This window comes from Nonomuraea sp. NPDC051298, assembly GCF_055586305.1.
Map to the genome: position 1 here is coordinate 225,874 of NZ_JBVJIM010000005.1, position 111,232 is coordinate 337,105.

A 111,232-nucleotide genomic window follows, 5' to 3' on the forward strand; every position below is an offset into this window, starting at 1 on the left:
CTACAAGTACATGGTCATCGCCTCGCCGGCGGCCTCGTACTTCACCGGGGGGATCAAGCCCGTCTCCGTCTGGCTGTCCACCGAGTACACGCGGGCCGCCCCGGGCGGCACCGGCTTCGCCAAGTGCGGCGGCAACTACGCCGCGGCGTTCGTCGCGCAGCGGCAGGCCGTGGCGAACGGCTGCGACCAGGTGGTCTGGCTGGACGCCCACGAGCACCGCTACGTCGAGGAGATGGGCGGGATGAACCTGTTCTTCGTCTTCGGCGACAAGCTCGTCACGCCCGCGCTCACCGGCACCCTGCTGCCCGGCATCACCCGCGAGTCGATCCTCGAGCTGGCCGGTGACCTGGGCCTGCGGACCGAGGAGCGCCTGGTCAGCGTGGACGAGTGGCAGGCCGGGTGCGCGTCGGGCGAGCTGACGGAGGTGTTCGCGTGCGGCACCGCGGCCGTGGTGACGCCTGTGGGCTCGGTCAAGGGCGCCGACCGCTCGTGGACGATCGGCGACGGCACGCCCGGCCCGGTGACGATGCGGGTGCGCGAGGAACTGGTCGGCATCCAGTACGGCGCCCGCCCCGACACCCACAACTGGATCCACAAGATCGCCTAGCGGCCCGCCGGAGGCTCGCCCGCCGGCCTTCCACGCCCCGGAGGCTGCCCGGGTCCTTCGACTGCCCGCGTTCGACGCACGCGCGTTCGGGCCTCAGTACATGTTGAGCGCGTCGACGCGGTCCATGAGGTCGGAGTACTCGCTGTCCGCGTCGTCGATGATCTCCTGAGGTGTGCGCGCTTCGCGCCACCCGAAGTGATCCTCGGCGATGCGGGCGATCGCGGGTTGCGGGTCGGCGTCCCAGTAGGAGGAGCCGAAGGTGATGGCCTCGTAGGGGCCGATGCCGCCCGCGAGCAGGTGGAGCAGGTCACACAGGTCCGGCGCGACCGGCCCCATGGCGCCCTCGCTCTCGAGGAAGACGACGGGCTGCTCCTCGATCGAACGTCCCTGGTGGACCAGCCAGAAGGCCGCCAGACCGCCGCTGCCGTCGTGGCCGAACACCCGGAACTCTCGTTCGGCCGCGGGGTTGCCGGTCCACGCGTGCGGCCCGCCGAACGTGAAGCGGTCGTGCATCTCGAAGTCGATCTTGCCGAACCCGTGCGCGCCCTGGTGGTCGTGCAGTGCCCGCAGGGCCGTGGGGAAGGGTTCGTCGGCACTGGGTTCCGGCCAGGACGGGTACTCCCGCGCCAGCGCGGCGGCCAGGACCGCATCCGCCGACTTCAGCAGTTCAGGATCGTCCTCGTCCCGCTCGTTGAGCGTCAGGAGAAACCAGATGAAGCGGCCGTCGTCGTGGTAGCGCGCCTCGAGGGTGCTGCGCTCGTCGCGGCGCAGGATGTGGACGATGTTCCCGTACTCCTGGACGCTGCTGTGCAGTGCCCGCGTGCGCGCCTCGGGCTCGGGCAGCGCCGTGCTGAGGCCGTCCCCCATCGGCAAGTGGTAGCTCTCCCTGATCCACACCTTGGTGAGGTAGCCGAGCAGCGGACCGCGTCCCCGCACCCGGACCGAGGGATAGCAGCCGGGCACTCGCACGGTCGCCTGGTAGGTGAGCTTGAACCCGTGCGCGTCCGAGCCGGTCGGGGAGATGTCCTCCCGGTCGGTGAACACAGGAAGGGGCTTCAGAGGATAGGACCGGTGCAGCTCGATCAGGCCAGGGTCGTCGGTACGGCGGCCGAGCAAGCCGTCGAGCAGTTCGAAGGAGGGCGATTCGATCATGCCGGAACGCTATCGCCCGATCCGGACACTTCGCCGCCGGACGGCCCTGCCGACACCCTGGGGTCGTCGGTCTCGGCGGGCCAGGTCGTCTTGGCCGTCCTGCCGTAGATCGCCATCGGCGCTCACCACAGGTCACCGACCTGCACGGCGAACCCCCACGGCGGTGGCAGGAAAAGTGACTCGTTCCCTGCGGCGATGATTTCCCGCCCGTATTTCCCGGCCTCCGGGGCGGCGAAGAGTTTCGCGGCGCGGGGAGCGGGGTCGAGCACCAGATAAAGCGGCACCCCGGCCGCCGCGAAACCCTGCGGCTTGACGTAGTAGTCGTCGTAGGAACTGTCGGTGGAAACGACGTCCACGATGAGCGTCGTCGAGTCGCCGCACACCGCGTGGTCCATGCGCATACGCGGGGAGCCCGGCACCACGGCGAGGTCGGGCACGTAGCGGTCGGTGTGTTCGCCCAGGTGGACGGTGATGTTCGGCCAGATCTCCCAGCCTCGCTCGAGCACTGTGCCGATGAGCCTGCGCATGATCCCGAAGACGACCGTATTGTGCTGCCAGGTGCCGGACTCGTTCACCACGATCCGGCCCCGCAGCATTTCCACCCGATATTCGGGCAGCAAATCCCGCACGGTACGGAAACGCTCTTCGAGCGGCGCGGCCATGCCTGTCGGTCCTTTCCTGTCGGGGAAGGACCGAGCGTATGCCCGCCTGGGTGTGTGAACACAGGGCGTGCGGGTGAAACGCCGTCAGTTCTTCCTGATCAGGGTCATCCCGTCGGCGACCGGCAACATGAGCACGCTCACCCGGGGATCCGCCATCACCAGGTCGTTGAACCGGCGGATCTCCACCGTCGTCTGCTCGTCGTGGGCCGGGTCGGCCACCCAGCCCCTGCGCAGCGTGTTGTCCGCCACCAGCAGCCCGCCCGGCCGCAGGCGCTCCATCAGCAGCTCGTAGTAGACGGGGTAGTTGCCCTTGTCGGCGTCCACGAAGGCCAGGTCGATCGGCTGGTCGAAGGCGGGCAGGGTCTCGGCCGCCGGGCCGATGGTGAGCGTCACCCGGTCGGCCACCCCCGCCTCGCGCCAGTAGCGGCGGGCGATCGACGTCCACTCCTCGCTCACGTCGAAGCAGTGCAGCCGCCCGCCGGACAGCCCGCGGGCGATGCACACCGACGAGTATCCGGTGAACGTGCCCACCTCCACGACGACCCGCGGAGCCATCAGTTGTGTGATCATGGTGAGGAATCTGCCCTGGTCGGAGGAGATCTGCATGGCCGCGCTCTCGCCCGCGACCTCGGCGGTCTCCTTCTCCAGCGCCCTCAGCAGGGCGTCGGGCGGGGTGGTGTGGTCGAACACGTAGCGCGCCACGGCGGCGTCGAGGAGGTATGCCTTCATGCGGGCATTGTTTCCGTTTCCTGTAAGGTCTGCGCGGTCGACGAGGTGAGAGTGGGCTGATGATGAAGCGGTTGATGGCGGTCGCCGCGGCGTGTGTGGCGATCGCCGTACTCGGGGTGCTGGCGTTCTCGGAGCCGGGCGCGTCGTCCGACGGGGTGCAACTGACCCGGCAGGCCGACGGCTCGATGATCCTGGCCGACCTGGGCGGTGACACGCCCGTGCTCGACGTGTTCGAGGACTTCGACTGCCCCGTCTGCAAGGACATGCACTCCAAGGTGGACACCACGATCCAGCGGCTGGCCAGGGAGGGCAAGGTCAAGGTCGTCTTCCACGCCGTAACGATCTTCGAGGACGAGCCCATGCGCTCCAACTCCATCCGCGCCGCGGCGGCGGCCCGCTGTGTCCCCGAGGCGAACTGGCTGGCCTTCAGGGACGAGCTGTACGCCATGCAGCCCGCCCCGCACGGCGTGGCCTCCGGGTTCACCGTCGCGGAGCTGGCCGCGACGGCCAGGAAGGTGGGGGCCTCGGTGGACGCGTGTGTCACGTCACAGTCGCACGCGAAGGCGCACGTGGCCGAGACGGCCAAGATCCCGCTGGAGGGCACGCCGACCGTGCTGCTCGACGGGCAGATGCTGGGCCCCGAGGCGTTCGACCCGGCGGCCCTGGAACGGGCCATCACGGGCGGCGTCGGCGTGCGGGTGTGACGCGAGTATTCCCGTGGTGTCCCAGGGGCTGAGACCGGTGTGCCGGATGGTGGATCCATGTGGCAGACTGGGTTTCACCATGTTCTACGGTCTGCTCATTATCGGCAGGCGCGCCGGCTGAAATCAGGACACCGCCGGCGCGCAGACCTCTCACGTCCGTGAGGGGTCTTTTTGTTTTCCCGAAGCAGACGCGCTCCCACAGACGCTTCCACAGAGCTTCAGAGACGACGTTTCCCAACACTGTCCGGAAAGAAGAGACTGATGGCCGACGACCGCTTCCACGTATATGACACGACGCTGCGTGACGGCGCTCAGCAGGAGGGGCTCAACCTCACCGTCGCTGACAAGCTCGCCGTCGCGCGGCACCTGGACGGCCTCGGCGTCGGCTTCATCGAGGGGGGCTGGCCGGGCGCCAACCCCAAGGACACCGAGTTCTTCAGGCTCGCTCGAACAGAGCTCGACCTGAAGCACGCGCAACTCGCCGCGTTCGGCGCGACCCGCCGGGCCGGTGCGAAGGCAGCCGACGACCCTTTGGTGGCCGCTTTGCGCGAATCCGGCGCGCCGGTCGTGACCCTTGTCGCCAAGAGCCACGACCGGCACGTGGAGCTGGCCCTCCGTACGACTCTCCAGGAGAACCTCGCGATGATCCGCGACACGGTCTCTCACCTTCGTGCGGAGGGACAGCGGGTCTTCCTCGACGCCGAGCACTTCTTCGACGGCTACAAGTCCAACCCAGCCTACGCGCTGGAGGTACTGACGACCGCCGCGGAAGCGGGCGCCGACGTCATCGCCCTGTGCGACACGAACGGCGGCATGCTCCCCGACGAGCTGGCCGAGATCGTCCTCGACGCCGTACGCACCAGCGCCAGGGTCGGCATCCACTGCCACGACGACACGGGTTGCGCCGTGGCCAACACCCTGGCCGCGGTCAAGGCGGGAGCCACGCACGTACAGGGCTGCGCCAACGGCTACGGCGAGCGCTCCGGCAACGCCAACCTCTTCACGGTCGTGGCGAACCTCCAGCTCAAGCGGGGCTTCGACCTCGTGCCCCGCGACGCCCTGGCCGACATGACCCGCATCGCGCACGCGATCACCGAGGTCACCAACGTCACCCCCAACTCACACGCCCCCTACGTCGGCACCTCGGCCTTCACCCACAAGGCCGGCCTGCACGCCAGCGCCATCAAGGTCGACCCCAACCTCTACCAGCACATCGACCCCGCCCAGGTGGGCAACGACATGCGCATGCTCGTCTCCGACATGGCCGGCCGCGCCTCGGTCGAGCTCAAGGGCCGCGAGCTGGGCTACGAGCTGACCCCCGAGCACACCAAGACGCTGGTCGCGCGGGTCAAGGACCTGGAGTCCAGGGGCTTCACGTTCGAGGCCGCCGACGCCTCGTTCGAGCTGCTCCTGCGCGACACCGTCGCGGGGGAGCGCAGGCGGCACTTCGAGGTCGAGTCCTGGCGCGTCATCGTGGAGCGGACGAAGGGCGGGGAGCTGGTCAGCGAGGCCACGGTCAAGCTGCACGCCAAGGGCGAGCGCATCGTGGCCACCGGCGAGGGCAACGGCCCCGTCAACGCGCTCGACAAGGCCGTACGCCAGGCGCTCGAGCAGCTCTACCCCGAACTCGCCAAGCTGGAGCTGGTCGACTACAAGGTCCGCATACTCGAAGGCGCCCACGGCACCGACGCCATCACCCGCGTCCTCATCACCTCCACCGACGACACGAACGAGTGGGCGACGGTCGGGGTGGCCGAGAACATCATCGACGCGTCCTGGCAGGCCCTGGAGCAGGCGGTCACGTACGGCCTGCTGCGCGCGGGCCGCGAGTGCCCGTAACCGCCCGACGCGGCGGTCAGAGCAGACCGGCGGAGAAGGACACGCCGTCCACCGTGACCTTCCCGCCGGAGCACGACACCTTGGGCGAGTCGGTCCCCGGCACGATCACCGTCAGCAGCGACGTCGCCGCCGGGGACACCACCACGTTCGTGGCCTGCTTCGACAGGTAGGTGGGCGACACCCAGCCCAGCTCGCCGCCCCGTTCCACCTTCTGCCCGCCGACCTGCTCGCACGACGAGAACTGCAGCAGCGTGACCTTGAACTTGCCGTCGCCCAGCACCACCTTGCCGCCGCTCTTGGAGACCAGCTTGAGCGTCGGGGCGAAGCGCCAGATGTTGCGGACCTTCTTCCCGCCCGAGGCCGAGTCCAGCACGGCCATCAGGTCGTCGCCGTGGTTCACCAGCACCGACCTGGTACGGCTCACCCCGTACGCCTTGTCCGTCAGCTTGAACGCCTGGCGGTCGTCGCCGTAGTCGGTCTTGACGAGCTTGCTGGCCGTACGCGGCTGGAAGCGGGAGCCCACCACGGTCGGCACGTTGTGCGCCTCCGGCGAGAGCGTCCAGTACCGGTAGGAGCTCTTCTCGTAGGAGTGGAACCCGGCGTCCACCAGGATGTCGCGCCCCTGCGCGTAGTACGTGACGCCCAGGTGGTCCTCGTGCCCGTGGAACTTCATCCCGGGCCCGAACCTGATCGAATAGTACGCCGACTCCGGCTTGCCCCAGGCGGTGCGCCCGAAGACGTACCCGGCCCGGTAGGTCTCGACCTCCCGCTTCGGCGTGCCCGTCTCCATCTTCGGCTCGGTCTCGGCGCTGCCGTCGCCGATGGGCACCATGTAGCCGTTGGGCATGGTCGAGTGGGCGACGAAAGCCTTCATGGCCTCGGCCCGCTTGGAGATCTCGCCGGGCACCTTCCGGTCACACGCCTTCATGTTGGTCATCGCGACCTGGAGGCGTCCGTAGACGTAGACGGCGTAGCGGGGCGCCTGCTCCATGAGCGCGCCCTGGGAGTCGACGTCCAGCTTCACCGTGCCGGTCAGACGGCTGGAGGCCAGGTCCGACCAGTCTTTGCGGCCGTAGCGGCAGCCGATGCCCATGAGCGCGATGTCCTGGTCGATGCCGTGGTTGTGGCCCTTCTTGTACAGCTTCGGGTTCGACAGGAGCTTGGCGTGCGTGTTCAGGCTCTCCTTGAGCCAGCTCGCGTTCACGTGCCGGCTCAGGCAGAGCAGCGGCTGGGTGCGCAGGGAGACCGGGTGGTCCGTCCAGACGTAGGAGGGGGTGCCGCGGGCGCCGTACTTGTTCTGGGCCACCCAGTCCTTGGTGATCTCGGTGGCGCGGTCGAGGTAGCTCTGCTCGCCGGTGTTCTCGTACTCGACGACGAGCGTGCCCATCCAGCGCAGCGACTGGTAGACGAACTCCCACGACCTGTTCTTGTACGGGCTCGCGTCCCAGTCGATCTTCTTGCCCAGCTTGTACGCCGGCAGCCCGACGAGCGAGATCTCGCCCTTCATGACGTCCGCGGCGGTCGGCGTGCCGGGCAGCCAGTCGCCCTGGCACTCCGCGGTGCGGGTCACCTTGTCGGCCGCCTGCGCCGGGCTCACGAGAGCGTTGAGCGTGAGCATGAAGGCAAGAGGAATCGCGAGGCGGCGCACGCCAGTTCCTTCCGGGACAAAAGTTGAGGGCGGGACATGCTTTCGGAGGAACGATCATGCGGTCAAGCCACGTGTTCGATTCGTTAACCGGCCGGTGCGCCCGCCGTGCCCGGGTGGCGTGGCCGTACCCGCCGCGACATGCTGGGACCGTGAGATTCGACGATCTGGTGATTCCCGACACACCCGCGTGCCGCGGCGCGCTCGAGGTGGCCGCCCGCTACCACACGCCCTCGATGCTCAACCACTCGATCCGCGCCTACCTGTGGGCCGCGGTCCACGCGCAGGGCAACGGCATCGCCTTCGACGCCGAGCTGCTCTACGTGTCGGCCATGCTGCACGACCTCGGGCTGGTGGCCGAGTTCGACAGCCACTCGGTGCCGTTCGAGGAGGCGGGCGGGCACGTGGCCTGGGCCTTCTGCGCCGGGGCCGGCTGGTCGCCCGAGCGGCGGCTGCGCGCGAGCGAGGTCATCGTCAGGCACATGTGGGACACGGTGCCCCTCGACGAGGACCCCGAGGGACACCTGCTCGAGATCTCGACCGGCATGGACATCTCGGGCCGCCGCGCCGACGAGATCCCCGCCGGCGTGCGCGAGGAGGTGCTGGAGCGCCATCCGCGGCTGGAGATCGCCAAGGAGTTCAGCGTGTGCATCGCCGACCAGGGGGCGCGCAAGCCGTCCAGTGTCGCCGCGCGGGCCGTACGCGGGGGGATCGTCGACCGCATCGTGCACAACCCGCTCGACGGCTGACGGGCCGCGGATGGGCAGCCGGAGCGGCTACGCCTTGGGGCCGGTGCTCTCGGCGACCTCGAACGTCCACAGCTCGGAGCCCGCCGCCGCGGGCCCCTGCCCGTGCCCGTGGCCCTGCCCGTGCCCATGACCCGGCTGCTGCCCCTGGGCGGCGGCCTGGGCGGCGGCTTGGGCATGGCCGCGACGGAACGCCTCGCCCTGCTGCCACTTCTGGAAGTCGTCCTCGCTGCGCCAGCGCGTGTACACGAGGTACCGATCCGTGCCCTCCACCGGCCGCAGCAGCTCGAACCACTCGAACCCGTCGGCCGACTCCACCATCCCGGCCCGGTTGGCGAAGCGCCGTTCGAGCTCCTCACGCATCTCGGTGGACACGGTGAGCACGTTGATCTTCACGACGGACACGTCGGGTACCCCTCTCATCGGCGCACGACCTTGCGCTCAGGAAACCTGCGCTGCAGGAACGGCGAGGGCACCAGGCTAACGCGGGCGGTCGCCGGTACCCGATCCCCGGTCCTGGCGCGTCGCGCGCGTTCCGCCACCGGCCGCGGAAGATCGGCGAAACCGGCTCGACGGACGGTTCCCGACCTGGCCGGGGCGGGGGCGGAAAGGTGGGCGGACCTTTCCGGCGGCGGCGATAGCCTTGTCGGGTGCGTATAGCGAGGTTCTCCACAGGCGAAGGCGTCTCGTTCGGCGTGGTCGAGGGTGGTCCGGGCGAGGAGGTCGTCTCCGCGATCGCCGGCCACCCGTTCGCCCAGGTCCAGTTCACCGGCGAGCGGTTCCCGCTGTCCCAGGTGAAGCTGCTGGCCCCGATGCTGCCGAGCAAGGTCGTCGCCATCGGCAGAAACTACGCCGAGCACGCGGCCGAGCTGGGCAACGAGGTGCCGGAAGAGCCGCTCATCTTCATGAAGCCGTCCACCACGGTGATCGGCCACGGCGAGAACATCGCCTATCCCACGTCGCTGTCCGACCGCGTCGACTTCGAGGGCGAGCTGGCCGTGGTGATCGGCAGGCTCTGCCGCGAGGTGCCGGTCGAGCGGGTCAAGGACGTCATCTTCGGCTACACCTGCGCCAACGACGTCACCGCCCGCGACCTGCAGAAGAAGGACGTGCAGTTCACCCGGGCCAAGGGGTTCGACACGTTCTGCCCGCTGGGGCCGTGGATCCAGACCGATCTCGACGCGAGCGACCTGGCCCTGACGACCACGGTCAACGGCGAGATCCGGCAGAGCGGGCGCACCAACCAGCTCATCAACGACATCCCGGCGCTGGTGGCCTACGTCAGCGCGGTCATGACGCTGATCCCCGGCGACGTCATCCTGACCGGCACGCCGGCGGGCGTCGGCCCGCTGGAGATCGGCGACGAGGTCAGCGTCGGCATCGAAGGCATCGGCACACTCACGAACAAGGTGGTCTCCCGTGACTGACGTACGCGTCAGGTTCGCCCCGTCCCCAACCGGCATGTTCCACGTCGGCGGCGCCCGTACGGCGCTGTTCAACTGGGCGCTGGCCGAACAGTCCGGCGGCCGCTTCGTGCTGCGCATCGAGGACACCGACGCGTCCAGGAACCGCCCGGAGTGGACCGAGGGCATCATCTCCGCGCTCGACTGGATCGGCATCAACGGCACCAACCAGGTCTTCGAGGGCCCCTACTTCCAGTCGGCCTACGAGCCGCAGCACCGCGAGGCCGTGGCCAAGCTGCTGGCCGACGGCCGCGCCTACTACTGCGACTGCACGCGTGAGGCGCTGGTCGCGCGCACCGGCTCCGAGCACCGCGGCTATGACGGCCACTGCCGCGACCGGGGGCTGACGGAGGGCGCGGTGCGCTTCCGCACCCCCGACGAGGGCGTGATCGTGGTGCCCGACCTCATCAGGGGCAACGTGGAGTTCCCCAACGAGGCCCAGGAAGACTTCGTCATCGCGCGTACCGACGGCTCGCCCCTCTACGTGCTGGCCAACGCGGTCGACGACATCACCCAGAACATCACCCACGTCGTACGCGGTGAGGAGCACCTCGGCAACGCGGCCAAGCAGATGCTGCTCTGGCCCGCCCTGGGCGCCACGCCGCCGGTGTGGGCCCATCTGCCGGTGATCGTCAACGAGCAGCGCAAAAAGCTGTCCAAGCGGCGCGACAAGGTGGCGCTGGAGGACTACCGGGCCGAGGGCTACCTCGCCGAAGCCATGGTCAACTACCTCATGCTGCTCGGCTGGGGTCCTGGCGAAGACCGCGAGATCATGCCGTGGTCGGAGATGATGCCGCTGTTCCGGCTGGAAGACGTCAACTCCTCCAGCGCCTTCTTCGACGAGAAGAAGCTGCGGGCCTTCAACGGCGAGTACATCCGCGCGCTGCCGCTGGAGACGTTCGAGGAGCGCTGCGCCCCCTACCTCGACCCGTCCTGGGACCGCGAGCTGTTCAGCAAGGTCGCGGCGCTGGCCCAGACCCGCATCGCGGTGCTGTCGGAGATCCGGCAGAACGTCGACTTCCTCTTCATGGAGGAGCCGGTCTTCGACCAGGCGTCCTGGGACAAGGCGATGAAGAACGCCCCCGAGGAGATCCTCGGCGGCTACCTCGATCGCCTCGAGACCGTGAGCTGGGACCCCGAGTCGCTCAAGGAGGCGCTGGAGCAGGTCGGCGCGGCCCACGGGCTCAAGCTGGGCAAGGCCCAGGCCCCGGTGCGGGTAGCGGTCACCGGCCGCACGGTCGGCCTGCCGCTGTTCGAGTCGATCGAGGTGCTCGGCCGTGAGCGGGCGCGGGAGCGCCTGCGCGCCGCCCTGACCCGCCTGCGCGGCTGATCATCCGGCGCCACGCCTCAACGAGGAACGGTTCCTGCCGCAATTGCACCTAGCGTCGGCGGCATGACCTATTTGGTGACCGGAGCCACGGGCTCCGTAGGCAGGCACGTCGTGGCCCACCTCCTGGAGGCGGGCCACCGCGTACGCGCGCTCACCCGCGACCCGGGCCGGGCCCGGCTGCCCGAGGAGGTCGAGGTCGTCCAGGGCGATCTCGGCCGGGTCGAGACCCTGTGGCCCGCCCTCGAAGGTGTGACGGGCGTGCACCTCATCGACGTGGCCGACTCCGGCTACACCCCGCTCGCGAACGGCCCCGAGATCGTCGAGGCCGTCAGGAAGGCCGGCGCGCGCAAGGTGACCCTGCTCAGTAGCTGGTCGGCGGGCACGCTGGAGCCCGCCGTGCTCTCCAGCGACCTGGAGTGGACGTACGTGCAGCCGACCGAGTTCATGGCCAACGCCCTGGCCTGGGCGGAGCCGGTGCGTACGCGGGGCGTCGTCGAGGAGGCGTTCCCGGCCACCAGGACCCCCATGGTGCACGAGGCCGACATCGGCGCCGTCATCGCCACCGCCCTCACCGAGGACGGCCACCACGGCCGCTCCTACGGCCTCACCGGCCCCGAACTCCTCGACGTGCCCGCCAAGCTGCGGATCCTGGCGGAGGCGGCCGGCCGCGAGATCACCCTCGTCGAGCTGACCGTGGACGAGCTGCGCGAGCGTTACCGGGCCGTGGGCATGCCCGAGGAGATGATCGAGTTCCGGATCGAGATCTTCGGCAACGTGCCCGACGACGCGTACCAGGTCACCGACACGATCGAGGAGGTGACCCGGCGGCCGCCGCGCACGTTCGCGCAGTGGGCCGCCGAGCACGCCGGATCGTTCAGATGAGGCCGCGGCGGGTGAGCAGCGGCTGGATGCCGGGCTCGCGCCCCCTGAAGTTGCGAAACGCCGTCAGCGGGTCGAGGCTGCCGCCCCGGGAGAGCAGCTCGCGGCGGAAGTGGTCGCCGTTCTCCCGGGTGAGCCCGCCGTTCTCCTTGAACCACTCCACGCTCTCCGCGTCGAGCACCTCGCTCCAGATGTAGGAGTAGTAGCCGGCGCTGTAGCCGCCGGAGAAGATGTGGGCGAAGAAGTTGGTCCGGTAGCGCGGCCGGACCAGCGGGAAGGCGATCTGGGCGGCCTCCAGGGCGGCCGACTCGAACGCCTCCGGGTCGGCCACCGCCTCCCCGGCGGCCAGCTTGTGCCAGGCCCAGTCGAGCAGCGTGGCGGCCAGATATTCGACGGTCTTGAAGCCCTGGTTGAACGTCTCGGCCGCCTTCAGCTTCGCCACCAGCTCGCCCGGCATCGGCTCGCCCGTCTCGTGGTGCCTGGCGTAGTTGGCCAGCACCTCGGGCCAGGTCACCCACATCTCGTTGACCTGCGAGGGGTACTCGACGAAGTCGCGCGGCACGCTGGTGCCCGACACGCGCGGGTAGCGCACCTGCGAGAACAGGCCGTGCAGCGCGTGGCCGAACTCGTGGAAGGCCGTCTCCACCTCGTCGAACGTCAGCAGCGTCGGCCCGGAGGCGGGCTTGGCGACGTTGAGGTTGTTGATCACCACCGGCCGCAGCCCGAACAGGAACGACTGGTCGACCAGGTTGTTCATCCACGCGCCGCCGCGCTTGCCCGGCCGGGCGTACGGGTCGAGCACGAACAGCCCCAGCGGGCCGCCGTCCTCGTCGGACACCTCGAACACGGTCACGTCGGGGTGGTAGCCGCCCAGGTCGGGGCGTTCGGCGAAGGTGAGGCCGTACAGCTTCGCGGCGGCGAAGAACACGCCGTCGCGGAAGACCCGGTTCAGCTCGAAGTACGGCCGCATCGCGCCGCCGTCGTACTCGTAGCGGGCCTGGCGCACCTTCTCGGAGTAGTAGGCCCAGTCCCACGGCTCGATCGGGAACCCGGCCTGCTCCGCCAGCGCCTCGGCCTCCTTCCTGGCGTTGCGCACGGCGGGGCCGACGAGCTGGCCGAGCATCTCCTCGACCGCCTCGACGGTCTTGGCGGTCTGGTCGGCCACCGTGTACGCGGCGTGGCTGGGGAAGCCGAGCAACGCCGCCCGCTCGGCCCGCAGAGCCGCCATCCTGGCCGCGATCTCGAAGTTGCCGGGGGCCCGGCCGACGCTCAGCTCGTACAGGCGGCGGCGCACGTCGCGGTCGGTGAGCTGGGCCAGGCCGGGCTGGACGGTGAAGTTGTGCAGCGGCAGGACGTACGTGCCGTCGTCCTTGCGCAGCGACTCGATCTTGGCCTCGTCGAACCCGTCCAGCTCCTTGGGATCGGTCACCACCAGGGCCGACTCCGTGGAGGCCCGCAGCAGGCTCTGCGCGAACTCCGTCGACAGCCTCGACAACTCCTCGTTGAGCGCGCGCAGCCCCTGCTGGTCGGTCTCCGACAGGTCGGCCCCGGCCCTGATGAAGTCGTCGCGGTACTTCTCCAGCAGCCACGACTCCTCGGGATCCGCCGTGCTCACCTGCTTGATGCGGGCCCACAGCGCCCGGTCGAGGCGAATGGCGTCGCTGTGCCGGGTGAGCTGGGGGGAGATCTGCTTCTCGATCTCCATGAGGCCGTCGGTCGTGTTGGACGCGGCGACGCTGAAGAAGACCGTCGCCGTGCGGTCGAGGATCCGGCCCGACCGTTCGAGCGCGGCGATCGTGTTCTCGAACGTCGGCGGCTCGGTGCTGCTCGCGATCGTGTCGACCTCGGCGAGCTGCTCGGCCATGCCGCGCTCGAACGCCGGCAGGTAGTGCTCTTCGCGGACGTCCGCGAAGGGCGGCAGCTCGTACGGCAGATCGCTTGGGGCGAAGAACGGATTCTCGGCCAACGCTTCGGCTCCTCCACGTGGTGTTTTGTCCCCTTCAGCTTGGCACGGCGGGGCTCGTGCCGGGGGCTGCGGGAGGCGGGCCCGTGAATCGTTTTGGCCTTACCCCCCGAGCTGGGCTATTCTTTCGGACGTCGCCAAGCGCGCTCCACGAGGGGCCCGCAGCGGTGGGGTATGGTGTAATTGGCAGCACGACTGATTCTGGTTCAGTTAGTCTAGGTTCGAGTCCTGGTACCCCAGCATTGAGCGGATGTCTCGCAGAGGGATGTCCGCTTTTTCATTTCGCCAGCCGGTACAGAATTTCCGAGATCTCCTGGTAAGCCTTGATCGTTGGCGCGTGTGACGTCTCCACCGTGAAGACCTTGAACTTGTTGGCGGGCGTGGCCGCGTCCGCCTCCCTGATCATCCGGTCCTGCAGCGCGATCGGGATCGTGCGGTCCTTCGAGTGCCTGATGTAGACCCTGGGCACCCGTCCCCACGCGTCCTTGCGCCCGCGGGCGTCGGCCGCCGACACCTGGAGGCTCTCATCCGGCAGCAGCGTGTTCAGCATGGCGAGAAACTCACCCTCGCTCGCCTCCGCCATGAAGGCCGCCTTGGCCGCGGCCAGGAACTTCGGGTCGGCGGTGCGCCAGTTGATCCGCACCGCGCCGATCTTGGCGGGGTCGCCGACGATGCCGTTCAGCAGGCTCGGCGTCAGGCTCGTCTGCCCCTCGGGGCTGGTCATGTAGTCGTTGGGCGAGCGCAGTTTCGTGCAGCAGAAGGCGGCGTCGTAGACCAGCCGGTCGATCAGGTCCGGCACCGCGTCGGCCACCTTCGTGATCGTCGCGCCGCCGAGGCTGCCGCCCACCAGGATGACCGGTCCGTAGCGGGAGACGCGGCGCACGACGTCCACCGTGGCCTCTACATAGTCGTCCAGCGTCACGGCGGCCACCGGCGACGGCAGCGCGGCCAGCTTCGCGAGGTCCTGCGGGGCCTGGTAGGCGGGGTGAAACTGCTCCTCGGGGCCGTGTCCCGGCAGGGTCACGCCCACGGTGCGGTGGCCGCGCAGGGCGAGCAAGGGGTCGGTCACGGCCACGCCGTTGGAGCCGGAGACGTAGACGAACGTGGTGACGTCCTTCTTCCTGGAGGGCCCGGCGAAGGCCGCGGTGGCGCCGGCGACGGCGGCGGCGGTGGCGCCCGCGGCGCCGAGCTGGAGGGCTGTTCTGCGCGTCGGAGTGTTCATGTCTCCGATGTTCGCCGAGGTCAGGGGTGGCGCACATCGCCCGGCCGGGCCGAGAAGCGGTGGATGGCGGGCATCCACCGATCGGTTGATACCCGCACGGGCCAAGGCCGTGACCGGCCGTGCACGGTCATCCGCCGGTCGGGTGACGCCATTGGCGGCGGGCCGGGGTGGGGCCCATGAGCCGGTTCCAGGTGCGTGAGCGCTGGGTCTACGCGGGGCTCGCGTACGCGCTGCTCGCGGCCGCCTCGGTCGCGGCGGCGGTGTCGGGCATGCCCGCGGGGCCGTTCCCGTCGTGGCCCCTGCTGGCGGTGGTCGCGGCCGGATGGCTCGCGCCCGTCGCCTGGCTGCACCGCCACCGCGACACCCACCGCGTGCTCGTCGTGGCCCACTACCTCGTCCTCATCGCCCTGACCTGGGCGCTGGCGCTCAAGGGCGCGGTCTTCGTGGTGTTCGTCGCGATCGGCTACCCGCTGGCCATCGCCCTGCTCCCCGGCCGCCTGGTCATGGCAGGAGTCACGCTCACCGCGCTCGTCAACGTGCTCTCCCAGGCGGGGCCGGGCGCGCGGGTGAGCCTGCTCACCGTGATCGCCGGGGTGGCCGTGCCGCTCGTCCTGGCCGGCTGGTACGTCTCGGGCGAGCACGACAGACGCCGCCGCCTGGTCGAGCGCCTGCGCGCCGCCATGGACGAGAACGCCGAGCTGAACGCCAGGCTCCTCGACCAGGCCAGGCGGGCGGGCGTGCTCGACGAGCGGCACCGCGTGGCCGGGGAGATCCACGACACGCTCGCGCAAGACCTCGTCGCGCTGATCGGCCAGCTCGACGCCGCCGGGCGGGCCACCGGCGGCCAGGCCCGCGGCCACCACCTCGACCGGGCCGCCGAGCTGGCCCGGCGCGGCCTGGCCGAGGCCCGCAGATCCGTACGCGCGCTGCGGCCCGAGCCGCTCGAAGACGCCCGGCTGCCCGAGGCCCTCGGCCACATGGCCAGGTCGTGGGCCGATGTGTCCGGGGTCGACCTGCGGCTGGAGGTCACCGGCACGCCCGTCGCGCTGTCCGCGGAGGTGGAGACGGCCCTGTTCCGCGTCGCCCAGGAGGCTCTCGCCAACGTGGCCAAGCACGCCCGCGCCGCCAGGACGGGCCTCACCCTGACGTACACGGACGAACTCGTGCTCCTCGACATCCGTGACGACGGGCGCGGTTTCGAGCCGCAGGAGCGCGCTGACGGCTTCGGGCTCGACGGCATGCGGCAGCGGGCCCGGAGCGTGGGCGGCACCCTCGAGGTCGAGTCGGAGCCCGGCCGGGGCACGGCGGTCGCCGCCGCCGTGCCGGTGATCCCGGCCGGAGGCGGCGAATGAGACGATCGCGTTCACCGGGGAGGAAACGATGTCACTGCGGGTGCTGATCGCCGACGACCATCCGATCGTGCGTGACGGCCTGCGCACCGCCCTCAGCGGCAAGCCCAGTACCGAGCCCGGCGGCCAGCCTGGCATCGAGCTTGGCGTCGGGTCCGGTGCCGAGCCCGGCGTCGGGTCCGGCGTTGGGTCCGGTGGCGAGCCTGGCGTCGAGCCTGGTGGCGAGCCGCGGATCGAGGTCGTCGGTGAGGCGGGCGACGGGGAGGAGGCCGTACGCCTGGCCGCCGAGCTGTCTCCTGACGTCGTCCTGATGGACCTGCGCATGCCCGGCCTCGACGGCGTGAGCGCCATCCGCCGGCTGCGCGGCACCGGGCCGCGCGTGCTGGTGCTCACCACGTTCGACACCGACGTCCTTCCCGCGCTGGAGGCGGGCGCCAGCGGCTACCTGCTCAAGGACGCCTCGCCCGAGGAACTGGTACGCGCCGTGCGCGCCACCCACCGGGGCGAGACCGTGCTGGCTCCAGCCGTGGCCGGCCGCCTGGCCGAGCACCTGCGCAGGCCGTCCAGGGGGCGGCTGAGCAAGCGGGAGCTGGAGGTGCTGCGCCTGGTGGCCGAGGGCGCCACCAACAGGGAGGCGGCCGCCCGGCTGTTCATCAGCGAGGCCAGCGTCAAGACGCACCTGCTGCACATCTACGCCAAGCTCGACGTACGCGACCGCGCCGCCGCCGTCGGCGAGGCGTACCGCCGCGGCCTCCTCACCGACTGAGGTTCACCGGCAGCGAGTGGAGGACGGCAGGCGGGGATGGCGGGTGCAGGACGGCGCGTCGAGGACAGCGGGTGGGGGACAGCGGGTCGAAGACGGTGAGTGGAGGACGGTGGGTGGGGCGGCGGGTCGAGGGCGCTGGGTCGAGGGCGGTGGGTCGAAGACGGCAGGTGGAGGGCGGCGGGTCGAGGGTCGCGGGCCGGGATGGTGTGTGCTGACGGGGAGAGCGCATTCCGTGTCGGTCGGGTTGGTCGCTCCAGGCCCGCTTCATCGCCGCTGTACGGCCGCTCCACGGCTGCCCCGCGGCCGCTCCACGGCTGCTCCATGGTTGCCCCGCGGCCGCTCCACGGTCGCCCTGTAGCCGTTCCATGGTCGCGCTCCATGGCCGGTCTCGTGGGTCGGTTCCGGTGGTCGATCTCGTGGGCTGGAGGTCATGGCGCCGGACTCGCAAGGCCGGTCTGGTGGGCGGATAAGCGGTTTGGAGTGGTCTTGTGGGTGCGGTAGAGTTACCTGCGTTGCCGGGGGAGACCCGGCAAGCCAGCTTGTGGACAGGGTCCCGTCGTCTAGTGGCCCAGGACGCCGCCCTCTCAAGGCGGTAGCGCCGGTTCGAATCCGGTCGGGACTACCACTGTCACAAGCCCACGAAGGTCCCGTCGTCTAGTGGCCCAGGACGCCGCCCTCTCAAGGCGGTAGCGCCGGTTCGAATCCGGTCGGGACTACGTCTTCAGCTCCTGCTCCGGTGCGTCTCCGCCCGGAGCATTTCGCTTTTCCTCGACCCATGATCCCCCTGGCTCGCGAGGTCGTCGAGGCCGTGCTCTCCGAACTCGGTGCCCTGCGGGTTACGGGCGAAGTCGGCGGCGTCCACTTCGTGATCAACGGAGATGACCCGACGGACGTTACACAACGCGCCGTGCGACTGGCTATTTCGGAAGGAATCGCGGCAGATGTGGGTAGCCGCGGGCTAACTCGGCGTTCGACGGTCAGATAGCCATTTGGGCACGGCCCATTCTGCCGGGGTTGGCGGAGGCCAGGGGCTCGTGGGAGTTCATTGAGGTTGAGCCGTCGGCGCCCGTACGGCAGGGTCGAGTCCGCCAAGACCTGAAGCGAGTTCCTCTGGGCCCGCCGACCGATAGGCTCCCCCGGTCACGCACGGAGCTGGGGAGGCTGATGTGGCCGGTGAAATACAGGAGATCGAGGTCAAGTACCGTGTGAGCGACCTGGAGGCGCTGGAGGCCGCGCTCACGCGGCACGGAGTCCACCTGTCGGCCCCGGTCCTGCAGGACGATCAGGCGTACGCCGAACCCGGCTGGCAGTACGGGCAGAGCAAGATTGGGCACGCGTTCGCGAGGCTGCGTACCCAGGACGGCCGGCACCTGTTCACGGTGAAGAAGCCCCAGGCCAACGAGATGGCGTGCCTGGAGCACGAGACGTGGGTCGCGGATCGAGAGCAGATGCACCACGCGATCGTGGCGATGGGGTTCAGCCCGACCGTTCGGATCGTGAAGACCCGCCGCACCGCGATGCACGGCGACATGATGGTCTGTGTGGACGAGGTGGAGCATGCCGGCGTCTTCGTGGAGATCGAGCGGACCGTGCACGGCACGGAGTCGGGCACGGCCGTGCAGGCCGAGCTGGACGCGTTCGCCCGCGACCTGGGGGTAGCGCTGGAGCGCACCACCGAGACGTACGACTCGCTGGTACGCTCCGCGCTCATCCCCGCCTAGAACAGCCCCAGAGCGGTGGGCCCCGCCGGGATGGCGAGGGCCTCCTGGAGAGTCGCATCGAGGGGGAGGTCACACCGAGCGGGCCTTGAACAGGGCTCGGCGGGCCGCCTTGGCCACCTGCTTGTCGGGGTGCACCTGCGAGATCAGGTCGAGCAGCTCCTCCACGTGGGCGTGCGGGATCTTCCAGATCACCTCGAGCAGCTCGTTGACCAGCTCCGGCCCGATGTCGCGCAGGCTGCTCACGAACTCCGAACGCCCCAGCCCCGCCGAGATCGTCCACATGTCGAGGATGAGCCAGTGGGTGTCGTCCTGCGTCGGCTCGGGCGCGCCCGGCACCTCGAGCTGGCTCAGGTGCGTGGCGGCGTAAGGTCGCAGCGAGGACTGCTTGAGCGCCGCCTGCCAGGCCGGGACGGCGGCCTCGCCCAGCGTGCCGACCACGCTGGCCGCCTGCACCCTGATCAGCGCGTCGCTCTCGTCCTCCGCCGCCGCGTCCAGCAGCTCCTCGGCCGCCTTGCCCGGCTCCCGCAGCCGCATCCAGGCCGCGAACTCGGCGTCGGCCTCGTCCTCCGGCAGCTCGGCGCTCAGCGCCAGCAGCTCGTGGGCGCTCATCGACTCGATCGCCGGACGGGCGTCGACCTCGATGTCGGCGTCGTCGACCAGGTGGATGACGCCCTCGGTGCCCAGCGGCGTCAGCCGCAGGACGCCGTCGTCGACCTCGACCATGCCGTAGCCGGACAGCCACTCGATCGCCGGGGCCAGCGGGTCGCCCGCCGCCTCCCACGCGTCGGCGCCCAGCTCGTCGAGGTCGGCGGCGGCCTCGGCCAGCTCCTGGGTCAGCTCGCCGAGATCGCGGGAGCCGCCGGCCAGCAGCAGCCGGACCAGCGTGCCCCGGGTCAGGCCGGCCAGGGCCATGGTGAGGTCGTCGTCGTCCAGCTCGGGGTCGCCGTAGTCGACCGAGTGCAGCCCGAGCATCCACGCGTCGAGCACGTCTTCGTCCTCGTCGAACGGCCACTCCGCGGTGTCGTCCTGCACCGCCACCGTGCCGCCCTCGCCCGGTTCCAGGAACTCGAGGTCGACGGCCAGGTTCCAGATGTTCCAGAGCTGGGGCACGGCCTCGACGGTGGGGCCCTCGGTCTCGGGCCTGGGCAGCCCGACGGCCGCCAGCGCCTCCTCCACCTCGGCGTCGGTGAGCAGGGTGTCCTCGCCCACCCGGCGGCCGGAGCCCACCCACACGGCCAGCTCGCGGGCCTTGGCGATCAGCGGCACCTGACGGGCCGCCGCGGCCAGCTCGGAGTCGGGCCGCAGCCTGATCGTGTCGAGCTCGGCCAGCTCGTCGGCGAACGGCTCGAAATCGCCCAGGTCGCTGGTCTCGTCGTCCCCCTCCTCGTCACCCTCGGTGTCGTCGAGCAGCTCCTCCATGAGATCGACGAACTCGTCCTCGACGTCGTCGAGCTCGGCCTGCAGATCGGCGAGGGTGTCGGACCCCTTGGCCAGGCGGCCGGTCTGCGAGAGGAACGTCAGGTACGCGTCCACGGCCGGGAGCATCCCGTCGGCGGCGGCGTCGGGATCCTCCACGACCTTCGGCATGCGGTCGAGCAGCAGGTTACGCAGGTCAGCACGCTTCCACGTGCCCAAGTCCTGCGAGAAGGCGAGACGGTGCCACAGAGCGGCGGGCCCCACGAGCTCGGGGTCGCTTCCGGGGGCGTTCGCACGCGCCCACATGATGAACTCTTCGAGCAGGGGTCGCAGCTCAGTGGCGGCTACCTCGATGCGATCTGTCACGCACTCAGGCTAGTGCGCCCACGAGGCAGTCGGCTCCCCAAATACCTGCTTTGGCGGATCATGACGTGCGTCGCATGGCCTCGGTGATACGTTCGGCTGCGGCCATGACGGGAACCGCGTGGAGCCGCCCCGGCGCCCTCGTCAGCCGCTCGATGGGCCCCGAGACCGACACGGCCGCGATCACCTTGCCGCCGCTGCCCTTTATCGCCGCCGACACACTGGCCACACCCTGCTCACGTTCGCCCACGCTGTGGGCCCAGCCGCGCCTGCGCACCGACGCCAGCGTGGCGGCGGTGAACTTGGCCCCGCGCAACCCGCGGTGCAGCCGGTCGGGCTCCTCCCAGGCCAGCAGGATCTGCGCCGCCGAACCCGCCGTCATGGGCAGCGCCGACCCCACGGGAACCGTGTCACGCAGGCCGCTGGCCCGTTCGGCCGCGGCCACGCACACGCGTTCGTCACCCTGGCGGCGATAGAGCTGCGCGCTCTCGCCGGTCAGATCCCTGAGCTGCATCAGCACGGGGGCGGCCACCGCGAGCAGCCGGTCCTCGCCGGCCGCGGTGGACAACTCGGCGAGCCGGGGGCCGAGCACGAACCGGCCCTGTGTGTCACGACTCACAATGCGGTGGTGCTCCAGTGCGACGGCCAGCCGGTGGGCCGTGGGCCGGGCCAGGCCGGTGGCCTGGACGAGCTGGGCAAGTGAAGCGGGTCCCGCTTCCAGGGCATTGAGTACAAGAACTGCCTTGTCGAGTACTCCGACTCCGCTAGAGTTGTCCATACACCGATACTGCCGTCTCGACATATGAGAAAGCAAGTCGGAGGACTCTCGAGGAGGAGATCATGGGCCGCACACTGGCCGAGAAGGTCTGGGAGCAGCACGTAGTCCGTCGCGCGGAGGGCGAGCCTGACCTGCTCTACATCGACCTGCACCTCATTCACGAGGTGACCAGCCCGCAGGCGTTCGACGGGCTCCGTCTCGCCGGCCGGAAGGTGCGAAGGCCTGATCTCACCATCGCCACCGAGGACCACAACGTGCCGACCGTCCTCGGCCCGATCTCCGACCCGGTGTCCAAGACCCAGGTCGAGACGCTGCGCAAGAACGCCGCCGAGTTCGGCGTCCGGCTCCATCCGATGGGCGACGCCGGGCAGGGCGTGGTGCACATCATCGGCCCGCAGTTCGGCCTGACCCAGCCCGGCATGACGATCGTGTGCGGCGACTCCCACACCTCCACGCACGGCGCGTTCGGCGGCATCGCGTTCGGCATCGGCACCTCCGAGGTCGAGCACGTGCTGGCCACGCAGACGCTGCCCGCCTACCGGCCCAAGACGATGGCCATCGAGGTCTCGGGCGAGCTGCCCGTCGGCGTCACGGCCAAAGACCTGATCCTGGCCATCATCGCCAAGATCGGCACCGGTGGCGGCCAGGGCTACATCGTCGAGTATCGTGGCGAGGCCGTGCGCAAGCTCTCCATGGAGGGCCGCATGACCGTCTGCAACATGTCGATCGAGGCCGGCGCGCGGGCCGGCGTGATCGCCCCGGACGAGACCACGTTCGCCTACCTCAAGGGCCGCCCGCACGCCCCGGAGGGCGAGCAGTGGGACCGGGCCGTCGAATACTGGAAGTCGCTGCGCACCGACGACGACGCCGTGTTCGACAAGGTCGTGGAGATCGACGCCGCCACGCTGACCCCCTACGTCACGTGGGGCACGAACCCGGGCCAGGGCCTGCCGCTGGGCGCGTCCGTCCCCGCGCCCGGCAGCTTCGCCGACCCGGTCGAGCGCTCGGCCGCCGAGCGGGCCCTCGCCTACATGGGCCTGACCGCCGGCACGCCGCTGCGGGAGATCGAGGTCGACACCGTCTTCGTCGGCTCCTGCACGAACGGCCGCATCGAGGACCTGCGCTCGGCCGCCGAGATCCTGCGCGGCCGCCAGGTCAAGACCCGCACGCTCATCGTGCCCGGCTCGATGATGGTCAAGAAGCAGGCCGAGCAGGAGGGCCTGGACGAGGTGTTCAAGGCCGCCGGTGCGGAGTGGCGCGAGGCGGGCTGCTCGATGTGCCTGGGCATGAACCCCGACACGCTCCAGCCCGGCGAGCGCAGCGCCTCCACCTCCAACCGCAACTTCGAGGGCCGCCAGGGCAAGGGTGGCCGTACGCACCTGGTGTCGCCGCAGGTCGCCGCCGCGACCGCCGTCACCGGCCGCCTCACCGCCCCCGCCGACCTCTAAGGAGAGACACCGAGATGGAAGCCTTCACCACCCACACCGGTACGGCGGTGCCGCTGCGCCGCAGCAACGTCGACACCGACCAGATCATCCCGGCCGTCTGGCTCAAGCAGGTCAGCCGCACCGGCTTCGAGAAGGGCCTGTTCGCGGCCTGGCGCGAGGACCCGGCGTTCGTCCTCAACGACCCCTCCTACGAGGGCGGCTCGATCCTGGTCTCCGGCCCCGACTTCGGCACCGGCTCCTCCCGCGAGCACGCCGTCTGGGCGCTGCAGCAGTACGGGTTCCGCGTCGTGATCGCCGCCCGCTTCGGCGACATCTTCCGCAACAACTCCACCAAGATGGGCCTGCTGCCGGTCATCCTGCCCGGCGACCGGGTCGAGGCCCTGCAGGCGGCCGTCGAGGCGGACCCGAAGCTGGACGTCACCGTCGACCTGGCCGAGCGCCAGGTGCGCTGGGCCGGCGAGGTCGTCCCGTTCGAGATCGACGACTACACCCGCTGGCGGCTCATGGAGGGGCTCGACGACATCGGGCTGACCCTGCGTCACGCCGACGAGGTGGCGGCGTACGAGAATGGTCGGCAGCCATGGCTGCCGACGACCGTCTAGAAGACGACGAACTGGCGCGGCGGTTGCGCGAGGCGCACCGCCGCGTCCGCGTGCTCCCCGCCGCCGAGAAGGAACGGGTGGCCCGCCGATATCTGGCCATCTGCGACCTCGCCAAGCGCGATCCGGAAAGGGCGGCGGCCCGTCTCGAAGCGTTTCTGACCGCTCTTGACGTCGACTTCGACACGCCACGCAATGAAGAAAATACGCTGGGTGATTGAGTTCCCTCGCGATCCCGCCTACTTTCGAGCGCGTAAGGGGTTTCTACGTCGAACTCGTGAGCTGGAACCCCGAGCCGTAACTGGGGGAGCAGGACTTTCATGAACAAGCGAGAACTCGTCGAGGCCATCGCGGATCGGGTGGGCGACAGGAAGACGGCCACCGAGGCCGTCAACGCGGTCGTCGACGCCATTCAGAAGGCTGTGGCCGGCGGCGACAAGGTCTCGATCACGGGCTTCGGCGCGTTCGAGATGGTGAACAAGCCCGCCCGCACGGCGCGTAACCCGTCGACCGGCGCCGAAATCAACGTCGCCGAGAGCTGGGCGCCGAAGTTCCGTGCCGGTTCTGATTTCAAAGAGCTGGTGAACGAGGGCGGCAAGAAAATCGGCAAGAGGAAGTAAATCCAGCGGACCAGCGCCCGGGCCATCGGCCCGGGCGTCCGTATTCCCACCCCCGCGCCCAGGAAAGGGGCTCGGGCCCGCACGATCCGTGCCCGTCCGCGTCCCCGGAGAGAGGCGCGAGGGCCGGGAACCCCGCCCCGGCCTCGAAAGAGGGCTAGGAACCTTCCGTGGTCTGGAAAGAGGCCGGGACCGGGAAAGTCGACAGCGTGACGTAGGTGATTCTCCCGCCGGAGACCCCGAGATTGACCCGCTGGCCCGTGCGGAGCAGCCGCAGCGGGCCCGCGTCGAAGGCGGGCGCGCCGAACTCCAGCACGGCCCCGTCGTCGAGGAACACCGTGCCGGACCGTGTGGCCTCGTCGAAACTGCGTACCGTCGCCTGCACGCGACCAGCTTAGGCGGTTGCCCGACGCCGGACGAGCGCGCACGATCAGCTCATGCGCCCGCTGGAAGACTTCTGGCGGTTCGTCTGGGCGAACGGGGTCACCCATCTCGGCACCCAGGTCACGGTCGTCGCCCTGCCGCTGACCGCCGTGCTCACCCTGGAGGCCAGGGCCTTCGAACTCGGCCTGCTGTCGGCCGTCCAGATGGCCGCCTTCCTGCTGATCGGGCTGCCCGCCGGGGCCTGGGTGGACCGGTGGCCGCGCCGCCCGGTCCTCGTCTGGTCCGACCTGGCCAGGGGCCTGGCGCTGCTCACCGTCCCGGCCGCCGCCTGGGCGGGCCTGCTCACGCTGCCGCACCTGTACGCCGTCGCGCTGGTGCTGGGCGCGGGCACCGTCTTCTTCGACGTGGCGCAGATGAGCTTCGTGCCCGCGATCGTGCCCAAGGACCGGCTCGAACGGGCCAACGGGCGGCTCGAGGTCACCCGGCAGGTGTCCGTGCTGGCGGGGCCGGGGCTGGGCGGCTGGCTGGTGAGCGCGTTGACCGCGCCGTTCGCGCTGCTGGCGGACGCCGTCGGCTATCTGGCCTCGGCCCGCCTGCTGTCCGGGATCCGGGCCGCGGAACGGCCGGAGCCGCCGTCGGCCCGGGGGCGGCTGCGGGCGGAGATGCGCGAGGGGGTCGCGTTCGTGCTGCGGGAGCCGGTGCTGCGCCGGGTGGCCGCCGGGGGCGCGCTCACCCGGGTGGCCCTCGGGATCTGCGCCGTCGGCTACCCGCTCTACCTCGTGGTGGACCTGCGCCTGGACGCCGTGACGTACGGACTGCTGCTGTCGGCCCCGGCCGTCGGCGCTCTGTGCGGCGCGCCGCTCGTGGCCGGGCTGACGGCCCGCCTCGGGATCGGCGCCACCCTGTACGCCTCCGCCGCGCTCACCCTGGCCCTGGGGCTGCCCGCGCTGGCCACGGGCCCCGGCTGGCGGCTGCTGATCTTCCCGGTCGCCTCGGCCCTGGCGGGTGCCGCCGCCGTGGTCTTCAACGTGGCCCAGCTCAGCTACCGCCAGCGCATCACCCCGGAACGTCTGCTGGGCCGGGTGAACGCCAGCATGCGCTTCCTCATGTGGGGGGCGATGCCGCTGGGCGGGCTGGCGGGCGGCGCGCTGGGGGAGTGGCTGGGCGGGTACGGGGTGTTCGCCGCCGGGGTGGCCCTGCTCGGCCTGTCCTACCTCGCGATCGTCACGACCCCCGGCATCAGGCGGCTCGGTGACCTGGGCCGATGAACGCGGGTGCCCTGCCGAGGGCTCAGGCCGGTGGCGGCGGGGTGATCTCGGAGGTCGGCCAGAGGTCGGCGACGACCGCCGCCGTGTGCGGTCCGAGGCCCAGGGCGAGGGCCGCGCGCAGGTCGTCGGGCGTGTCCACGTCGCGCCTGACCGAGTCGGTCCCCGGCACGCACAGCTCCTTGGCCCCTCCGGCGAGGTGCTTGGCCCGCGACTCCCCGCCGAACCTGGGCGTGAACGGCGTGCCCGGCCGTACGCCGTAGAAGGTCGTGCCGACGTCGAGCGCGTCGGGCACGAACGACTGGTCGAACTCGGCCGCCGCCTCCAGCGCCAGCGCCAGCTCGGCCGGTCGCAGGGCGGGCAGGTCGGCCTGGAGCGCGCCCACCGCGTCGCCGGGCGCGACACGTACGGCGTGCGCGGCCCCCGTACGCAGGGCCGTGTTCAACCCCCGGTCGGGGTCGTGCACCACGTCGGCCCCCAGTGCGGCGAGCGGCCCGGCGGCGGCGGGGTCGGCCGTCACCACGATTACCCGCGCGACCGGCGGGCAGGAGAGCGCGGCGGCCACGGTGTCACACGCCACGGCCACGGCCAGCCGGGTACGGTGCGGCCCCGTCGCGGCCGCGAGCCGAGTCTTCGCCGCGACCAGCGTCTTCACCGGAATGACCAAGGACCAGCGGATGCTCATAGGGTAAGCATCGCGCCTCGACATCCCGCGCGGCCAACCGGGAGACTTGGGGCTCGATCCCGTAGGTGTTGGAGGAGACCATGAGCCGCCCCACGCGACCATCGCGCTTCTGGGAGACCTTTGCCGTCGCCGTGGTGAAGCCGCTGTCGCGGCTCCTGGTCAAGCGTGACTGGCGCAACGGCGACCGCCTCCCGAAGACCGGCGGCGTGATCATCGCGGCCAATCACCTGTCGTGGACCGATCCCGTGCTGCTGTCGCACTTCCTGTACAACAACGGCCGCTGGCCGGTGATCCTGGCGAAGTCGGGGCTGTTCAGGGTGCCGTTCCTGGGGCGGGCCGTCAGCGGCCTGCTGGCGATCCCGGTCGATCGCGGCAGCAGCGAGGCGGCCAGGTCGCTGCGCCTGTCGGCGGAGCGGCTGGCCGACGGCTGCGCGATCCTGTTCTACCCGGAGGGCACCTGCACCCGCGACCCCGACCTGTGGCCCATGGTGGGCAAGACGGGCGTGGCCCGGCTGGCGCTGGAGAGCGGGGCGCCGGTCATCCCTGTGGCGCATTGGGGAGCACAGGAGCTGCTGCCGTACGGTGAGAAGAAGCCCCGGCTGTTCCCGCGCAAGACGTTCCACGTGACCGTGGGGCCGCCGGTCGACCTGTCCAGATACGCGGGCAGGTCGCCGCAGGCCGACGTGCTGCGCGAGGCGACGGCCGACATCATGGCGGCGGTCACCGAGCAACTCGCCGAGCTGCGGGGCGAGAAGGCCCCGGAGACTCCCTACGACCCCGCCGGACGGTGAAGGCATGACGAAGGCAGCCGTTTTCGGCACGGGCTCGTGGGGCACCACGTTCGCGATGATCCTGGCGGAGGCCGGTAACGAGGTCACGCTGTGGGGCCGCAGGGCCGAGCTGGTCGAGTCCATCGACCGTGACCACGTCAACCCCGACTACCTGCCGGGCGTGCCGCTGCCCGCCTCGCTGCGGGCCACGACCGACCCCGAGCGGGCGCTGGCCGGGGCCGACTTCGTGGTGCTCGCCGTGCCGTCGCAGCGCCTGCGCCCCAACCTGGCCGTCTGGCGGCCGTACATCCCGTCGGAGGCCGTGCTGGTGAGCCTGATGAAGGGCATCGAGCTGGGCACGACCAAGCGGATGAGCGAGGTGATCCGCGAGGTGGCCGAGGTGCCTGAAGAGCGGGTCGCCGTCGTGTCCGGGCCCAACCTGGCCAAGGAGATCGCCCAGCGGCAGCCCGCCGCCACGGTCGTGGCCTGCGCCGACGAGTCGGTGGCCGAGCGGCTGCAGGCGATCTGCCACCTGCCGCCGTGGTTCCGCCCGTACACCAACCCCGACGTGGTCGGGGTCGAGCTGGGCGGCGCGGTGAAGAACGTGATCGCCCTGGCCGTCGGCGTCTCCGCGGGGATGGGCATGGGCGACAACGTCAGCGCCATGCTGATCACCCGGGGGCTGGCGGAGATCTCCCGTCTGGGGGCGGCTCTGGGGGCCGACGCGCACACGTTCGCCGGTCTGGCCGGGATGGGCGATCTCGTGGCGACGTGCGTGTCCCCGCTGTCGCGCAACCGTACGTTCGGGGAGAACCTGGGCCGCGGCATGACGCTGGCCGAGGCCGTCGCGGCCACCAAGCAGACCGCCGAGGGCGTGAAGTCCTGCGAGTCCGTGCTCGAACTCGCCAGGAAGCACGACGTCGAGATGCCGATCACCGAGGTCGTCGTCGGCGTCGTCCACGACGGCATGTCACCGGCGGAGGCGGGCATGCTGCTCATGTCCCGCTCGCCCAAGCCCGAGCGCTACGGGTTGTGAGAATGACCTGAACACGGCGTGCTCGGCTCGCTGTGACAGGGACACCCCGGTAGATTCGGACACCATGAGCAAGCCACGCGTCGCCGTCCTTTTCGGAGGCCGCAATTCAGAGCACGCCGTATCCCTCATGGGGGCCGGCAGCGTGCTCGATGCCATCGACAGGAGCAAGTACGAGGTGATCCCCATCGGGATCGCCCAGGACGGCAGGTGGGTGCTGGCCGCTTCCGACCAGCGGTACGCGATCGAGGACGGCGAGCTGCCGGTCGTCGACACCACGGGTGCGGCCCTGGCCCTGCCCTCCGGCGGCAGCGCGCTGGTGGCCTACGACTCCGGCAGCATCCCCGTCGAGCTGGGCACGGTCGACGTGGTGTTCCCGGTGATGCACGGCCCGTTCGCCGAAGACGGCACCATCCAGGGCCTGCTGGAGATGGCCGGCGTGCGTTACGTCGGCTCCGGCGTGCTGGCCAGCGCCGTCGGCATGGACAAGCCCCACATGAAGACGGTCATGGCCGCCGCGGGGCTGCCGACCGGCCGCTACGTCGTCGTACGCGAGCGCGAATGGCGGCTCGACCACGAACGCGTGCTCAAGGAGGCCGAGGAACTCGGCTACCCCGTCTTCGTCAAGCCTGCCAGGGCGGGCTCCTCGCAGGGCATCTCCAAGGCCCACGACCGGGCCGAGCTGGTGGAGGCGGTGGAGCTGGCCAGGCGGCACGACCCGAAGGTGATCATCGAGGCCGAGATCGTGGGCCGCGAGATCGAGTGCGCGGTGCTGGAGTCGCTGGGCGACGAGCCCGCCGCCGCGTCGCTGCCCGGCGAGGTGAAGGTGGAGGGCGGCCAGGAGTTCTTCGACTTCGAGGCCAAGTACTACCCCGACCAGATGTCGCTCACCGTGCCCGCCGACATTCCGCAGGAGACGGCCGAGGAGTTGCGCGCGATGGCCGTGCGCGCGTTCGAGGCACTCGACTGCGAGGGGCTCGCGCGGGTCGACTTCTTCTACACGCCCGACGGCAAGGTGGTGCTCAACGAGATCAACACCATGCCGGGGTTCACCTCGCTGTCGGTCGCGCCGCAGCTTTGGGCGGCCTCGGGGCTGTCGTACCCGGCGCTGGTCGAGCGGCTGATCCAGCTCGCGCTGTCGCGGTCGCCGGGGCTGCGGTGAGCGGTCAGCGGGGCGCGGCCGAGATCTGGGCGATCGGCTTCGACAGATCGGCCAGCACCTCGGCGGCCACGTGCTCGCCGCCGACCGTGACCTCCACGTAGGCGGTGTCGGTCACGGCCGTGAACAACGTGGTCCTGTCGGGGTCGGCGAACCAGCCCACCCCGCCGATCTCCTGGAGCTGGTCGGTGGGCGCCATCCTGACCGGCCGGGGCACGCCGCAGCGCAGCGCGATGGTGCCCGGCCCCCAGACGGCCACGTACGGCGACTCGGGCGCGGTCGTGCCCCGCTCGTCGCCGTCGAGCGTCGATGGCAGCAGCGTGGCCAGCCGGTCACAGGCCGCGACCGCCTCGCCCTGCGGCACGGGAGGCTCGACCTGTACGGTGCCGCCGCAACCGGCGAGTGCTAGGAGAACGAGCAGGACGGCGGCGGCACGCATACGAGGACTACCTTCAGATGTGGACAATCGGACACGTAAGGGTACGCGTGATTCCCTCCACCGCCTGAATCTGCGCCACGACGAGCTTGCCCAGCTCATCGACGTTGTTGGCCTCCGCGCGAACGATCACGTCGTACGGCCCCGTCACGTCTTCCGCCTGAGTGACCCCGGGAATCCCGGAGATCTCGCGAGCCACCGCGGCGGCCTTGCCGACCTCGGTCTGGATAAGGATGTAGGCCTGCACCATCACGTCCTCCCGGGCGATTCGATCACGCCGAAGGGCCACCGTACCCTGTGTGCGTCAGGAGGTGCGTCATCACAGTCGGAGATCTCGGCGAATTCGGTGTGGTAACTCGTATTACCGGACGTCTGCCCCAGGGCGCGGCGGTAATGCTCGGCCCGGGTGACGACGCCGCCGTGCTCAGCGCGCCCGACGGGCGCGTGGTGGTCTCGACGGATGTGCTGATCGAGGGCAGGCACTTCCGCCGCGACTGGTCCAGCGGCTATGACGTGGGCCGCAAGGCCGCCGCCCAGAACCTGTCCGACGTGGCCGCCATGGGCGCGACACCGACGTCCATCGTGGTCGGGCTCGGCATCCCCGCCGACCTGCCCCTGACGTGGCTCGACGAGCTGACCGACGGCTTCGTGGACGAGTGCGCGACCGTGGGGGCGAGCGTGGCGGGCGGCGACGTCACCCGCTGCGACCTGGTCGTCATCGGCGTGACCGCGCTGGGTGACCTGGGCGGGCGGGCTCCCGTGACCAGGTCGGGAGCCCGGCCGGGGCACGTGGTGGCGGTGGCGGGCCGGCTCGGTCACGCCGCCGCCGGATGGGCCCTGCTGGAGGCGGGCGTGCCGGTGGACGCGCCTGCCCTGCGGGAGGCGGTGGCCGGGCACCGCAGGCCGTGTCCTCCGTACGCGATGGGGCCCCTGGCGGCGGAGCTGGGCGCGAGCGCGATGCTGGACGTCAGCGACGGCTTCCTGCAGGACGTGGGCCACATCGCCGAGGCCGCGGGCGTACGCGTCGAGCTCGATCCCCAGGCGTTCACGGTGGCGGAGCCGGTGGCGGCGGCGGCCAAGGAGCTGGGGGCCGATCCGCTGGAGTGGGTGCTGTCGGGTGGTGAGGATCACGCCTTGGCGGCGACGTTCCCCCCGGACGTACGGCTGCCGGCGTCGTGGCAGGTCGTGGGCCGGGTGGTCGAGGGGGAGGGCGTCGTGGTGTATGGGCGAGAAATCCGGCGTCGCGGGTGGGATCACTTTCGGTGATGAGATGTCCCGATTTACGTGAAATTTTCCCGTTTTGGGGTATCACTAGCGGGATTGCTGTGACAGCGGCGTAGTAAAGGTGTTATGAAGATTGGCGGCCACTGTAACCGGCAGAAAGGGCAGCCATGGGCCGCCACGGCACAGGTGGATCCGACGACGGGGACGAACGGGGGAACAGCAGCGCATTCTGGGGTCCTGACGAGCAGGCCGAGCCGCCGGGCTGGCCCTCGTTGCCGGACCGGCCCGAGGTGACGGGCCAGTGGGCCCCCATGCCGCAGCGTGCCGACGGGCAGCCTCCGCGCGCCCAGCAGTCGGAGCCGTTCGAGACCACCGGGGCTTTCGCGCTGCCTGCCGACCCTGCCGGCGGCTTTCCTCCGGCCGGCGACCCCGCCAGAGGGTTCCCGCCCGCCGACGGCCACGCGGGCGCCTTCCCGCCCTCTCCTGAGCCCATGGACGCCGGGCCGTTCGAGACGACGGGCGCCTTCGCGCGTCCGCCCGAGTGGGACCAGCCTCCCGCGGGCCCGTACGGCGACCCCGGGCAGACGGCCGTGTTCGGCGGCCAGGCCGGGATGCCGGGCGGGATGCCTGGCCCCGGGCAGCCGGGCTCCTTCTTCGACCGGCCGGGCGGCCACGACCAGCCGCATGACCGTCCCGGGCAGTTCGACGGGCCGTTCGACGGGCCGCCCGGCGGGACCGCCTTCTTCGACTCGTTCGACGACGACCCCGCCGGGCGTACCGCGAGCTTCGACTCTCCTCCTGGCCCCGGCGGCGTCTACGGCGGACCGCCCGAGCCGGGCGACGTCAAGGTGGCCGGCGAGCCGACCGCCGCGATGACCCCCGCCTGGGCCAACACCGAGACGAGTTTCCTCGGGTCCGACTGGTCCGACGGCTCGGGCATCGGCGAACCGGACGAGCCCCGTGGCCGACGCGGCCGGCGCAGGTCGGGGCGCGGCGGCGACGACCTGCTCGGCGCCGCCGCCGGACCAGGCAAGGCCCGGGTGGCGCTGCTCTCCGTCGCCGCCGTGGCCGTCGTGCTCGGCGGCACCGTGGCGGGCGTCAAGTTCATGAGCACCGCGGGCGAGTCTGGCAAGTGCGAGGGCGCGACCTGCGCGGCCGTACAGGCCACCAGCAGCCAACCGGCCCCGGCGGCCGGCGACCCCGTCGTGGAGGAGACCGAGCCCCCGATCGAGGAGGAGCCGACGGAGGAGGCCGCGGAGGCCGAGCCCGCCGAGACCCCGACGCCCACGGTCTCCTACAACGCCCGGGCCCCGCGCCGTACGACCTCGCCGACGCCGACGCCCAGCAGGACCAAGGAGCGGAAGTCCGCCGAGCCCACCGAGGAGCCGACGGAGGAGCCGGTCGACGAGGCCGCGACGGAGACGCCGACGCCGGAGCCCTCGACGCTGGACGACACCGACACCGGCGGGCAGCCTTCCGCGACCTCCGTGCCCACCGAGAGCGCGGGGACGTTCGGCTCCGGCGGCGGCTCGGTCAACGTCAGGCAGTCCATCCAGCAGCGGCTGACGACGTACAAGGCCGTCATGACACTGTCCAACACCTCGGCGCGGACCCTCCAGGCCCCCACGGTCTCCGTCCCGGTGGACGGCAAGGTCGTGGACGTGGACGGCGCCGGCTGGACACAGGACGGCGACCTGCTGATCCTCGACCTGTCGGCGTCGCTGGCGGCCGGGGACTCCGTCAATGTCTCGTTCACGGCCACGGGCCGCGGCTCCAAGGCCCAGAACTGCGGGCTGGTCGCCGGAGAGTGCGCCGTTAGCTGAGTGGTTGGATGGGGGACATGACGGAATCGACCCCTCCACGCGTGCTGACGGTCGCCGGCTCTGACTCGGGCGGCGGCGCGGGCATCCAGGCCGACCTGAAGACCATGCTGGCCATGGGCGTCCACGGCATGAGCGTCGTCGCCGCCGTGACGGCCCAGAACTCGCTGGGCGTCCAGGGCTACTGGGAGCTGCCGCCCGAGGCCGTACGCGCCCAGCTCGACTCGGTGCTCGGCGACATCGGGGCGCAGGCGGTGAAGACCGGCATGCTCGCCTCGCCCGTACTGGTGGAGACGGTGGCCGAGGTGCTGGGCTCGTACCCGGCGCCGCTGGTCGTGGACCCGGTCGGGGTGTCCAAGCACGGGGACCCGCTGCTCGCGCCCGAGGCGGTCGAGACCGTACGGACCCGTCTGCTGCCCGTGGCCACCGTGGTGACCCCCAACCTGTGGGAGGTGGAGCAGCTCACCTCCGTGAAGGTCGAGGGAGAGGACGACCTGCGGCGGGCCGCGGACGCCGTACTGGCACTGGGGCCGAGGTGGGCGCTGATCAAGGGCGGCCATCTGCCCGGTGCGCCGGTCGATCTGCTCACCGACGGCGTCAGCGAGCACCGCTTCGCCGCGGAGCGCCTCGACAACCGGCACACCCACGGCACCGGCTGCACGCTGGCCTCGGCCATCGCCTCCCGCCTCGCGCTGGGCGACGACGTGCCGGAGGCGGTGGCCGGGGCCAAGGAGTACGTGACGGGCGCGATCGCACGGGGCTTCCCGCTGGGCGAGGGCATCGGCCCGGTCGACCACGCCTGGCGCTGGCGCTGACCCCGCTCGGGCACGACGAAGGCCCGCTGCTCCTCGACAGGAGGCGGGCCTTCGTGCGAAAGACGCGGACTAGCGGGTGACCTTGCCCGCCTTGATGCACGAGGTGCACACGTTCAGCTTCTTCGGCGTGCCGCCGACGACCGCGCGGACCGTCTGGATGTTGGGGTTCCAACGACGGCGGGTGCGGCGGTGGGAGTGGGACACGTTGTTGCCGAAGGTCGGCCCCTTGCGGCAGACATCGCAGACGGAAGCCACGGTATCGCTCCTTAAAACAGTCGATGTAGCCCTGTCCGCTGATGCTTACCGGGCGGAGGGCATGCCGGGACAACCGGCCAGCCACACGAGGATATCCGATCCACGCCGATAGGCGCGAACCAGAGCATCTGGACCGGGTCTCGGGCGGCGATATTCTCCTCGCACAACGGTAGCGCATCCGGACCGGCCGGAAGGTCGGCCTGGAGCGCGCGGCCGGGGCCGTCGGGTCGGGGACGAAAGTCGGAGGGCGCAGATGAAGATCCTCGACCCGCCCGCGGTACGCCGCTGGGCCCGCCTGGCCGCCGACGCGCTGGGCGAGGCCAAGACCGAGATCGACGCGATCAACGTGTTCCCGGTCGCCGACGGCGACACCGGCACCAACCTGCACCTGACCCTGCTGTCCGCGGCCGAGGCGGTCGAGTCGCTGCCCGACGACGTGGACGCGTCCGTGGTGTGGCAGACGCTCTCGTACGGGGCGTTGGTGGGCGCGCGCGGCAACTCGGGGGTGATCGTCAGCCAGGCCCTGCGCGGCCTGGCCGAGGTGCTGAAGGACGGCCCCGACCTGCGGGCCGGGCTGCTGAGGGCGGCGGTGCTGGCCAGGGAGGCGGTGGCCAGGCCGGTCGAGGGCACGGTGCTGAGCGTGCTGGAGTCGGCGGCGCGGGCGGTCCAGGGGGTCGACGGTGACCTGCCCGAGGTGGCGCGGCAGGCGGCGGGGGAGGCGCGGGCCGCGTTGCGCCGTACGCCCGCCCAGCTCGAGGTGCTGGCCCGCAGCGGCGTCGTGGACGCGGGCGGCGCGGGAGCGGCGATCGTGCTGGAGACCCTGGCCACCGTGATCAGCGGCGCCTCCGCGGGCCGGTACGAGGTGCCGGCGCCCACCGCGCGGGTGTCGCCGATGACCGAGGTCGGGGCGGGCTACGAGGTGATGTACCTGCTGGACGCCGACGACCGCGCCGTGGCCGGGCTGCGGGAGGAGCTCGACGCCATGGGCGACTCGCTGGTCGTGATCGGCGGCGACGGCCTGTGGAACGTCCACGTGCACGTGGACGAGGCGGGGCCCGCCGTCGAGGCCGGGGTGAGGGCGGGCCGCCCGCACCGGATCCGGATCACGTACCTGGCCGGGCGCACCCACCGCGGCGGCGCGGGACGGGGCGTCGTGGCGGTCGCGGCGGGCGACGGCATCGCGGCGCTGTTCGAGGAGTGCGGCGCGGTCGTGGTACGCCGCGCGCCCGGCACCCGGCCCACGCTCCCCGCCCTGCTGGCCGCGATCAGGCAGGCCGGCAGCGAGGTCGCGGTGCTGCCGAACGACGAGGGCGTGCGCCTGGTCGCCGCCGCGGCGGCGGAGATCGCCCGCGAGGACGGCGTCACGGTCAGCGTGCTGCCCACCGAGGCGACCGTGCAGGGGCTGTCCGCGCTGGCCGTGCACGATCCGCTGCGCCGCTTCGACGACGACGTGGTGGCGATGACCGACGCGGCCGGGCACACGCGCTACGGGCACGTGACGGTGGCCGACAGGCAGGCGTTCACGAGCGCCGGGGTGTGCCGCCCCGGCGACGTGCTGGGCATGATCGACGGGGACGTGGCGGCGATCGGCGGCTCGGTCGAGGAGGTGGCCGTCCTGGTGGTGGAGCGCATGGTGGCAGGCGGCGGCGAACTGGTCACGCTGGTCACGGGCGCCCACGCGCCGGACGGGCTGCCGGGCCGGGTGGCGGAGCACCTCGCGCGTACGCGTCCTGACGTGGACCTGGTCGTGTACGACGGCGAGCAGGGCGGCTACCCGCTCCTCATCGGCGTCGAGTGACCCGCGATCCCGGCCCTGTCGGAGGATTCCTGTCGGCCCCAAGCGGTAGAACTTAATGCCGTGAGCCGTTTCGACGAGCCTCTGACGAAGGCGCTCGACCCGAAGACCGCCAAGCTGCTGCACAGCGTGCTCGGCCTGGAGACGGTCGGCGACCTGCTGCGCCACTATCCACGGCGCTACGCCGAGCGCGGCGAGCTGACCTCGCTCGACGCGCTGGAGGTCGACGAGCACGTCACCGTGGTCGGCGAGGTGACCAGGCTCATGCGCAAACCCATGCGCAACCGGGGCGGCACCTGGCTGGAGGTCGAGGTCGTCGACGGCAACGGCAACAAGCTCTACCTGTCGTTCTTCGGCAAGGGCTCCCACATGGCCGAGTCGCGGCTCAAGCCGGGGCGGCGGGGGATGTTCGCCGGGAAGGTGGGGCTGTTCGGGTCGCGCACGAGTCCGCGCTGGCAGCTCGCCCACCCCGAGTTCGAGCTGTTCGAGGAGAGCGAGGCCAGCGCCGAGGAGTTCGCGGCGGCGCCGGTGCCGATCTACCCGGCGGGCAAAGACCTCACCCCGTGGGCGATCAGGCGGGCGGTCGGCGTCGTGCTCGACACGCTCGGCCCGCTCGACGACTCGCTGCCCGCCGCGCTGCGGGCCCGCCACGGGCTGCAGGATCTCGGCGAGGCGCTGGTGGCCATTCACCGGCCGAAGGACTTCGCCGAGATGGGGCGGGCGCGCAAGCGGCTGAAGTTCGACGAGGCGTTCGTGCTGCAGGCCGTGCTGCTCCAGCGGCGCCAGGCGGCCACCGCCTGGCCCGCCAAGGCGCGGCCCAGGCGCTCGGAGGGGATGCTGGCCGACTTCGACGCGCGGCTGCCGTTCTCGCTGACCGAGGGGCAGGCCGAGGTGGGCGAGGAGATCGCCGCCGACCTGGCGCGCGAGCACCCCATGCACCGGCTGCTCCAGGGCGAGGTCGGCGCGGGCAAGACGGTGGTGGCGCTGCGGGCCATGCTCCAGGTGGTCGACGCCGGGGGGCAGGCGGCGCTGCTGGCGCCCACCGAGGTGCTGGCCCAGCAACACCACCGTTCGATCAGCGGCATGCTGGGCGATCTGGCGCAGGGGGGCATGTTCGGGGGCACGGCGGTCACGTTGCTGACCGGCTCGATGGGCGCCGCCGCCCGCCGCGTGGCGCTGCTCGACGCGGCCTCGGGCACGGCGGGCATCGTGGTGGGCACCCACGCGCTGTTGCAGGAGCACGTCCAGTTCGCCGATCTGGGGCTGGTGGTGGTCGACGAGCAGCACCGGTTCGGGGTGGAGCAGCGCGACGCGCTGCGCGAGAAGGGGGGTGGCGGGCGCCCGCACGTCCTGGTCATGACCGCGACCCCGATTCCCCGTACGGTGGCCATGACGGTCTTCGGCGACCTCGAGGTCTCGACGCTCTCGCAGCTTCCCTCGGGGCGTGCCCCGATCACCACCCACGTGGTGCCGGCCGCCGAGAAGCCCCACTTCCTGGAGCGCACCTGGCAGCGGGTGCGGGAGGAGGTGGCGCTGGGGCGGCAGGCGTACATCGTGTGTCCCCGCATCGGCGACCTGGAGGGCGACGAGGGCGATCTGGCGGCGAGCGGCGACGACGAGCGCCGGCCGCCGCTCGCGGTCCTCGACGTGGCCGAGCTGCTGACCCAGGGGCCCTTCCACGACCTGCGCGTGGGCACGCTGCACGGCAAGCTGCCCCCGGAGGAGAAAGACGCGATCATGCGCTCCTTCACGCGGGGCGAGCTGGACGTGCTGGTCGCCACGACCGTCATCGAGGTGGGCGTCGACGTGCCCAACTCCTCCGTCATGATCATCATGGACGCCGACCGCTTCGGTGTCTCCCAGCTCCACCAGCTCAGGGGCCGGGTGGGCCGGGGCGGCCTGCCAGGTCTGTGCCTGCTGGTCTCCGACTTCCCCGAGGGCACCCCGGCGCGGGCCCGCCTCGACGCGGTGGCCGCCACGCTCGACGGGTTCGAGCTGTCGCGGGTCGACCTGGAGCAGAGGCGGGAGGGCGACGTCCTGGGGGCGGCGCAGTCGGGGAAGCGCTCCTCGCTGAAGCTGCTGCAACTGCTGCGCGACGAAGACGTGATCGCCGTCGCCCGCGACGAGGCCGCCGCGCTCCTCGCGCAGGATCCCGAGCTGACCGGCCACTCGGGGCTGCGGGCGGAGATCGACCGGCTGGTGGCCGACGAACGAGCCGAATACCTGGAGAAGACCTGACCAGCACGGCCTGACCAGCACGGCCTGACCAGCACGGCCTGACCAGCACGGCCTGACCAGCACGGCCTGACCAGCACGGCCTGACCAGCACGGCTCGATCGGCCGGTGCGCCTTGCCGGGCCTTGGGACATCTACCCGTACGGCGTGGGCGGTGAGAGTGAGCGGGGGTGGGCGGCACGGGATGGGCCGGGAAAAAGAAAAAGGACCCAGCCGCGGGGACGGCCTCCCCCCGAATGCCGTCCCCGGCTGGGCCCACCCTCGGGTCAGGTGCCGAGGGAACCGGCGTGCGGAAGGGCTCACGATCACGCCGGTCGGCCTTCGTGTGGGTCACCTCGAAGGCCGCAGACTCATCATGCGGGCCCACACCGCCGATGTGAATCACCCTTGCGCAGTCGAGGCAGACACTTGTCCACTCTTGACCTGCGTGAACATGCGGAACAATGGGTCACATGACGCGGATCATCGCAGGCACGGCGGGTGGGCGGCGGCTGGCGGTCCCGCCCGGGCGCGGGACGAGGCCGACCAGCGACAGGGCCCGAGAAGGCATCTTCTTGACCCTCGACTCCCTGTACGGCCTGCGCGCCGCCCGTGTCCTCGACCTCTACGCGGGCTCCGGCGCGATCGGCCTGGAGGCGCTGTCGCGCGGGGCGGCCGAGGCGGTGCTGGTCGAGTCCGACCCCAGGGCGGTGCGCACGATCAAGGCCAACGTTCAGTCGCTCGGCCTCGACGGCGCCCGCGTGGTGGCCGACAAGGTGGAGCGGTGGCTCGGGAAACCTCCCGGCGAGGCGTACGACATCGTCTTCGCCGACCCGCCCTACGCGGTGTCCGACGAGGAGGTGGGGGTGGTGCTGGAACTGCTGCGCGACAACGGCTGGCTGGTTGATGAGGGATTGGTGGCGTTCGAGAGGGAAAGCAGGGGAAAGCCGTTGATGTGGCCGGAAGGTTACGTTGAGGAGAGGGTCCGTCGTTATGGCGAAGCGTCCGTTTGGTACGGTCGCGCCGCCGGGAACCCGTAGACCTGGGAGGCGTCTTGCGCCGCGTAGTCTGCCCGGGGTCGTTCGACCCCATCACCAATGGCCATCTCGACATCATCGGCCGCTCCGCGCGGCTGTACGACGAGGTGACCGTGGCAGTCCTCATCAACGTCGAGAAAAGCAGCCTGTTCACGGTGGACGAACGCATCGAGATGCTGCAAACCGTGACCAAGGAGCTTCCCAACGTCAAAGTGCGGAAATTCCATGGGTTGCTGGTTGATTTCTGCAGGAACAACGACATCCCCGCCATCGTCAAGGGCATCAGGGTCGTCAGCGACTTCGACTACGAGCTGCAGATGGCTCAGCTCAACTACCGCCTGTCGGGGGTCGAGACGCTGTTCATGCCGACCAATCCGGAATATTCGTTCCTGTCCTCCTCCAGGGTGAAGGAGATCGCCCGGTATGGTGGGGACGTCTCGGGTCTCGTACCTGATCTTGTGCACAAGCTGCTCATCGAGCGGCTCAGGGGCTGAGCGCGACCTGCTATCCTTTCATTTCGGCCTTGTACGACGGCGTTCGTTTCGCCATGCCTAGCGAGAGCAGGATGACTCAGCACCTCGACCCCCGCTCCCCTTGGGTCATCTCCACTCATGACCTGGGAAGGCGGCCGGGCTCGATGCGGCAGATGAGCCTGACCGTCCCGGCACCGGCAGACCTCGGCGTCGACATGATCGGCGTCCCCAAAGACGCCGAAGTCGAGCTGGACCTCCGGCTCGAGGCAGTGATGGAAGGCGTGCTCGTGTCAGGCACGGCGCAGGCCCCGCTCGCCGGGGAGTGCGCGCGGTGTCTCGACCCGGTCACCTCGGAGATCGAGGTCGACCTGCAGGAGTTGTTCTTCTACTCCGACGAGGACGCCTCGGAGGAGGATTCACTGCTCGACGGTGAGCTGTTCGACCTCGAGCCGACGTTCCGCGACGCGGTGGTGCTCGCACTGCCGCTGAGCCCCGTCTGCCGTGAAGACTGCGCGGGGCTCTGCACGGAGTGCGGGATCAAGCTGGCCGAGGCCGGAGACGATCACCGGCACGAGAAGATCGACGCCCGCTGGGCGTCGTTGCAAGGTCTGATTACCGACCAAGATAACGATCAGGAGAAGTGACGTGGCCGTCCCGAAGCGAAAGATGTCGCGGAGCAACACCCGCGCCCGTCGCTCCCAGTGGAAGACGACTGCTGTCGCCCTGGTGAGCTGCCCGCAGTGCCGTTCGCCCAAGCAGCCGCACATCGCGTGCCCCACCTGCGGCACCTACAACCGCCGACAGGTCATCGAGCCGTCCGCCTGATCCTCTGACGGGAGCCCGCCCGGCCGCTCCGCGGCGGCCATGGCGGGTTCGCCCGTCAGCAGTTGACGTGATGCCGACCGGGTGCGATCGTGCCTCGGTCGGCGTTACCGTCTCAGATACGTGCGGCGGTGGTTGGCCCGCGGCCGTGGTGGACGCCGGGGCTAACGCGTTACCCCGACGCCCACCACGTTTTCGGGCATCAAGCGCAGCCGACGCGCCTTGTGAAGATGTCCGAGGAGGAAAGCACGTGGGCACAGGTCCCAAGCCGGTGGCCGTCGAGGTCGCCAGAGACGAGTTGGAGCGGGTCCTGTCGGTCGGCCTGGACCCCGACATTCTCGAGCGGGCGCTGACGCACCGCTCCTACGCGTACGAGAACGGCGGCCTGCCCACCAACGAGCGCCTGGAGTTCCTGGGCGACTCGGTGCTGGGCCTCGTCGTCACCGACACCCTCTACCGCAACCACCCCGACCTGCCCGAGGGCCAGCTCGCGAAGCTGCGTGCCGCGGTGGTCAACATGCGGGCCCTGGCCGACGTAGCCAGGGGCCTGGGGCTGGGCCGGTTCCTGCGGCTCGGCCGGGGCGAGGAGGGCACCGGGGGGCGCGACAAGTCCTCCATCCTGGCCGACACGCTCGAGGCGCTGATCGGCGCGATCTACGTCGACAAGGGGCTCGACGAGGCGTTCCGGGTGGTGCACCTGCTGTTCGACCCGCTGATCGTGCGCTCGGCCTCGCTGGGCGCCGGGCTCGACTGGAAGACCTCGCTGCAGGAGCTGACCGCCTCCGAGGCGCTCGGGGTGCCCGAATACCACGTCGAGGAGAGCGGGCCCGACCACGCCAAGTCGTTCACGGCCGTGGTGCGGGTCGGCGGCGAGTCGTACGGCTCGGGCACCGGGCGCAGCAAGAAGGAGGCCGAGCAGCAGGCGGCCGAGGCGGCCTGGACCCGCATCCGCGCCCGCCGCGAGCAGCGCGAGAGCCAGCCCGCGGGCTGACCCACCCAGCTCCCCGGCCCACCCAGCTCCCCGGCCCGCGCCCGCGAGGACCGCGCGCCCGCGAGAAGCCGCGTCCGCGAGGACCGCGCCCGCGAGGACCGCGCGTCCGCGAGGACGCGGTCAGGGAAGGGCCGCGGGATGCCGGGCGTTGTCCGGAGGGTGAGATCGAGGTTCCCCCAACGTTCGGAGGGCGAGGTCACAAGTGCCTGAGTTGCCGGAGGTCGAGGTCGTCAGGCGCGGTCTCGCGCAGTGGGTGGTCGGGCGCGAGATCGCCGCCGCGGAGGTGCTGCACCCCCGCGCGATCAGGCGGCACGCGCCCGGCGCCGACGAGTTCGCCGCCCGGTTGAAGGGCCGCGCCGTGCTGTCCGCCGAGCGCCGCGGCAAATACCTGTGGCTCCCGCTGTCGGGCGGCGACGAGGCGCTCCTGGCCCATCTGGGGATGAGCGGCCAGCTTCTCGTGGTCGCCCCCGACTCGCCGTTGGAAAAGCACCTGCGGGTACGCCTGCGCTTCGAGGACGGCGGCCCCGACCTGCGCTTCGTCGACCAGCGCACGTTCGGGCACGTCATGCTCAGCCCGGTGGTGGCGGGTGTGCCCGAGCCGATCGCGCACATCGCGCCCGACCCGTTCGAGGCGGTGTTCGACGAGGCCGAGTTCGCCCGCAGGCTCAGGGCCAGGCACACGGAGATCAAGCGGGCCCTCCTCGACCAGTCGCTGATCAGCGGCGTCGGCAACATCTACGCCGACGAGGCCCTCTGGATCGCCAGGCTCCACTGGGCCCGCGCCACCCAGAAGCTCGCCGGGCCCAAGGTCGCCGAGCTGCTCACCGCCGTACGCACGGTCATGGGCGCGGCGCTGGAGCAGGGCGGCACGTCGTTCGACAGCCTGTACGTCGACGTCAACGGCGAGAGCGGATACTTCGAGCGCTCGCTGGAGGTGTACGGCCGCCGCGACCTGCCCTGCTCCCGCTGCGGCACCGCGATCAGGCGGGAGGCGTTCATGAACCGGTCGTCCTACTCCTGCCCCAGATGCCAGCGACGGCCGCGCTGACCAGCGTGAGCCCGGCTCCCGCCCACATCACCGCGGAGACCGACACACCGTCCGTGATCCGGCCGCCGACGAACGCGCCGAGCGCGATGGAGACGTTGAAGGCGCCGACGAAGAGCGCGGTGCCCAGCTCGCCGCCGCCCGCGCGCATGATCCACAGTTGCAGGGTCACCCCGACGCCGCCGTAGCCCAGCCCCCACACCACGAGCGCGACCAGGGGCGGCAGGTCGACCAGCACCAGCGCCGCCATGGCCACGGTCATGAGCCCGACCTGCACGACCAGCGTGCGCCACGGGCTCTTGGCCGCCTGCGCGCCGGCGGTGAAGTTGCCCACCACGCCCGCGGCGCCGTACACCAGGAGGGCGGTGCCGACGAGCGCGGCACTGGCGTGCGAGACCTGCTCCAGGAACGGGCGCACGTAGGTGTAGGCCGCGAAGTGGCCGGAGATGGTCAGGGTGGTCAGCACGAGAACGAGCTTGAGCGGCCCTGAGAGCCACGAGGAGCGCTTGTCGGGCGTCCGGGGCGAAACAGGCACGGCCGGCGGCCTCAACGGCGGCAGCGTCGCGGCCAGCAACGCCAGCAGGGCGAGCGCCAGCACCCCCGCGGCGGCGAAGGCGCTGCGCCACCCCGCGAACGACGAGACGAACGTCGCCGCGGGCACCCCCAGCACCGACGCCACCGACACCCCGGCCAGGATGATCGACGTGGCCCGCCCGACCGAGCGTTCGGGCACCAGGCGGGGCCCGAGGCCCGCCGCGAAGGCCCAGAACCCGCCGATGCTCACCCCGGTCAGCACCCTGGCGGCCAGCATCACCGGGTGGTTCGGCGCCAGCGCGCCCGCCAGGTTGGCCACCGCCAGCAGCGCCATCAGCCCGATCAGGATCGCGCGCCGGTCGACGCGGCGGGTGGTCACCGCCAGCAGGGGCGCGGACACCGCGGCGACCAGGCCGGGGGCCGACATGGTCAGCCCGGCCGTGCCCGCCGAGACGCCGAGGTCGTCGGCGATCGAGGTCAGGAGGCTGACGGGCAGCATCTCGCTGGTCACGATGGTGAAGGTGCCCACCGCGACCGAGGTCACGGCGAGCCAGCGCGCCCGTACGGCGCCGGGAACGTCAGTCATGGTCATGGCGCCCAGCCTCTTGCCGGGCCGGTTGGGGGAACAATGACGAAGCCCGAAGGCTTGCTTTAGGTGGACTAAGCGATCGAGCCGGAGGCGGGGATGGAGTTCAGGGAGCTGGAGTGCTTCCTCGTGCTCAGCGAGGAGCTGCACTTCGCGCGTACAGCCGAGCGCCTCTACCTGTCGCCGGGCCGGGTGAGCCAGCTCATGCGCGCGCTGGAGGACCGGATCGGCGGACGGCTGTTCGAACGCAGCAGCAGGCGGGTGCGCCTCACGCCCCTCGGTGAACGTTTCCTGGCCGACCTGCGGCCGTCGTATGACGGCATGGCCGCCGCCGTACGCCGGGCCAGGGCGGCGGCCCGGGAGGTGACGGGGGTGATCAGGGTCGGGTTCCTGGCCACGCCGACCGAGGTCGTGACGGGCAGCGTACGCGCCTTCGAGCGCCGCCACCCCGGCTGCGCGGTCGAGCTGGTGGAGATCGCGCTCTCCGATCCGTTCGGCAAGCTGCGGGCCGGGCTGGTCGACATCGCGTTCACGCTGCTGCCGGTGGAAGAGCCCGGCCTGGCGGCCGGTCCTGGCCTGAACCACGTGTCCTACCGGCTCGGCGTCTCCGTACGCCACCCGCTGGCGGGCCGGGCGGGCATCGGGGTGGAGGAGCTGGCCTCCGTACCGCTGATCGGGTTGGACGGCCCGGCCCCGCGCGCGTGGAACGAGCGGATAGCACCCTCCGTGACCCCTTCCGGACATCCGATTCCCCAGGCCGGTAAGGTGGCCACGACACAGGAGGGCCTGACCCAGGTGGCGCTCGACCGGGGCGGCATGCTCTTCTGCACGCCCTCGGCGGACCAGCACCACCGGCCCGACGTCAGCTTCGTGCCCGTGGCCGGGCTGCCCGCCTCGATCCTCGGCCTGACCTGGGTGAAGGCACGGGAGACCGCCGCGATCAGGGCGTTCGACGAGGCCGCGGTCGCCCAGGCGTCCGCGGCGCGGGCCCTGGTGGCGTGAGGAGGGGAGATGCCTGACGACGAAGCCGGCGCCCGATTGACCGCATGGGTGCGTGGCCGCGTGCAGGGGGTAGGTTTCCGCTGGTGGACGCGGGTCCGTGCGCTGGAGCTCGGCCTGGTGGGATGGGCGCGCAACACCGACGACGGCCGGGTGGAAGTGGTCGCGGAGGGCCCGCGCGAGGCGTGCGTCAAACTGCTGGAACTGCTCAGAGGTTGCGACACGCCGGGCAAGGTGGATGGAGTAGTGGAACGCTGGAGCGAAGCCCGAGGTAGTTTGAGTGGCTTTGTAGAGAGGTAGCCGGTTTCGTTAAACGGCTCAAATAGGGTATAGTTGTATGTCGGGAGTGCCCATCAGTAGGGCTCAGCGGTTCGTTCGACTTGACCGCCCACACTGCCGGTGCGACTCTTGTTAGGTACCACGCGCACCCCTCCCGCGGAATAAGAAGTGCGCGAACCAGTCTGGTCACTCAGCGTGGAGGACCCTTTACCATGGCGAAGGCTCTACTCGGCCACGTCGGCGGTCCTGACCCTCGAATGGTCTCGGAGATGCGCCGCCTGCAGCAGCGTATCCGGGATCTGGAGGCAGAACTCATCCGACTTCAGGCCACCAATGACGCTCTTGCGGCGCAAACCCGCGACGAGGCGCTAAGCCGCATGCAAGAGCGCGAGCCGGCACTCACCTGAGAGTGATCGGAGCGCAAGACCCAGGGACGTCTCGGCGAGGCGTCCCTTGTTATTTGCCCTGAAATGGGAAAAGACCTGGTCAAGTATGGTCCCCGTGTTAGATGCCCACGTGCGGCAGTGCGGACCAGTAGGCTTTTCCGAGTCCGTTCAGGGAGAGAAAGGGGTCGCGCTTGTATTTGAAGACCCTGACCCTGCGCGGATTCAAGTCCTTCGCCTCCGCGACCGCCCTGCGTTTCGAGCCGGGCATCACCTGCGTGGTCGGTCCCAACGGCTCCGGCAAGTCCAATGTCGTCGACGCCCTGGCCTGGGTGATGGGCGAGCACAGCGCCAAGTCGCTGCGCGGCGGCAAGATGGAAGACGTGATCTTCGCGGGCACGGCCAACCGGCCCCCGCTCGGCCGTGCCGAGGTCACGCTGACCATCGACAACACCGACGGCGCGCTGCCGATCGACTACACCGAGGTCACGATCAGCCGGTTGATGTTCCGGTCGGGGCAGAGCGAATACGCGATCAACGGCGACACCTGCCGCCTGCTCGACATCCAGGAGCTGCTGTCCGACTCGGGCATCGGCCGCGAGATGCACGTGATCGTCGGGCAGGGCCAGCTCGACGCCGTGCTGCACGCGGGTCCTGAAGACCGCCGGGCGTTCATCGAAGAGGCCGCGGGCGTGCTCAAGCACCGCAAGCGCAAGGAGAAGGCGCTGCGCAAGCTCGACGCGATGCAGGCCAACCTGACCCGCGTCCAAGACCTCGCCACCGAGCTGCGCCGCCAGCTCAAGCCGCTGGGCCGGCAGGCCGAGATCGCCCGCAAGGCCGCCGTCATCCAGGCTGACCTGCGTGACGCCAGGCTCCGGCTGCTGGCCGACGACGTGTGCATCCTGCGCGCCACCCTCGAACGCGAGGCCGCCGACGAGGCCGCGATCACGGCCAGGCGGCAGCAGGTCGAGACCGAGCTGGCCGAGGCGCAACAGCGCGAGACGGCGCTGGAGGCCGCCGAGGGCGAGACCCAGCCCCGTCTGGCGGCCGCCCAGGAGACCTTCTTCCGGCTCTCCTCGCTGCGTGAGCGCATCACCGGCCTGGAGCAGCTCGCCGCCGAGCGGCACCGGCACGCGCTCGACGCCGCCGCCATCGAGCGCCGCGGGCGCGACCCGGAAGACCTCGAACGCGAGGCGACCGAGGTCCGCGAGCGGGAGCTGATCCTCAGGGCCGAGCTGGAGCAGGCGCAGGAGCTGCTGGAGGAGTCCGTCCAGCGGCGGGCCGAGGCCGAGGCCGAGCTGAACGCCGAGGAACGGCGGCTCGCGCTGGCAGCCAGGGCCGCCGCCGACCGCCGGGAGGGGCTGGCCAGGCTACGCGGCCAGGTCGACTCCGTACGCAGCCGGGCCAGGGCCGCCGAGGAGGAGATCGGGCGCATCCAGCAGGCCGTGGCCGGCGCGGGCGACCGCGAGCGGCGGGCCAGGGAAGACCTGGAGGCCCAGCGGCTGGAGGAGCCGGCCGTCGATCCCGCGCTGGCGGAAGAGCTGGCCACGGCCCAGGCCACGGTCGAGGAGGCCAGGGCGGCGGCCGACGAGGCACGAGCGGTGGCGCAGGAGGCGGCGTCGGGGCTCGACGCGCCGCGCGCCGCCCTGCGGGCCGCCAAGGCGGGCGTCGGCACGGCCCGCGCCACCGACCAGGAGGCGCAGCGCGCGGTGGCCGCCCTGGCCGCCCGGCGCGAGGCGCTGGAGCTGGGGCTGGCCAAGGGCGACGGCGGCGCGGCGCTGCTCGACGCGGATCTCGGCGGGGTGCTGGGGCCGCTGGCCGCCTCGATGCAGGTGACGCCGGGGTCCGAGGAGGCGGTGGCCGCCGTGCTCGGGCCGCTCGCCGAGGCGATCGCCGTCAAGAGCCTCGACACCGCCGTGGAGGCTCTCGACCTGCTGCGCTCGCAGGGCGCCGGGCGGGCGGCCCTCCTGGTCGCGCTCCCCGACGGTCGCGGTGCGGACGGTCGCGGCGCGGAGGACGGCGACGCCGGGTTCGATCCTGAGGGCCAGGCTGGCGCGAGGTCCGATCGCGGCGGGGCGGAGGCTTACGGCCGGGCCCGGCCCTCGCGGGCGGAGGCGCCCGGTGGGGGACGGTGGGCGGCCGATCTCGTCACGGTGCCCGACCATCTGCGTCCCGCCCTCGATCACGTGCTCGCCGACGTCGTGGTCGTCGACGACCTGGAAACCGCGCGCGCGCTCGTCGAACGGCACCCCGGGCTGCGGGCCGTCACCACGCGGGGCGACCTCGTGGGCGCACACCTGGCCGTCGGCGGCGCCGAGGGCGGCACCTCCGTGCTCCAGGTACGCGCGGCGCTCGACGAGGCCGTCAGGAACCTGGAGGAGGCCGAGTCCAGGGTAGAGGAGAGCGCCGCCGCGCTCGGCGAGGCCGTCGAGGGCGAGCAGGCCGCCCAGGCCGCGCTGGAGGCCGCCCAGGCGCACGTCACCGAGGCCCAGACCGCCGTCACCACCGCCCAGGCCGGCGTGAGCGCCGCGCAGGGCGCGCTCGACCAGGTCAGGGGCCGCCAGCGGGAGGCCGACCAGCGCAACGCCGCGGCGGCCAGGAAACTGGCCCAGTTGGAGGCCGCCGCCGTCGCGGCCCGCGACGAGGCCGAGCGGCTGGCCCAGAGCGTGGCCAAGGCCGAGGAGTCCCGCGCCGAGCGGCTGGAAGAGCTGGCCGAGCTGGAGATCCGGCTGGCCGAGGCCGAATACGCCCAGGAGCTGGAGTCCGAGCCCACCACCGACCTGCGCGACGACCTGGCGAGCGCCTGCGACGCGGCCAGGCAGCGCGAGATGGATACCCGCCTGCAGGTGCGCACGGCTGAGGAACGCGTCAAGGGCATCGAGGGCCGCGCCGACGGCCTGCTCAGGGCCGCGCGGCGGGAGCGCGAGGAGCGCGCCCAGGCGGCCGCCCAGCGCGCCCGGCGCAGGCGGCAGGCCGCCGTGGCCGAGGCCGTCAGCAAGGGCGCCAGGCAGGTGCTCGCCGCCCTGGTGACCTCCGTCCAACTCGCCGCCAGGGAACGCGACGAGGCCGACCTGGCCAGGGTGGCCGTCGACGCCGAACTCAAGCAGGTACGCCTGCGCGTCCGCGAGCTGGGCCAGGAGCTGGACAAACTGGTCAACCGGGTGCACGGCAGCGAGGTGGCCCGCACCGAGCAGCGGCTGCGCCTGGAACAGATGGAGCAGCGGGCGCTGGAGGAATACGGCGTCGAGGCCGAGGCGCTGATCGCCGAGTACGGCCCCGACGTGCCGGTGCCCGGCGAGCCGCCCGTGCCGTACGCGCGTGCGGAGCAGGAGAAGCGCGCCAGGGCGGCCGAGCGGCAGATGAACCAGCTCGGCAAGGTCAACCCGCTGGCGCTGGAGGAGTTCGCGGCCCTTGAGGAGCGGCACGCGTTCCTCAACTCCCAGCTCGAGGACCTCAAGAAGACCAGGCGCGACCTGCTGACCGTGGTCAAGGAGGTCGACGACCGGGTGGAGCAGATGTTCGCCTCGGCGTACGAGGACGTCGCCCGCGAGTTCGAGCAGATCTTCACCAGGGTCTTCCCCGGCGGTGAGGGCCGGCTGGTGCTCACCGAGCCGTCCGACATGCTGACCACCGGCATCGAGGTCGAGGCCAGGCCGCCGGGCAAGAAGGTCAAGCGGCTGTCGCTGCTGTCGGGTGGCGAGCGTTCGCTGACGGCGGTGGCGTTCCTGATCTCGATCTTCAAGGCGCGGCCGTCGCCGTTCTACGTGATGGACGAGGTCGAGGCCGCGCTCGACGACACCAACACGCAGCGGCTGCTGACGTTGTTCGAGGAGCTGCGGCAGAGTTCGCAGCTCATCGTCATCACCCACAACAAGCGCACGATGGAGATCGCCGACGCGCTCTACGGCGTGTCGATGCGGGGCGACGGCGTGACACAGGTGGTCAGCCAGCGGCTCAGGGAGCGCGAGTCGGCCTGACAGTGGCGGTCGCGGTGGGCGGGTCGGCCTGATGGCGGTGCGGCTGCGCCTGATCGGTGTGGCCTTGTGCGTGACCATGGTGGTCGATCTGGAAAACTGACATCTTGTGGATGGTTACCTCGGCGTCATCGTGATCGTGGCCGTCGTCGCCCTGCTGGCGGCCGGCGGTCTCTTCCTGCTGTTCAGGCCGGGTCGCAAGGCGGCCCCGCCGGTCAAGCCGCCAGAGGCCCCCGTGCTTCCCGAGCGGGAGGCTCGGCCCGCGGGAGCGGGCGAGGAGGCCGAGGGCGCTACCACCACGCTCCCGCCGCCGGTCAAGCCCGCCGAGCCGGTCGTGGTCGTGCCCGAGGTGGAGGTTCCGCCGCCGTCCGCGGGGCGCATGGTGCGGCTGCGCTCGCGCCTGGCCCGCTCGCAGAGCGCGCTCGGGCGCGGGCTGCTTGAGCTGCTGTCGCGCGACCGGCTCGACGACGAGGTCTGGGACGAGATCGAGGAGAGCCTGATCACCGCCGACGTGGGCGTCGCGCCGACCCAGGCGATCGTCGAGGAGCTGCGCACCAGGGTCAAGGTGCTCGGCAGCCGCTCGCACGACGAGGTGCGGGCTCTGCTCAAGGAGCAGCTCCTCGCCCAGGTCAACCCCGACCTCGACCGTACGCTGCACGTCGCCAAGCACGGCGAGCGGCCGGCGGTCGTCCTGGTCGTGGGCGTCAACGGCACCGGCAAGACCACGACCACGGGCAAGCTGGCCCGTTCCCTGATCGGCGACGGCAAGAAGGTGGTGCTGGGCGCGGCCGACACCTTCCGCGCCGCCGCCGCCGACCAGCTCCAGACCTGGGGCGAGCGGGTCGGCGCCGACACCGTGCGCGGGCCCGAGGGCGGCGACCCGGCCTCCGTGGCGTTCGACGCGGTGGGCAAGGGCATGGAGGAGAAGGTCGACGCCGTCATCGTCGACACCGCCGGCCGCCTGCACACCAAGACCGGCCTGATGGACGAGCTGGGCAAGGTCAAGCGGGTCATCGAGAAGAAGGCCACGGTCGACGAGGTGCTGCTGGTGCTCGACGCCACCACGGGCCAGAACGGCCTGCGCCAGGCCCAGGTGTTCGCCGAGGTGGTCAACATCACCGGCATCGCCCTGACCAAGCTCGACGGCACGGCCAAGGGCGGCATCGTCATCTCGGTGCAGCGGGAGCTGGGCGTGCCGGTCAAGCTGGTGGGGCTGGGCGAGGGGCCGGACGACCTGGCGCCGTTCGACCCCGAGGTGTTCGTGGACGCCATCCTGGGCGACTGAGTTCCGGTTGTCCGGTAATTGCCGACGTATCAGCCCTTACCGGATAAATCTTGATCGACGATTTTTAGTGTGTTGATATGTAGCGGTTCATAAAAGATCGTTCGGGTTTCGTGTGTACGTGAAATTCCGCATGAACGTGAGAGGCCGTCCATGAAAAAGATCGTCGTCCACCGGCCAGGCACCGTGAAGCCGACCGCCGCAGCCGCGCCGAGGCACCACGCCTGAGCCACAGGCCGGCGTCCCGGCGGGGGCGCCGGCCGCACCGGAGCACGGAAGAGACACCACGTGGACACGATCTTCCTGGACGCCGACCGCCGGATCGGCGGCCCCTACACCCTGGGCGCGGCCCTGCTCGGCCACCTGGTGCCCGCCGCGCTGGAACGACGGCCCTCCCTGGTCGCCGCGCACGACATCGAGATCCGGGCCGCCGCGCCCGGCCTGCGTGCGGCGGTGCCCGCCCGCAGGCGTTCGCTGGCCGACGACCTGCCCCGGGGGCAGCGCGTGCTGGTGCCCGGCGTGCGCCGCAGCCTGCGGATCGCCAACGGGCTGGCCGAGTTCGTCCGCGACCACCTGGCCGGCTCGGGCCCGCTCACGCTGGTCGTGGCGAACCTGGGGGAGGCCGACCACACCGACGCCGAGCTGGTGCGGGTGCTGCGGCGCAGGCTCGACCCCGGGCTGCTGAGCGTCGAGGAGGGGCCGTCGGCCCCCGGCTCGGGCCCGTTGCCGGCCGACTTCGACCGCTTCCGCGACGAGGGCTTCCACCACGCCATGGCGGAGTCGGGGCTGGAGGCGCTGCGCGGGGTGGCGTACGCGGACGACCCGGAGCGCTGGCAGCACCTCCTGCTGCGGGTGGCCGCGGCGCTGGAGGCCGTCGAGCGCGAGGACGAGGCCCGCGACCTGTACGACCGGCTCAGGCGCGAGAGCACCGACCCGAAGCACCGCGCCACGGCCGCGTACGCCACGGCCATGACCCTCGTACGCCACCACGACCGCGCCCGCCGCGACCCCGAGCAGGCCCTGGCCTGGATCAACGAGGCCGTCACGATCACCTCCCTGCTGCCCGACGCCCGGGAGCGGGCCTTCCACCTCGGGTTCGACCTCAACGGCAAGGCCCTGGTCGAGGTGCGCAGGGGCCGCCGCGACGTCGCCATGGAGCTGGTGGAGCAGGCCATCGAGCTGGCCGAGACGCACCTGGCGGGCGAGCACCCGATCCACCGGCTCGTCCTGTACGCCAACAGGGCCCAGCTCCTGGCCATGGCCGGGAGGCGGGAGGCGGCGCTGGCCGACTACACGCGGGCCGTCGAGGCCGACCCCGGCTATCCCGACTACCACCTCGACCGGGGCAACCTGCTGCACGAGCTGGGCCGTCCGGCGGAGGCATTGGCCGACTACGAGGCGGTGATGCGGCTCAGCCCGCCCTTCCCCGAGGCGTACTACAACCGGTCGGAGGTCCGCTACGCGGCGGGCGACCTGGCAGGGGCGCGCGCCGACCTGGACCACACGCTGGAGCTGGACCCGGCCTTCGCCCCCGCGTACGTGAACCGCTGCGGCCTGCACGCGGCCGCCGGAGACCACGTACGCGCCCGGCAGGACGTGGAGCGCGGCCTGGCCCTGGTCCCCGGCGACCCCCACCTGCTGTGCGTGCTGGGGCAGGTGGAGCTGGCCGAGGGCCGCCGCCGGGAGTCGGGCCTGGCCTTCGACCTGGCGCTGGAGGCGGACCCGGAGCTGGTGGCGGGCTGGGCGGGGCGGGCGGAGCTGGCGTTCGAGCGCGGCGACAACGAGACGGCGCTGGCCGACCTGACCCGGGCGCTGAAGCTGGAGGAGACGGCCGAGCTGCTGTTCAACCGGTCGGTGGCCTACCGGGCGGCGGGCCTGGCCGGACCCGCGCGCCACGACCTGCTCAGGGCCGCCGAGCTGGCCCCCGACGACGAGGACGTGCGTCAGGCGCTGTCGGAGACGTGAGCGGAGCGGGTGCCGATCGGGACGACCAGCGGCGTGCCGGCCACGGGGTCGGCGATGACCTTGGCGTCCAGCTCGAACACCTCCCGCAGCAGTTCCTCGGTCAGCACCTCGTGCGGGGTGCCCGAGGCGACCACCCGGCCGGAGCGCATGGCCACCAGGCGGTCGGCGTAGCGGGCCGCCAGGTTGAGGTCGTGCAGGACCATGACGACCGTGCGGCCCGCCTCCCTGTGCAGGTGCCGGACGAGCTCCAGCACCTCCACCTGGTGGGCCAGGTCGAGGAACGTGGTGGGTTCGTCGAGCAGCAGCAGGTCGGTGCCCTGGGCCAGGGCCATGGAGATCCACGCCCGCTGCCGCTGCCCGCCCGACAGCTCCTCCAGCGGGCGCTCGGCCAGGTCGGCCAGGCCCGTCATGTCCAGCGCCGCGGCGACCGCGCCCTCGTCGTCGGACGACCACTGCCGGTACCACGTCTGGTGCGGATGGCGTCCCCTGGCCACCAGGTCGGCCACGGTCAGCCCTTCGGGGGCGGTGGGCGCCTGCGGGAGCACGCCGAGGATCTTGGCCACCTCGCGGGTGGGGATCCTGTCGATGCGCTTGCCGTCCAGCAGCACCTCGCCGCCCTGGGGCTTGAGCAGCCGGCCGAGTGCGCGCAGCAGCGTGGACTTGCCGCAGCCGTTCGGGCCGATGATGGTGGTGACGGTGCCCGCCTCGATGCCGAGGTCGAGCCCGTTGACGACGAGGCGGTCGCCGTACCCGAGCTTGACGTCGGCGGCCTGCAGTCTCACTTTCGCGACCTCCAGATCAGATGGATCAGGTACGGTGCGCCCAGCACGGCCGTGACGATGCCGACGGGCAGCTCGATGGGCGAGAACACGGTTCTGGCGATCAGGTCGGCGGCCGTGGTCAGCACGCCGCCGACGACCGCCGAGCACAGCAGCGGGGGCTGACCCGAGCGGGCCAGCCGCAGCGCGATCTGCGGCGAGGCCAGGGCCACGAACGCGATCGGCCCCGCCGACGCCGTCGCCACGGCGGCCAGCAGCACGGCGGCCAGGATCATCAGGGCGCGGGCCGGGTTCGTCCGGACGCCGAGCGCGGCCACCGTGTCGTCGCCGAAGCGCAGGGCGTCGAGGGAACGGGTGCCGAGCAGGGTCAGCGGCACCAGTACGGCAAGCGCCAGCGCCGTCGGCGCCACGTGCTCCCAGCCCCGGCCGTTGAGCGAGCCGCTGATCCAGACCATGGCGCGGCCGGTGTCGGTGACGTCGCCGACGGTCAGCAGCCAGAACTTGACGTTGGTGAACACGGCGGCCACGCCGATGCCGACCAGAACCAGCCGGTAGCCGTCGAGGCCGCGCCGCCAGGCCAGGCCGTACACGACGACCGCGCCGACCAGGCCGCCGAGCAGCGCGAGCGCGGGGATGCCGACGCCGGCCAGCAGGCCGCTGACGCCGCCGGTGACGCTGCCGCTGCCCACCACGCCGGCCACCACCGTGACCGAGGCGCCCGTGGTGACGCCCAGGATCTCGGGGCTGGCCAGCGGGTTGCGCGCGATCGACTGGATGATCGCGCCGGACAGCGCGAGCGCGGCCCCGACCAGGGCGCCGGTGAGCGCGCGGGGCAGGCGCAGCTCCATGATGACGAAGTGGGCGGGGCTGTCGACGTCGAACGTGCCGCCGATCACCTCGGGCAGCGTCAGGTCGATGTCGCCGATGCGCATGTTCAGCGCCATGAGCAGGGCCAGCAGGACGAGCCCGGTGAGGGTGACGGCGATGCCGCGCGGGCGTACCTGCCAGGACAGGCCGCCGACGCGAAGGGGGAGGGTGGTCATCACAGTCGTACGGGCTTCCTGCGGCGTACCAGGGCGACGAAGAACGGGGCGCCGAGCAGCGCGAGCACCACGCCCACCTCCAGCTCGCCCGGCGGGGCGACCAGGCGGCCGATCACGTCGGAGACCAGCAGCAGCGCCGCGCCGATCAGCCCGGAGAACGGCAGCAGCCACCGGTGGTCGGTGCCCGACAGCGGCCGGGCCAGGTGGGGCACGATGAGCCCGACGAAGGCGAGCGAGCCGCAGGCGGCCACGGAGGCGCCGGTCAGCAGGGTGACGGCGGCCACCCCGACGGTCCGGGTCATGGGGATGTTCTGGCCGAGGCCGCGGGCGACGTCCTCGCCGAGTGAGAGGGCGTTCAGCGCGGGGGCGTTCACCATGGCCAGCACCAGGCCGGCCACGATGAACGGCAGCACCTGCCAGAGCACGTCGGCGCCCCTGGACGCGATCGAGCCCGCCTGCCAGAAGCGGAACACGTCCATGGCCTGCTCGTCGAGGAGGACGATGGCCGAGGTCATGGCGTACAGGAGGGCGCTGACGGCGGTCCCGGCGAGCGCCAGCGTGACCGGGGTGGGGCTCCCCCTGCCCCCCACCATGCCCAGCGCGAACACCGCCGCGCTGGCCACCAGCGCGCCCGCCAGGCCGAACCAGATGTAGCCGAGCAGGCTGGAGACGCCGAACAGGATGATCGACGACACCATCGCGAACGCCGCGCCCTGCGTGACGCCGAGCAGCCCGGGGTCGGCGAGCGGGTTGCGGGTGTGGCCCTGCATGAGCGCGCCCGCGACGCCGAGCGCGAGCCCGGCCAGCACGCCCAGGGCGGTCCTCGGGAGGCGCAGGGAGCGGATGACGATGTCGTTCTCGGTGCCGGTGGGGGCGGTGAGCGCGTGCCAGGCGTCGGCGAGCGGGACGGACTTGGAGCCGATCGTGATGCTCAGCACCACGGCGACGGCCACGGAGGCGAACAGGACGAGCAGGACGCCGAGCCTGCGCCGGTGAATGCCGTGGAGACGCGGGGCGACGGCGGTTGCGCTCACCCGTGTCCTCCTCGACGATTGCCCGATCTCGCTGAAGTATGCCAGCTTAGGCAGGGCTAACCTAATTTAGGTATGCCTTACTCGTCGTTGGTCAGCCGGTCAGGAAAGCGCGCAGCTCAGCCAGGTGGGGCTCGATGTCGAGGCCCTGGCCGGCCAGCCAGCCGGGGTTGCCGTACGTGCCGCGGTAGCGGTCGCCGCTGTCGCACACCAGCGTCACGATGCTGCCCCGCTCGCCCGCCGCGCGCATCTCGGCGATGAGGCCGACGCAGGCCGCCAGGTTCGTGCCCGTCGAGCCGCCCACGTCGAGCCCGGTGACCTCGCGCGTCCAGCGCATGGCCGCGATCGAGCGGGCGTCGGGCACCGCGATCATGCGGTCGATGACCGTCGGCTGGAACGAGGGCTCCACGCGCGGCCGGCCGATGCCCTCGATGCGCGAGCCGGGGGTCGTGACCGAGGCGTCGCCCGAGACCCAGCTCGGGTAGAAGGCCGAGCCCTCCGGGTCGGCGACGGCCAGGCGGGTGGGGTGGCATCGGTAGCGGATGTAGCGGCCGATGGTGGCGGAGGTGCCGCCGGTGCCGGCCCCGACCACGATCCAGGCCGGCACCGGGTGGGGCTCCATGGACATCTGTGAATAGATTGATTCAGCGATGTTGTTGTTGCCGCGCCAGTCGGTGGCCCGCTCCGCGTAGGTGAACTGGTCCATGAAGTGGCCACCGGTCTCTGCGGCCAGGCGGTGGGACTCGTCATGGATCGCGCCTGGGTCGTCGACCAGATGGCATTTCCCGCCGTAGAACTCGATGAGGTGGCATTTCTCCGGGGAGGTGGACGCGGGCATGACCGCGATGAACGGCAGGCCCAGCAGCCGGGCGAAGTAGGCCTCGCTGACGGCGGTCGATCCGCTCGACGCCTCCACGATCGTCGTGGCCGGGCCGATCCAGCCGTTGGCCAGGCCGTAGAGGAACAGGGAGCGGGCGAGCCGATGTTTGAGTGAACCAGTTGGGTGCACCGACTCGTCTTTCAGATAAAGGTTTACTCCCCAGCGCGGGGGCAGCGGAAAGACGTGGAGATGGGTGTCGCAACTTCGGTTGGCGTCGGCCTCGACCTTGCGAATGGCCTCCGCCACCCAGCGGCGCGTGCCGGTATCATGGCGGTCTGTGAATCTCACCCTCCATACGCTATCCCATGTGACTTTCGCCACTATTCCGACAATATTGGGTGGGTAGTGTTATGCTAACGAGACTTGTCCGGCCGTGGACGTGACCACGCACGCCGCGAGCAGATGGACGAAACCCCCTGCTGAGCGAGGCGGAACCTCCCTAACGCATCCCTTACCTAGGACTTGGGAGGATGGAACCGCCGTCAGGCGGCCTGTGCCGAAACGGGGGATAGCGCAAGGGGGAAATGATTTTGATCACTATGACCGATGAGCAGCGTCAGGACTGGTTCGAGCGCGATGTCGTGCCCGTGACGTCGCAGCTTTTCGCCTCCGCCATGCGTCTGACCCGCAACACCGCCGACGCGGAGGACCTGGTGCAGGAGACGGTGGCCAAGGCGTACACGTCGTACCACCAGTTCCGCGAGGGCACCAACCTCAAGGCGTGGCTGCACAGGATCCTGACCAACAACTTCATCAACGACTACCGCAAGAAGCAGCGCTCGCCCAAGCTGTCCGCCGCCGAGGACATCGAGGACTGGCAGTTGCACGCCGCCGAGTCGCACAGCTCGACCGGCCTGCGCTCGGCCGAGACGGAGGCGCTCGACCGGCTGCCCGACAGCGTCGTGATGAACGCCCTGCGCTCCCTTCCTGAGGACTTCCGCGTGGCCGTCTACCTGGCCGACGTGGAGGGCTTCGCGTACAAGGAGATCGCCGAGCGCATGGGCACGCCCATCGGCACCGTGATGTCGCGGCTGCACCGTGGCCGCCGCCAGCTCCGCGGGATGCTGGAGGAGTACGCCCGCGAGGAGGGCGCCGTGCGCCTCCCCGCCCAGCGCGCCGCCTGAGTCAGGCTCGAAGGCCCGCCCGCGACCCCCGTGGTGGGGTGAGTCGTAGACGAGCGGAACGTGGCAGGGCTAGGGGTGCTGTGCGACGGCGATGAGCGCCACCGCGGCGAGCGCGCACACCACCCCGGCGACCTGTACGGCCCGTAGCCGCTCCCCGAGCACCTGCCTGGCCAGCAGCAGCGTGCTGGCCGGGTAGAGCGAGACGAGCACGGCGACGAGGCTGAGCAGCCCGCCCCGCTGTGCCAGGAGGTAGAGCACGTTCGCGGCCATGTCGAGCACCCCGGCGGCCACGATGATGTGCAGCGAGCCGGGGCCCGGCCTGAGCCCGCGGCGGGTGAGCAGCGCGAGCAGGACCACCGCGGACACCGACGACATGCGCGCGCCGACCAGCGGCCACAGACCGGCCTCGTGCGGCGCCATGGCCAGCAGGATGAAGAAGCCGCCGAACCCCGCGCCCGCGGCCAGGGAGGTCAGCACCACGGGGAGCGAGACCCGTCCGCCCCCGGACCTGTCCTGGCTGACCAGCAGCACCGCCCCGAGCGCCAGCGCCACGCCCACCAGCGCCCACACCTGCGGCCGCTCGCCCGACGCCAGCCCGAAGACCACGGGCAGCGCGGCCGAGGTGACCGCGGTCGTCGGGGCCACGACCGACATGACGCCCGTGGCCAGCGCCCGGTAGAACAGCACCAGCCCGGCCGCCCCCGACAGGCCCGCGGCCAGCCCCCAGGACAGCGCGGCGCCGTCGTACGCGCCGGGCAGCAGCGGTAACAGGCCGAGGATCAGCGCCAGGCCCGCGGCCTGCGAGAGCGCCACGACCGACAGCACCTGGGAGCGCCGGGTGGCCAGGCCGCCGAAGAAGTCGGCCGTGCCGTACACGATCGCGCAGGCGGTCGCCAGGATCACCGTCACGGCGGACTCCCCTCTAGTTCAATGTATTGCACTGGTAGTACACCACATAGAGTACATTCCACTGCAAATCCAATTCACTACACTGCACTTCCATGGAAGATCCGGAGCTGGTCAACCAGGCCATCGCGAACAACGTCCGCGCCCAGCGCGCCCACCGCGGGCTGACCCTCGACGCGCTGGCCGCCAGATCGGGGGTGAGCAGGGGCATGCTGGTGCAGGTCGAGCAGGGCCGGACGAACCCGAGCGTCTCCACGCTCACCCGCATCGCCTCCGCGCTCGGGGTCACCGTGGCCCGGCTGGTGGAGGTCGCCGACGTGCCGACGGTGCGGGTGGTGGACAAGTCGGAGGTGGTCACGTTCCACCAGGGCGACGTTCAGGCGCGGCTGCTGGTGGGCGCCGACCTGCCGATGATCATGGAGCTGTGGGACTGGCGGCTGGCCCCGGGCGAGCACCACGACGGCGACGCGCACCCGCCGGGCACCCGCGAGATGCTGACCGTGCTGGAGGGCGAGCTGACCCTCACCGTGTACGGCAGGAGTCACGTGATCGGCAAGGACGCCGCCGTGCTCTTCACCGCCGACCGCCCGCACCGCTACGCGAACCGGGGCACCGAGGAGCTGAGGTTCGTCATGGTCGTGGCCGAGCCGAGAGAGGCCCAGGACGTGCCCCCGGCGTACGCGCCGCGCGACCCGCACGAGTGAACAGGCGACTTCCTGACAAATAACCTGACCAATAAGCGGGAAAGCCCGACGGATGACCCGGCGGAGTTTCATGATTACTCCATGTCTTGGACGGCTGATGCCCGTGGCTGGGTACATCCCCTGTGTGCGGTGGCCGCCCCCGTCGGCGGGCCCGGACGGCGAGCGTCGGCAGGGGGTGACGTGTGAGCGAGGCCCGAACGGCGACGGAGAAACTCCAGACGGAGCTGCACGGCCTGGGTGTCACCAGCGCCTACGAGGTCGGCGATGACGAGACCATCTCCGTGTGGATCGGCCTGGTTGTGCGCTATAGAGATGGTTTTTACCGTTGGCAGGAAGGGCCGGTGAAACGTCGGCATCTGGGTACGGATCCGGTCGGATGTGCCATGCGCGTGGCGCGCCGCTTCCAGGAATTGCAGGCGGATATCCCACTCTGGTGGGACGACCTGGTCAGGGAGCTGCGGGGGGCACCGGTCCAGGATTATCCGTAGGCCCCCGCATGCGGCGTTTCGGGGGGAAGCATGCGCGTATGGGCCCTGCCGCTGGCCCTGCTCGCCCTGGTGGGTTGTGTCACGCAGTCGGTGCCACGCCGCCAGCAGCAGTCGAAGGTCGTACCTGCCCGGCCGCCGGTCGCGGTCGATCCGGTCGCCCTGGCCAAGAAGCTGGTATCGATGCAGTCCGGTTGGCCGCGCAGCCGCAAGTTCGACTGCGCCCGGCTCAAATGTGTGGCCCTGACCTTTGACGACGGGCCCGGCGAGCACACCTGGCGGCTCCTTGACATGCTGAGCGCGCGTGACGTCAAGGCCACGTTCTTCGTCGTCGGGCAGATGGTGGCGGCCGACAAGGGCGGGCATATGACTCGGCGCATCGTGGACGACGGCCACGAGATCGGCAACCATTCGTGGAGCCATCCGGCGCTCACCGGGCTGTCGCACGAGGCGCTCAGACGGGAGTTGGAGCACACCGAGGAGATCGTGCAGCGGCTCACGGGGGTGCGGATGCGGGTGATGCGCCCGCCGTACGGGGCGACGAACGAGGAGGTCGCGGCCGAGACCCGGCGCGAGGGCCTGGCCCAGATCATGTGGAACGTCGACACCATGGACTGGCGGGACCGGGTCGCCTCCGTCGTGGCCAGGCGGGCGGGCAGCGCCAAGCCCGGGTCGATCATCCTCCTGCACGACATCCACCGCAGCACCGTGGACGCCGTTCCCGAGATGCTCGACACGCTCGGCAGGAAGGGCTACACCTTCGTCACCGTCTCGGAGCTGTACGGCAGGACTCCCTCGCCGGGGCGGATGTACATGGAGCGGTGATCGGCTTCCCGGGTTGTCGGCCGGCCATGGCACCCTTGTCGGCATGGGTTTCACCGGCTTTCCCGACGAGGCGTTCCTCTTCTACGAGGGGCTCGAGGCGGACAACTCCAAGACCTACTTCGCCCGGCACAAGCACCTCTACGAAGACTGCGTGCGGGCGCCCATGGCGGCGCTCACCGACGAGCTGGCCGGGGAGTTCGGGGGTGCCCAGCTCTTCCGGCCCTACCGCGACGTGCGCTTCTCCAAGGACAAGTCGCCGTACAAGACGCATCAGGGCGCGTTCGCCGACCTGATGCCCGGCATCGGGCTCTACGTCGAGCTGAGCGCGGCGGGGCTGTTCACGGCGGGCGGCGTCTACACCACGGCCGCCGACCAGGTGGCCCGCTACCGGGCGGCGGTCGACTCCGACCTGTCCGGCAAGCCGCTGGAGTCGATCACCGAGTCGCTCGTGGCCGCGGGCTGCGAGCTGCTGGGCGAGCGGCTCAAGACCCGGCCGCGGGGGTTCGAGGAGGACCATCCGCGGATCGAGCTGCTGCGGCACAGGTCGTTGTACGCGGGCCTGCGGTTCGAGCCCGAGCCGTGGGTGCACACGGGAGAGGCACGGGAGCGGGTCGAGCGCGCGTGGCGGTCGTTCGGGCCGCTGGTGGAGTGGCTGGGCGCGCACGTACGCGGGAGCGAGCTGCCCCGCCGCTGACCGGCCGCCGGGCTCGCCGGGGCCTGACGGTCAGCGGGTGGTGGTCGAGCTGCCTGACGGTCAGCGGGTGGTGGTCGAGCTGGTGACCTGGTCGCCCTTGAGTATGCGGTCGACCGTCTGGCCCGCCGCCGACGACGCCACCGTGGTGCCCGCCGCCAGCACCAGGGCCAGGGTCGGCGCGGCCAGGCTGCGTACGCTGCGCAGGTTGCGCACCCGCGCCCAGGGCTCCCCGGCCAGGTGCATGATCCGCCACTCCCAGAACAACCCCAGCCCGATGCACACCAGCATCACCTGGCCCACCACGATGCCCACGACCTGCAGCTTGTCGATGGCCCCGATGTCCGGCTCGGCGAGCGTCGACAGATATCCCGACAGCTCGGTCAGCAGGGCCGCCGCCATCAGGTACAGGGCCTTGGTCATGGGCTGGGTGCCGCGCAGGCGCGGGTAGAAGTAGCCGAACAGGAACCCGAACGCGGGCAGCGCGATCAGGTAGCGGCTGTCGAAGACGAAGCTGGTCAGGTCGACGCCTTCGGGGCGGCCGTACACGAGGGCGAAGGGCAGGCTCAGCAGCAGGGCGACGGTGAAGGCGTGCACGCCGTTGTGCCAGGGCGTGCAGCCCGCGCAGGTCGCGAAGGCCGTCTCCGGATGTTTCCCGTGCCGGTTCAGCGCCCCCTCCAGGGCGTTGCGCTGCTCCTCGAAGTCGGGGATCGACAGGTCGCCCGCGCCGATCCGGCCGCGTCCGATGCGGTAGAGCTCCTGCTCGGAGACCAGCAGGAGGCGACGGTGCAGGGCGGCCCTGACCAGTCGCCGGTGCTCGTCCTGGTCGGCGGGCTCGGCGACGGCCAGGCGCGGGCCGGTGAGCAGCCAGCGCGAGGTCCCCCAGGCCACCAGCGAGGTGACGGCGAGCAGGGGCAGGGGCACGTCGATGTCGGCCAGCGTGGTGCTGCCGCCCGGGGTGACGTACAGCACCATCAGTACGGCGATCATGGTCGACTCGGCGACCGGGTTGTCGATCGCCGGCACCCGCCCGCCGAGCCGCCTCAGCCGCAGCACCAGCATCACGAACCCGAGCAGCAACAACCCCAGCACGCCCCGCACGATCGGGGTGAGCGTGAGGCTGCCGAGCCGGGGCTCCGGCTGCTCGACGGCCAGGCTCCACGACCCCGAGTCCAGCCACTCGGTGGGCCAGCCCTGCACGAGCAGGCTGATGACCACGGCTCCCACGACGGCCTGGCGCTTCCACTGCTTGGTCGCCAGGGCCAGGGCGGCGATCGGGATGAGGGCCCAGGCCAGCGCGAGGCCCAGCCGGATGCTGTCGGGCGGGTACACGCCGCCCAGCACCGCCCGCAGCCACAGCGCCAGCGCCAGCAGCGCGATGGCCGCCGCGGCGGACAACACCGCCAGCCGTACGATCACCGCCCGCACCCCGAGGTCCACGCTGAACGCGACGGCGGAGCCGGCCGCCGCCAGGGCGGCCACCGCCCCGCCCGCCAGCAGGGCCTGGCCGGACAGTTGCCCGTGCAGCCACGACCAACTGAGCATGCCGAGCCCGAGCAGCACGCCCGCCCCGGTCGCGATCAGCAGGTCACGGGTGGTCCACGGCGGGCTGGTGGGGATCATGCGGCCCGCGTGCCGCACCGCGAGCAGGGGTACGGCGACGAAGAGGATCACGTACGCCGCCGCCGACCAGCTCTCGGCGACCAGCGGGATCAGCAGGATGGGCGCCGCCAGCGCCAGCCCGACGAACAGCTCCCGGTTGGGCAGCCGCGTCCACCACCCCTGGCCGAGCGAGCGCAGCAGGAAGACGAGCAGCGCGGCCGCGGTGAGCGCGCCCAGCGCGGTGGCCCACGAGAAGTCGTCGGCCAGCTCCTCGTCGGCGAACCCGTACGCGTCGGGGGCCAGTGTCATGCTCACCGGGTAGGCCCCGACCTCGAAGGTCAGCCGGTCCTCCTGCTCCAGCTCGGGCGTGATGCCCTCCAGCCGCAGCACCCGCCACTCCCCGGGCAGCACGGCGATGGAGCGGCCGGTCACGATCAGGGGGAAGGCGTTGGGGGCGTTGAAGTCCAGCTTCAGCAGGTCGTCCGTGGTGAGCTGGCGCAGGATCGTCACCGTGAACTGCGCCGTGGTCCGCGTCGCGGTCGAGCTGAGGACGGGCGCCAGACGGGTGGTCGGCGCGAGGCCGGGCCCGTCCACCTTGGTGGCGCCGAACGCGGCGTCGGTGACCTGCTGGAGCGTGCCCGGGAAGCCGCCGCCCTGCCGCAGCGCCTCGACGAGCGGGTCTTTCCTGGCCAGATGGAGCCGGTGCACGATGCTCACCTTGACCTGGCGGTTGCGGGGGTCGAGGCGCCCCTCGGGCACCTCTTCCAGGTCGGCCTCGCGCGCTCTGCTGATCGTCACCTCGGTGGAGGCCCTGCGGGCCCAGCGCACCTCGGGATCGGCGCGGCCGGCGGCGGCCACCCACGGGTTGTGCGGCGCCCCGCCCTTGGGCGGCGCAGGGCCTGTTACCGGTCTGGCTGCGACGGTGCACCAAACGATTGCCCCCAACGACACCAGAGCCAGCCCGAACGCGATTGCCATTCGGAGCTTTCCCACAATTTGGATGATTCTCCGGTGCGCGCGATTGTTCTATATCCTCAGGTCACGGTGTGATTACAGCTCTACCATGACAGCGCTTCTTTACGGCACGGCCCGGGGAGTTCCTGGCATCACAGGTGGCTGGGGCGGGGGGTTGACAGCCGACAATAACCCGTGATGCCGGTAATTAGCCGAAAGCCGCGTCTTGTTCGCATTAAGCGAGCAAAACGCGGCCGGTGGGGAACTTCGGCGTCACGCGCGCTTGGCGCGGGCGGCGGCGCGGCCCCGGGTGGCGGCGTCGAGCACCACCTTGCGGATGCGCACGCTCTCCGGAGTGATCTCCACGCACTCGTCCTCGCGGATGAACTCCAGGGCCTGCTCGAGCGACATGGCGCGCGGCGGGATCACCTTTTCCGTCTCCTCGCTGGTGGAGGAGCGCATGTTGGTGAGCTTCTTCTCCTTGGTGATGTTGACGTCCATGTCGTCGGACCGGGAGTTCTCGCCGACGATCATGCCTTCGTAGACCTCGGTGCCGGGCGAGATGAACAGCACGCCACGCTCCTGCAGGTTGAGCATCGCGAACGCGGTCACCGGGCCGGACCGGTCGGCGACCAGGGAGCCGTTGTTGCGGGTGCGCAGCTCGCCGAACCACGGCTCGTAGGAGTCGAACACGTGGTGCACCAGGCCCGTGCCGCGGGTCTCGGTCAGGAACTCCGTACGGAAGCCGATCAGCCCCCGCGCCGGCACCGCGAACTCCATCCGGATCCAGCCGGTGCCGTGGTTGGTCATGTGCTCCATGCGGCCCTTGCGCACGGCCAGGAGCTGGGTGACCGCGCCGAGGTATTCCTCGGGGCAGTCGACCGTCACCCGCTCGACCGGCTCGTGCACCTTGCCGTCGACGAGCTTGGTGACCACCTGCGGCTTGCCGACGGTCAGCTCGTAGCCCTCGCGGCGCATCTGCTCGACCAGGATGGCCAGCGCCAGCTCGCCGCGGCCCTGCACCTCCCAGGCGTCGGGGCGGTCGGTCGGGAGCACGCGCAGCGAGACGTTGCCGACCAGCTCCTTCTCGAGCCGGTCCTTGACCATGCGGGCGGTGACCTTGCCGCCCTTGACCTTGCCCACCAGGGGCGAGGTGTTGGTGCCGATGGTCATCGAGATGGCCGGCTCGTCGACCGTGATCAGCGGCAGCGGGCGCGGGTCGTCGGGGTCGGCCAGCGTCTCGCCGATCATGATGTCGGGGATGCCGGCGAGGGCGATGATGTCGCCGGGGCCCGCCTCCTCGGCCGGCTTGCGCTCCAGCGCCTCGGTCATGAGCAGCTCGGTGACCTTGACCCGCTGGATCGAGCCGTCGGTGCGGCACCAGGCCACCTGCTGGCCCTTGCGCATGACGCCCTGGTGGATCCGGCACAGCGCGATGCGGCCCAGGTAGGAGGAGGCGTCGAGGTTGGTGACGTGGGCCTGCAGCGGCGCGCTGGGGTCGAAGGTGGGCGCGGGGATCGTCGACTTGATGATGTCGAAGAGCGGCTCGAGGTCTTCTGAGTCGGGCATCCCGCCGTCGGCGGGACGCTCCATGGAGGCCCGGCCGGCCTTCGCGGAGGCGTAGACGATCGGGAAGTCGATCTGCTCCTCGGTGGCGTCGAGGTCCATGAACAGCTCGTAGACCTCGTCGACGACCTCCTTGATGCGCGCGTCGGGGCGGTCGACCTTGTTGATGCACAGGATGACCGGCATCTTGGCGCCGAGCGCCTTGCGCAGCACGAACCGGGTCTGCGGCAGCGGCCCCTCGGAGGCGTCGACCAGCAGCACGACGCCGTCGACCATGGACAGGCCGCGCTCGACCTCGCCGCCGAAGTCGGCGTGCCCGGGCGTGTCGATGATGTTGATGGTCATGCCGCCGTGCTTGACCGCCGTGTTCTTCGCGAGAATGGTGATGCCCTTCTCGCGCTCGAGGTCGTTGGAGTCCATGACGCGGTCGTCGACATCCTGGTTGGCGCGGAATGCCCCGGACTGCCAGAGCATGGCGTCGACCAGCGTGGTCTTGCCATGGTCGACGTGCGCGATGATCGCGATGTTCCGCAGGTCGTCGCGGCTGTTCAAAGGCATGATGACGTCTCGCTCTGTGTCGTGGGGGCGGCCGCGCGAAGTCGCGACCTCCTAAGTCTAGTTGATCCCCTCCGATGGCAGGCGCGGGGCAAGATGGCGGGGAGGGTACGCGCGGGCGACGCCGCCGTTACGCCGGTGGGGCCGGTACCTGCCCGAACGCCCACGCGAACGGTGTCCCGCGCCCGTGCCGCGCGCACGGGCCGGGCTCATGGGTACCTATGGTCCGCCTGTGGTCCATACGTATGGTCAGGGGCGCTGGTCTACATAGCTGGTTGCACAATTGTGCGCATGGCAAGCCCCGGCCTGGTCCTTAGATTGGCGGCATGACCTGGACAGAGCTGGTTATGGCAGCCGCACCGATGCAGGGCGATCAGCCGGCGGTGAGCGACGTCAGGACCGGCGAGGTGCTGTCCTACGCGGCCTTCGCGAGACGGGTGACCAGAGCCGCGGCCGGGTTGCGGGCCCAGGGGCTGCGCTACGGCGAGCACGTGCTCGTCAACGTCCCGCTCGGCGCGACCCTGCCCGTGGCGGTGCACGCCGTGGCCTGGGCCGGCGGGGTCGCGGTGCTCGGGTCGACGGGCGCGGCCCGGATGATGATCGCCCAGGACCACTACGACCCCGCGGCGGTCAAGGTGGACCAGGTCTTCTCGTTCCGGCCCACGCCGGGCGCCCGGCCGTTCAGCGAGCTGCTGGCCGGCGGGATGCTGGAGTTCGGGCCGCTGGCGGGGCCCGCGTTCACGCTCGACGGCGTGCGCATGTTCGACAACACCGAGCTGGCCGCCGATCTGCGCAGGGTCTCCATGCGGCTGGTGGTGGGCAAGGACGACGTCCTGATCAGCGCGGTGAGCGAGCCGTTCCGCGGGCTGCGGGTCATCGACCTGGCGATGACCTCCGGCGCCCACGTCGTCGTCCCCCACGAGCCGAGCCTGCTCGGCTGCCGCGTGCTGGCCCAGGAGCGCCGGGCCACCGTGGTCGTCGCCCCGTACGACCTGGCCAGGCGGCTGCTGGGCGACCCCGTTCTGCGTGTCGTCGACGAAAGGGCGGTCGTAAGCTCGCTTGGCCTGTGAAAAGTGCGACACTGTGGGAGAGTGTGATCCTTCCGCGACGCAGGGTGAGCACATGCCAGATTTCCCCCGGCACAACCTTCCGGCCGCGCCCAACCGGTTCGTGGGCCGCGAGAGAGACCTCGACGACCTGCACGGCCTGTTCGGCGAGACCCGTGTGGTGACGCTGTGCGGGGTCGGCGGCATCGGCAAGACCCGGCTGGCCCTGGTGGTGGCCGACGGGCTGCTGTCCGCCTTCCCCGACGGTGTCTGGCTGGTCGAGCTGGCCAGGTTCAGCCGTCCTGAGCTGGTCGAGCAGGAGATCGCCCGGGTGCTCGGCGTACGCGAGGAGACGGGCCGCCCGCTCCTCGACACCATGACCGCCAGGCTGCGCGACCAGCGCTGCCTGCTGCTGCTCGACAACTGCGAGCACCTGGTCGACAGGTGCGCAGAGGTGGCCGCGGCGCTGGTGGCGGCCTGCCCGGCGCTGCGCGTGCTGGCCACCAGCCGTGAGCCGTTGCGCATCGCCAGCGAGCTGATCTGGCGGGTGCCGCCGCTCGACCTGCCCGACCAGGCCAGCCCGGAGGCCGAGTCGGTGCAACTCTTCATGGACCGCGCGGCGGCCGCGGGCACCCGGCTGGGCCCTGAGAGCCTGTCCGACGTGGTGCGCCTGTGCCGGGCGCTCGACGGGCTGCCGCTGGCGATCGAGCTGGCCGCGGCCCGTACGAGCCTGCTCAGCCCCGGCCAGATCGCCGACCGCATCGACGACCGGTTCTCCCTGCTCACCACCGGCGGGCGAACGGCCCCCGCCCGGCAGCGCACGCTGCTGTCGACCGTCGAGTGGAGCTTCGACCTGCTCTCGGCCAAGGAACAGGTGCTGCTGCGCCGGTTGTCGGTGTTCGCCGGAGACTTCGATCTCGACCTGGCCGAGCAGATCTGCGCCGAGCGGCCCATCGCGGCCAGCGAGATCGTCGATCTGCTCGGCGGCCTGGTCGACAAGTCCCTCGTGCTGTGCGACGAGAGCCGCAGGCGCTACTGGCTGCTGGAGACCATCAAGCGCTTCGCGGTCGAGCGCCTCGACCAGGCCGGCGAGCGCGAGGTCCTGCGCCAGCGCCACCTCGACGTGCTGTGCGAGCTGCAGCAGCGCCATTTCGAACGGGAGGTGTTCGAGCAGGGCGTGCCGTGGCCCGAGCGGTTCGAGGCGGTGACCGCGAGCCGCGACCTGATCGACGACCAGCGGGTGGCGCTCGACTGGGCCGCCGAGTCCGGCAACATCGCCCAGGGCCTGCGGCTGTGCCAGACCAGTACGGGGCTGCTGCCCCTGGGCGGCAACCTGACGGAGATCGTCGGCTGGGTCGAGCTGCTGCTCTCGCTCGACACCGACGGCGTGCCCGCCGACCAGATCGCGCACGCGCGGGCGTACCTCGCCTACGGGCTGGAGGCGCGCGACGAGCTGGGCCGCTCGCTGGAGGTGGCCGGGCAGAGCCTGGCCGGCATGGCGCCCGACAACATCTTCCCGCGCTGCGTCATGCACAGCCTCATGGTCGTGGTGCTGCTGCGCATCGGCCGCTCCGAGGAGGCGCTGCACCACGCGGAGGAGGGGCTGGCCCTGGCCCGCCGCTCCGGCGACACCTGGAACCAGGCGGCGGGGCTGGCCGGGCTGTCGGCGGTGGCCCTGACGCGTGGCCGGCTGCGCGAGGCCCAGCGCCACGGCGAGGACGCGCTCACCCGCGCGCGTGAGCACGGCCACCGCTGGATCATGGCCAGGACCGCCGCCCAACTCGGCGCGGTGGCCGAGGCCCGCGGCGACCTGGTGACCGCCAAGGCCCAGTACGAGATGGCCGTGCCCTGGCTGAGCGAGCTGGGCAGCGAGCTGGAGCTGGCGCGTTGCCTGGCCAGGATCGGCCGGGTGGCGGCGATGCTGCACGAGTTCGGCGTCGCGCGTGAGCGGCTGGCCGCCAGCCTCGCGCTGGGCAGGGCGACCGGGCAGCGCCAGGGCGTGGCCCGGTGCCTGGTGGGGCTGTCGGTGCTGGCCGAGTACGAAGGCGACCTGGAGGGGGCCGTGCTGGCCGCGGCGGCGGCGGCCACGCTGCGCCAGGCGATCGGCCAGCATTCGGCCACGAGCAGGATCGAGGAGCTGCTCGGCCGGGCCCGTACGAAGCTGGGCGACGGGCGTACGACGTCGTTGTGGTCGCGCGGCCGGGCGATGAGCCCCGACGACGCCGCCCGCCACGTCCTGGAGGGCGAGCGGCCCGCGCAGCGGGCGCCGGTCGCGGCCGAGCGCGTCAAGCACTCGCTGCTGACCGCCCGCGAGCTGGAGATCGCCAACCTGCTCACCCGCGGCCTGTCCAACCGGGCCATCGCGGAGGAACTGGTGATCAGCCCCGCGACGGTGGCCCGGCATATCGCCAACATCATGGAGAAGCTTGGATATACCTCACGGGCGCAGATCGCGGTCTGGGCCGCCGAGCACCCGAGCCCGTCCCCGTAGCGGGGGCGCGCGCTTCTGCATAGGGATCTGCATATTCCGCCCCATGTGTGCACGAGACGACCCTCCATACCGTGGGCGACATGGATGAGCGCATCGTGATGGTGGATTCGGGCACGGGCCTGAAGCTCACCGAGGAGCAACTGGACGAGAGGTCCGCGGTCGCGACCGTCCAGTTGCGGCGAAGGGGAGTGCGCGCTGGCGACACCGTGCTCATCTGCCTGCCCGTCGGCCCCGACCTGCTGGTGGCGACCGACGCGGTGATCGCCGCGGGCGGCGTCGTGTGGCCCCTGCCCGCCGACCTGGACACCCCGACACTGCACAACCGCATCAAGGAGAGCTGCGCCCGCGTGATGATCTCCAACCTCCCGCAGGCCCTGGAGGCGGCCGACGAGACCCGGGTACGGATCATCATGAGCGTCGCCGACCTGACCGACTCCCGCCCGTCCCCGACCGGCTGCTGACTTCGCGGGCAAAGCGATCCCGCGGGACGGCGCGGAGAGGGAGACTTGACGGCGAAGGAGTTTCTCCCGAGACCACCTGGGCCGCGACATGACCGTGCACGTCCCGCACAATCTGCCCGTTGAGCCCAACCGCTTCGTCGGGCGTGCGCGTGACCTGTCCGAGCTGGGCTCCCTCGTCCGCGACGAACGCGTGATCACGCTGAGCGGCGTGGGCGGCATCGGCAAGACCAGACTGTCGTTGCGCGTGGCGGCGCAGGCGTCCGACCGGTTCGCCGACGGCGTGTGGCTGGTGGAGCTGGCCCGCGTCGGCGATCCCGCGCTGGTGGCGGGTGAGCTGGCCGGGGTGCTCGGCGTGCGCGACGAGATCCCGGGCAGGCTGCTCGACGGCCTGCGCGTACGCCTGCGCGACGCCCGCGCGCTCATCGTCCTCGACAACTGCGAGCACCTGGTCGAGCACTGCGCCGAGCTGGTGGCCGGGCTGCTCGCCGACTGCCCCGACGTGCGTTTCCTGCTCACGAGCAGGGAGCCGCTGCGCATCCCCGGCGAGCTGATCTGGCGGGTGCCGCCCCTGGAACTTCCTGACGAGCAGCACCCCGACGCGGAGTCCGTGCTGCTGTTCGTGGAGCGTTCGCTCGCGGCCGGCGCGCGGGAGGTGGCGGGCAGCATGGACGACGTCATCCGCCTGTGCCGGGCGCTCGACGGCCTGCCGCTGGCCCTCGAGCTGGCCGCGGCCCGCACCCGGCTGCTGAGCCCAGGGCGCATCGCCGACCGCATCGGCGACCGGTTCACCCTGCTCACCGGCGGCGACCGTACGGCACCCGCGCGGCAGCGCACGCTGCTGGCCACCGTGGAGTGGAGCCATGACCTGCTCAGGCCGAAGGAACGCGTGCTGCTGCGCCGGCTGTCGGTGTTCGCGGGGCTGTTCGACCTGGGCCTCGCCGAGCGGGTGTGCGCCGACGACGGCGTCCTGCGCCCGGCGGAGCTGCTCGACCTGCTCGGCGGGCTGGTCGACAAGTCGCTGGTGCTCCACCAGGGCGCGACCGGCCGCTACCGCCTGCTGGAGACCATCCGCCAGTACGCCGCGGACCGGCTGGCCGAGGCGGGCGAGGCCGCCCGTCTGCGCGACCGGCACCTGCGGGTGGTCTGCGAGGAGATGGAGCGCTGCTACGAGGGCGGCTCGCTCGACCGGCGGATGCCGTGGCCGGCCAGGTTCGCGTACTTCACCAAGGGGCGCGGCCTGCTCGACGACTGCCGGATCGCGGTCGACCGGGCGGTGGAGTCGCGCGACCCGGTGCTCGGGCTGCGCCTGGCCCGCGCGGCGCTGGCGATCCTGGCCGTGCGGGGCGACCTGGGCGAGAGCGTCGGCTGGCACGAACGGCTGCTCGCCCTGGACCTGTCGCAGGTGCCCGACGACCTCGTCGCGGTGGCCAAGGGGGCGCTGGCGTACGGGCTGGAGGCCGGCGACGAGCTGGACCGCGCGGCGGAGCTGATCGTGCAGGGGGTCGAGGAGCAGCGCGGGCACCCGTACACGCACTGGCTCGGCATCACGTACGGGGTGGCGCTGACCGTGTTCTTCCGTACGGGGCGGAGCGAGCGCGCGCTGCGTTACCTGAAGGAGCTGGAGGCGGCGGCGACCGCCCACGACGACCTGTTCAACCTGACCACCGTGCGGATCGCCCAGCTCAACCTGGCGCTCTTCCAGGGCCTGCTGCGCCAGGCGCAGCGCTACGGCGAGGAGGCGCTCGCCCTGGCCAGGGAGTCGGGGCACCACTGGGCGCAGGCCAGGGCGCTGACCCACCTCGGCGCGGTGGCCGAGGCGGCGGGTGACCTGGAGGCGGCCAGGTCGTGCCACGGGTCGGCGCTGCCGCTGCTGGAGGGCATGGACAACCGGGTCGAGCTGGCCCGCTGCCAGACCCAGCTCGGCCGGGTCGCGGCGCGGCTGGGCGACTACGCCACGGCGAGGCGGCACGTGGCCGCGGGGCTGGAGCTGAGCAGGCAGGCGGGGCAGCGCAGGGGGATCGTCCGTGGGCTGACGGCCCTGGCCGCGCTGGCGCAGGCGCAGGGCGATCTGGAGGGCGCGGTGCTGGCGAGCGCCGCCGCCACCGCGTTGCGCGAGTCGATCGGTCAGTTCGGCACGCCGGGACGCGTCCAGGAGCTGCTCATGTCTGCCCGCGACGAGCTGGGCGAGGGCCGGGTGGCCCTGCTGTGGGCCAGGGGTGTGGAGTGGTCGCCGGAGGAGGTGGTCAGGCGGGTGCTGGGCAGCGGGGACGGGCCCGCGCCGCTGCCGTCCGTACCGGCGGCGGGCCCCCGGCACGGCGGCCTGACGAACAGGGAACGCGAGATCGCGGCGCTGCTGACCCGAGGGCTGAGCAACCGGGCCATCGGGGTGGAGCTGGTCATCAGCCCGGCCACGGTGGCCAGGCACGTCGCCAACATCATGGACAAGCTGGGCTTCGACACCCGCTCGCAGATCGCGGTGTGGGCGGCCGAGCACGGCCGGGAGACCGGGCGGTCATAAGCTCGTGTCCATGCCCTTCGCGCCCCATTTCCCCGTCATGCTGCGAACCGAGGACGGGGTCCGCATCGACGCCGCGCACACCCCGCCGGCCGACGTGGACGCCCGTACGGGGCCCAGTGGGGAGACGCGGGCGCGGGCGGGCGTGGGCATCGTCGTGGCGCACGGCTTCACCGGCTCCTGGCGGGAGCGCACCGCGCGCCGCGTCGCGCACGTGCTGAGCGGCTACGGCGGCGTGGTGGCCTTCGACTTCCGCGGCCACGGCCGCTCCGGCGGCGAGACCACGGTGGGCGACCTGGAGATCCTCGACCTGGAGGCGGCGGTACGGCACGCCAGGATGGTCGGCTACGCCAAGATCGCGGTCGTGGGCTTCTCCATGGGGGCGGCGGTGGCCGTGCGCCACGCGGGGCTGATCGGCGGGGTCGACGCCGTGGTGGCGGTGAGCGGCCCGGCCCGCTGGTACTACCGGGGCACCAGGCCGATGCGGCAGGTGCACTGGGCCATCGAGCGGCCGTTCGGCCGGTTGGCCGCCAGGATGGCCAAGGGGACGAGGATCGCGCGGGGTCGGTGGGACCCGATCCCGGTGCCGCCGTACGAGGCCGCCGGGCTCGTCGCGCCGACGCCGCTGCTGATCGTGCACGGCGACGCGGACGCCTTCTTCCCGCTCGACCACGCCAACCAGCTCTATGCCGGCGCGCGGGAGCCGAAGGAGCTGTGGATCGAGCCCGGGTTCGGGCACGCGGAGTCGGCGGCGACGCCTGAACTGGTTCGCAGAATCGGCAAATGGATCTCTTCGAACTTTTCCTAGCGTAAAGACGTCTACCTAGGGCGGATGTATGAAATCCGCCGGGAGAAAGTCCCTGGGGAAGGAAACCGTCTTTGCGGTGGCCGTGGGACATACTGCTGTAGTAACCAGGCGGTTGCCCAGCGTCGCGGGGGCGCGCTGGGTGGCACATCCTGTGTTGACGGGGCCCCGCGGCACGTGCCGCGGGGCCCACGGTCGTCAAGCCTCGCCAGCTCAGCCGAGGCGGGCGATCGCCTTGTACTCCAGATAGCCGCTGAGGCCCTCGGGGCCCAGTTCGCGGCCGATGCCGCTGGCCTTGTAGCCGCCGAAGGGGGCGTTGGTCTCCAGCATGAAGCAGTTCACCCCGTACGTCCCCGTACGCACCTTGCGGGCCACCTCCATGCCGCGCTCGGCGTCGGCCGTCCAGACCGTGCCCGCCAGGCCGTAGTCGCTGTCGTTGGCGATCCGTACGGCGTCGGCCTCGTCCTCGTACGGGATCACCGCCAGCACCGGGCCGAAGATCTCCTCGCGGGCGATGCGCATGTCGTTGCCGACCCCCGCGAAGACCGTGGGCGCCACGTACCAGCCCTTGTCGTACGGCCGCTCCAGGCCGCCCACGACGACCTTGGCGCCCTCCTCCATGCCGATCCTGACATACCCCTCCACCCGCTCCTGCTGCCGCTGGGCCACCAGCGGGCCGATGCCGGTCGCCGGGTCGGCCGGGTCGCCGACGGGCTGGGAGCCGACCATGTTCGCGATCGCGTCCACGACCTCGTCGTAGCGCCGCCGCGAGGCCAGGATGCGGGTCTGCGCCACGCACGCCTGCCCGTTGTTCATGAGGGTGGCCATGGACAGGAAGCCCATGCTCGTGGCCAGGTCGGCGTCGTCCAGGATGATCGCGGCCGACTTGCCGCCCAGCTCCAGGCTGACCCGCTTGAGCTGCTCGCCGCAGATGGCCGCGATGCGCCGCCCGGCCGCCGTCGAGCCGGTGAAGGCCACCTTGTCCACGTCCTTGTGCGAGACGAGGTGCTCGCCCGCCTCGCGGCCCGCGGCCACGATGTTGAGCACGCCCGCCGGCACGCCGGCCTCGTGCGCCCACTCGGCCAGCAGGTACGCGTCCAGCGGCGTCTCCGGCGCCGGCTTGAGCACGATCGTGCAGCCGGCCAGCAGCGCCGGGGCGAGCTTGGTCATGGTGACGAACTGCGGCACGTTCCACGGCACCACGGCCGCCACCACGCCCACCGGCTCCCTGCGGACGGTGACCGGGCCGAACAGCCCGGGCCGCTCGTCCTCCTGCGCGAACGTCCTGCCCAGTTCGGCGTAGTACTGCAGCATGCCGAGCGGCTGCGGCGCCTGCGCGAGGTTGGAGAACGTGATCGGCGAGCCCATTTCCTCGGTGATGAGCTGGGCCATCTCGCCCTGCCGCTCGTTGTAGATCGCGGCCAGCCGGCCGATCACCTCGGCCCGCTCGGCGAACGTCATGTGCGGCCAGGGCCCGTGGTCGAACGCCGCACGGGCGGCGGCGACCGCGCGCTCCATGTCCTCGGCCGTGCCGTCGGGCACCCGGCCGACGACCTCCTCGGTGTGGGGGGAGATGACCTCAATCGTGCCGGTTCCCGCCGGGGCCACCCATTCGCCCCCGATGAACAGCTTGTCGTGCTGGCGCATGTCGCGAGCCTCCCGCTTGACCGAATGCTTGCTTGTTGCCGGTACGCCTCAAGGCGACCGAACCATGTTCTGTCCGGACACGCAAGAGGGGTGCGACGCGTGTCGCACCCCTCACCGGCGTCAGCGCGCCGGGCCTGTCACCGGCGTCAGCGCGGACCGCCGAGCAGGTGCCGCATGGAACGCTTGACCAGGTCCGTACGCTCCGCCTGGTCGCTCACGCTCTCCACACCGAACCCGAGGTAGACCGTGTCCTCGGTGACGATGCCGCCGCCCTCCTCGAACACCTGGTCCGTCCTGAACCAGTTGTTGATCGACGGCGAGGAGCCCTCTGGCGCCGCCGCGGCGGCCCAGCCGCCCAGGTCGGTCTCGAACGAGGTCGTCCCGGCCGCGGCGCCGTCCAGGGTGACGGTGGCGTCGTCGAGGAAGACGCCCGCGCCCTGGGTGCTCCAGTCGCTGACGTACGAGATCGACAGCTCCACCTGCTTGCCCGCGTACGGCGTCAGGTCGACCTTCCACTGCTGCCAGCCGTTCGAGTTGCCGGAGGCCGCGTGCCACGCGCCCGACGTGCCGGTCGGCTCGCAGTCCGCCCCCTGGTAACGCTGGGTGAACGGGTGGATCGTGCGCCAGCCGCCGCTGTTCTCGGCCAGGCAACTGACGCCGGTGTCCTGGGTGGTGTGCCCGTTGACGTCCGGCAGCGTGGTCCAGTCGTCGCCGCCCGCCGTGCGCGCCTCGACCGTCAGGAAGTCCCAGTCGGCCTCGGTGTCGTACGAGGTCCAGAACGACAGGTCGCCGGCGGACTTGCCGGTCAGGTCGACGGTCTTGGTCAGCCGCTTCCAGGAGACGTCGGAGATGCCGCTGTAGACGTCCCAGGAGCCGGTGTGCGGGTCGAACGGGCCGCCGGGCCGCGCCCACTTCACCTGCGCCGAACTGGCGAAGCGCGGGAACCGGTCGGCGGGCAGGATGGCCGAGGTGGCCACGAACGAGTTGGTGTGGCCGGGCTCGATCGTGGCGGCGAAGCCGTCGAACGCGCCGCCGTTGCCCCGCAGCCCGAACGGCTGCCCGGTGGAGTGGTCGGTGCCGGCGTCGTCGAAGAAGACGTACGCGCCCAGGTAGTACTGCTGGAAGTCGTTGAACACGGGGATGCAGGGCGGGTCGCCGGGCACCGTGCACTCGGGGTTCTCGGGCTGGTCGGGCTCGTAGTAGTAGGAGCCGTTGACGTTGGCCGCGTACGACGGGTACTTGCCGGCGTGCAGCAGCTTGCCGCCCTCGTTCAGGTAGTCGCGCACGGCCAGCTCGGTGTCCACGCCGGTCTTGGACGTGGTGCCCGCCACCTGGCCGGGCGAGCGGGGGATGATGTCGTCGCCGGTCTCCCAGACCACCGCCTTGTAGTGGCTGAGCACGCCCAGCGGGTGCGGGGCCGTGCGGCCCATCTTGTCCACGTCGTACACGTCGGAGCTGTAGCCGGCGGCCTGGAGGGCGGCGGCGTACTCGTCCGCGTACTTGGCCTCGGTGACGCCCTGTGCGGGGCTCAGGCCGGTGACGTCCTCGGCGGCCAGGACCAGCACCTTGCCGCCGATGTCCGAGGCGACCGTGTAGGTGAAGTCGGCGCTCTTCCTGCCGGCCGAGCCGAACCACACCTGCACCCGGTCGCCCGGCCGGGTTCCAGTGATCTTGCCGCGCAGCCGGTGGTAGTAGCGGTCGTAGCCCTTGCCGTAGCGCTCGCCGCCCTTCCACTCGCTGGTCGGGACGGTCTTCGTCCGGCCGCCGTTGACCCGGTAGCTCAGGAGGACCGGACCCAGCTTGCGCTTGGCGTTGACCTCGACGACCTGGTCCCTGCCATGGCTGGTCTCGAACGGGTCGAGCACGAAGTCGGGCGTCTTGTTGCCCAGGTGGCCGACCGGCTCGACCGGGTTGACGGCCGACTTCGCGACGTCGAGCGCGAAGGGCAGGTTCTTCTCGAACTCGGCCTGCACCAGGGCCTCGTCGTCGGGGAAGACGAAACCGCAGCCGTCGCAGCCCTCGTTCAGCTCGGGGGTCCAGGAGAGGGTCCCGTACCGGTTGTGCGCGTGGTCGTTGGTGTCGCCGTTGGTGGTGTACAGCTCGGCGCCGAGGTCGGGGTCGAAGCCGGGGACGGCGGGTGCGGCGTCGTCGCCGGTGAGCGCCTCGTAGATCGGGTTGTCGGCGGTCTCCGTGGCGATCTGGAAGCCGCTCGGGTAGAGCAGCAGCGGGCCGTAGGAGTGGTAGTTGAGCTGCATCTCGAAGCCGACGCGCCTGAGCAGGCCGTCCATGGCCCGCGTCTCGGGCTCGCTGGCCGGGCCGGTGCCGCGGTAGGTCTCGCTGCTGGGGATGCTCGACGAGCCTTCCTCGTCGTAGTGGAAGTTCGTGGGGAAGTTCCGGTTCGGGTCGACGCCGTCGCCGCGGGTGATCCGGCCGTCGCCGTCGTTGTCGCGCAGGTTCTTGCGCCACAGGCGGTTGCCCTCGGTGAAGGTGAAGTCGTACCCGTCGGGGTTGGCCACCGGCACGAACCACAGCTCGGTCCTGTTGAGCAGGTCCCTGAGCGCGCCCTTGTTCGCGACCACGTGCTTCAGCAGCCGCATGTCCACCTCGGTGGCGATCCACTCGCGGGCGTGCTGGGTGGCGGAGAACAGGGTGGCGGGCTTGAGGCCGTCGGGCAGCAGCCGGGCGCCCGTGCTGACCTTGACGGCCAGGATGTCCTGGCCCTTCAGCGACTTGCCGATCGACTGGAGCTCGACGACGTCCTTGTTGGCCTTCGCGATGGCCTTGAGCTGGTCGGCGATGCCGCCGGGCTCGGAGTAGGACTTGTAGACGGTGTACCCGCCGGCCGCCTGGGCGCCGGCCGCCTCGAGCTGGGTCTGGCCCTGTGGGTTGCGTACGGGCTGCGGCTTGTGGCCGAGCTTGTCCAGGACGTCGAGGTCCGCCTGCGCGGCGGTCAGCTCGATGTGCTCCTTGCCGCCCTCGGTCTGGTGCCGGACGACGTCGAAGCCCTTCTCCCTGAGCGCCTGCGCGGTGCCCGCGGGACTTTCCAGTTGGTACAGCTCGATGCGGTCGCGGGCCGGCAGCGGATCCACGGCCGCCCCGGCGGCGGTGGCCACCAGGGACGTGCCTAAGCCGAGGACGACGGCCGCGGCGAGGGTTAATGATCGAGACACGGTCTGCCCCTTCGCAGAGACGGAATCGATCGCCATCCCAGACCTTTGGAGCGATCTAGACAAGACCCAACTTTCCTCCTGTCCTAAGTTGGACAAATCCCTCAAAGTCTCTCCAAAGGTGCGCCAGTTCGGGCGTTCAGGTGACAGGGATCAAGATCATCTTCTATAGTTTCGGTCCGACTGTGAGGGGAGGGGGTGGGCGTGAGAATCTGGCGGTTCGCCGGTCTTGTCGCCGTCCTCGCCGGGCTGCTCGCACTGCCCGCCCCGTCTCCGGCGTCGGCCGCGCCCAGCCCGGCCGAGCTGCGCAAACTCACCAAGCAGGCGGCCAAGCTCGAAGAGCTCTACCGGGGCCAGATCCAGAGCCTGGAGGACATCAAGCTCCAGGCGAAGAAGGCCACCGACACCTCCGGCGCCCTGGAGGCGCAGCTCAAGGCCGCCCAAGCCGAGGTGAGCCGCATCGTCCAGACCTCCTACATGGTGGGCCCGCTCGACAACATGCAGCTCTTCGCGCCCAAGACCGAGCCGCACAAGCTGCTGGGCCAGGCCGCCAGCATGTCCTTCATGGCCGGCGAGCGGACGAAGCGCGTCGAGAACATCCAGAAGCTGATCGACAAGTCCAAAGAGGCCAAGCTCAACGCCAACGACAAGATCGAGAAGTTGCGCAAAGAGATCAAGGACATGCTGGCCAAGCGCAAGGACATCGAGAAGCTGCTCGCCAAGTACGGCTTCCAGCAGCCCGGCGGCGCCGAGGGCCTGACCCCCCGCATGATCTCGGTACGCGCGGAGATCATGGCGAACTTCCCCATGAAGTACGGCGTCGGCTGCCTGCGCCCCGGCGACCCCGGCGAGCACGGCAAGGGCCGGGCCTGCGACTTCATGATGTCCAGTGGCGGCACCATGGCCGGGGGCAACGACGGGGCCAACGGCGACGCGCTGGCCGCCTGGCTGATCAAGAACGGCGCCCGGATCGGCGTCATGTACATCATCTGGAAACAGCGCTACTACGACATCCGGTCAGGCGGCGGCTGGGACCCGATGTCCGACCGGGGCGGCGTGACCGCCAACCACTACGACCACGTTCACGTGTCGGTGTTCTGACCCGCGTCCCGACCGGCCTGCTGGGCCTCCAGGAAGCGCCGGTACCAGTGGTAGGAGCGCTTCGGGGTGCGGCGCTGGGTGGCGAAGTCCACGTGCACCAGGCCGAAGCGCTGGTGGTAGCCCTCGGCCCACTCGAAGTTGTCCAGCAGCGACCAGACGAAGTAGCCGCGTACGTCCACGCCCTCGGCCATGGCCTGCCGCATGGCGGCGATGTGCCGGTCGAGGAAGGCGATGCGGGCCTCGTCCGCGATCGTGCCGTCCGGCTCCTGGACGTCCGGCTGGGAGCAGCCGTTCTCGGTGATCAGGATCGGGGGCAGGGCGGCGCCGTAGCGGGCCTCGAGGCCCGTCAGCAGCTCGCGCAGGCCGTCGGGGACGACCGGCCAGCCGAAGGCCGTGGTGGGGTGGCCGGTGATGCCCGCGTCGGTGAAGGGGAGGCCCTCGTCGGTCGGGGCGGCGATCCGGGTGGGGTTGTAGTAGTTGATCCCCAGGGCGTCGATCGGGGTGGCGATGGTCGCCAGGTCGCCGTCCCTGACGAAGTCGAGGGGGCCGGTGTGCCCGGTGTACGCGGACAGGTCCGGATATCTGCCGAGCAGCACGGGGTCGTTGAAGAGGCGGTTGTGCAGCACGTCGTACGCGTCGGCGGCCCGCAGGTCGGCCTCCTCGCCCGAGGCGGGCCGGACGGGCGTGCAGTTGTTCGTGAGCGCCACCTGTCGGGCTCCGGCCGCCCTCAGCGCCTGCACGGCGCGGCCGTGGCCGAGCAACTGGTGGTGGGCGGCCGGCAGCGCGTCCGTCATGAGGAGGCGGCCGGGCGCGTGCAGGCCCATGGCGTAGCCGTAGGCCATGTGGACGAACGGCTCGTTCAGGGTGATCCAGAGCGGCACGCGGTCGGCCAGGCGGGCGGCGACCGTGGCGGCGTAGTCGGCGAACAGCCCGGGGACGTCGCGGCTCATCCAGCCGCCGCGCTCCTCCAGCGCCTGCGGCAGGTCCCAGTGGAACAGCGTCGGCACCGGCCGCACCCCGGCCGCCAGCAGCGCGTCGACCAGCCGGTCGTAGAAGTCCAGGCCCGGCCGGTTCACCTCGCCCGCGCCCAGCGGCAGCACGCGCGGCCAGGAGATCGAGAAGCGGTAGGCGTTCACGCCCAGGCCGACCATGAGCGCGACGTCCTCGCGCCAGCGGTGGTAGTGGTCGCAGGCCACGTCACCGGTGTGCCCGTCCCTGGTGCGGCCGGGCTCGCGGGCGAAGGTGTCCCAGATGGAGACGCCTCTGCCGGCCTCGTCCGTGGCTCCCTCGATCTGGTAGGCGGCCGTGGCCGTACCCCACAGGAACATGCGGCCTCCACTGCTATGCGAGTAAGGCTCATGTTATCGAAGGTCAAAGTCTCTGACTTGATCTCCTGGAAATACGCAAGGATGGGGTCATGACCAGTACGTTGCGCCGCCGCCCCGCCCAGCGCCGGAGCGTCGAGCGGGTTGAGCGGATGCTGGACGAGTGCGCGCTCCTGCTCGACGAGGTCGGCTACGAGGCGCTGACCACCAAGGAGGTCGCGCGCCGGGCCGGGGTGCCGATCGGCACGTTCTACCAGTTCTTCCACGACAAGCAGGGGCTGGTGCGGGCGCTGGCGCGGCGCAACCTCGAGGCGTTCCTCCAGCGGATCACCGCCCGCATTCCCGCCGCCGACCTGGAGCACTGGACCGACCTGGTCGACCTGGCCATCGACGAGTTCGTGGGCATGAAGCGCAGCACGCCCGGGTTCGCCGTGGTGGACTTCGGCGAGGTGCTGACCACCCCCGACGGCCCGGCGGTCGGGGGCAGCAGGTGGTCGCTCGACGACGCCCAGGAGAACAACGTCGTGGTGGCCGAGCGCCTGCGCGCCGTGTCGCTGGAGCTCCTCGACGCCCCCGCCGGCCCAGGGCTCGACCGGGCCCTGCTGGTGGCGGTCGAGGCCACGGACGCGGTGCTCAAGCTGGCCTTCCGGGCCGACCCGGCGGGCGATCCCGCGCTCATCGCCGAGTGCAAGCAGCTCGTCCACCGCTACCTGGCCGACCACCTGCCCTGAGCATCTGCCCAGCGCCTGTGCCTGTGCCGGGCGGCGGCTTCGCTCAGCGGGCGGCGTCCAGGCGGGCGCGCAGCTCGGTGTCCAGCTTGAGGTCCGCCGCGCCGATGGCCTCGTCGAGCTGCTCCATCCTCGTTACCCCCACGATGGGTACGATCCCGCCGGACATGAGCCAGGCCAGCACCACCTGGTTCGGGGTGGCCCCCAGCTCGTGCGCGACCTCGTGCAGCACGGCCAGGCGACGCTCGGTGCCGGGGTGGTCGTAGATCTCGGGGATGGGCCGGTCGGTCCGCGTGTACGCCCCGTACATCAGCGTGTTGTACGCCCACAGCGTCACGTCGGGCTCGGCGGCCAGGTAGTCGAGGTGGTCGTCCGTGACCAGCCGGTGCCCCGACTCGGCGGGCCGGGTGTCCGGGCGCGGGCGCAGATACGTGTGCCGGAGCTGCAGATACGTGTACGGTATCCACCCGCGCGCCGCCGAGACGTTCCTGGCCCGCTCCAGCCGCCAGGCGGGCAGGTTGCTGGCCCCGACGGCGCGGACCTTGCCCGCCCGCGCCAGCTCGTCGAACGCCCCCAGCGTCTCATCGAGGGGCACCGCGCGGTCCTCGATGTGCGACCAATAGACGTCGAGGTAGTCCGTTCCCAGCCGCCGGAGGCTGCCCTCGGCGGCCCTGGCGACGACGGCGGCCGACAGACCCTCCGCCGAGTCCAACGTGGTGTCACCGGGCACGGTGGGCCGCGCGCCGGCCTTCGTGCTGATGAAGACCTCGTCCCGGTTGCCGCGGGCGGCCAGCCACGCGCCGATGGCCAGCTCGCTCTCGTCGCCCGAGCGGCCCTCCACCCAGAACGGGTAGTTGTTGGCCGTGTCGAGCATGGTGCCGCCGGCCTCCGAGAACCGGTCGAGCAGGGCGAAGGTCTCCCGCGTGCCGACGGAGGTGCCGAACGGGATCGTGCCGAGTGCGATGTTCATGGGCAGACTGTGCGACCTGGAGCGCACTCCATGTCAAACGGTTGACCTGGAGTGGGGTCCAGGTGGGATCCTGAGGGGCGTGAGCGTGTACACACCCGCGGAGGTCGTCGAGGAGACCGGCTTCAGCCTCGACACCCTGCGCTACTACGAGAAGATCGGCCTGCTGGAGCGCATCGGCCGAAACTCGGCAGGCCAGCGCAGGTTCAGCGAGGCCGACGTCGGCTGGCTCGGCATGGTGCGCTGCCTGCGCGAGACGGGCATGCCGATCGCCACGATGCTGCGCTTCGCCGAGCTGGTACGCGCGGGCGACCACACGATCTCCGACCGCATCAAGCTCCTGGAGGAGCACGATCGGCAGGTCCAGGCCCAGATCGCGAACCTCGCCGAGCGCCAGAGCTACATCCAGCACAAGATTTCCTACTACCGCAACTTCCTCTAGCCGGGTCTTTGCGGCGAGGTTGTTAGACCTCGAATCATGGCCGGTTCGAGGGCGAGGTGGATCGACGTCCCGCTGTACCGCGTCGCGATCGTGTGCGCGGCGATGCTGTTCGCCCTGCTGGGGCACCTCACGCTCATCCAGACCTTCGGCTCGGGGTCGCTCAACGCCGACCGCCGCAACGAGCGCCCGCTGATCGCCAGGTTCGGCCACCCGCGCGGCGACATCCTCACCTACGACGGCACGTCCGTCGCCACCAGCCTGCCGACCGGCAAGGGCCCCTACCGCTACCGGCGCGTCTACGCGCACGGCGAGCCGTACGCGGCCGTCACCGGGCACATGTCGCTGTATCGCTCGACGGGCGTCGAGCGGGCGCTGGAGGCCGTGCTGTCCGGCGAGGACGCCAAGGTCAAGGTCAGGTCGCTGGTCAGGGACGGCGCCGTCGAGGGGGCCGACGTCCGGCTGACCGTGCGCGACCGGGTGCAGCAGGCGGCCTACCAGGGCCTCAGGTCCACCGGCGTCCCGGGGGCGGCCGTGGCCATCGACCCGGCGACCGGGGCGATCCTGGCGCTGGCCACCTACCCGGCGTACGACCCCAACGCCCTGGCCACCTTCGACCCGGCCCGATTGGAGGCGGCGGCCTCGCGGTTGCTCAGTGATCCCGCGAAGCCGCTGCTCAACCGGGCGCTGAACCGGCTCTATCCGCCGGGGTCGACGTTCAAGCTGGTCACCACGGCGGCGGCGCTGACGTCGGGCGAGTACACCCCGGCGGCCCTGGTGGACGCGCCCGCCCGGCTGCGGCTCCCCGGGACCTCGGCGTACGTGCGCGACGGGGGGTGCGGGACGGCCCGCCCGACGCTCGCGTACGCCTTCCACCTGTCCTGCGAGACCGCGTTCGCCGGGATCGGGCTGCAGCTCGGGCCGGACCTGCTGAGGGACCAGGCGGAGGCGTTCGGCTTCAACGCGCCGGAGCTGCGGGTCCCGCTGCCCGCGACGCCGAGCCGCTACCCGGTGGCCAGGGACCGGGCCCAGGCGGCGCTGGCGGCCATCGGGCACCAGGACAACCGGGCGACGCCGCTGATGGTGGCCATGCTGTCGGCGGCGGTGGCCAACGACGGGGTGCTGATGCGGCCGTACCTGGTGGAGGAGGTGCGGCTGCCGGACGGGTCGGTCATCGACCGGTCCGCGCCCGCGCGCTATCGCACCGCCGTACGGCCGGGGCCGGCCAGGTACCTGGCGGCGATGATGACGGTGGCGACGGAGGCCGAGGGCTCGGGGGCGGCGATCCCCGGCGTCCGTGTGGCCGTGAAGACCGCCACCTCGTCTCCGGCCGTCCCGGGGGCCGGGGAGAACGCGCTGGTCACGGCGTTCGCGCCGGCGCAGGCGCCCGAGGTGGCGGTAGGGGTGGTGCTGGAGCGCCCGGGTGACCGCGCGGACGCGGTCACCGCGATCGCCCGCGCCGTCATCGAGGCGGCGCTGGCCTGAGCCCTCATCGGCGAGGCCCTGGGCGCGGGCCGCCGGGCCGCTGTGGGGCGCGGTCGGTGGGGCGCAGGTTGATTTTGAGACTGGGCGCGAAGCGTAGTAGATGTCACACTCACAGTGATGCTGCGATTCGCCGACTTCAGCAACCTGCCCGCCGAGCCCAACGTGTTCGTGGGCCGGGAGTCAGACCTGGACGAGCTGGTCCACCTGATGTCCGTCTCACGTGCCGTGACCCTGTGCGGGGCGGGCGGCATCGGCAAGACCCGGCTGGCGCTGCGGCTGGCCGCCCGGCTGATGCCCGGCCATCCCGGCGGCGTGTGCCTGGTCGAGCTGGCCGACCTGGAGAAGGGCGAGCTGAGGGGACACGTCGCCGCCGCGCTGGGCATCGCGGGAGACCTGGTCGAGACGATCGGCGAGCGGCGGCTGCTCCTGCTGCTCGACAACTGCGAGCCGGTCGTGGGGGAGTGCGCCGAGCTGTGCCGTGACCTGCTGGGCGCCTGCCCGGGGGTGCGGGTGCTGGCCACCAGCCGCGAGCCGCTGCGCGTGCCGGGGGAGACGGTCTGGCGGGTGCCGCCGCTGTCGGTCGGCGGGCAGGAGAGCGAGGCGGTCCGCCTGTTCGTGGCCAGGGCGGGCGCCGCCGTGCCCGGGTTCGAGCTGACCGACGAGACGGGGCCGCTGGTCGCCGACCTGTGTCAGGCGCTCGACGGGCTGCCGCTGGCCGTCGAGCTGGCCGCGGCGATGGTCAGGGTCCTGTCCGTGGGGCAGCTCGTGGAGCGGCTCGATGACCGGTTCCGGCTGCTGGCGGGCGGCGCGCGTACGGCTCCGGCCCGGCACCGCACCCTGAGGGCCGCCGTCGACTGGAGCTACCGGCTGCTCACCCCGCAGGAGCGGCTGCTGTTGCGCCGTACGGCCACCTTCCGCTCCTCCTGGACGCTCGACCTGGTCGAGTCGGTGTGCTCCGGCCCTGGGCTGCCCGAGGAGGAGGTGCTGCCCCGGCTCTGCGACCTGGTGGACAAGTCGCTGATCGTGCTCGACGGGGAGATCGCCGGGCAGGCCCGCTACCGGCTGCTGGAGACCGTCCGCGAATACGCCCTGGAACAACTCGCCGCCTCGGGCGAGGAGGCCGAGCTGCGGCGCCGGCACCTGACGGCGCTGGCCGGGCTGGCGCACCGGTTCAAGGCGGGGCTGGCTCCGGGAGTGCGCACGTCGTGGCCCGTGATGGAGCGCCACGTCAACATCTTCGACGGGCTGAAGGCCGAGGTGAGCGCCGCCTGCGAGTGGTCGGTCGCCATCGGCGTGCCGGAGGCCGCGCTCGCCCTGCTCACCGACATCCGCTTCCTGCTGATCGGCAGCGGGCGCAAGCTCGACATGGCCGAGCGGCTCGACCGGCTGCTCGCCCTCGACTCGCCGCAGGTGCCGCGGGCGCTGCGCGGGCAGGCCACGATCCTGCGGGGCGAGCTGGCCCTGGCCGCCGGTGACTTCGAACCGGCCCTGCGGCACGTACGCGCCGGGCTCGAGCTGTGCGCCACGGCCGACGACGTGCAAGGGGAGGCCATGGGCACCATCGTGCTGGCCCAGCTCACTGGCGAGCTGGAGGCGCTGAACCGCGCGCTGGAGACGGCCAGGAGTTCGGGCGACCTCGTCCTCGAGTCGCTGGCGCAGGGCACGAGGGCACGCTACGGCCTGCACCAGGGCCGCCTGCGCGAGGCGCGGCGGGCCTTCCAGGAGGTGCTGTCGATCAGCGAGGAGCTCGACAACCACTACGGTCAGACCTTCGGCCACATCGGCCTGGCCCAGGTCGCCCGGCGCACGGGCGATCCGGACGCCGCCAAACGGCACTACGAGTCGGGGCTGCGCCTGCTGCGTCACGTGGACGCCCGCCAGCACATCGTGAGCTGCCTGGCCGGGCTCGGCCGGCTGGCGCTCGACCGGGGCGACCTGACCGAGGCCAGGGCCAGGCTCACCGAGGCGCTGGTGCTCAGCCGCGACGCGGGGCTGCGGGCGGGCATCGCCAGGCGGCTGGAGGCGTGGGCGGGCCTGGTCGCCGCCGAGGGCGACCACCGCCGGGCGGTCCTGCTGGTGGCGGCCTCGGTGGCGCTGGGCGGGCGGCAGCCGGACGCGCGTACCGAGCACGTGCTGCGGCCCGCCCGCGACCACCTGGGCGAGGCCGTCGTCGGGGTGCTGTGGGCGGAGGGCGGCCACCTGACCATCGACCAGGCGGTGGCCTGCGCCCTCGACGGCGACCTGCCCGAGCCGCCGCACGTGCCGGTCGTGCCGGTCAGCCGTGACAGCAAGCTCACCACCAGGGAACAGGAGATCGCCGAGCTGGTCGCGCGAGGGCTCAGCAACCGGGCGATAGCCGACGAACTGGTCATCAGCCCGGCCACCGTGGCCCGGCACGTGGCCAACATCCTGTCCAAGCTGGGCTTCTCCACGCGTACACAGATTGCCGCATGGGTGATAGGCAGCCGCTGAACGGCGCACCTCTCTACACATCTTGTGGCCCTGCCGCTTACATCGTCGAATGGCCATGTCAGCGCATGTGCCATGACCGTGTGCACGCCTAACGTTCTTCCTGTGATCGACCGCACCGCGCGTGATTCGCCCCCCATGCAGCGGGGCGCGGCGGCCGGTCACTCGGGGACGTCACGCGTCCGCACGGGGCTGGGCCTTCTCGGAGGGGTGGGGGCTCGGCTCCGGACGCGTGACAGCGGGCTCGAGTCGCGCAGGGCTCGGGCCCGCCCGCCCGGGAATGCACACCCGCCTACATACATCGGTGGATGCTCCGGCGCCCGGGCGGTCGTACGTTTGCGGGCATGAAGCCCACCGCCTCGACCACCGGCACCGTGATCCACGAAGTGTTCCGCCGGGCCTACGAGCGCGATGACCGTCCTGCGCTCATCGATCTGCGGGGCGGCCACGTCTACGGCTACCGCAGGCTGGTGACCGAGGTGACCAGGGCGGCGTCCGGGCTCGTGCGCAGGGGCGCCCGGCGCGACCAGGTCGTGGGGGTGCACGTCTCCACGGCGGGGGCGCAGACGCTGGCGGTGCACACGGTGGTGGCCGCCGGTGGGGTGGCGGCGCCGATCGAGCCGGGGCTGGGCGCGTACGAGATGGCGGCCTGGCTGCGTGAGTGCGACGCCCGCACCCTGATCACCACGCCCGACCTGGCCGAGACGGCGATCCTGGCGGCCGAGGAGTCGCGGGTGCGCCAGGTGGTCTCGCTGGGCTCGGCGCTCGACACGATCGACTTCCGCTGCCTGCTCGCGCTGGAGCCCACCGCGCTGCCCGCGCTCGACGCCAAGCGCCAGCACGCGCTCCTGCTGTCCGACGGCCGCCGCCTGTCCCACGCCGACCTGCTGGCCAGGATGGCCGAACTCGACCTCCCCGTACGCCTGGCCGAGTCGGACGTGGTGCTGACCACCTGGCTGCCCGACGGAGGATGCGACCTGCTCTCCGTGGTGGGCCTCGGGGTGTCGAAGGGCGCTCTGGTGGTCGCCGCCGGCAGCGGAGACCTGGCCGGCACCCGTCACGACTTCGGCGTCACCGTCGTGACGGGCCCGCACGGCACGCTGGAGCGCGTCGGCTGAGACGGGTGCGAAGACCTGCGGTTCCGCGCGACTATGCGGAGCTGTTACCGCCCATCCCTTGACGCACGCCCGCGAGAAGTGGGTTGATAGCCGTTGTTGACAACGTTGTCAAATCACCAACTTCGGGGGAGTTCGCGAAGGGATGGTGTGCGGATGCGACGGTGGGTAGCGGCCGTATCGATCACGATGGCGAGTGTGCTGGGCCTGGCAGCCTGCGGAGGCGGCGGCGGTGGCCAGACGGCCCAGCAGCCTTCCGCCGGTGGCGGCGGGAAGCAGCAGGTTGAGGTCTTCTCGTGGTGGACGGGCCCGGGTGAGGCCGACGGCCTGCAGGCGATGAGAAAGATCTTCGAGGACCAGAATCCGAACTTCACCTTCTTCGACGCCGCGGTGGCCGGTGGCTCGGGCGACAAGGCCAAGGCGCTGTTGCAGTCGAAGCTCCAGGCCAGCACCCCGCCCGACACGTTCCAGGGGCACGCGGGCGCCGAGTTGCAGGGCTACATCAAGGCGGGCAACCTCGAGGACCTGACCCCGCTGTACGACGAGCTGAAGCTCAAGGACGTCTTCCCCGCGCAGCTCGTCGAGCAGATCAGCGTCGACGGCAAGATCTACTCCGTGCCGGTGAACATCCACCGCTCGAACGTCCTGTGGTTCAACCCGGCGGTGCTCAAGGAGGCCGGCGTCGCGGGCGCGCCCAAGACGATCGAGGAGTTCGTCGCGGCCCTGGAGAAGGTCAAGGCCACGGGCAAGATCCCGCTGTCCATCGGGTCGGAGTGGACCGTCACCCACCTGCTGGAGAGCGTGCTGCTCGGCACGCTCGGCGCCGACGCGTACAACGCGCTGTTCAAGCCGGGCGCCGACTGGAACAGCGCGCAGGTGACCACGGCGCTGGAGAACTTCGCCAAGATCATGTCGTACGCGGGCGACCCGCAGGACGACTGGCAGCCCGCCGCCAAGCAGGTGGCCGACGGCGAGGCGGCGTTCAACGTCATGGGCGACTGGGCGTACGGCTACTTCCACAACCCGCCGCAGGGCGGTCTGGGCAAGACCTCGAAGCAGGACTTCGACTGGGCGCCGTCGCCCGGCACCGACGGCTCGTACCTGTGGCTGTCCGACAGCTTCACCCTGCCCAAGGGCGCGAAGAACCGTGACGGGGCGATGGCCTGGCTGAAGGTGGCCGCCAGCAAGGAGGGCCAGGACGCCTTCAACCCCAAGAAGGGCTCGATCCCCGCCCGCAAGGACGCCGACCAGGCGCTCTACACCGACTACCTGGCCGACGCGCTGAAGGACTGGTCGAGCGACAAGCTGGCCGGGTCCATCCAGCACGGCGTCGCCGTGAACCAGCCGTGGCTGGCCGCGATCAACGAGGCGGTCGGGCTGTACCTCGGCAGCAAGGACGTCAAGGCGTTGCAGCAGGGGCTGGCCGACGCGGCCGCGGCCAACGCCCAATAACCGCCCGACAACGGCAAGGAGGGACGCGGCGGGCGCGAGTACGCCCGCCGCGGCCCGTGGGAGGTAATGCTTGTGAGGCGGGCACGTACGTGGCTGCCCGGACTCCTCCTCGTGGCGCCGTCGATCATCCTGATCGGCGTCTTCGTGTACGGCCTGCTGGGCTGGAACTTCCACCTGGCCATGACCGACAAGCACGATGAGGTGTCCGAGGGGAAGTTCGTGGGGCTGCGGAACTTCGTGGACCTGTGGGACCAGCCCCGGTGGCACATCTCGGTCAACCACGCGATCGTGTTCACGGTCGTCTTCGTGCTGGGGGCGCTGCTGCTCGGGTGGCTGCTGGCGTTCCTCATGGAGAAGGGGATCAGGGGCGAGGCGACGTTCCGGGCGATCTACCTGTTCCCGATGGCCATCTCGTTCGTGGCGACCGGCATCGTGTGGCGGTGGCTGATGAACTCGGGGACGGGGGAGCGGGCGGTCGGGCTCAACCGGCTGTTCGACTGGATCGGGCTGCCGCAGTGGCAGTGGTTCCGGGATCCGGACTGGGGGATGGCCGCGATGGCGCTGCCGGCCGTCTGGCAGATGTCCGGATATGTCATGGCGCTGTTTCTGGCGGGGTTCCGCGGCGTGCCCGAGGAGCTGCGGGAGGCCGCGCGGGTGGACGGCTGCACCGAGTGGGGCGTCTACCGCCACGTGGTGCTGCCGCTGCTGCGGCCGGTCACGCTGTCCGCGCTGATCATCCTGGGGCACATCTCGCTCAAGGTGTTCGACCTGATCGTCGCCGTGTCCGGCAAGCAGATCATCACGGACGTGCCCGCGGTGTTCATGTGGGTGGCGGTCTTCGACTCGCACGATCCGGCCAAGGGGGCCACGATCGCGTCCTACATCGTGCTCAGCGTGGCGATCTTCGTGATCCCGTACCTGATCTGGTCCGTGCGTAAGGAGAGGCGCTCATGACGGCGGTGGCCGGGCGCAGGTCCGCGGCCTTCGCGTGGACGCGGTTCGTGCTGCTGATCCTGTTCGTGCTGGTCTTCCTCATCCCGATCTACGTGCTGCTGGCCACCAGCTTCAAGCCGCTCACGGAGGCGGACGCGGGCCAGGCGTGGAACCTGCCGCAGACGTGGACCACCGAGGCGTGGCAGGTGGCCTGGGAGAAGCTGGCGCCTGGGCTGTGGAACAGCGTGCTGCTGGCGGTGCCCGGGGCGCTGCTGTCGTGCGCGCTGGGCTCCATGAACGGCTACGTGCTGTCCAAGTGGCGCTTCCCCGGGGCGGACGTGCTGTTCACGCTGTTCCTGTTCGGGATGTTCATCCCGTACCAGGGGGTGATGATCCCGCTGGTGCAGCTCCTGGTGGGCCTGAACGAGCTGACCGGGCTGCAGGGCGTCTTCTACGGCGGCATCCCGGGCCTGGTGCTGGCGCACGTCGTGTACGGCATCCCGATCTGCACGCTGATCTTCCGCAACTACTACGTGACCATCCCCGACGAGCTGATCGAGGCGTCGCGGGTCGACGGGGCCGGCATGTTGCGGGCGTACTGGTCGGTGGTGCTGCCGGTGTCCGGGCCCGCGATCGCCGTGGTGATCATCTGGCAGTTCACCTCGCTGTGGAACGACTTCCTCTTCGCCGTCTTCCTGACCGGGCCGACGAGCTGGCCCACGACCGTGATGCTGAACAACATCGCCGGTGCGCAGGCCACCCCGTACAGCCAGCAGATGGCGGCGGCGATCCTGGCCTCGATCCCGACGATGCTGATCTACGTGCTGCTGGGCCGGTTCTTCATGCGCGGACTCATGGCCGGAGCGCTGAAGGGGTAGCCCGGGGCAGGTCAGGGAGTGGCGGCGTGGGCGAGGGGCTCGCCGCGCACGTAGCGGGCCACGTCGGCGGCCACGATCGAGGCCGCCTTCTGCGCGGTCTCCTTGCTGGCCCCGGCCAGGTGGGGGGTCATGACCAGGTTCGGCGTCGTGAGCAGGCGGGAGCCCGGCGGGATGGGCTCCTCGGGGAAGACGTCCATCGCGGCGCCGAACAACTGGCCCGACTCCAGCGCGTCGCACAGGGCGTCGTAGTCGAGCAGCGCGCCCCTGGCGCAGTTGACCAGGACCGAGCCCCTGGGCATGGCGGCGATCTGGGCGCCGCCGATCATCCCGGCGGTCTCCGGGGTGGCCCGCGCGTGCAGGGACACGAACTTGGAGCGTTCGAGCAGCTCGGGCAGCTCGACGCTGTTGGGCGCGGCCACGTACGGGTCGTGGATCAGGACGTCCGCGCCGAACCCGGCCAGCATGCGGGCCACCCGGCGGCCGATGGCGCCGTAGCCGACCAGGCCGACCGTGTTGCCCTCCAGTTCGGGGCCGACGTTGTCGTACTTGTAGTAGTCGCCCCGCCACACGCCCCCGGCCAGGTCGGCGTGGGTCTGGGGGACGCGGCGGGTGGCGGCCAGCAGCATGGCGAGCGTGTGCTCGGCGGTGGCCACCGCGTTGCGACCCGGCGCGAACGTCACCGCCACCCCGGCCTGCGCGGCGGCCTCCAGGTTGGCGTTGACCGGCCCGCCCCGGCTCACGCAGAACAGCCGCAGGTCGGGCGAGGCGTCCAGGACGCGCTTGGTCAGGGGCGCCATCTGGGTCACGCAGACTTCGACGCCGCGCAGCGCCTCGATCAGCTCGTCCTCCACGTCGGAAGCCTCGTCCACCTCGCCCACCCGGCCGAACGGCACGACCGGCCACGGCAGCGTCAGCTCACGGATGTCCACCTCTCCGGGGACCTCGCGCCTGAGGGCGTCGATCAGCAGGCGGTTCAGGACGAAGTGGTCACCTGCGGCCAGGACTCGGATGGTCAACGAACGGCTCCAATCGGGGAGTTGTACTGCAAGATCGCCACCTGCGCGAGATCGGGCCCCGTCAGGCGCAGCTCGGTCAGCGCGCAGTTGTCCAGGCGCGGGAACAACCGCCGGTACCGGCCGAGCGGCACCCCGATGAGCCGGCACAGGGCCAGCCTGATGGCGGTGGTGTGGGCGACCACCAGCACGCGTCCCGCGGGGTGCGCGGCGGCGATGCCGTGCAGCGCGGCCACGAACCGTTCGGCGGCCAGGTGCGGGTCCTCGCCGCCCGGCAGCGGGTGGGCGACGGGGTCGGCCTCGAACGCCGCGCGGGCCTCGGGGAAGCGGGCCGTCATCTCGGCGGCGGTGAGGCCCTCGCCCTCGCCGAAGTTCAGCTCGCGCAGCCGGGCGTCGGTCCCCACCGGCAGGCCGGCCCTGGCGGCGGCGGCCTCGGCGGTGATCCGGGCGCGGCTGAGCGTGGAGGCCCACACGGCGGTGAGGTCCGCCCTCGCGGCCCAGCCGGCGAGCCGGTCGGCCTGCTCGTGACCGCGCGGGGTCAGCGCCACGTCGCTGGTCCCTGCGTAGCGGTTCTCGGCGTGCCAGACGGTCTCGCCGTGGCGGACGAGCACCAGGTCGGTCATCGGGCGGTCCTCTCGCGGGCGTGGGCGGCGGCTCGCGCGTCGAGCCAGCCGCGTTCCTCCAACTCGGCGACGAAACGCAGGTACGGCTCCCGCAGGTCGGCCCCCGACGGTTGCACCACCGCGCGGGTCCTGATCATCCGGGCCGGGTCGCCACCCGCCAGGACGGCCATGCCCAGGGCGGGCTCGGCGTTCTCCCGCAGCGTCACGGGCCGCCGCAGCACGTCGGCCCTGAGCCCGGTCCAGTACGCGCTCCTGGTCGCCCCGCCGGTCAGGATGACCTCCCCGTCCACGGGGGCGCCGAGCAGGTCGAGGTAGTCGAAGCACAGGCGTTCGACGAAGGCCGCGCCGAGCAGGATGGCGGCGTACCGCTCGACGTCGTCGGCCGGGTCGCCGAGCGTGAAGGACTCGGCGGCGGGGGCGGCGAAGGGGAACCGCTCGCCGCGCGACACCAGCGGGTAGGTGACGGCGGGCGCAGGGCCCTGGCGGGCGGCGGCCCGCTCACTCAGCGCGCGGGCGGCGGCCCGCTCACTGGACGCGCGGGCGGCGGCCTGCTCGCTCAGCGCGTCGAGGTCGCGGCCCGGCAGGTCGCGGGACAGCACGCCGGCGCCCGTGCTGGACGCGCCGCCCGGCAGCCAGGAGCCGTCGGGGGCACGGTGGGAGTAGACCACGCCGAGGGGGTCGTGGATCAGCTCCTTCGTGACGCCCTTCAGCACCAGCGTCGTGCCGAGCACCGAGTTCCAGCTCCCCACCTGCTGCGCGCCCGCGCCGAGCTGGGCCGCGCAGCCGTCCGTGGTGCCCGCGATCACCGGGGTCCCCGCGGGCAGGCCGGTCTCCTCGGCCGCCGCCGCGCACACCGTGCCCAGCCGGGTGCCGGGGCGTACGACCTCGGGCAGGATCCGCGCGGGCACGCCCAGCGCGTCGAACACCTCCAGCGGCCAGCGCTCCTCGATCAGGTCGACGCCGGTCTTGAGCGCGTTGCTCAGGTCGGTGGCCACCTCGTGCCCGGTCAGCCGCCGGTTGACGAAGTCGCTCTGGTGGGCCGCGCGGGCGTCCTGCGGGGCGTCGCGCAGCAGCCACAGCAGCTTGGGCAGCGCCCAGTTGGGCTGCATGCGGCGGTAGCCGAGCCGCTCCCACACGGCCGCGCCCACCTCGTTGACCCGCTCGGCGTCCGCGCGGCGGTCGTCGTACATGAGGGCGGGGGTCAGCGGGTTGCCCCGGGAGTCGGTCAGCAGGATCGTTCCACTGGTGGCGTCCACCGCCACGCCCTCGACCCGTTCGCCCGGGGGCAGGTCGCGCAGCGCCTCGCGGGTCGCGGCGGCCAGCTCGCGCCACCACTGCTCGGGGTCCTGCTCGTGGCGGGGGCCGTCGCGGTGGCTGGTCAGGGGTCGGCTCCCGGAGCCGAGCACCCTGCCGTCCCCCGCGACGGCCAGCGCGCGTACGCTCTGCGTCCCGAGGTCGATGCCGATCCACACGCTCATGTACGGCCCCTCAGGTCGCCCAGCAGCGGCCACGTGACCGCGGTGCCGCCGCGCAGGGTCAGGAAGTCGGTGAAGAGACGGTCGTAGAAGGCCCGGCGGGCCGGGTCGGGCTCGACCGCGTCGCGCAGGCGTACGTGCTCGGCCGCCGCCGCGGCGACGGACGGCGCGGCCCCCGTGGCGGCCAGCCCCACCAGGTACGCCCCCCGCGCCCCCACCTCGGAGTCGGCGGAGCGGCGTACGGGCAGGCCGGTGACGTCGGTGATCAGCCCGAGCCAGGCGTCGTTGGCCGAGCCGCCCCCGGACACCCGCAGCTCGGTCGGCGTCGCGCCGGTGGCCACCAGGCAGTCGCGGATGACCATGGTGAGCCCTTCCAGCACCGCCCTGGCGACCTGTTCGCGGCCGTGCTCGAACGACATGCCCAGCAGCGCCCCGCGCGCCAGGGGGTCGGAGAACGGCGCCCGCTCACCGGCCGGCGACAGGTACGGCAGGAACGCCAGCCCGCCCGCCCCCGGCCTGCTCAGCAGGGCCAGCTCGCCCAGCTCGGCGGGGGAGGACAGCCCCAGCAGCCGGCACGTCCACTGCACCACCTCGGTGCCCGCGAACGTGGGGAAGGCCCGCAGGTAGCCGCCGGGCAGCGCGATCGTGATGCCGGTCGGCTCGCCGTCCAGGCCGGGGGACTCGACGAGGACCTCGGTGCAGAGCGTGGTGCCGAGGATGGCGCACGCCTGCCCCGGCGCCACCGCGCCCGCGCCCAGCGCCGTCGCCGCGATGTCGTACGGGGCCATCACCACCGGCGTCCCGGCCGCCAGGCCCAGCGCGGTGGCGGCCTGCGGAGTCAGCGCGGCGACCGGGCACGGGCGGATCGGCGGGAGCAGCCGCCCGGTGTCCTCCAGGCCGAACAGGGCGAGCAGTTCCGCCGAGTACGCCCGCGTCCGCAGGTCCATGAACGGCGCCGAGGCGTCGGACTCGTCGGCGACCAGCTCTCCGGTCATCCGGGCGAAGATCCAGCCGCCGCAGGTCAGCATGGCGTGCGACCGTTCGAGCCGGGCGGGGTCGTTGGCGCGCAGCCAGGTCAGGATGGCGTGCGGCAGCCCGGAGGCCGCCGAGGAGCCGTTGAGCCGGAAGGCCGCCGCGGGCAGCCCTTCGCGGGTCCAGTCGTCCACGATCGAGGCGGCCCTGGCGTCGTTCCACAGGATCGCCGGGCCGGTCGGCCCGCCGTCGGCGTCCACCAGCCAGCAGCCGTCGCCCTGGGCCGTGACGGCCACGAACTCGGCGCCGCCCACCTGGGCCGCGACCTCGCGCACCGTGGCGGCCACCGCGTCCCAGACGGCGCCCATGTCCTGCTCGGCGTGGCCGGGCGCGGGCCTGGACACGACGGTCGCCCGGCGCGCCACGGCCGCCTCCGCGCCCGTGGCGTCGTAACCGACCGCCTTGATGACCGTGGTCCCCGCGTCCACGCAGATGATCGCCATCAGGCCCTTCCTGATGAGGTCCGCGACCGGCGCGACACGGAGTCGACGATCACGGCGAGCAGCAGCACCGCTCCCGTGACCACGAACCGGATCGAGGAGTCCAGGTTGAGCAGGGTCAGCCCGCTGGAGATCGACTGGATCACGATGATGCCGAGCAGCGCGCCGAAGGCGGTGCCGCGCCCGCCGAACAGGCTCGTTCCGCCGATCACGGCCGCCGCGATCGCGTTGAGGTTGACGTCGCCCGAGCCGCTGCTCTGGTTGGCCGCCGCCAGCCGGGCCGCGGCCAGGATGCCGCCGACCGCGGCCAGACTGGAGCAGAGCACGAACACGGAGGTGTAGATCGCCCGGACGTTGATGCCCGCCCGGCGCGCGGCCTCCACGTTGCCGCCCACGGCGTAGACGGCCCGGCCCCACTTCGTCCGCGACAGCAGGTAGTGCATGATCAGCACCAGCGCCACGAAGAAGACGAACATCCAGCCCACGCCCCGGGTCTGCCCCAGGTACCACACCACGAACGCCAGCACCGCCAGCAGCGCCACGCTCCTGACCACCAGGGTGGAGACGCTCCTGGCCGACAGCCCTGCCTTGCGCCGCTCCTGTGCGTACAGGTAGCCGCTGACGAACAGCCACACGGCGGCGACGACCGCGAACGTGTAGGACAACCACGCCGGTACGAAGTCGAGCTGCGCGAAGTTCACCAGCCCCGAGTCGAACGGCAGGTTGATCGACCCCTTGGTGCCCAGCACGTAGAGCTGGAGCCCGAGGAAGGCCAGCAGCCCGGCCAGGGTGATGACGAAGCTCGGCACCCCGAACCGGTTGAAGAGCTGCCCGTACAGCCAGCCGATGACCGCACCCATGATCACCGCGGCGCCGACGGCCAGCCAGACCGGCAGCCCCTCGCTCACGAACAGCACGGCCAGCACCGCCCCCGACAGCCCGCTCACCGAGCCGACGGACAGGTCGATCTGCCCCACCAGCAGCACGCACACGATGCCGAGCGCGATGATGCCGACGGCGGCGGACTCCAGCGTGAGGTTCACCAGGTTCGCGCTGGACAGGAAGATCGGGTTGAGGATCTGGAACACCGACCAGATGACCACGAGCCCCACGACGACGGGGATGACGCCCAGGTCGCCGCCGCGGGCCCGGTCGACCACGTCGGCGAGCGCGCCGCGCAGGCCCTCGCGGTTCTGGAGCCGCTCGTCCTGGCGGTCGCTCGTCAATGTGCTCACGCGGGCTGTCCCTTCTGCGCCGCCCGCCGGGAGACCACGTTGTCGGTGGCGCCGGTGATGGCGGCGACGATGTCCTCGGTGGAGACCTGGTCCACGTCGAACACCCCGTTGTTACGGCCGAGCCGCAGCACCGCCACCTTGTCGGCGACGGCCTTCACGTCGGCCATGTTGTGGCTGATCATGATGACGCCCAGGCCGTTCTCGCGCAGCCGTTCGACGAGGTTGAGCACCTCGGCGGTCTGGGCCACGCCGAGGGCGGCGGTGGGCTCGTCCAGGATGATGATCTTGGGGTCGCCGAGCAGCGACCTGGCGATGGCCACGGTCTGCCGCTGGCCGCCCGACAGCGCCGCGACCGGCACCCGTACGCTGGGGATCTTGGCGGAGAGCTGGCGGAGCAGCTCCCACGACCGGGTCTCCATGGCCACCTCGTTGAGCCGCAGCGGGCGCAGCTCGTGGCCGAGGAAGAGGTTCTGGATGACGTTGAGGTTCTCGCAGAGCGCCAGGTCCTGGAAGACGGTGGCGATGCCGAGCTTGTGGGCGGCGGCGGGGGCCGGGATCTCGACCTCGCGGCCCTCGAACGTGATCGTGCCCGAGTCCGGCGCGTGCACCCCGGAGAGGATCTTCACCAGGGTGGACTTGCCCGCGCCGTTGTCTCCCACGATGGCCACGACCTGGCCGGCGTCCACGTCGAGTTCGATGTCGGTGAGTGCGGCCACCGCGCCGAAGGTCTTGCTGATTCCGCGCAGGGACAGGACGCTCATTACTTGATACCGAGCTCGCCGCAGCCCTTGGCGTACTCGCCGGTGCAGACGTCGGCGGCCTTCATGATGCCGCTGTCGAAGAGCACCTGTTTGATGTTGTCCTTGGTCACGACCGTGGGCACGAACAGCTCGGACGGCGTGTTGTACAGCGTGGCCTTGCCCCCGGGCTTCTTGCCCTGCATGAACTCCCACGCCACGTTCGCCGACGCCTCGGCCACGATCTTGATGGGTTTGGAGATCGTGTTGAACTGGTCGCCCGCGATGATGCGCTGGGCGGCGGCGGTCTCGGCGTCGTTGCCGGTGATCGGCGGCACCTTCACGCCCGCGGCCTTGAACGCGGAGATCGAGCCGCCGCCGGTGCCGTCGTTGGCCGCGACCACGCCGACGATCTTGTCCTTGAACTGGGTGATCTGGCCGCTGACCCACGACTGCGCCAGTTCGGGCTGCCAGCCGGGGGTGTCGTACTCGGCCAGCAGCTCGAACCCGCTCGAGTCCACCGCGCTGTGGATGCCCTTCTTGATCAGTCCGGCCGCCGCGTCCGTCGGCGAGCCGTTGACCTGGAGGATGCCGCCCTCCGCCTGCTCGGCCTTGAGGTGGTCGACCAGGGACTGGGCGATCATCGCGCCGATCTTCTCGTTGTCGAACGAGACGTAGTAGTCGGCGGGGGTGGCCGGAATGGGCCGGTCGTAGGCGATGATCGGCACCTGTTGGGCCTGGGCGGACTTGACGATGGTGGCCGCGGCGGCGGAGTCGACCGGGTCGAGCACGATGGCCTTGACGCCCTGGGCGAGCGCGGAGTTGGCCTGCTGCTGCTGCTTGGCGGCGTCGGAGTCGGCGTTCTGGTAGATGACCTGGCAGCTCTGGCAGAGCTGCTTCATCCTGGCCTCGAACAGCGGCTTGTCCTGCAGCTCGTAGCGGGTGGAGGCGAGGTCGGGCATGAGGAAGGCGACCTTGGCGTTCTGCAGGTCACCACCGTCTCCGGAGGCGCCGGAGCCGCACGCGACCAGCACCGAGCCGGCGAGCAGTGCCACTGCGGCGAAGGCCGAGGTTCGCATATTAGCTCTGTTCACGGGTTTTCTTCCTCACTCACGCCGGGTTTCCGAACGCACGTTGCCCCCGAATCGGGGACGCCCTCACACGAGCGCACACCCTGTAGTGCGGCCACGTTAGCGCGGTATCTGAAACTTTGTCCAGCAAAAGTGTTCAGCTATGGGCTGCGGCCACCAGACCTTCTGCTGTGGGCGTGTCGGTGACGAGCTGGTTGAAGTACCCGCCCCGTGCCCCGGCGACGATTGAGAGTACCTTCTCCGCGCCGACCGCGACCGCGATCGTGTGCGGGATGCGACGCAGCTCATCCGGCTGCGCGGCGACCAAGCGCTCGCTGCCAGGATACGTGACCGGCGACCCGTCGCGGTCATAGACGCGCATGCACACGTCGCCCACGGCCTGGCGCAGGCTCTCGGCGTCGCGGGGCATGGTCGAGGGCACCATCTGCCGCATCAGCGGCGCCGAGCCGACGCCCACGATCGCGCACTTGGCGTGCGCCCACAGGTCCATGACCCGGCGTACGGAGGGCTCGTGCTGCAGCGAGTAGAACAGCTCGGGGCCGGGGAGCGCGGGCGCGTAGAGGTAGGCGGGCACGCCGCCGGAGCGCTCGGCCAGGATGCGGGTGGTCTCGTTGGTCTGGAACCAGGGCTGCGGCTCCTCCAGGCCGCCCACGGCCGGGGCGATCGTGACGCCGGGGTACTGGCCGAGGCCCTCGCGGGCGCACTCGTACACGGTGGTGCCGGAGGAGACCAGCACGACGTCGCCCGTCTCCAGGCCGACCGTGGACAGCGCGCGGGCCACGGCGGGGGCCAGCCACGGGCCCACCGAGGGGCCGTTGACCTTGGGCACCAGGTAGACGCGCCGCAGGTTGAGCGCCTGCGCGACCTCGGCGGCCAGCGGGCCGTCGGCCAGCATGGCGGGCCGGTGCACCTTGATCTCGACGATGCCCTGCTTGCGGGCCTCGGTGAGCAGCCGGCTCACGGTCGCCCTGCTGACGCCGAGCCGCTTGGCGATGTCGCCCTGGGTGGCCTCGTCCAGGTAGTACTGCTGCGCGGCCGCGTACATCAGCTCATGGGGGAACCTGGCCTGCGCCTCGGGTGCGACGTCGGCGGCATTCATGCGCGCGCTCCTGGGTGCGATGCGGATGCGTGAACAGATTTGCAGAACTGATGCGCAACTACTATAGCTTTGTGCTTCCCGGAGGACAGGCTAGCCGTTGACCAAGGCGTCACCGAGCGGCGTGCGGGTGTACAGCACGTTACGGCCGATACGCGCGCCGGTGACCAGGCCCGTCCCGCGCAGCGCCGCCAGGTGGCCGCCCGTGGTGCCCAGGCTGTACCCGAGCAGCGCGGCGAGCTGCGTCGTGGTGGCGGGCTCGGCCAGCTCGACGAGGATGCGGGCGCGGCTGCGCCCGATCAGCGCCGCCAGGTCCCGGTCCCGCGCGGGCGGCGCGACCGCGACGCCTCTGGCCGGATAGACCAGCGCGTACGGCCACGCGTCCGCCAGATAGGCGCCGACGGCGTTCATGAAGGCAGAAGGCAGGAAGAGCAGCCCCCTGCCGCCGAGCCGGTGGGCGCTCGGAGAACTCAGCTCGACCTCGATCCGCCCGCTGGGGCGCCAGCGCACCTGCGGGCTGAGGTCCTCCAGCGCGGCCTGCCAGCCGTACGCGGCCAGCCGCCCGGCCCGATACGCGACGTCCCGTTGCAGGACGGCACGCAAGCGCGGCCAGTCGTGGGAGAGGATCTCGCGCCACAGCGCCTCGTACCCGTCCGCGAACCGCGTCACCACCTCGGGACCCAGCAGCAGCCGCCGGACCCACCCGGCCACCGGCGGGCGCCCGGCCAGCGCCCGCCGGATCTCCGCGTGCGCCTGCTCCAGCGGCGTGGCCCGCAGGGCCGCCAGCTCCGCCTCGAACGGCACGTCCACGGCCGTGGGCGGGGGCGCGATGAAGTCGACGTTCGCGTTCCCCCTGTTGCCGCTGATCGCCGCGGCGGCGCGCAGCACGGGATGCCCGGCCACCAGCGCCTTGTACGTCTCCCGCCACCGCGCCGCCCACGGCCCGTGCGGGCCCGCCCGGTAGCGGCCCGCCAGCACCCACTGCGCGTGCATGGTCTCGATCAGCGGCGAGATCGCGAACCTGCTCGCCATCAGATCCTGGGGGACGACCTCGATCGTCACCAGCATCTTTCGGTTATATCCGAAGAAATCGCCTGGACATAGCGGTGGGCCCGAGCATCGAGACCGTGAAGGGCGCGACGTTCGGCGAGGTGTTCGCCGTCAAGGAGTTCCGCGTGCTGTTCGGCAGCTTCGTGCTGCTGGTCGGCGGGGACTTGATCAAGATGCTGGCCCTGTCCGTGCTGGTGTACGCGCGGACCGGGTCGCCCGGGTTGTCGGCCGCGGCGTACATGGCGGGGTGGCTGCCGTACATCGTGGGCGGGCTGTTCCTGCTCTCGCTGGCCGACCGGGTGTCGCCGCGGGCGCTGATGGTGACGGGGGAGCTGGTCAGGGCCGTCACCTGCGTGCTGCTGGCCTACGCCGGGCTGCCGGTGTGGGCCATGCTGGCGCTGGTGCTGGCCACGGGGCTGTTCTCGCCGGTGTTCCTGGCGGCGCGGGCGGCCATGTTGCCCGAGGTGCTGCCGGGGGACGCGTTCGTGCTGGGGCGCTCGATGCTCAACGTGGCCTCGGCCGGCGCGCAGATCGTGGGGCTGGCGGCAGGAGGGGCGTTCCTGGCCTTCACCGGGCCGTCCGGGGCGCTGGCGGCCACGGCGGGGGTGTCGGTGGTGGCGGCCGGGGTGCTGCGCTTCGGGCTGCCGTACCGGGCGGCCAGGGGCGCGGGCGGGCAGGGCCTGGGCGGGCAGGGGCCGGTGCGGGGCCTGGGCGGGCAGGGGGCGGTGCGGGGCCTGGGTGGGCGGGGGGCGGTGCGGCAGACGTTGCGGGTCAATCGGCGGCTGCTGGCCGACGGGCGGGTGCGCGGGCTGCTGCTGGCCGCGTGGCTGCCGCCCATGTGCCTGGCGGGGGCGGAGGCCATGGTGGTGCCGTACCTCGGCGGGCAGGGGGAGGCCGGGGTGGTGCTCGCGGCGGCCGCCGGTGGGATGGCGATCGGGGAGTTCGCCGTGGGACGGTTCGCGGCGCCACGTACGCGGGAGCGGCTCTCGCTGCCGCTGGCGGTGCTGCTGGGGGTGCCGTGGCTGGTGTTCGCGTTCACGCCGGGGATCGTGGCGGCGTCCGTGCTGGCGGCCGTGGCGGCGGCGGGGCTGGCGTACCAGCTCGGGCTGCAGCGGCGGTTCGTGGACGCGGTGCCGGAGCAGGCGCTGGGGCAGGCGTTCGGGCTGCAGTCGGCGGGGCTGATGACGGGACAGGCGGCCGGCGCGGCGCTGGCGGGCGCACTGGGCGAGGTGAGCACGCCGGGGACGGCCATCGCGCTGTCGGGGGCGGCGGGGCTGCTGGTGGCCCTCGCCCTGGCCCGCGTGCTGCGACCAGGAGCCGCCGGGAACGGCGAAACCGCCCAGCCGACAGGCCAGACGGTCTCGTAGTGGCGATGGTGCGCCGCCAGGGACTCGGGCCCCGGACCCGCTGATCAAGAGTCACTAGTCTTGGTGATGTCCCAAGGCCCATGAAGCCGGGTGCCCCGGCCGCCACTTCCAGGTCGTAAGACGGTCTGAGTACGGAGGAGCACGCTGAAATTCGACCAGCACCGAATGGAGGCAAGACTCCACGCCCTCCTCGGACAGCATGCCGTCGGTGTCGGCCGGGCACTCGACATGGGAATCATCGACTTCGACCCAGCACCGCCCGGCGAACGGGGCGACGACTGGAGGAGCGCCTTCGCACTCCACCTTCAATGCTCCTTCCGCATCACGTATGAAAGCCGGGTGGTGCTGGGTTCCGGCGACCTCGCGTGGTCGAAGAGCGAAGAGCGTGACACCGCTGCGGCTGACGGCGGAAGGACCATGTACGACGTGATGGCGGCTCGGGTTGACGCCGCCTTCACGAAATGGCGGCCCGTAGTGATCGGGGTGCGGGTGTCACCTTTCGGTGACCTGCATCTCGAGCTGGAACGTGAATTTGCCGTGCAGGTCTTTCCCGCCACATCGGGGCGCGTCGAGGCGTGGCGTTTTCTCCGGAGAAATGCCGAGCACGTGGTCTTTCCGCCGGACGAAGACCTGGAGGCCAATTGAGTGTCGAACCTGCGGCGGACGCGACAACCAAAAAACCCCAGCTCATCGGACTGAGCTGGGGTTTTTGCTGGGTGCGCCGCCAGGGACTCGAACCCCGGACCCGCTGATTAAGAGTCAGCTGCTCTAACCAACTGAGCTAGCGGCGCGACAGGTGTAACTGTATCAGCCGCCGTACGGTGCACGAGCCGCCTCAGCCCAGCCGGTCCGCCAGCCTCTCGTACGCCCCCACCACCAGATCCCAGAACGCCGGCACGTTCAGGGAGGTCGCCACCAGCGCGTTGGCCGTCCGGTCGCCGACCCGGAAGTCCGTCACGGTCATGCCCCGGGTGAACTCCCCGGCCGTCTCCACGTTCACCACGGCCGGGACGCAGGTGAACAGGCCCGGGTCGAGCACGTACGCCACCGCGCACGCGTCGTGGATGGCCGGCCCGCCCTCGGCCGTCACCACCCCGTAGAACTGCGCGGCCGGCACCAGCAGGTCCGCCAGCCGCCCCAGCGGCCGCATCCGGTCCAGCACCTCGGTGGTCACCAGGGCCGACAGCGTCACGTCGAGGCCCAGCATGGTGACCGTCCACCCGGCCTCGAAGACGATCGCGGCCGCCTCCGGGTCGGCCAGCATGTTGAACTCGGCGGCCGGGGTACGGTTGCCGCGCGTGTACGAGCCGCCCATGATGACCAGGTCGCGGGCCCACTCGACGACGCGCGGCTCACGGCGTACGGCGAGGGCGAGGTTCGTCAGCGGTCCCACGGCCACCAGCGTGATCTCGCCGGGGGCGGCCCGCAGCGTGTCCACGATGAAGTCGACCGCGTGCCCTTCTGACGGCCCCAGCCGCGGCGCGGGCAGCACCACGTCGCCGAGCCCGGTCGTCCCGTGCACCTGCGTGGCCCTGACCGTGTGGCGCAGCAGCGCGCCCGCGCTGCCCGGCGTCATCGGCACGTCGCCCATCCGCAGGAACTCCCGCAGAGCGAGCGCGTTGGCCGTGGTCAGCGGGAGGTCGACGTTGCCGCCCACCGTGGTGACGCCCACCACGTCGAGTGCGTCGGGGGAGCCGGCGGCCAGGGCGAGCGCGAGGGCGTCGTCGATGCCGGGATCGCAGTCGATGAGAACCTTCTTCACGTCACCGGAGGATACGCATGATCCGCCCGCAGGCGGCAACCGGTGTCCGGACATGGATCGGGCCGGGCAGTTCCCCCAAAGCTGCCCGGCCCGATCGGTTGCGGTCCAGGCCGGCGCTTTTCCCCCAAAAAGCGCCGGCGGTCCCGCACTTTGCGAACCGCGGTCCCCCTCCGCGTCCGCATCGGTGAAGGTCTGTCGGCCAGTCGCCAGGGCTCCTGACCTGGTACAACGCTACCGAGACGAATGCAACGGTCGCGTCATAACGGGGTCGAATATCTGTTTAATCCGCCTACGGAAGCTTCAACCGAACCTCTGTACCTTCTTGGAGAGACGTACCCACCGTGCAGTACTTGTCGTGCACGCGCCCGGCGACCGCCCTGAACACCTCCTCGGCCTCCTCGGACGGCACCTCCACCTCATACGTGATCGTCACAGGCCCGAGCCTGTTCTGCTCGACCTTCTCCGCCTGAACGGTCATCGCCAGCCGCACCAGCCGGTGCCCCCGCTTGGCGGTGAGCGGCTCGACGGTCACGATGTTGCAGCCGCCCACGGCCGCCAGCAGCAACTCGACGGGAGTGAACACCCCCTCCTGGTCGCCGCTCCCGATCAGAACCTCGGCGCCACGGGCGTTGGTGGCCCGGAATCCGCCCTCATCAGTCCGCTCGACACGCACGTTAGCCATGTTTCAGACCCTACTCAGAAAGCTTTAATGTTCGTTCAGGAAAGTGGGGCCATGGCTAGCGAGGCGTACGCCGACCAGGGGCCGGCCCTCTTCTGGAGCGGGGTCGCGGTCGCCGAGTGCGGCGCGATCCAGCCGGTCTTCGGCTCCCCGTGGGGGCCCACGGCCTTTGCGGCCGCCGCGCTCCTCGTGGCGCTCGGGCTCCTCGGCGTCAGGGCCGCCGAGGGCCTGCGCGCCCGGGAGGCCGACAGCTTGCGCGCCCGGGAGACGGGCAGCCTGCGGGCCCGGGAGACGGACAGTCTGCGGGCCCGGGCGACCGGGCGGCGTCTGCGGCTCGGCGGCTGTCTGGCGGGGGCGCTGCTGGTGGCGCACCAGTTCAGCGCCGCGTTCGGCGCCACGGCCCACGTCACGAGCCTCAGCCGGGTGGGTTCGATCCTGCTCTACACGATGGCGGCGGTGATGGCCGTCCTGAACCACCGCCTCCCCGGCGCGGTCAGGCCGTCGCTGCTGATCGCGACCGGGCTCGACCCCGGCTCGCTGCGCGAGCGGCTGGCGGGCGAGCGCGACACCGTGGCCGTCTACCGGGCCGAGCGCGCCACCGACGAGCTGCGCGACCTCGAGGCGCGCTACGGTCTCATCCTCGTCGTGGGCGACGAGCACGACCCGCGGGTCAAGGAGCGGGTGAGCGCCTCCGGGCTGAGCCGGGAGATCCCCGACATCGCCGAGCGCGAGGTCGTGGTGGCCGGGCCGCGGCCGTTCAAGCGGTACGTCGCGGGCGCGTTGTCACGCCTTGCCGTCCCGAGGTCACAGATTCATTTCAAATCGGGGGAGAAAGTTTAGGCCCACCGTACGCCCTGTCTGGCAGCCTGGGCCGCGGACTAGGAGGCAAGGTGACGACTTTCCCCGGAAGCACCCGTGTCGAGATGGTCATGGGCATGCCCGTCAGTGTGGACATCCGCACAGCCCTTCCGGCACGCGAGCTGACCCCCCTGCTGGACGACGCGTTCGCCTGGCTGAGGTGGGTCGATGACACCTTCAGCCCGACGAAGGAGGAGAGCCAGATCGGCCGGCTCAACCGCGGCCAGACGATCCGGCAGATCCCCGAGCTGATCGAGGTCCTCCACCGCTGCGACGAACTGAGCGAGATGACCGACGGCTGGTTCGAGGCCCGCATCAACGGCCGGATCGACCCGTCCGGCTACATCAAGGGCTGGGCTCTCGAACGGCTCTCGCGCGCCCTGTGCAACGCCGGGGCCGTCGACCACCGCATCACCGCGGGAGACGACACCAGGGTGCGCGGCTCGGCCGCGCCGGGCAAGCGGTGGCGCATCGGCGTCCGCGACCCGCGTACCGACGTGGTCCGCAAGGTCGTCTTCGCCCACGACCTGGGCATCGCCACCTCGGGCAGCGCTCCGGTGATCAATCCGCGCACCGGGGAGGTGCGGCAGGGGATGGGCTTCGTCACGGTGGTCGGGCCCGATCTCGGCCTGGCCGACGCGTACGCCACCGCCGCGTACGCCATGGGCCCGCTGCTCGCCCGCCGCTTCGCCACCGACCTGTCCCGCGAGGGGCTCTACGAGACCCTGTTCGTCCTGCCCGACGGGCAGGAGTTCAGCACGCCGGGCTTCGCCCACCACAGCGGCGCCGCGGCCCGTCTCGCCGGCTGACCCACCTGTCCTTCGCCCGCCCGGCGCCCCCCGCCGGGCGTCGGCGGCTCTCGGCCGGGAGACCCCTGTCGGTCGCGCGGTTTGTGGCGCCCGCTAGGCGTCGGGATGTTTGCGCAGATATTCGAGGTAGATTGGGCGTAGCGCCTCGCCCAGTTTGCCTTCGCCGGCCGCGATGGCATCGCTGAGCAGCGCGGAGACCTTGCTGAGGTCGTTGGCGGTTTCGTTCGGGTGACCGCTGGCCGCCTCGGCGGCCGGGATCACCTTCAGCAGCTCCCACAGGAACCCCAGGTCCCCGTGGCGTACGGCGTAGCGCACCGCCCGGTCGTGCAACTCCGCGGCCGGCAGCGATTCGAGCCCGTTCGCGTCCATCTCGCTCCCTCCCCTGCACGCCTCTTCCCCCGTTGGACCACCATAACCGGCGACTACCGACGGTGACCGGCGGAAATCGTACTGACTGCGCCCTCTATCGAGAGTCGATCTCAAGTGGGAGGATCCATCAGCGTGAGATTCATCATCAGAACGCTCGCAGCGGCAGTGGCCCTGTGGGTGGCCATCCAGTTCATCCCCGGCATCGACGTCAACGCGCCCACCGACACGGCCAGGTACTGGGGCGTCCTGCTGCTCGTGGCCCTGATCTTCGGCGTCGTCAACGCCATCGTCAAGCCCATCGTGAAGGCTCTCGGGTGCGCGATCATCGTGCTGACCCTGGGCCTGTTCCTCCTGGTCATCAACGCGGCAATGCTGCTGCTGACGAGCTGGATAGCGGGCCAGTTCAGCATCCCCTTCCAAGTCGACAACTTCTACCCGGCCGCGTTCTGGGGCGCCATCATCATCAGCCTCGTGAGCTGGCTGCTCGGCCTGTTCATCCCCGACAACGACTGACCTTCCATGGAGCTCGACGGCGCCCGGCTGACCTGCGGGCAGGTCCACGAAGCCGGGTACGGCGGGGCCCGGGTCACGATCGCCTCGCTCGATCGGGCTCGGGCCGCGTGGGCCACCGCGCAAGGGCTCACCGGCCCCGTCTACGGCAAGAGCACCGGCGTGGGCGCCAACCGGGACGTCCTGCTGGAGGGCGGCGGCCTCGACCTGCTGCGCAGCCACGCGTGCGGCGCCGGCCCGCCGGTCGAGCCCGCCCGTGCCAGGGCGATGCTCGTGGTCCGGCTCAACCAGCTCCTCGCGGGCGGCTCCGGCGTCGATCCGGCCGTCTGCCCGGTCCTGGCGTACGCGATCAACCACGACTACACCCCGCCCCTGCGGACGTACGGGGCCATCGGCACCGGCGACCTGACCGCCCTGGCCATCACCGCCCTGTGCCTGCTGGGCGAGCTGCCCTGGCACCACGACGGTTCCCCGGGCGAGGGGCCGCCCCGCCACGCGCTCGTCTCGGCGGACGCGCTGCCGTTCATCAGCTCGGGGGCCGCGACCCTCGCCGACGCCGCCATCGCCTGTCACCGGCTGCGTCACCTCCTCGACGCCGCCGTCGAGGTGGCCGCCCTGTCGTTCGCCGCCGTGGACGCCTCCGCCGAGCCGGTGGCCGCCCTCGTGCAGGAGGCGCGGCCCCATCCGGGCCAGGCGGTCGTGGCCGAGAGCCTGCGCGGGCGGCTGGCCCACGAGCCGGCCGCCCGCGTCCAGGACCCGTACGGCTTCCGCGCCTTCCCCCAGGTGCACGGCGCCGCAGTCGACGCGCTCGGCCGGGCCGTCACCACGATCGAGACCGACCTCAACGCGGCCACCGAGAACCCCTTGATCGCCGGCGGCCTGGCCTGGCACAACGGCAACTTCCACGCGGCCGCCGTGGCGCTGGCCCTCGACGCGCTGCGGGCGGCGCTCGTCCAGACGGCGCAGCTCAGCACGGCCCGCCTGGCCACGCTCATGGACCCCGCCTACACCGGCCACCTGCCCTTCCTGGGCGACCGTCCAGGCGCGTCCGGCGTGCTCATCCTCGAGTACGTGGCCCAGGACGCCCTGGCCGACCTGCGCCATCTCGCGAACCCGGTGACGACGGGCACGGCGGTGATCTCCCGGGGCGCGGAGGACCACGCCGCGTTCGCCACCCAGGCCGCCCGGCACACGCTGCGCTGCCTGGAGCCGCTGGAGATCGTGCTGGCCTGCGAGCGCACCGCGGCCGTCCGCGCGCTGCACGGGTCGGGCCCCGACCGGCCACTCACGGGTGATCTGGAGGAGTCGCGCCGCGCCGTGTCGGGAACCGCCGCGCGGACGTGACCGGCGGCGTCAAGACGTGAGCGGCGGCTTCAGGAGAGGCGGGCGACCGAGCCGCGTTCCATGAGGGTGGGCTTCTGCATGACCCGGCGCCGGGTGCCCCCGTCGGCCGCGGCCGACATGAGCCGCACCGCCGCCCGCACGATGCCGTCGATGTCCCAGTCGACCGTGGTGAGGCCCGGCGTGAGCAGCCCCGACATGGGGTGGTCGTCGTAGCCCATGACCGACACGTCGCCCGGGATCGACAGGCCCAGCTCCTGCGCCGCCGCGTAGACGCCGTAGGCGATCGAGTCGGCGAAGCAGAACACCGCACTGGGCTTGTCGCCGGTCAGCAGGTCGTGGGCGGCCGAGGTGGCCCCGGCCAGGCCGTGGGGCGCGGTGGTCAGCTCGACGTCGAGGCCCAGCCGGTCGGCCTCGGCCGTGACGTGCCTGTCGGCGGGCCGGTCGGGGGTGCTGGCCCTGGTGGGCGTCAGGACGGCGATGCGGCGGTGCCCCAGCGCCCGCAGGTGCTCGAGGGCCAGCGTGACCCCGGTGCGGTTGTCGAAGACGACCTCGCTGGCCGTGCCCGCGACCGAGTCGCCGATCGCGACCAGCGGCACCGACTCGCACAACTCGGCCCAGAACCCGGCCGCCGGGTCGATGGGCTGCACGATCAGCCCGTCGACGCGCTGGTCGCGCAGTTGCTGGGCCAGCGCGCGCTCCCTGGCCGGGTCGCCGAACGCGTCGAGGATCAGGGCATAGCGATCCTTCTCCCGCAGGCCCCTGCTGATGCCCACCGCGAGTGACTGCTGCCAGAGGTCCTCCAGCGAGCCGCACAGCAGGCCGATCATGCCGGTGCGCCCGCTGGCCAGGGCCCTGGCGATGGGATCGGCCTCATAACCCAGCTCGGCGGCGGCGGCGCGCACGCGCTCCATGGTCTCCTCGGACACCTGCAGACCGCGCAGCGCGTAGGAGACGGCCGCCGGTGACAGGCCCGTGGCCTGGGCGACTTCACGGATCGTCGCTCTCTTGCGAGGCATTACGCCAGCCTATTGCGTGCGGCCGACAGAAGCCGGTTCCCCGCCGGTGCTTGTCGACTTTCCCCTGGTGCCCCAGCGCGGGGCAGCCCGTTGACAAAGAGGGATGTGAAGCGGTTCACTGAACCGTATCACTGAAACGGTTCACAAGGTAAGCGTCACAGCGCAGGGCCGTTTACATGTATTGTGAGTAGGAAATAACGGGAGGAGGCCAGGGCCCATGAGCATCGACGTGCACCAGCACCTGTGGACGAGCGCGTTCATCGATGCCCTGCGCGCCCGTACGGCTTCGCCCCGTCTCGACGGCTGGACGCTGGTCCTCGACGGAGAGCCGCCGTACGAGGTCGATCCGGCCGACCACGAGCGGCGCGACACCAGCGGCCTGGAGCTGGCGCTGGTGTCGTTGTCGAGCCCGCTGGGCATCGAGTTCCTGCCGCCCGAGGAGTGCTGGCCGCTGCTGGACGCCTACCACGACGGAGCCCTGTCACTGGGCGAGCCCTTCGGGGCGTGGGCGTCCACCTGCCACAGCGAGCCCGACCCCGACCGGCTGGCGAAAGACCTCGACCGCGGGTTCGCGGGCCTGCAGATCCCGGCCACGGCCGTCCCCGAGGACGGGCTGCTGGAGGTGCTGACCGACAGGGACCTGCCGCTGTTCGTGCACCCGGGGGCCGCCGCCCCCATGCCGGGCGTGCCCGCGTGGTGGCCGGCGCTGGTGCCGTACGTGCAGCAGATGCACGCCGCCTGGCACTACTTCCACGCCTTCGTCCGGCCGCGGCACCCGCGTCTGCGGGTCTGCTTCGCGCTGCTCGCGGGGCTGGCGCCGCTGCACTCCGAGCGCCTGATCACCCGGGGCGGCGGCGGCCGCGGCCAGGTCGACAGGAACTTCTTCGTGGAGACCTCCTCCTACGGCCCGCGGGCGATCGACGCGATCGTCCGCGAGCTGGGCATCGACGTCGTGGTCAACGGCTCCGACGCGCCCTATGCCACGGCACCCGACCCGGGCATGGGCACGGCCGCCGGCCACGCCATCAGGGTCGTCAACCCCCGTCGTCTACTCGGCAGAAAGGAGACTCGTACGTGAGCACGAACCAGATCCAGGACGGGGGCACCTGTGCCCGGCTCCCTGAGCGCACTCTCGACCGTCGCGAGCTGCGCGACCTGGTGAACGAACTGGCCGCACACCCGGAGGAGTGGGGCGACCAGGTCGACTTCCCGGCCGACGGAGGCCGCCACTACGCCTCGCTCTACCGCGACGCCTACGTGGACGTCTGGCTGCTGTGCTGGCGGCCCGAGGACGACACGGGCTGGCACGACCACGACATCTCCTCGGGTGCCGTGCACGTGGTGGAGGGGGCGCTGCGCGAGTGCAACCCGCGCATCGGGGGCGAGCACCTGGAGACGGTGGTGCCGGAGGGGCAGTCGTTCTCGTTCGGGCCCGACCACATCCACCGGCTCACCGGCGCGGTGGACAGGAGCGTCTCGATCCACGCCTACTCGCCGCCGCTGTGGCGGCTGGGACAGTACTCGATCGACGGGACCGGCGTGATGCGCCGCGTGTCGGTGAGCTACGCCGACGAGCTGCGGCCTATGGACGACCCGATCGGCTCGGTGGCCTGAGCACGCAGCAGCTTCCGCAGGGCTCGACGTCGGGCAGTGTGATCCACAGGCAGCAGGTCTTGCGGAAGTAGGCGTCGCCGGCCGGTTCGACCAGACCGTCGAGCGGCCGGCCCAGCTCGCGCAGCAGCCGCAGGTAGTCGCCGGGCACGATCGAGGTCAGCGGGTGGGCGATCGCCTCCGCCGTGGAGCCCCACAGCGTGCGCTCGCCCACCTTGGTCAGCGCGTTGATGGCCTCGACCAGCGGGCGCTGCCCCTCCTCGATCGCCTCGGAGACCGCGCCCGTGCCGGAGCCCCAGCTCACGCGGGTGGCGGCGAGCGTCACCCCGGCGGGCGACTCCTTGACGTACGTGTCGGCCAGGCGCATGATCGGCACCCGCCCGTCCAGCGCCCAGCCGAGCGCCACCGGCAGGGTGTGCCAGTATCCGTACGTCTTCCAGAACAGCGCGGCCCCGACGTGGCGGGGGGCGTTCCAGCGCGCGGCGGTCTCGTCGATGAACCGGCCCAGCGGCGCGTACGGCTCCCGTACCAGCTCGGTGACCGGGGTCCAGCTCGCGTCGGGCTCGATGACGAGGCCGGGCTCCACCCCGAGCACCCCGTTCCGCCCGTCGGCGAGCCGCTGGAGCGTCTCGGTGAGCATCGCTGGGACCCCCGCAAGATCTAAAGGTTAGCCTTGCCTAAGGTAGCAGGGCGTCCCGCGAACCACCCAGCCAGGATCTGCAG

The 111,232-nt window shown here is 71.4% G+C and carries 103 protein-coding genes and 4 tRNA genes (2 of these 107 running past the window's edge); 65 read left to right on the forward strand and 42 right to left on the reverse strand.

Going from position 1 to position 111,232, the window contains the following annotated elements; translation table 11 throughout:
- Nucleotides 1–607 carry the 3' portion of a branched-chain amino acid aminotransferase gene (locus ACZ6S0_RS17990; protein WP_344882409.1) on the forward strand. Its footprint begins 491 nt before the window's first position, so only the last 607 of its 1,098 coding nucleotides appear in the window; the start codon falls outside the window, past its left edge; its stop codon occupies nucleotides 605–607.
- 93 nt (nucleotides 608–700) lie between these two features.
- Here the strand turns inward: ACZ6S0_RS17990 and ACZ6S0_RS17995 are convergent, their stop codons facing one another.
- The 3 genes from ACZ6S0_RS17995 to ACZ6S0_RS18005 form a co-directional block, all read right to left on the reverse strand.
- Entirely contained in the window at nucleotides 701–1,759 is a 1,059-nt protein-coding gene (locus tag ACZ6S0_RS17995) for a hypothetical protein (protein ID WP_465918511.1), read from the reverse strand.
- 122 nt (nucleotides 1,760–1,881) lie between these two features.
- On the reverse strand, nucleotides 1,882–2,421 hold the full coding sequence (locus ACZ6S0_RS18000; protein ID WP_465918515.1) for a Uma2 family endonuclease: 540 nt from the start codon (nucleotides 2,419–2,421) through the stop codon (nucleotides 1,882–1,884).
- An 84-nt stretch (nucleotides 2,422–2,505) separates the two neighbouring features.
- A complete protein-coding gene (locus ACZ6S0_RS18005) occupies nucleotides 2,506–3,150 on the reverse strand; it encodes an O-methyltransferase (protein ID WP_465918518.1) in 645 nt (214 codons plus the stop codon).
- Nucleotides 3,151–3,209: 59 nt separating this feature from the next.
- On the opposite strand from ACZ6S0_RS18005, the gene ACZ6S0_RS18010 reads away from it, so the two are divergent.
- Both ACZ6S0_RS18010 and cimA read left to right on the forward strand, forming a co-directional pair.
- Nucleotides 3,210–3,854, forward strand: coding sequence for a DsbA family protein (locus tag ACZ6S0_RS18010; RefSeq protein ID WP_465918520.1), 645 nt, complete (start codon nucleotides 3,210–3,212; stop codon nucleotides 3,852–3,854).
- Nucleotides 3,855–4,115: 261 nt separating this feature from the next.
- Nucleotides 4,116–5,693 carry a citramalate synthase gene (cimA, locus tag ACZ6S0_RS18015; protein ID WP_465918521.1) on the forward strand — a complete coding sequence of 526 codons (1,578 nt, stop codon included), beginning with the start codon at nucleotides 4,116–4,118 and terminating at the stop codon, nucleotides 5,691–5,693.
- Between the two features lie 16 nt (nucleotides 5,694–5,709).
- Here the strand turns inward: cimA and ACZ6S0_RS18020 are convergent, their stop codons facing one another.
- Nucleotides 5,710–7,341 (reverse strand): heparinase II/III family protein, encoded by a 1,632-nt coding sequence (locus ACZ6S0_RS18020; RefSeq protein ID WP_465918524.1) that lies wholly within the window; start codon nucleotides 7,339–7,341, stop codon nucleotides 5,710–5,712.
- A gap of 149 nt (nucleotides 7,342–7,490) precedes the next feature.
- Between ACZ6S0_RS18020 and ACZ6S0_RS18025 the strand changes: the two genes are divergently transcribed.
- Nucleotides 7,491–8,087, forward strand: coding sequence for an HD domain-containing protein (locus ACZ6S0_RS18025; RefSeq protein ID WP_465918527.1), 597 nt, complete (start codon nucleotides 7,491–7,493; stop codon nucleotides 8,085–8,087).
- A gap of 27 nt (nucleotides 8,088–8,114) precedes the next feature.
- Here ACZ6S0_RS18025 and ACZ6S0_RS18030 read toward each other — a convergent pair whose 3' ends face one another.
- Complete coding sequence (locus ACZ6S0_RS18030) at nucleotides 8,115–8,489, reverse strand: antibiotic biosynthesis monooxygenase family protein (RefSeq protein ID WP_465919297.1); 375 nt, start codon at nucleotides 8,487–8,489, stop codon at nucleotides 8,115–8,117.
- Nucleotides 8,490–8,734: 245 nt separating this feature from the next.
- Between ACZ6S0_RS18030 and ACZ6S0_RS18035 the strand changes: the two genes are divergently transcribed.
- The 3 genes from ACZ6S0_RS18035 (at nucleotide 8,735) to ACZ6S0_RS18045 (ending at nucleotide 11,759) form a co-directional block, all read left to right on the forward strand.
- Nucleotides 8,735–9,511, forward strand: coding sequence for a fumarylacetoacetate hydrolase family protein (locus ACZ6S0_RS18035; protein ID WP_344882432.1), 777 nt, complete (start codon nucleotides 8,735–8,737; stop codon nucleotides 9,509–9,511).
- Nucleotides 9,504–10,877, forward strand: a complete 1,374-nt coding sequence (gene gltX, locus ACZ6S0_RS18040) for a glutamate--tRNA ligase (protein ID WP_465918533.1) — start codon at nucleotides 9,504–9,506, stop codon at nucleotides 10,875–10,877. Before ACZ6S0_RS18035 ends, gltX begins: the two co-directional genes overlap by 8 nt.
- Nucleotides 10,878–10,940: 63 nt before the next feature.
- Nucleotides 10,941–11,759: an NAD(P)H-binding protein gene (locus ACZ6S0_RS18045; protein ID WP_465918537.1), complete on the forward strand. Its 819-nt coding sequence runs from the start codon at nucleotides 10,941–10,943 to the stop codon at nucleotides 11,757–11,759.
- On the opposite strand, the gene ACZ6S0_RS18050 is transcribed toward ACZ6S0_RS18045, so the two are convergent.
- Nucleotides 11,752–13,722, reverse strand: coding sequence for a M3 family metallopeptidase (locus ACZ6S0_RS18050; protein WP_465918540.1), 1,971 nt, complete (start codon nucleotides 13,720–13,722; stop codon nucleotides 11,752–11,754). The genes ACZ6S0_RS18045 and ACZ6S0_RS18050 overlap by 8 nt on opposite strands.
- A 165-nt stretch (nucleotides 13,723–13,887) precedes the next feature.
- On the opposite strand from ACZ6S0_RS18050, the gene ACZ6S0_RS18055 reads away from it, so the two are divergent.
- A tRNA-Gln gene (locus tag ACZ6S0_RS18055) sits at nucleotides 13,888–13,959 on the forward strand.
- A 37-nt stretch (nucleotides 13,960–13,996) separates the two neighbouring features.
- Here the strand turns inward: ACZ6S0_RS18055 and ACZ6S0_RS18060 are convergent.
- Entirely contained in the window at nucleotides 13,997–14,941 is a 945-nt protein-coding gene (locus ACZ6S0_RS18060; RefSeq protein ID WP_465918544.1) for an alpha/beta hydrolase, read from the reverse strand.
- A gap of 176 nt (nucleotides 14,942–15,117) precedes the next feature.
- On the opposite strand from ACZ6S0_RS18060, the gene ACZ6S0_RS18065 reads away from it, so the two are divergent.
- From ACZ6S0_RS18065 to cyaB, 5 genes are all read left to right on the forward strand, one after another.
- On the forward strand, nucleotides 15,118–16,293 hold the full coding sequence (locus ACZ6S0_RS18065) for a sensor histidine kinase (protein WP_465918546.1): 1,176 nt from the start codon (nucleotides 15,118–15,120) through the stop codon (nucleotides 16,291–16,293).
- Nucleotides 16,294–16,327: 34 nt separating this feature from the next.
- A complete protein-coding gene (locus ACZ6S0_RS18070; protein ID WP_465919300.1) occupies nucleotides 16,328–17,056 on the forward strand; it encodes a response regulator in 729 nt (242 codons plus the stop codon).
- Nucleotides 17,057–17,605: 549 nt separating this feature from the next.
- Nucleotides 17,606–17,681, forward strand: a tRNA-Glu gene (locus ACZ6S0_RS18075).
- An 18-nt stretch (nucleotides 17,682–17,699) separates the two neighbouring features.
- Nucleotides 17,700–17,772: transfer RNA gene (locus ACZ6S0_RS18080), tRNA-Glu, on the forward strand.
- Between the two features lie 462 nt (nucleotides 17,773–18,234).
- Complete coding sequence (gene cyaB / locus ACZ6S0_RS18085; RefSeq protein WP_465919303.1) at nucleotides 18,235–18,777, forward strand: class IV adenylate cyclase; 543 nt, start codon at nucleotides 18,235–18,237, stop codon at nucleotides 18,775–18,777.
- A 69-nt stretch (nucleotides 18,778–18,846) separates the two neighbouring features.
- On the opposite strand, the gene ACZ6S0_RS18090 is transcribed toward cyaB, so the two are convergent.
- Together ACZ6S0_RS18090 and ACZ6S0_RS18095 are read right to left on the reverse strand one after the other, a co-directional pair.
- A complete protein-coding gene (locus ACZ6S0_RS18090) occupies nucleotides 18,847–20,559 on the reverse strand; it encodes a hypothetical protein (RefSeq protein WP_465918548.1) in 1,713 nt (570 codons plus the stop codon).
- 58 nt (nucleotides 20,560–20,617) lie between these two features.
- Nucleotides 20,618–21,334 (reverse strand): IclR family transcriptional regulator, encoded by a 717-nt coding sequence (locus ACZ6S0_RS18095; protein ID WP_465918550.1) that lies wholly within the window; start codon nucleotides 21,332–21,334, stop codon nucleotides 20,618–20,620.
- A gap of 62 nt (nucleotides 21,335–21,396) precedes the next feature.
- On the opposite strand from ACZ6S0_RS18095, the gene leuC reads away from it, so the two are divergent.
- The 4 genes from leuC (at nucleotide 21,397) to ACZ6S0_RS18115 (ending at nucleotide 24,001) form a co-directional block, all read left to right on the forward strand.
- Nucleotides 21,397–22,782, forward strand: a complete 1,386-nt coding sequence (gene leuC / locus ACZ6S0_RS18100; RefSeq protein WP_465918553.1) for a 3-isopropylmalate dehydratase large subunit — start codon at nucleotides 21,397–21,399, stop codon at nucleotides 22,780–22,782.
- A 14-nt stretch (nucleotides 22,783–22,796) separates the two neighbouring features.
- Nucleotides 22,797–23,384, forward strand: coding sequence for a 3-isopropylmalate dehydratase small subunit (gene leuD / locus ACZ6S0_RS18105; RefSeq protein ID WP_465918555.1), 588 nt, complete (start codon nucleotides 22,797–22,799; stop codon nucleotides 23,382–23,384).
- Entirely contained in the window at nucleotides 23,363–23,602 is a 240-nt protein-coding gene (locus ACZ6S0_RS18110) for an SCO5555 family protein (protein WP_344882485.1), read from the forward strand. Before leuD ends, ACZ6S0_RS18110 begins: the two co-directional genes overlap by 22 nt.
- A gap of 99 nt (nucleotides 23,603–23,701) precedes the next feature.
- Nucleotides 23,702–24,001: an HU family DNA-binding protein gene (locus ACZ6S0_RS18115; RefSeq protein ID WP_344882488.1), complete on the forward strand. Its 300-nt coding sequence runs from the start codon at nucleotides 23,702–23,704 to the stop codon at nucleotides 23,999–24,001.
- Between the two features lie 154 nt (nucleotides 24,002–24,155).
- On the opposite strand, the gene ACZ6S0_RS18120 is transcribed toward ACZ6S0_RS18115, so the two are convergent.
- Nucleotides 24,156–24,383 (reverse strand): hypothetical protein, encoded by a 228-nt coding sequence (locus ACZ6S0_RS18120; protein ID WP_465918563.1) that lies wholly within the window; start codon nucleotides 24,381–24,383, stop codon nucleotides 24,156–24,158.
- Between the two features lie 52 nt (nucleotides 24,384–24,435).
- Between ACZ6S0_RS18120 and ACZ6S0_RS18125 the strand changes: the two genes are divergently transcribed.
- A complete protein-coding gene (locus tag ACZ6S0_RS18125) occupies nucleotides 24,436–25,650 on the forward strand; it encodes an MFS transporter (protein ID WP_465918567.1) in 1,215 nt (404 codons plus the stop codon).
- A 22-nt stretch (nucleotides 25,651–25,672) separates the two neighbouring features.
- On the opposite strand, the gene cofC is transcribed toward ACZ6S0_RS18125, so the two are convergent.
- Nucleotides 25,673–26,332, reverse strand: coding sequence for a 2-phospho-L-lactate guanylyltransferase (gene cofC, locus ACZ6S0_RS18130; RefSeq protein WP_465918571.1), 660 nt, complete (start codon nucleotides 26,330–26,332; stop codon nucleotides 25,673–25,675).
- 80 nt (nucleotides 26,333–26,412) lie between these two features.
- On the opposite strand from cofC, the gene ACZ6S0_RS18135 reads away from it, so the two are divergent.
- The 3 genes from ACZ6S0_RS18135 to ACZ6S0_RS18145 all read left to right on the forward strand — a co-directional run bounded on the left by ACZ6S0_RS18135 (nucleotide 26,413) and on the right by ACZ6S0_RS18145 (nucleotide 29,297).
- On the forward strand, nucleotides 26,413–27,123 hold the full coding sequence (locus ACZ6S0_RS18135) for a lysophospholipid acyltransferase family protein (RefSeq protein ID WP_465918575.1): 711 nt from the start codon (nucleotides 26,413–26,415) through the stop codon (nucleotides 27,121–27,123).
- A 4-nt stretch (nucleotides 27,124–27,127) separates the two neighbouring features.
- Nucleotides 27,128–28,138 (forward strand): NAD(P)H-dependent glycerol-3-phosphate dehydrogenase, encoded by a 1,011-nt coding sequence (locus ACZ6S0_RS18140; RefSeq protein ID WP_344882501.1) that lies wholly within the window; start codon nucleotides 27,128–27,130, stop codon nucleotides 28,136–28,138.
- Nucleotides 28,139–28,202: 64 nt separating this feature from the next.
- Entirely contained in the window at nucleotides 28,203–29,297 is a 1,095-nt protein-coding gene (locus ACZ6S0_RS18145; RefSeq protein ID WP_465918582.1) for a D-alanine--D-alanine ligase family protein, read from the forward strand.
- Between the two features lie 4 nt (nucleotides 29,298–29,301).
- Here the strand turns inward: ACZ6S0_RS18145 and ACZ6S0_RS18150 are convergent, their stop codons facing one another.
- Together ACZ6S0_RS18150 and ACZ6S0_RS18155 are read right to left on the reverse strand one after the other, a co-directional pair.
- Nucleotides 29,302–29,733 (reverse strand): DUF3515 family protein, encoded by a 432-nt coding sequence (locus ACZ6S0_RS18150; protein ID WP_465918585.1) that lies wholly within the window; start codon nucleotides 29,731–29,733, stop codon nucleotides 29,302–29,304.
- Between the two features lie 13 nt (nucleotides 29,734–29,746).
- Complete coding sequence (locus ACZ6S0_RS18155) at nucleotides 29,747–29,980, reverse strand: Lrp/AsnC family transcriptional regulator (RefSeq protein WP_106249262.1); 234 nt, start codon at nucleotides 29,978–29,980, stop codon at nucleotides 29,747–29,749.
- Nucleotides 29,981–30,048: 68 nt separating this feature from the next.
- On the opposite strand from ACZ6S0_RS18155, the gene ACZ6S0_RS18160 reads away from it, so the two are divergent.
- The 3 genes from ACZ6S0_RS18160 to thiD all read left to right on the forward strand — a co-directional run bounded on the left by ACZ6S0_RS18160 (nucleotide 30,049) and on the right by thiD (nucleotide 33,589).
- A complete protein-coding gene (locus ACZ6S0_RS18160) occupies nucleotides 30,049–30,996 on the forward strand; it encodes a thiamine-phosphate kinase (protein ID WP_465919305.1) in 948 nt (315 codons plus the stop codon).
- A gap of 125 nt (nucleotides 30,997–31,121) precedes the next feature.
- Complete coding sequence (locus tag ACZ6S0_RS18165) at nucleotides 31,122–32,777, forward strand: hypothetical protein (RefSeq protein WP_465918590.1); 1,656 nt, start codon at nucleotides 31,122–31,124, stop codon at nucleotides 32,775–32,777.
- 8 nt (nucleotides 32,778–32,785) lie between these two features.
- Nucleotides 32,786–33,589, forward strand: a complete 804-nt coding sequence (gene thiD / locus ACZ6S0_RS18170; protein ID WP_465918591.1) for a bifunctional hydroxymethylpyrimidine kinase/phosphomethylpyrimidine kinase — start codon at nucleotides 32,786–32,788, stop codon at nucleotides 33,587–33,589.
- A 69-nt stretch (nucleotides 33,590–33,658) separates the two neighbouring features.
- Here the strand turns inward: thiD and rpmB are convergent, their stop codons facing one another.
- Nucleotides 33,659–33,844, reverse strand: coding sequence for a 50S ribosomal protein L28 (gene rpmB, locus ACZ6S0_RS18175; RefSeq protein WP_043618345.1), 186 nt, complete (start codon nucleotides 33,842–33,844; stop codon nucleotides 33,659–33,661).
- 253 nt (nucleotides 33,845–34,097) lie between these two features.
- Between rpmB and ACZ6S0_RS18180 the strand changes: the two genes are divergently transcribed.
- The 8 genes from ACZ6S0_RS18180 to mutM all read left to right on the forward strand — a co-directional run bounded on the left by ACZ6S0_RS18180 (nucleotide 34,098) and on the right by mutM (nucleotide 42,224).
- Nucleotides 34,098–35,642, forward strand: a complete 1,545-nt coding sequence (locus tag ACZ6S0_RS18180) for a DAK2 domain-containing protein (protein ID WP_465918594.1) — start codon at nucleotides 34,098–34,100, stop codon at nucleotides 35,640–35,642.
- Between the two features lie 60 nt (nucleotides 35,643–35,702).
- Nucleotides 35,703–37,877, forward strand: coding sequence for an ATP-dependent DNA helicase RecG (gene recG, locus ACZ6S0_RS18185; protein WP_465918597.1), 2,175 nt, complete (start codon nucleotides 35,703–35,705; stop codon nucleotides 37,875–37,877).
- Nucleotides 37,878–38,326: 449 nt separating this feature from the next.
- Nucleotides 38,327–38,893: a 16S rRNA (guanine(966)-N(2))-methyltransferase RsmD gene (rsmD, locus tag ACZ6S0_RS18190; RefSeq protein WP_465918600.1), complete on the forward strand. Its 567-nt coding sequence runs from the start codon at nucleotides 38,327–38,329 to the stop codon at nucleotides 38,891–38,893.
- A 14-nt stretch (nucleotides 38,894–38,907) separates the two neighbouring features.
- Complete coding sequence (coaD, locus tag ACZ6S0_RS18195) at nucleotides 38,908–39,384, forward strand: pantetheine-phosphate adenylyltransferase (RefSeq protein WP_344882534.1); 477 nt, start codon at nucleotides 38,908–38,910, stop codon at nucleotides 39,382–39,384.
- Nucleotides 39,385–39,437: 53 nt separating this feature from the next.
- Nucleotides 39,438–40,007, forward strand: a complete 570-nt coding sequence (locus tag ACZ6S0_RS18200) for a YceD family protein (RefSeq protein WP_465918603.1) — start codon at nucleotides 39,438–39,440, stop codon at nucleotides 40,005–40,007.
- 1 nt (nucleotide 40,008) lies between these two features.
- Nucleotides 40,009–40,188 carry a 50S ribosomal protein L32 gene (gene rpmF / locus ACZ6S0_RS18205; RefSeq protein WP_033409409.1) on the forward strand — a complete coding sequence of 60 codons (180 nt, stop codon included), beginning with the start codon at nucleotides 40,009–40,011 and terminating at the stop codon, nucleotides 40,186–40,188.
- Between the two features lie 247 nt (nucleotides 40,189–40,435).
- Complete coding sequence (gene rnc, locus ACZ6S0_RS18210) at nucleotides 40,436–41,176, forward strand: ribonuclease III (RefSeq protein ID WP_465918607.1); 741 nt, start codon at nucleotides 40,436–40,438, stop codon at nucleotides 41,174–41,176.
- A 202-nt stretch (nucleotides 41,177–41,378) separates the two neighbouring features.
- Nucleotides 41,379–42,224: a bifunctional DNA-formamidopyrimidine glycosylase/DNA-(apurinic or apyrimidinic site) lyase gene (mutM, locus tag ACZ6S0_RS18215; protein WP_465918612.1), complete on the forward strand. Its 846-nt coding sequence runs from the start codon at nucleotides 41,379–41,381 to the stop codon at nucleotides 42,222–42,224.
- Here the strand turns inward: mutM and ACZ6S0_RS18220 are convergent.
- On the reverse strand, nucleotides 42,172–43,347 hold the full coding sequence (locus ACZ6S0_RS18220) for an MFS transporter (RefSeq protein ID WP_465918616.1): 1,176 nt from the start codon (nucleotides 43,345–43,347) through the stop codon (nucleotides 42,172–42,174). The two genes, mutM and ACZ6S0_RS18220, sit on opposite strands and share 53 nt — an antisense overlap.
- 93 nt (nucleotides 43,348–43,440) lie before the next feature.
- On the opposite strand from ACZ6S0_RS18220, the gene ACZ6S0_RS18225 reads away from it, so the two are divergent.
- From ACZ6S0_RS18225 to ACZ6S0_RS18250, 6 genes are all read left to right on the forward strand, one after another.
- Nucleotides 43,441–44,343, forward strand: a complete 903-nt coding sequence (locus tag ACZ6S0_RS18225) for a LysR family transcriptional regulator (protein WP_465918620.1) — start codon at nucleotides 43,441–43,443, stop codon at nucleotides 44,341–44,343.
- Nucleotides 44,344–44,352: 9 nt separating this feature from the next.
- A complete protein-coding gene (locus ACZ6S0_RS18230) occupies nucleotides 44,353–44,640 on the forward strand; it encodes an acylphosphatase (RefSeq protein ID WP_465918622.1) in 288 nt (95 codons plus the stop codon).
- 191 nt (nucleotides 44,641–44,831) lie between these two features.
- Entirely contained in the window at nucleotides 44,832–45,026 is a 195-nt protein-coding gene (locus ACZ6S0_RS18235; RefSeq protein ID WP_090938435.1) for a hypothetical protein, read from the forward strand.
- Between the two features lie 170 nt (nucleotides 45,027–45,196).
- On the forward strand, nucleotides 45,197–48,979 hold the full coding sequence (locus tag ACZ6S0_RS18240; protein WP_465918625.1) for an AAA family ATPase: 3,783 nt from the start codon (nucleotides 45,197–45,199) through the stop codon (nucleotides 48,977–48,979).
- Between the two features lie 106 nt (nucleotides 48,980–49,085).
- Nucleotides 49,086–50,261 (forward strand): signal recognition particle-docking protein FtsY, encoded by a 1,176-nt coding sequence (ftsY, locus tag ACZ6S0_RS18245; RefSeq protein WP_465918627.1) that lies wholly within the window; start codon nucleotides 49,086–49,088, stop codon nucleotides 50,259–50,261.
- A 285-nt stretch (nucleotides 50,262–50,546) separates the two neighbouring features.
- Nucleotides 50,547–52,223, forward strand: a complete 1,677-nt coding sequence (locus ACZ6S0_RS18250; RefSeq protein WP_465918630.1) for a tetratricopeptide repeat protein — start codon at nucleotides 50,547–50,549, stop codon at nucleotides 52,221–52,223.
- On the opposite strand, the gene ACZ6S0_RS18255 is transcribed toward ACZ6S0_RS18250, so the two are convergent.
- The 4 genes from ACZ6S0_RS18255 to ACZ6S0_RS18270 form a co-directional block, all read right to left on the reverse strand.
- Nucleotides 52,202–53,005, reverse strand: a complete 804-nt coding sequence (locus tag ACZ6S0_RS18255) for an ABC transporter ATP-binding protein (RefSeq protein WP_344881621.1) — start codon at nucleotides 53,003–53,005, stop codon at nucleotides 52,202–52,204. The genes ACZ6S0_RS18250 and ACZ6S0_RS18255 overlap by 22 nt on opposite strands.
- Nucleotides 53,002–54,045: a FecCD family ABC transporter permease gene (locus ACZ6S0_RS18260; RefSeq protein WP_465918634.1), complete on the reverse strand. Its 1,044-nt coding sequence runs from the start codon at nucleotides 54,043–54,045 to the stop codon at nucleotides 53,002–53,004. The genes ACZ6S0_RS18255 and ACZ6S0_RS18260 overlap by 4 nt, the downstream gene beginning before the upstream one ends.
- Nucleotides 54,045–55,079: a FecCD family ABC transporter permease gene (locus ACZ6S0_RS18265; protein ID WP_465918638.1), complete on the reverse strand. Its 1,035-nt coding sequence runs from the start codon at nucleotides 55,077–55,079 to the stop codon at nucleotides 54,045–54,047. The genes ACZ6S0_RS18260 and ACZ6S0_RS18265 overlap by 1 nt, the downstream gene beginning before the upstream one ends.
- A 91-nt stretch (nucleotides 55,080–55,170) precedes the next feature.
- Complete coding sequence (locus tag ACZ6S0_RS18270; protein WP_465918641.1) at nucleotides 55,171–56,244, reverse strand: PLP-dependent cysteine synthase family protein; 1,074 nt, start codon at nucleotides 56,242–56,244, stop codon at nucleotides 55,171–55,173.
- 251 nt (nucleotides 56,245–56,495) lie between these two features.
- Here ACZ6S0_RS18270 and ACZ6S0_RS18275 point away from each other — a divergent pair, with 251 nt between their 5' ends.
- Entirely contained in the window at nucleotides 56,496–57,080 is a 585-nt protein-coding gene (locus ACZ6S0_RS18275) for a sigma-70 family RNA polymerase sigma factor (protein ID WP_043618296.1), read from the forward strand.
- A 69-nt stretch (nucleotides 57,081–57,149) separates the two neighbouring features.
- Here ACZ6S0_RS18275 and ACZ6S0_RS18280 read toward each other — a convergent pair whose 3' ends face one another.
- Nucleotides 57,150–57,989 carry an EamA family transporter gene (locus ACZ6S0_RS18280; RefSeq protein ID WP_465918645.1) on the reverse strand — a complete coding sequence of 280 codons (840 nt, stop codon included), beginning with the start codon at nucleotides 57,987–57,989 and terminating at the stop codon, nucleotides 57,150–57,152.
- A 92-nt stretch (nucleotides 57,990–58,081) separates the two neighbouring features.
- Between ACZ6S0_RS18280 and ACZ6S0_RS18285 the strand changes: the two genes are divergently transcribed.
- The 4 genes from ACZ6S0_RS18285 to ACZ6S0_RS18300 all read left to right on the forward strand — a co-directional run bounded on the left by ACZ6S0_RS18285 (nucleotide 58,082) and on the right by ACZ6S0_RS18300 (nucleotide 60,694).
- Complete coding sequence (locus ACZ6S0_RS18285) at nucleotides 58,082–58,690, forward strand: helix-turn-helix domain-containing protein (RefSeq protein ID WP_465918648.1); 609 nt, start codon at nucleotides 58,082–58,084, stop codon at nucleotides 58,688–58,690.
- Between the two features lie 182 nt (nucleotides 58,691–58,872).
- On the forward strand, nucleotides 58,873–59,178 hold the full coding sequence (locus ACZ6S0_RS18290) for a hypothetical protein (protein WP_465918651.1): 306 nt from the start codon (nucleotides 58,873–58,875) through the stop codon (nucleotides 59,176–59,178).
- A gap of 30 nt (nucleotides 59,179–59,208) precedes the next feature.
- Nucleotides 59,209–60,000, forward strand: coding sequence for a polysaccharide deacetylase family protein (locus tag ACZ6S0_RS18295; protein ID WP_465918655.1), 792 nt, complete (start codon nucleotides 59,209–59,211; stop codon nucleotides 59,998–60,000).
- Between the two features lie 43 nt (nucleotides 60,001–60,043).
- On the forward strand, nucleotides 60,044–60,694 hold the full coding sequence (locus tag ACZ6S0_RS18300) for a DUF2461 domain-containing protein (protein WP_465918658.1): 651 nt from the start codon (nucleotides 60,044–60,046) through the stop codon (nucleotides 60,692–60,694).
- Between the two features lie 60 nt (nucleotides 60,695–60,754).
- Here ACZ6S0_RS18300 and ACZ6S0_RS18305 read toward each other — a convergent pair whose 3' ends face one another.
- Together ACZ6S0_RS18305 and typA are read right to left on the reverse strand one after the other, a co-directional pair.
- Nucleotides 60,755–63,151 (reverse strand): hypothetical protein, encoded by a 2,397-nt coding sequence (locus tag ACZ6S0_RS18305; protein WP_465918661.1) that lies wholly within the window; start codon nucleotides 63,149–63,151, stop codon nucleotides 60,755–60,757.
- A gap of 369 nt (nucleotides 63,152–63,520) precedes the next feature.
- A complete protein-coding gene (gene typA, locus ACZ6S0_RS18310) occupies nucleotides 63,521–65,371 on the reverse strand; it encodes a translational GTPase TypA (RefSeq protein ID WP_465918665.1) in 1,851 nt (616 codons plus the stop codon).
- A gap of 323 nt (nucleotides 65,372–65,694) precedes the next feature.
- Here typA and ACZ6S0_RS18315 point away from each other — a divergent pair, with 323 nt between their 5' ends.
- The 5 genes from ACZ6S0_RS18315 (at nucleotide 65,695) to ACZ6S0_RS18335 (ending at nucleotide 72,689) form a co-directional block, all read left to right on the forward strand.
- On the forward strand, nucleotides 65,695–66,438 hold the full coding sequence (locus ACZ6S0_RS18315) for an AMP-binding protein (protein WP_465918669.1): 744 nt from the start codon (nucleotides 65,695–65,697) through the stop codon (nucleotides 66,436–66,438).
- 52 nt (nucleotides 66,439–66,490) lie between these two features.
- A complete protein-coding gene (locus tag ACZ6S0_RS18320; RefSeq protein WP_465918672.1) occupies nucleotides 66,491–68,905 on the forward strand; it encodes a LuxR C-terminal-related transcriptional regulator in 2,415 nt (804 codons plus the stop codon).
- An 80-nt stretch (nucleotides 68,906–68,985) separates the two neighbouring features.
- Nucleotides 68,986–69,366 carry an AMP-binding protein gene (locus ACZ6S0_RS18325; RefSeq protein WP_465918674.1) on the forward strand — a complete coding sequence of 127 codons (381 nt, stop codon included), beginning with the start codon at nucleotides 68,986–68,988 and terminating at the stop codon, nucleotides 69,364–69,366.
- 88 nt (nucleotides 69,367–69,454) lie between these two features.
- A complete protein-coding gene (locus tag ACZ6S0_RS18330; RefSeq protein WP_465918677.1) occupies nucleotides 69,455–71,884 on the forward strand; it encodes a LuxR C-terminal-related transcriptional regulator in 2,430 nt (809 codons plus the stop codon).
- A 10-nt stretch (nucleotides 71,885–71,894) separates the two neighbouring features.
- Complete coding sequence (locus ACZ6S0_RS18335) at nucleotides 71,895–72,689, forward strand: alpha/beta hydrolase (protein ID WP_465918679.1); 795 nt, start codon at nucleotides 71,895–71,897, stop codon at nucleotides 72,687–72,689.
- Between the two features lie 210 nt (nucleotides 72,690–72,899).
- On the opposite strand, the gene ACZ6S0_RS18340 is transcribed toward ACZ6S0_RS18335, so the two are convergent.
- Both ACZ6S0_RS18340 and ACZ6S0_RS18345 read right to left on the reverse strand, forming a co-directional pair.
- Nucleotides 72,900–74,333: an aldehyde dehydrogenase gene (locus ACZ6S0_RS18340; RefSeq protein WP_465918681.1), complete on the reverse strand. Its 1,434-nt coding sequence runs from the start codon at nucleotides 74,331–74,333 to the stop codon at nucleotides 72,900–72,902.
- Nucleotides 74,334–74,479: 146 nt separating this feature from the next.
- Nucleotides 74,480–77,503, reverse strand: a complete 3,024-nt coding sequence (locus ACZ6S0_RS18345) for a M14 family metallopeptidase (RefSeq protein WP_465918683.1) — start codon at nucleotides 77,501–77,503, stop codon at nucleotides 74,480–74,482.
- A gap of 201 nt (nucleotides 77,504–77,704) precedes the next feature.
- Here ACZ6S0_RS18345 and ACZ6S0_RS18350 point away from each other — a divergent pair, with 201 nt between their 5' ends.
- Complete coding sequence (locus ACZ6S0_RS18350; RefSeq protein WP_465918687.1) at nucleotides 77,705–78,601, forward strand: VldE C-terminal domain-containing protein; 897 nt, start codon at nucleotides 77,705–77,707, stop codon at nucleotides 78,599–78,601.
- Here ACZ6S0_RS18350 and ACZ6S0_RS18355 read toward each other — a convergent pair.
- Entirely contained in the window at nucleotides 78,583–79,929 is a 1,347-nt protein-coding gene (locus ACZ6S0_RS18355; RefSeq protein ID WP_465918688.1) for a GH1 family beta-glucosidase, read from the reverse strand. The genes ACZ6S0_RS18350 and ACZ6S0_RS18355 overlap by 19 nt on opposite strands.
- Nucleotides 79,930–80,018: 89 nt before the next feature.
- Between ACZ6S0_RS18355 and ACZ6S0_RS18360 the strand changes: the two genes are divergently transcribed.
- Complete coding sequence (locus tag ACZ6S0_RS18360; protein ID WP_344881564.1) at nucleotides 80,019–80,657, forward strand: TetR/AcrR family transcriptional regulator; 639 nt, start codon at nucleotides 80,019–80,021, stop codon at nucleotides 80,655–80,657.
- A 43-nt stretch (nucleotides 80,658–80,700) separates the two neighbouring features.
- On the opposite strand, the gene ACZ6S0_RS18365 is transcribed toward ACZ6S0_RS18360, so the two are convergent.
- On the reverse strand, nucleotides 80,701–81,624 hold the full coding sequence (locus tag ACZ6S0_RS18365) for an aldo/keto reductase (protein WP_465918691.1): 924 nt from the start codon (nucleotides 81,622–81,624) through the stop codon (nucleotides 80,701–80,703).
- Between the two features lie 79 nt (nucleotides 81,625–81,703).
- Between ACZ6S0_RS18365 and ACZ6S0_RS18370 the strand changes: the two genes are divergently transcribed.
- From ACZ6S0_RS18370 to ACZ6S0_RS18400, 7 genes are all read left to right on the forward strand, one after another.
- A complete protein-coding gene (locus ACZ6S0_RS18370; protein WP_465918693.1) occupies nucleotides 81,704–82,063 on the forward strand; it encodes a MerR family transcriptional regulator in 360 nt (119 codons plus the stop codon).
- 36 nt (nucleotides 82,064–82,099) lie between these two features.
- Entirely contained in the window at nucleotides 82,100–83,545 is a 1,446-nt protein-coding gene (locus ACZ6S0_RS18375; protein WP_465918697.1) for a penicillin-binding transpeptidase domain-containing protein, read from the forward strand.
- 117 nt (nucleotides 83,546–83,662) lie between these two features.
- A complete protein-coding gene (locus ACZ6S0_RS18380) occupies nucleotides 83,663–86,017 on the forward strand; it encodes an ATP-binding protein (protein ID WP_465918700.1) in 2,355 nt (784 codons plus the stop codon).
- 341 nt (nucleotides 86,018–86,358) lie between these two features.
- Nucleotides 86,359–87,132 (forward strand): AMP-binding protein, encoded by a 774-nt coding sequence (locus ACZ6S0_RS18385; protein ID WP_465918702.1) that lies wholly within the window; start codon nucleotides 86,359–86,361, stop codon nucleotides 87,130–87,132.
- 153 nt (nucleotides 87,133–87,285) lie between these two features.
- On the forward strand, nucleotides 87,286–88,581 hold the full coding sequence (locus ACZ6S0_RS18390; RefSeq protein WP_465918703.1) for an ABC transporter substrate-binding protein: 1,296 nt from the start codon (nucleotides 87,286–87,288) through the stop codon (nucleotides 88,579–88,581).
- Nucleotides 88,582–88,647: 66 nt separating this feature from the next.
- On the forward strand, nucleotides 88,648–89,535 hold the full coding sequence (locus tag ACZ6S0_RS18395) for a carbohydrate ABC transporter permease (RefSeq protein ID WP_465918705.1): 888 nt from the start codon (nucleotides 88,648–88,650) through the stop codon (nucleotides 89,533–89,535).
- On the forward strand, nucleotides 89,532–90,392 hold the full coding sequence (locus ACZ6S0_RS18400; protein ID WP_465918706.1) for a carbohydrate ABC transporter permease: 861 nt from the start codon (nucleotides 89,532–89,534) through the stop codon (nucleotides 90,390–90,392). The genes ACZ6S0_RS18395 and ACZ6S0_RS18400 overlap by 4 nt, the downstream gene beginning before the upstream one ends.
- 11 nt (nucleotides 90,393–90,403) lie before the next feature.
- Here the strand turns inward: ACZ6S0_RS18400 and ACZ6S0_RS18405 are convergent, their stop codons facing one another.
- The 9 genes from ACZ6S0_RS18405 to ACZ6S0_RS18445 form a co-directional block, all read right to left on the reverse strand.
- The gene (locus ACZ6S0_RS18405; RefSeq protein WP_465918710.1) at nucleotides 90,404–91,408 is read right to left on the reverse strand and encodes a 2-hydroxyacid dehydrogenase; all 1,005 of its coding nucleotides are present in this window, start codon (nucleotides 91,406–91,408) and stop codon (nucleotides 90,404–90,406) included.
- On the reverse strand, nucleotides 91,405–92,028 hold the full coding sequence (locus ACZ6S0_RS18410; RefSeq protein ID WP_465918714.1) for a histidine phosphatase family protein: 624 nt from the start codon (nucleotides 92,026–92,028) through the stop codon (nucleotides 91,405–91,407). The genes ACZ6S0_RS18405 and ACZ6S0_RS18410 overlap by 4 nt, the downstream gene beginning before the upstream one ends.
- Complete coding sequence (locus tag ACZ6S0_RS18415; protein WP_465918717.1) at nucleotides 92,025–93,506, reverse strand: FGGY-family carbohydrate kinase; 1,482 nt, start codon at nucleotides 93,504–93,506, stop codon at nucleotides 92,025–92,027. The genes ACZ6S0_RS18410 and ACZ6S0_RS18415 overlap by 4 nt, the downstream gene beginning before the upstream one ends.
- Nucleotides 93,503–94,978: an FGGY family carbohydrate kinase gene (locus ACZ6S0_RS18420; RefSeq protein ID WP_465918721.1), complete on the reverse strand. Its 1,476-nt coding sequence runs from the start codon at nucleotides 94,976–94,978 to the stop codon at nucleotides 93,503–93,505. Before ACZ6S0_RS18420 ends, ACZ6S0_RS18415 begins: the two co-directional genes overlap by 4 nt.
- Complete coding sequence (locus tag ACZ6S0_RS18425) at nucleotides 94,978–96,210, reverse strand: sugar ABC transporter permease (RefSeq protein WP_465918724.1); 1,233 nt, start codon at nucleotides 96,208–96,210, stop codon at nucleotides 94,978–94,980. Before ACZ6S0_RS18425 ends, ACZ6S0_RS18420 begins: the two co-directional genes overlap by 1 nt.
- On the reverse strand, nucleotides 96,207–96,971 hold the full coding sequence (locus ACZ6S0_RS18430) for an ATP-binding cassette domain-containing protein (RefSeq protein ID WP_465918727.1): 765 nt from the start codon (nucleotides 96,969–96,971) through the stop codon (nucleotides 96,207–96,209). The genes ACZ6S0_RS18425 and ACZ6S0_RS18430 overlap by 4 nt, the downstream gene beginning before the upstream one ends.
- Nucleotides 96,971–98,026 carry an ABC transporter substrate-binding protein gene (locus tag ACZ6S0_RS18435; protein ID WP_465918731.1) on the reverse strand — a complete coding sequence of 352 codons (1,056 nt, stop codon included), beginning with the start codon at nucleotides 98,024–98,026 and terminating at the stop codon, nucleotides 96,971–96,973. Before ACZ6S0_RS18435 ends, ACZ6S0_RS18430 begins: the two co-directional genes overlap by 1 nt.
- Nucleotides 98,027–98,174: 148 nt before the next feature.
- Nucleotides 98,175–99,137, reverse strand: coding sequence for a sugar-binding transcriptional regulator (locus tag ACZ6S0_RS18440; RefSeq protein WP_465918735.1), 963 nt, complete (start codon nucleotides 99,135–99,137; stop codon nucleotides 98,175–98,177).
- Nucleotides 99,138–99,227: 90 nt separating this feature from the next.
- Nucleotides 99,228–100,202, reverse strand: a complete 975-nt coding sequence (locus ACZ6S0_RS18445; RefSeq protein ID WP_465918738.1) for an ArsR/SmtB family transcription factor — start codon at nucleotides 100,200–100,202, stop codon at nucleotides 99,228–99,230.
- Nucleotides 100,203–100,261: 59 nt separating this feature from the next.
- Between ACZ6S0_RS18445 and ACZ6S0_RS18450 the strand changes: the two genes are divergently transcribed.
- Nucleotides 100,262–101,551, forward strand: coding sequence for an MFS transporter (locus tag ACZ6S0_RS18450; protein ID WP_465918741.1), 1,290 nt, complete (start codon nucleotides 100,262–100,264; stop codon nucleotides 101,549–101,551).
- 228 nt (nucleotides 101,552–101,779) lie between these two features.
- A complete protein-coding gene (locus tag ACZ6S0_RS18455) occupies nucleotides 101,780–102,196 on the forward strand; it encodes a hypothetical protein (RefSeq protein ID WP_465918744.1) in 417 nt (138 codons plus the stop codon).
- A gap of 72 nt (nucleotides 102,197–102,268) precedes the next feature.
- Here ACZ6S0_RS18455 and ACZ6S0_RS18460 read toward each other — a convergent pair.
- The 3 genes from ACZ6S0_RS18460 to ACZ6S0_RS18470 form a co-directional block, all read right to left on the reverse strand.
- Nucleotides 102,269–102,342 (reverse strand) — tRNA-Lys (locus ACZ6S0_RS18460).
- Nucleotides 102,343–102,386: 44 nt separating this feature from the next.
- A complete protein-coding gene (locus tag ACZ6S0_RS18465) occupies nucleotides 102,387–103,313 on the reverse strand; it encodes a nucleoside hydrolase (protein WP_465918749.1) in 927 nt (308 codons plus the stop codon).
- A 289-nt stretch (nucleotides 103,314–103,602) separates the two neighbouring features.
- A complete protein-coding gene (locus ACZ6S0_RS18470; RefSeq protein ID WP_465918753.1) occupies nucleotides 103,603–103,995 on the reverse strand; it encodes an OsmC family protein in 393 nt (130 codons plus the stop codon).
- A gap of 51 nt (nucleotides 103,996–104,046) precedes the next feature.
- Here ACZ6S0_RS18470 and ACZ6S0_RS18475 point away from each other — a divergent pair, with 51 nt between their 5' ends.
- Nucleotides 104,047–104,832, forward strand: coding sequence for a hypothetical protein (locus tag ACZ6S0_RS18475; protein WP_465918758.1), 786 nt, complete (start codon nucleotides 104,047–104,049; stop codon nucleotides 104,830–104,832).
- Nucleotides 104,833–104,927: 95 nt separating this feature from the next.
- Complete coding sequence (locus ACZ6S0_RS18480; RefSeq protein ID WP_465918760.1) at nucleotides 104,928–105,659, forward strand: FAD:protein FMN transferase; 732 nt, start codon at nucleotides 104,928–104,930, stop codon at nucleotides 105,657–105,659.
- 93 nt (nucleotides 105,660–105,752) lie between these two features.
- Here the strand turns inward: ACZ6S0_RS18480 and ACZ6S0_RS18485 are convergent, their stop codons facing one another.
- Nucleotides 105,753–106,028 (reverse strand): hypothetical protein, encoded by a 276-nt coding sequence (locus ACZ6S0_RS18485; RefSeq protein ID WP_465918761.1) that lies wholly within the window; start codon nucleotides 106,026–106,028, stop codon nucleotides 105,753–105,755.
- 132 nt (nucleotides 106,029–106,160) lie between these two features.
- Here ACZ6S0_RS18485 and ACZ6S0_RS18490 point away from each other — a divergent pair, with 132 nt between their 5' ends.
- Both ACZ6S0_RS18490 and ACZ6S0_RS18495 read left to right on the forward strand, forming a co-directional pair.
- Nucleotides 106,161–106,541, forward strand: a complete 381-nt coding sequence (locus tag ACZ6S0_RS18490; RefSeq protein ID WP_465918762.1) for a phage holin family protein — start codon at nucleotides 106,161–106,163, stop codon at nucleotides 106,539–106,541.
- A gap of 6 nt (nucleotides 106,542–106,547) precedes the next feature.
- Nucleotides 106,548–107,882, forward strand: coding sequence for an aromatic amino acid lyase (locus ACZ6S0_RS18495; RefSeq protein WP_465918763.1), 1,335 nt, complete (start codon nucleotides 106,548–106,550; stop codon nucleotides 107,880–107,882).
- A 29-nt stretch (nucleotides 107,883–107,911) separates the two neighbouring features.
- On the opposite strand, the gene ACZ6S0_RS18500 is transcribed toward ACZ6S0_RS18495, so the two are convergent.
- Nucleotides 107,912–108,898 (reverse strand): LacI family DNA-binding transcriptional regulator, encoded by a 987-nt coding sequence (locus ACZ6S0_RS18500; RefSeq protein WP_344881485.1) that lies wholly within the window; start codon nucleotides 108,896–108,898, stop codon nucleotides 107,912–107,914.
- 217 nt (nucleotides 108,899–109,115) lie between these two features.
- Between ACZ6S0_RS18500 and ACZ6S0_RS18505 the strand changes: the two genes are divergently transcribed.
- On the forward strand, nucleotides 109,116–109,976 hold the full coding sequence (locus tag ACZ6S0_RS18505) for an amidohydrolase family protein (protein WP_465918764.1): 861 nt from the start codon (nucleotides 109,116–109,118) through the stop codon (nucleotides 109,974–109,976).
- Nucleotides 109,973–110,512 carry a cysteine dioxygenase gene (locus ACZ6S0_RS18510; protein WP_465918768.1) on the forward strand — a complete coding sequence of 180 codons (540 nt, stop codon included), beginning with the start codon at nucleotides 109,973–109,975 and terminating at the stop codon, nucleotides 110,510–110,512. Before ACZ6S0_RS18505 ends, ACZ6S0_RS18510 begins: the two co-directional genes overlap by 4 nt.
- Here the strand turns inward: ACZ6S0_RS18510 and ACZ6S0_RS18515 are convergent.
- Together ACZ6S0_RS18515 and ACZ6S0_RS18520 are read right to left on the reverse strand one after the other, a co-directional pair.
- Complete coding sequence (locus tag ACZ6S0_RS18515) at nucleotides 110,481–111,149, reverse strand: hypothetical protein (RefSeq protein ID WP_465918770.1); 669 nt, start codon at nucleotides 111,147–111,149, stop codon at nucleotides 110,481–110,483. The two genes, ACZ6S0_RS18510 and ACZ6S0_RS18515, sit on opposite strands and share 32 nt — an antisense overlap.
- 20 nt (nucleotides 111,150–111,169) lie before the next feature.
- Nucleotides 111,170–111,232, reverse strand: the end of a protein-coding gene (locus ACZ6S0_RS18520; protein WP_465918771.1) for a CynX/NimT family MFS transporter. The gene runs 1,110 nt beyond the window's last position; 63 of the gene's 1,173 nt are visible here — the last part of the coding sequence; its start codon lies off the right edge, out of view; its stop codon occupies nucleotides 111,170–111,172.

Excerpts from the sequence above, each read along its gene's own strand:
- ACZ6S0_RS18110 (WP_344882485.1), top strand. The coding sequence starts at position 23,363 with ATGGCTGCCGACGACCGTCTAGAAGACGACGAACTGGCGCGGCGGTTG.
- ACZ6S0_RS18220 (WP_465918616.1), bottom strand. The coding sequence starts at position 43,347 with ATGACCATGACTGACGTTCCCGGCGCCGTACGGGCGCGCTGGCTCGCC.
- ACZ6S0_RS18445 (WP_465918738.1), bottom strand. The coding sequence starts at position 100,202 with ATGCTGGTGACGATCGAGGTCGTCCCCCAGGATCTGATGGCGAGCAGG.
- ACZ6S0_RS18235 (WP_090938435.1), top strand. The coding sequence starts at position 44,832 with ATGGCGAAGGCTCTACTCGGCCACGTCGGCGGTCCTGACCCTCGAATG.
- ACZ6S0_RS18295 (WP_465918655.1), top strand. The coding sequence starts at position 59,209 with ATGCGCGTATGGGCCCTGCCGCTGGCCCTGCTCGCCCTGGTGGGTTGT.
- leuC (WP_465918553.1), top strand. The coding sequence starts at position 21,397 with ATGGGCCGCACACTGGCCGAGAAGGTCTGGGAGCAGCACGTAGTCCGT.
- ACZ6S0_RS18435 (WP_465918731.1), bottom strand. The coding sequence starts at position 98,026 with ATGCGAACCTCGGCCTTCGCCGCAGTGGCACTGCTCGCCGGCTCGGTG.
- ACZ6S0_RS18480 (WP_465918760.1), top strand. The coding sequence starts at position 104,928 with ATGCCCGTCAGTGTGGACATCCGCACAGCCCTTCCGGCACGCGAGCTG.
- ACZ6S0_RS18330 (WP_465918677.1), top strand. The coding sequence starts at position 69,455 with ATGACCGTGCACGTCCCGCACAATCTGCCCGTTGAGCCCAACCGCTTC.
- ACZ6S0_RS18150 (WP_465918585.1), bottom strand. The coding sequence starts at position 29,733 with ATGCGTGCCGCCGCCGTCCTGCTCGTTCTCCTAGCACTCGCCGGTTGC.
- ACZ6S0_RS18495 (WP_465918763.1), top strand. The coding sequence starts at position 106,548 with ATGGAGCTCGACGGCGCCCGGCTGACCTGCGGGCAGGTCCACGAAGCC.
- ACZ6S0_RS18165 (WP_465918590.1), top strand. The coding sequence starts at position 31,122 with ATGGGCCGCCACGGCACAGGTGGATCCGACGACGGGGACGAACGGGGG.
- ACZ6S0_RS18340 (WP_465918681.1), bottom strand. The coding sequence starts at position 74,333 with ATGCGCCAGCACGACAAGCTGTTCATCGGGGGCGAATGGGTGGCCCCG.
- ACZ6S0_RS18475 (WP_465918758.1), top strand. The coding sequence starts at position 104,047 with ATGGCTAGCGAGGCGTACGCCGACCAGGGGCCGGCCCTCTTCTGGAGC.
- ACZ6S0_RS18415 (WP_465918717.1), bottom strand. The coding sequence starts at position 93,506 with ATGAGCGTGTGGATCGGCATCGACCTCGGGACGCAGAGCGTACGCGCG.
- ACZ6S0_RS18505 (WP_465918764.1), top strand. The coding sequence starts at position 109,116 with ATGAGCATCGACGTGCACCAGCACCTGTGGACGAGCGCGTTCATCGAT.
- leuD (WP_465918555.1), top strand. The coding sequence starts at position 22,797 with ATGGAAGCCTTCACCACCCACACCGGTACGGCGGTGCCGCTGCGCCGC.
- ACZ6S0_RS18300 (WP_465918658.1), top strand. The coding sequence starts at position 60,044 with ATGGGTTTCACCGGCTTTCCCGACGAGGCGTTCCTCTTCTACGAGGGG.
- ACZ6S0_RS18010 (WP_465918520.1), top strand. The coding sequence starts at position 3,210 with ATGATGAAGCGGTTGATGGCGGTCGCCGCGGCGTGTGTGGCGATCGCC.
- ACZ6S0_RS18065 (WP_465918546.1), top strand. The coding sequence starts at position 15,118 with ATGAGCCGGTTCCAGGTGCGTGAGCGCTGGGTCTACGCGGGGCTCGCG.
- cofC (WP_465918571.1), bottom strand. The coding sequence starts at position 26,332 with ATGAGCATCCGCTGGTCCTTGGTCATTCCGGTGAAGACGCTGGTCGCG.
- cimA (WP_465918521.1), top strand. The coding sequence starts at position 4,116 with ATGGCCGACGACCGCTTCCACGTATATGACACGACGCTGCGTGACGGC.
- ACZ6S0_RS18365 (WP_465918691.1), bottom strand. The coding sequence starts at position 81,624 with ATGAACATCGCACTCGGCACGATCCCGTTCGGCACCTCCGTCGGCACG.
- ACZ6S0_RS18005 (WP_465918518.1), bottom strand. The coding sequence starts at position 3,150 with ATGAAGGCATACCTCCTCGACGCCGCCGTGGCGCGCTACGTGTTCGAC.
- thiD (WP_465918591.1), top strand. The coding sequence starts at position 32,786 with ATGGGGGACATGACGGAATCGACCCCTCCACGCGTGCTGACGGTCGCC.
- ACZ6S0_RS18485 (WP_465918761.1), bottom strand. The coding sequence starts at position 106,028 with ATGGACGCGAACGGGCTCGAATCGCTGCCGGCCGCGGAGTTGCACGAC.
- ACZ6S0_RS18000 (WP_465918515.1), bottom strand. The coding sequence starts at position 2,421 with ATGGCCGCGCCGCTCGAAGAGCGTTTCCGTACCGTGCGGGATTTGCTG.
- ACZ6S0_RS18095 (WP_465918550.1), bottom strand. The coding sequence starts at position 21,334 with ATGGACAACTCTAGCGGAGTCGGAGTACTCGACAAGGCAGTTCTTGTA.
- ACZ6S0_RS17995 (WP_465918511.1), bottom strand. The coding sequence starts at position 1,759 with ATGATCGAATCGCCCTCCTTCGAACTGCTCGACGGCTTGCTCGGCCGC.
- ACZ6S0_RS18385 (WP_465918702.1), top strand. The coding sequence starts at position 86,359 with ATGAAGCCCACCGCCTCGACCACCGGCACCGTGATCCACGAAGTGTTC.
- ACZ6S0_RS18115 (WP_344882488.1), top strand. The coding sequence starts at position 23,702 with ATGAACAAGCGAGAACTCGTCGAGGCCATCGCGGATCGGGTGGGCGAC.
- ACZ6S0_RS18155 (WP_106249262.1), bottom strand. The coding sequence starts at position 29,980 with ATGGTGCAGGCCTACATCCTTATCCAGACCGAGGTCGGCAAGGCCGCC.
- ACZ6S0_RS18285 (WP_465918648.1), top strand. The coding sequence starts at position 58,082 with ATGGAAGATCCGGAGCTGGTCAACCAGGCCATCGCGAACAACGTCCGC.
- ACZ6S0_RS18375 (WP_465918697.1), top strand. The coding sequence starts at position 82,100 with ATGGCCGGTTCGAGGGCGAGGTGGATCGACGTCCCGCTGTACCGCGTC.
- typA (WP_465918665.1), bottom strand. The coding sequence starts at position 65,371 with ATGCCTTTGAACAGCCGCGACGACCTGCGGAACATCGCGATCATCGCG.
- ACZ6S0_RS18500 (WP_344881485.1), bottom strand. The coding sequence starts at position 108,898 with ATGCCTCGCAAGAGAGCGACGATCCGTGAAGTCGCCCAGGCCACGGGC.
- ACZ6S0_RS18275 (WP_043618296.1), top strand. The coding sequence starts at position 56,496 with ATGACCGATGAGCAGCGTCAGGACTGGTTCGAGCGCGATGTCGTGCCC.
- ACZ6S0_RS18455 (WP_465918744.1), top strand. The coding sequence starts at position 101,780 with ATGGGAATCATCGACTTCGACCCAGCACCGCCCGGCGAACGGGGCGAC.
- ACZ6S0_RS18400 (WP_465918706.1), top strand. The coding sequence starts at position 89,532 with ATGACGGCGGTGGCCGGGCGCAGGTCCGCGGCCTTCGCGTGGACGCGG.
- ACZ6S0_RS18320 (WP_465918672.1), top strand. The coding sequence starts at position 66,491 with ATGCCAGATTTCCCCCGGCACAACCTTCCGGCCGCGCCCAACCGGTTC.
- ACZ6S0_RS18395 (WP_465918705.1), top strand. The coding sequence starts at position 88,648 with ATGCTTGTGAGGCGGGCACGTACGTGGCTGCCCGGACTCCTCCTCGTG.
- ACZ6S0_RS18145 (WP_465918582.1), top strand. The coding sequence starts at position 28,203 with ATGAGCAAGCCACGCGTCGCCGTCCTTTTCGGAGGCCGCAATTCAGAG.
- ACZ6S0_RS18335 (WP_465918679.1), top strand. The coding sequence starts at position 71,895 with ATGCCCTTCGCGCCCCATTTCCCCGTCATGCTGCGAACCGAGGACGGG.
- ACZ6S0_RS18360 (WP_344881564.1), top strand. The coding sequence starts at position 80,019 with ATGACCAGTACGTTGCGCCGCCGCCCCGCCCAGCGCCGGAGCGTCGAG.
- ACZ6S0_RS18325 (WP_465918674.1), top strand. The coding sequence starts at position 68,986 with ATGGATGAGCGCATCGTGATGGTGGATTCGGGCACGGGCCTGAAGCTC.
- ACZ6S0_RS18390 (WP_465918703.1), top strand. The coding sequence starts at position 87,286 with ATGCGACGGTGGGTAGCGGCCGTATCGATCACGATGGCGAGTGTGCTG.
- ACZ6S0_RS18125 (WP_465918567.1), top strand. The coding sequence starts at position 24,436 with ATGCGCCCGCTGGAAGACTTCTGGCGGTTCGTCTGGGCGAACGGGGTC.
- ACZ6S0_RS18230 (WP_465918622.1), top strand. The coding sequence starts at position 44,353 with ATGCCTGACGACGAAGCCGGCGCCCGATTGACCGCATGGGTGCGTGGC.
- ACZ6S0_RS18225 (WP_465918620.1), top strand. The coding sequence starts at position 43,441 with ATGGAGTTCAGGGAGCTGGAGTGCTTCCTCGTGCTCAGCGAGGAGCTG.
- ACZ6S0_RS18200 (WP_465918603.1), top strand. The coding sequence starts at position 39,438 with ATGCCTAGCGAGAGCAGGATGACTCAGCACCTCGACCCCCGCTCCCCT.
- ACZ6S0_RS18430 (WP_465918727.1), bottom strand. The coding sequence starts at position 96,971 with ATGAGCGTCCTGTCCCTGCGCGGAATCAGCAAGACCTTCGGCGCGGTG.
- ACZ6S0_RS18440 (WP_465918735.1), bottom strand. The coding sequence starts at position 99,137 with ATGAATGCCGCCGACGTCGCACCCGAGGCGCAGGCCAGGTTCCCCCAT.
- ACZ6S0_RS18180 (WP_465918594.1), top strand. The coding sequence starts at position 34,098 with ATGAAGATCCTCGACCCGCCCGCGGTACGCCGCTGGGCCCGCCTGGCC.
- ACZ6S0_RS18140 (WP_344882501.1), top strand. The coding sequence starts at position 27,128 with ATGACGAAGGCAGCCGTTTTCGGCACGGGCTCGTGGGGCACCACGTTC.
- ACZ6S0_RS18380 (WP_465918700.1), top strand. The coding sequence starts at position 83,663 with ATGCTGCGATTCGCCGACTTCAGCAACCTGCCCGCCGAGCCCAACGTG.
- ACZ6S0_RS18135 (WP_465918575.1), top strand. The coding sequence starts at position 26,413 with ATGAGCCGCCCCACGCGACCATCGCGCTTCTGGGAGACCTTTGCCGTC.
- rsmD (WP_465918600.1), top strand. The coding sequence starts at position 38,327 with ATGACGCGGATCATCGCAGGCACGGCGGGTGGGCGGCGGCTGGCGGTC.
- ACZ6S0_RS18470 (WP_465918753.1), bottom strand. The coding sequence starts at position 103,995 with ATGGCTAACGTGCGTGTCGAGCGGACTGATGAGGGCGGATTCCGGGCC.
- ACZ6S0_RS18060 (WP_465918544.1), bottom strand. The coding sequence starts at position 14,941 with ATGAACACTCCGACGCGCAGAACAGCCCTCCAGCTCGGCGCCGCGGGC.
- ACZ6S0_RS18410 (WP_465918714.1), bottom strand. The coding sequence starts at position 92,028 with ATGACCGACCTGGTGCTCGTCCGCCACGGCGAGACCGTCTGGCACGCC.
- ACZ6S0_RS18355 (WP_465918688.1), bottom strand. The coding sequence starts at position 79,929 with ATGTTCCTGTGGGGTACGGCCACGGCCGCCTACCAGATCGAGGGAGCC.
- ACZ6S0_RS18420 (WP_465918721.1), bottom strand. The coding sequence starts at position 94,978 with ATGGCGATCATCTGCGTGGACGCGGGGACCACGGTCATCAAGGCGGTC.
- ACZ6S0_RS18315 (WP_465918669.1), top strand. The coding sequence starts at position 65,695 with ATGACCTGGACAGAGCTGGTTATGGCAGCCGCACCGATGCAGGGCGAT.
- ACZ6S0_RS18045 (WP_465918537.1), top strand. The coding sequence starts at position 10,941 with ATGACCTATTTGGTGACCGGAGCCACGGGCTCCGTAGGCAGGCACGTC.
- ACZ6S0_RS18515 (WP_465918770.1), bottom strand. The coding sequence starts at position 111,149 with ATGCTCACCGAGACGCTCCAGCGGCTCGCCGACGGGCGGAACGGGGTG.
- ACZ6S0_RS18260 (WP_465918634.1), bottom strand. The coding sequence starts at position 54,045 with ATGACCACCCTCCCCCTTCGCGTCGGCGGCCTGTCCTGGCAGGTACGC.